Source organism: Candidatus Thiodiazotropha sp. AKAK3 (assembly GCF_058244645.1).
Window position 1 is genome coordinate 1 of sequence record NZ_JBSYOQ010000049.1, and the last position, 115,343, is coordinate 115,343.

The 115,343-nt window shown below is 47.5% G+C and carries 100 protein-coding genes, 1 tRNA gene and 1 pseudogene (1 of these 102 running past the window's edge); 39 read left to right on the plus strand and 63 right to left on the minus strand.

Annotated elements, in window-relative coordinates:
• Positions 1 to 517 precede the first annotated feature (517 nt).
• Entirely contained in the window at positions 518 to 1,714 is a 1,197-nt protein-coding gene (locus AC4IE7_RS09815) for a tyrosine-type recombinase/integrase (RefSeq protein WP_490776656.1), read from the plus strand.
• Between the two features lie 35 nt (positions 1,715 to 1,749).
• The gene (locus AC4IE7_RS09820) at positions 1,750 to 2,547 is read left to right on the plus strand and encodes a hypothetical protein (protein ID WP_490776657.1); all 798 of its coding nucleotides are present in this window, start codon (positions 1,750 to 1,752) and stop codon (positions 2,545 to 2,547) included.
• A gap of 276 nt (positions 2,548 to 2,823) precedes the next feature.
• Here the strand turns inward: AC4IE7_RS09820 and AC4IE7_RS09825 are convergent, their stop codons facing one another.
• From AC4IE7_RS09825 to AC4IE7_RS09880, 12 genes are all read right to left on the minus strand, one after another.
• A complete protein-coding gene (locus AC4IE7_RS09825) occupies positions 2,824 to 3,897 on the minus strand; it encodes a hypothetical protein (RefSeq protein ID WP_490776658.1) in 1,074 nt (357 codons plus the stop codon).
• 795 nt (positions 3,898 to 4,692) lie between these two features.
• On the minus strand, positions 4,693 to 5,649 hold the full coding sequence (locus AC4IE7_RS09830) for a hypothetical protein (protein ID WP_490776659.1): 957 nt from the start codon (positions 5,647 to 5,649) through the stop codon (positions 4,693 to 4,695).
• Between the two features lie 12 nt (positions 5,650 to 5,661).
• On the minus strand, positions 5,662 to 6,213 hold the full coding sequence (locus tag AC4IE7_RS09835) for a hypothetical protein (protein WP_490776660.1): 552 nt from the start codon (positions 6,211 to 6,213) through the stop codon (positions 5,662 to 5,664).
• A 74-nt stretch (positions 6,214 to 6,287) separates the two neighbouring features.
• Entirely contained in the window at positions 6,288 to 6,701 is a 414-nt protein-coding gene (locus AC4IE7_RS09840; RefSeq protein WP_490776661.1) for a hypothetical protein, read from the minus strand.
• Between the two features lie 741 nt (positions 6,702 to 7,442).
• Positions 7,443 to 8,150: a M48 family metallopeptidase gene (locus AC4IE7_RS09845; protein WP_490776662.1), complete on the minus strand. Its 708-nt coding sequence runs from the start codon at positions 8,148 to 8,150 to the stop codon at positions 7,443 to 7,445.
• Positions 8,150 to 11,425 (minus strand): type I restriction endonuclease subunit R, encoded by a 3,276-nt coding sequence (locus AC4IE7_RS09850; protein ID WP_490776663.1) that lies wholly within the window; start codon positions 11,423 to 11,425, stop codon positions 8,150 to 8,152. Before AC4IE7_RS09850 ends, AC4IE7_RS09845 begins: the two co-directional genes overlap by 1 nt.
• The gene (darG, locus tag AC4IE7_RS09855) at positions 11,418 to 12,491 is read right to left on the minus strand and encodes a type II toxin-antitoxin system antitoxin DNA ADP-ribosyl glycohydrolase DarG (RefSeq protein WP_490776664.1); all 1,074 of its coding nucleotides are present in this window, start codon (positions 12,489 to 12,491) and stop codon (positions 11,418 to 11,420) included. Before darG ends, AC4IE7_RS09850 begins: the two co-directional genes overlap by 8 nt.
• Positions 12,488 to 13,141, minus strand: coding sequence for a type II toxin-antitoxin system toxin DNA ADP-ribosyl transferase DarT (gene darT, locus AC4IE7_RS09860; protein ID WP_490776665.1), 654 nt, complete (start codon positions 13,139 to 13,141; stop codon positions 12,488 to 12,490). Before darT ends, darG begins: the two co-directional genes overlap by 4 nt.
• A gap of 11 nt (positions 13,142 to 13,152) precedes the next feature.
• On the minus strand, positions 13,153 to 13,404 hold the full coding sequence (locus tag AC4IE7_RS09865; protein WP_490776666.1) for a PIN domain-containing protein: 252 nt from the start codon (positions 13,402 to 13,404) through the stop codon (positions 13,153 to 13,155).
• Positions 13,404 to 13,637, minus strand: coding sequence for a FitA-like ribbon-helix-helix domain-containing protein (locus AC4IE7_RS09870; RefSeq protein ID WP_490776667.1), 234 nt, complete (start codon positions 13,635 to 13,637; stop codon positions 13,404 to 13,406). The genes AC4IE7_RS09865 and AC4IE7_RS09870 overlap by 1 nt, the downstream gene beginning before the upstream one ends.
• A 94-nt stretch (positions 13,638 to 13,731) precedes the next feature.
• Positions 13,732 to 15,027 (minus strand): restriction endonuclease subunit S, encoded by a 1,296-nt coding sequence (locus AC4IE7_RS09875; protein ID WP_490776668.1) that lies wholly within the window; start codon positions 15,025 to 15,027, stop codon positions 13,732 to 13,734.
• Positions 15,020 to 17,752: a type I restriction-modification system subunit M gene (locus AC4IE7_RS09880; RefSeq protein ID WP_490776669.1), complete on the minus strand. Its 2,733-nt coding sequence runs from the start codon at positions 17,750 to 17,752 to the stop codon at positions 15,020 to 15,022. The genes AC4IE7_RS09875 and AC4IE7_RS09880 overlap by 8 nt, the downstream gene beginning before the upstream one ends.
• 375 nt (positions 17,753 to 18,127) lie before the next feature.
• Between AC4IE7_RS09880 and AC4IE7_RS09885 the strand changes: the two genes are divergently transcribed.
• Positions 18,128 to 19,345: a hypothetical protein gene (locus AC4IE7_RS09885; protein ID WP_490776670.1), complete on the plus strand. Its 1,218-nt coding sequence runs from the start codon at positions 18,128 to 18,130 to the stop codon at positions 19,343 to 19,345.
• Between the two features lie 130 nt (positions 19,346 to 19,475).
• Here AC4IE7_RS09885 and tnpA read toward each other — a convergent pair whose 3' ends face one another.
• Entirely contained in the window at positions 19,476 to 19,898 is a 423-nt protein-coding gene (gene tnpA, locus AC4IE7_RS09890) for an IS200/IS605 family transposase (protein ID WP_490776671.1), read from the minus strand.
• 292 nt (positions 19,899 to 20,190) lie between these two features.
• On the opposite strand from tnpA, the gene AC4IE7_RS09895 reads away from it, so the two are divergent.
• The 5 genes from AC4IE7_RS09895 to AC4IE7_RS09915 all read left to right on the plus strand — a co-directional run bounded on the left by AC4IE7_RS09895 (position 20,191) and on the right by AC4IE7_RS09915 (position 23,272).
• Positions 20,191 to 20,409 (plus strand): helix-turn-helix transcriptional regulator, encoded by a 219-nt coding sequence (locus tag AC4IE7_RS09895; protein WP_490776672.1) that lies wholly within the window; start codon positions 20,191 to 20,193, stop codon positions 20,407 to 20,409.
• 13 nt (positions 20,410 to 20,422) lie between these two features.
• On the plus strand, positions 20,423 to 20,689 hold the full coding sequence (locus tag AC4IE7_RS09900; protein WP_490776673.1) for a hypothetical protein: 267 nt from the start codon (positions 20,423 to 20,425) through the stop codon (positions 20,687 to 20,689).
• Positions 20,686 to 21,000: a hypothetical protein gene (locus tag AC4IE7_RS09905; RefSeq protein WP_490776674.1), complete on the plus strand. Its 315-nt coding sequence runs from the start codon at positions 20,686 to 20,688 to the stop codon at positions 20,998 to 21,000. The genes AC4IE7_RS09900 and AC4IE7_RS09905 overlap by 4 nt, the downstream gene beginning before the upstream one ends.
• A 5-nt stretch (positions 21,001 to 21,005) precedes the next feature.
• Positions 21,006 to 21,533 (plus strand): hypothetical protein, encoded by a 528-nt coding sequence (locus AC4IE7_RS09910; protein WP_490776675.1) that lies wholly within the window; start codon positions 21,006 to 21,008, stop codon positions 21,531 to 21,533.
• Between the two features lie 677 nt (positions 21,534 to 22,210).
• Entirely contained in the window at positions 22,211 to 23,272 is a 1,062-nt protein-coding gene (locus tag AC4IE7_RS09915) for a DUF8606 domain-containing protein (RefSeq protein WP_490776676.1), read from the plus strand.
• A 28-nt stretch (positions 23,273 to 23,300) separates the two neighbouring features.
• Here the strand turns inward: AC4IE7_RS09915 and AC4IE7_RS09920 are convergent, their stop codons facing one another.
• Positions 23,301 to 24,362: a hypothetical protein gene (locus tag AC4IE7_RS09920; RefSeq protein ID WP_490776677.1), complete on the minus strand. Its 1,062-nt coding sequence runs from the start codon at positions 24,360 to 24,362 to the stop codon at positions 23,301 to 23,303.
• A gap of 308 nt (positions 24,363 to 24,670) precedes the next feature.
• Positions 24,671 to 24,761, minus strand: a tRNA-Ser gene (locus tag AC4IE7_RS09925).
• Positions 24,762 to 24,931: 170 nt separating this feature from the next.
• On the opposite strand from AC4IE7_RS09925, the gene AC4IE7_RS09930 reads away from it, so the two are divergent.
• Entirely contained in the window at positions 24,932 to 25,603 is a 672-nt protein-coding gene (locus AC4IE7_RS09930) for a Bax inhibitor-1/YccA family protein (RefSeq protein WP_490776678.1), read from the plus strand.
• 65 nt (positions 25,604 to 25,668) lie between these two features.
• Positions 25,669 to 25,848, plus strand: coding sequence for a hypothetical protein (locus tag AC4IE7_RS09935; RefSeq protein WP_490776679.1), 180 nt, complete (start codon positions 25,669 to 25,671; stop codon positions 25,846 to 25,848).
• Between the two features lie 148 nt (positions 25,849 to 25,996).
• On the opposite strand, the gene serS is transcribed toward AC4IE7_RS09935, so the two are convergent.
• The 7 genes from serS to AC4IE7_RS09970 all read right to left on the minus strand — a co-directional run bounded on the left by serS (position 25,997) and on the right by AC4IE7_RS09970 (position 38,443).
• Entirely contained in the window at positions 25,997 to 27,268 is a 1,272-nt protein-coding gene (serS, locus tag AC4IE7_RS09940) for a serine--tRNA ligase (RefSeq protein ID WP_490776680.1), read from the minus strand.
• A 3-nt stretch (positions 27,269 to 27,271) separates the two neighbouring features.
• Complete coding sequence (locus AC4IE7_RS09945; RefSeq protein ID WP_490776681.1) at positions 27,272 to 27,583, minus strand: DUF190 domain-containing protein; 312 nt, start codon at positions 27,581 to 27,583, stop codon at positions 27,272 to 27,274.
• Positions 27,580 to 27,954 (minus strand): fluoride efflux transporter CrcB, encoded by a 375-nt coding sequence (gene crcB, locus AC4IE7_RS09950; protein WP_490776682.1) that lies wholly within the window; start codon positions 27,952 to 27,954, stop codon positions 27,580 to 27,582. The genes AC4IE7_RS09945 and crcB overlap by 4 nt, the downstream gene beginning before the upstream one ends.
• Positions 27,955 to 28,156: 202 nt before the next feature.
• Positions 28,157 to 30,697, minus strand: a complete 2,541-nt coding sequence (locus AC4IE7_RS09955) for a hypothetical protein (RefSeq protein ID WP_490776683.1) — start codon at positions 30,695 to 30,697, stop codon at positions 28,157 to 28,159.
• A 261-nt stretch (positions 30,698 to 30,958) separates the two neighbouring features.
• Positions 30,959 to 35,902 carry a hypothetical protein gene (locus AC4IE7_RS09960; protein ID WP_490776684.1) on the minus strand — a complete coding sequence of 1,648 codons (4,944 nt, stop codon included), beginning with the start codon at positions 35,900 to 35,902 and terminating at the stop codon, positions 30,959 to 30,961.
• 22 nt (positions 35,903 to 35,924) lie between these two features.
• Positions 35,925 to 37,499 (minus strand): cytochrome C, encoded by a 1,575-nt coding sequence (locus AC4IE7_RS09965; RefSeq protein WP_490776685.1) that lies wholly within the window; start codon positions 37,497 to 37,499, stop codon positions 35,925 to 35,927.
• A gap of 32 nt (positions 37,500 to 37,531) precedes the next feature.
• The gene (locus AC4IE7_RS09970) at positions 37,532 to 38,443 is read right to left on the minus strand and encodes a hypothetical protein (protein ID WP_490776686.1); all 912 of its coding nucleotides are present in this window, start codon (positions 38,441 to 38,443) and stop codon (positions 37,532 to 37,534) included.
• Between the two features lie 282 nt (positions 38,444 to 38,725).
• Here AC4IE7_RS09970 and AC4IE7_RS09975 point away from each other — a divergent pair, with 282 nt between their 5' ends.
• Together AC4IE7_RS09975 and AC4IE7_RS09980 are read left to right on the plus strand one after the other, a co-directional pair.
• Positions 38,726 to 40,045, plus strand: a complete 1,320-nt coding sequence (locus tag AC4IE7_RS09975) for an NAD(P)-binding domain-containing protein (protein ID WP_490776687.1) — start codon at positions 38,726 to 38,728, stop codon at positions 40,043 to 40,045.
• A complete protein-coding gene (locus AC4IE7_RS09980; protein ID WP_490776688.1) occupies positions 40,032 to 42,080 on the plus strand; it encodes an ankyrin repeat domain-containing protein in 2,049 nt (682 codons plus the stop codon). The genes AC4IE7_RS09975 and AC4IE7_RS09980 overlap by 14 nt, the downstream gene beginning before the upstream one ends.
• Before the next feature lie 437 nt (positions 42,081 to 42,517).
• Here the strand turns inward: AC4IE7_RS09980 and cas2e are convergent, their stop codons facing one another.
• The 9 genes and pseudogenes from cas2e to ald form a co-directional block, all read right to left on the minus strand.
• The gene (cas2e, locus tag AC4IE7_RS09985; RefSeq protein ID WP_490776689.1) at positions 42,518 to 42,772 is read right to left on the minus strand and encodes a type I-E CRISPR-associated endoribonuclease Cas2e; all 255 of its coding nucleotides are present in this window, start codon (positions 42,770 to 42,772) and stop codon (positions 42,518 to 42,520) included.
• Positions 42,744 to 42,935 (minus strand): annotated as a pseudogene (locus AC4IE7_RS09990) (type I-E CRISPR-associated endonuclease Cas1e); the annotation flags it as partial. The pseudogene AC4IE7_RS09990 and the gene cas2e, both read right to left, overlap by 29 nt.
• A 20-nt stretch (positions 42,936 to 42,955) precedes the next feature.
• Complete coding sequence (locus AC4IE7_RS09995) at positions 42,956 to 43,141, minus strand: hypothetical protein (protein WP_490776690.1); 186 nt, start codon at positions 43,139 to 43,141, stop codon at positions 42,956 to 42,958.
• Positions 43,142 to 43,154: 13 nt separating this feature from the next.
• Positions 43,155 to 43,490, minus strand: a complete 336-nt coding sequence (locus AC4IE7_RS10000; protein ID WP_490776691.1) for a KilA-N domain-containing protein — start codon at positions 43,488 to 43,490, stop codon at positions 43,155 to 43,157.
• A 25-nt stretch (positions 43,491 to 43,515) separates the two neighbouring features.
• Entirely contained in the window at positions 43,516 to 43,872 is a 357-nt protein-coding gene (gene cas6e / locus AC4IE7_RS10005) for a type I-E CRISPR-associated protein Cas6/Cse3/CasE (RefSeq protein WP_490776692.1), read from the minus strand.
• A gap of 447 nt (positions 43,873 to 44,319) precedes the next feature.
• Positions 44,320 to 45,648 carry a replication-associated recombination protein A gene (locus tag AC4IE7_RS10010; RefSeq protein ID WP_490776693.1) on the minus strand — a complete coding sequence of 443 codons (1,329 nt, stop codon included), beginning with the start codon at positions 45,646 to 45,648 and terminating at the stop codon, positions 44,320 to 44,322.
• The gene (gene lolA, locus AC4IE7_RS10015) at positions 45,645 to 46,271 is read right to left on the minus strand and encodes an outer membrane lipoprotein periplasmic chaperone LolA (RefSeq protein ID WP_490776694.1); all 627 of its coding nucleotides are present in this window, start codon (positions 46,269 to 46,271) and stop codon (positions 45,645 to 45,647) included. Before lolA ends, AC4IE7_RS10010 begins: the two co-directional genes overlap by 4 nt.
• 22 nt (positions 46,272 to 46,293) lie before the next feature.
• The gene (locus AC4IE7_RS10020; RefSeq protein ID WP_490776695.1) at positions 46,294 to 48,606 is read right to left on the minus strand and encodes a DNA translocase FtsK; all 2,313 of its coding nucleotides are present in this window, start codon (positions 48,604 to 48,606) and stop codon (positions 46,294 to 46,296) included.
• 178 nt (positions 48,607 to 48,784) lie between these two features.
• Positions 48,785 to 49,849, minus strand: coding sequence for an alanine dehydrogenase (gene ald, locus AC4IE7_RS10025; RefSeq protein WP_490776696.1), 1,065 nt, complete (start codon positions 49,847 to 49,849; stop codon positions 48,785 to 48,787).
• A gap of 178 nt (positions 49,850 to 50,027) precedes the next feature.
• On the opposite strand from ald, the gene trxB reads away from it, so the two are divergent.
• A complete protein-coding gene (gene trxB / locus AC4IE7_RS10030) occupies positions 50,028 to 50,993 on the plus strand; it encodes a thioredoxin-disulfide reductase (RefSeq protein ID WP_490776697.1) in 966 nt (321 codons plus the stop codon).
• Positions 50,994 to 51,077: 84 nt separating this feature from the next.
• Here the strand turns inward: trxB and AC4IE7_RS10035 are convergent, their stop codons facing one another.
• The gene (locus AC4IE7_RS10035; protein ID WP_490776698.1) at positions 51,078 to 51,746 is read right to left on the minus strand and encodes a flagellar brake protein; all 669 of its coding nucleotides are present in this window, start codon (positions 51,744 to 51,746) and stop codon (positions 51,078 to 51,080) included.
• 208 nt (positions 51,747 to 51,954) lie between these two features.
• Between AC4IE7_RS10035 and aat the strand changes: the two genes are divergently transcribed.
• Together aat and AC4IE7_RS10045 are read left to right on the plus strand one after the other, a co-directional pair.
• A complete protein-coding gene (gene aat, locus AC4IE7_RS10040; protein WP_490776699.1) occupies positions 51,955 to 52,665 on the plus strand; it encodes a leucyl/phenylalanyl-tRNA--protein transferase in 711 nt (236 codons plus the stop codon).
• A complete protein-coding gene (locus tag AC4IE7_RS10045; protein WP_490776700.1) occupies positions 52,659 to 53,423 on the plus strand; it encodes an arginyltransferase in 765 nt (254 codons plus the stop codon). The genes aat and AC4IE7_RS10045 overlap by 7 nt, the downstream gene beginning before the upstream one ends.
• Positions 53,424 to 53,855: 432 nt before the next feature.
• Here the strand turns inward: AC4IE7_RS10045 and AC4IE7_RS10050 are convergent, their stop codons facing one another.
• Positions 53,856 to 54,110 (minus strand): carbon storage regulator, encoded by a 255-nt coding sequence (locus AC4IE7_RS10050; RefSeq protein WP_490776701.1) that lies wholly within the window; start codon positions 54,108 to 54,110, stop codon positions 53,856 to 53,858.
• A gap of 1,383 nt (positions 54,111 to 55,493) precedes the next feature.
• Here AC4IE7_RS10050 and AC4IE7_RS10055 point away from each other — a divergent pair.
• The gene (locus tag AC4IE7_RS10055) at positions 55,494 to 56,405 is read left to right on the plus strand and encodes a crotonase/enoyl-CoA hydratase family protein (RefSeq protein ID WP_490776702.1); all 912 of its coding nucleotides are present in this window, start codon (positions 55,494 to 55,496) and stop codon (positions 56,403 to 56,405) included.
• Here AC4IE7_RS10055 and AC4IE7_RS10060 read toward each other — a convergent pair.
• Both AC4IE7_RS10060 and AC4IE7_RS10065 read right to left on the minus strand, forming a co-directional pair.
• On the minus strand, positions 56,388 to 58,886 hold the full coding sequence (locus AC4IE7_RS10060) for an ATP-binding protein (RefSeq protein ID WP_490776703.1): 2,499 nt from the start codon (positions 58,884 to 58,886) through the stop codon (positions 56,388 to 56,390). The genes AC4IE7_RS10055 and AC4IE7_RS10060 overlap by 18 nt on opposite strands.
• 266 nt (positions 58,887 to 59,152) lie before the next feature.
• Positions 59,153 to 60,862 carry a B12-binding domain-containing radical SAM protein gene (locus AC4IE7_RS10065; protein ID WP_490776704.1) on the minus strand — a complete coding sequence of 570 codons (1,710 nt, stop codon included), beginning with the start codon at positions 60,860 to 60,862 and terminating at the stop codon, positions 59,153 to 59,155.
• Positions 60,863 to 61,180: 318 nt separating this feature from the next.
• Between AC4IE7_RS10065 and tviB the strand changes: the two genes are divergently transcribed.
• The 3 genes from tviB (at position 61,181) to AC4IE7_RS10080 (ending at position 64,572) form a co-directional block, all read left to right on the plus strand.
• Positions 61,181 to 62,458, plus strand: a complete 1,278-nt coding sequence (tviB, locus tag AC4IE7_RS10070; RefSeq protein WP_490776705.1) for a Vi polysaccharide biosynthesis UDP-N-acetylglucosamine C-6 dehydrogenase TviB — start codon at positions 61,181 to 61,183, stop codon at positions 62,456 to 62,458.
• The gene (locus tag AC4IE7_RS10075) at positions 62,455 to 63,489 is read left to right on the plus strand and encodes an SDR family oxidoreductase (protein WP_490776706.1); all 1,035 of its coding nucleotides are present in this window, start codon (positions 62,455 to 62,457) and stop codon (positions 63,487 to 63,489) included. The genes tviB and AC4IE7_RS10075 overlap by 4 nt, the downstream gene beginning before the upstream one ends.
• Before the next feature lie 75 nt (positions 63,490 to 63,564).
• Positions 63,565 to 64,572 (plus strand): NAD-dependent epimerase, encoded by a 1,008-nt coding sequence (locus tag AC4IE7_RS10080; protein WP_490776707.1) that lies wholly within the window; start codon positions 63,565 to 63,567, stop codon positions 64,570 to 64,572.
• A 316-nt stretch (positions 64,573 to 64,888) separates the two neighbouring features.
• On the opposite strand, the gene rdgC is transcribed toward AC4IE7_RS10080, so the two are convergent.
• Positions 64,889 to 65,794 (minus strand): recombination-associated protein RdgC, encoded by a 906-nt coding sequence (gene rdgC / locus AC4IE7_RS10085; protein ID WP_490776708.1) that lies wholly within the window; start codon positions 65,792 to 65,794, stop codon positions 64,889 to 64,891.
• Positions 65,795 to 66,374: 580 nt separating this feature from the next.
• Here rdgC and amrA point away from each other — a divergent pair.
• From amrA to AC4IE7_RS10105, 4 genes are all read left to right on the plus strand, one after another.
• Positions 66,375 to 66,956 carry an AmmeMemoRadiSam system protein A gene (gene amrA, locus AC4IE7_RS10090; protein ID WP_490776709.1) on the plus strand — a complete coding sequence of 194 codons (582 nt, stop codon included), beginning with the start codon at positions 66,375 to 66,377 and terminating at the stop codon, positions 66,954 to 66,956.
• 719 nt (positions 66,957 to 67,675) lie between these two features.
• Positions 67,676 to 67,828, plus strand: coding sequence for a hypothetical protein (locus AC4IE7_RS10095; RefSeq protein ID WP_490776710.1), 153 nt, complete (start codon positions 67,676 to 67,678; stop codon positions 67,826 to 67,828).
• 109 nt (positions 67,829 to 67,937) lie between these two features.
• On the plus strand, positions 67,938 to 68,132 hold the full coding sequence (locus AC4IE7_RS10100) for a hypothetical protein (RefSeq protein ID WP_490776711.1): 195 nt from the start codon (positions 67,938 to 67,940) through the stop codon (positions 68,130 to 68,132).
• 280 nt (positions 68,133 to 68,412) lie between these two features.
• A complete protein-coding gene (locus tag AC4IE7_RS10105) occupies positions 68,413 to 68,562 on the plus strand; it encodes a hypothetical protein (RefSeq protein WP_490776712.1) in 150 nt (49 codons plus the stop codon).
• A gap of 91 nt (positions 68,563 to 68,653) precedes the next feature.
• Here AC4IE7_RS10105 and AC4IE7_RS10110 read toward each other — a convergent pair whose 3' ends face one another.
• Entirely contained in the window at positions 68,654 to 69,430 is a 777-nt protein-coding gene (locus AC4IE7_RS10110) for a pentapeptide repeat-containing protein (protein ID WP_490776713.1), read from the minus strand.
• 188 nt (positions 69,431 to 69,618) lie between these two features.
• Here AC4IE7_RS10110 and fliK point away from each other — a divergent pair, with 188 nt between their 5' ends.
• Together fliK and AC4IE7_RS10120 are read left to right on the plus strand one after the other, a co-directional pair.
• Positions 69,619 to 70,824 (plus strand): flagellar hook-length control protein FliK, encoded by a 1,206-nt coding sequence (fliK, locus tag AC4IE7_RS10115; protein ID WP_490776714.1) that lies wholly within the window; start codon positions 69,619 to 69,621, stop codon positions 70,822 to 70,824.
• Complete coding sequence (locus AC4IE7_RS10120; RefSeq protein WP_490776715.1) at positions 70,821 to 71,111, plus strand: EscU/YscU/HrcU family type III secretion system export apparatus switch protein; 291 nt, start codon at positions 70,821 to 70,823, stop codon at positions 71,109 to 71,111. Before fliK ends, AC4IE7_RS10120 begins: the two co-directional genes overlap by 4 nt.
• A 286-nt stretch (positions 71,112 to 71,397) precedes the next feature.
• Here AC4IE7_RS10120 and AC4IE7_RS10125 read toward each other — a convergent pair whose 3' ends face one another.
• The 10 genes from AC4IE7_RS10125 to AC4IE7_RS10170 all read right to left on the minus strand — a co-directional run bounded on the left by AC4IE7_RS10125 (position 71,398) and on the right by AC4IE7_RS10170 (position 82,684).
• The gene (locus AC4IE7_RS10125; RefSeq protein ID WP_490776716.1) at positions 71,398 to 72,639 is read right to left on the minus strand and encodes an EAL and HDOD domain-containing protein; all 1,242 of its coding nucleotides are present in this window, start codon (positions 72,637 to 72,639) and stop codon (positions 71,398 to 71,400) included.
• 234 nt (positions 72,640 to 72,873) lie between these two features.
• On the minus strand, positions 72,874 to 73,302 hold the full coding sequence (fliJ, locus tag AC4IE7_RS10130; RefSeq protein WP_490776717.1) for a flagellar export protein FliJ: 429 nt from the start codon (positions 73,300 to 73,302) through the stop codon (positions 72,874 to 72,876).
• Between the two features lie 14 nt (positions 73,303 to 73,316).
• Positions 73,317 to 74,726 carry a flagellar protein export ATPase FliI gene (gene fliI, locus AC4IE7_RS10135; protein WP_490776718.1) on the minus strand — a complete coding sequence of 470 codons (1,410 nt, stop codon included), beginning with the start codon at positions 74,724 to 74,726 and terminating at the stop codon, positions 73,317 to 73,319.
• A complete protein-coding gene (locus AC4IE7_RS10140) occupies positions 74,710 to 75,414 on the minus strand; it encodes a flagellar assembly protein FliH (protein WP_490776719.1) in 705 nt (234 codons plus the stop codon). The genes fliI and AC4IE7_RS10140 overlap by 17 nt, the downstream gene beginning before the upstream one ends.
• Complete coding sequence (fliG, locus tag AC4IE7_RS10145; RefSeq protein ID WP_490776770.1) at positions 75,401 to 76,429, minus strand: flagellar motor switch protein FliG; 1,029 nt, start codon at positions 76,427 to 76,429, stop codon at positions 75,401 to 75,403. The genes AC4IE7_RS10140 and fliG overlap by 14 nt, the downstream gene beginning before the upstream one ends.
• 19 nt (positions 76,430 to 76,448) lie before the next feature.
• Complete coding sequence (fliF, locus tag AC4IE7_RS10150; RefSeq protein WP_490776720.1) at positions 76,449 to 78,128, minus strand: flagellar basal-body MS-ring/collar protein FliF; 1,680 nt, start codon at positions 78,126 to 78,128, stop codon at positions 76,449 to 76,451.
• A 23-nt stretch (positions 78,129 to 78,151) separates the two neighbouring features.
• Positions 78,152 to 78,472 carry a flagellar hook-basal body complex protein FliE gene (fliE, locus tag AC4IE7_RS10155; RefSeq protein WP_490776721.1) on the minus strand — a complete coding sequence of 107 codons (321 nt, stop codon included), beginning with the start codon at positions 78,470 to 78,472 and terminating at the stop codon, positions 78,152 to 78,154.
• A 55-nt stretch (positions 78,473 to 78,527) separates the two neighbouring features.
• Entirely contained in the window at positions 78,528 to 79,868 is a 1,341-nt protein-coding gene (locus tag AC4IE7_RS10160) for a sigma-54-dependent transcriptional regulator (protein WP_490776722.1), read from the minus strand.
• The gene (locus tag AC4IE7_RS10165; protein ID WP_490776723.1) at positions 79,865 to 81,097 is read right to left on the minus strand and encodes a sensor histidine kinase; all 1,233 of its coding nucleotides are present in this window, start codon (positions 81,095 to 81,097) and stop codon (positions 79,865 to 79,867) included. The genes AC4IE7_RS10160 and AC4IE7_RS10165 overlap by 4 nt, the downstream gene beginning before the upstream one ends.
• A 114-nt stretch (positions 81,098 to 81,211) precedes the next feature.
• Positions 81,212 to 82,684, minus strand: coding sequence for a sigma-54 dependent transcriptional regulator (locus AC4IE7_RS10170; RefSeq protein WP_490776724.1), 1,473 nt, complete (start codon positions 82,682 to 82,684; stop codon positions 81,212 to 81,214).
• Between the two features lie 283 nt (positions 82,685 to 82,967).
• Here AC4IE7_RS10170 and AC4IE7_RS10175 point away from each other — a divergent pair, with 283 nt between their 5' ends.
• A complete protein-coding gene (locus AC4IE7_RS10175) occupies positions 82,968 to 83,603 on the plus strand; it encodes an FHA domain-containing protein (protein WP_490776725.1) in 636 nt (211 codons plus the stop codon).
• Positions 83,604 to 83,614: 11 nt separating this feature from the next.
• The gene (locus tag AC4IE7_RS10180; protein ID WP_490776726.1) at positions 83,615 to 83,980 is read left to right on the plus strand and encodes a PilZ domain-containing protein; all 366 of its coding nucleotides are present in this window, start codon (positions 83,615 to 83,617) and stop codon (positions 83,978 to 83,980) included.
• Between the two features lie 55 nt (positions 83,981 to 84,035).
• Here AC4IE7_RS10180 and radA read toward each other — a convergent pair whose 3' ends face one another.
• The 10 genes from radA to rnr form a co-directional block, all read right to left on the minus strand.
• A complete protein-coding gene (gene radA / locus AC4IE7_RS10185) occupies positions 84,036 to 85,412 on the minus strand; it encodes a DNA repair protein RadA (RefSeq protein ID WP_490776727.1) in 1,377 nt (458 codons plus the stop codon).
• Positions 85,412 to 86,509 (minus strand): alanine racemase, encoded by a 1,098-nt coding sequence (gene alr, locus AC4IE7_RS10190; protein ID WP_490776728.1) that lies wholly within the window; start codon positions 86,507 to 86,509, stop codon positions 85,412 to 85,414. The genes radA and alr overlap by 1 nt, the downstream gene beginning before the upstream one ends.
• Positions 86,509 to 87,915 carry a replicative DNA helicase gene (gene dnaB, locus AC4IE7_RS10195; protein ID WP_490776729.1) on the minus strand — a complete coding sequence of 469 codons (1,407 nt, stop codon included), beginning with the start codon at positions 87,913 to 87,915 and terminating at the stop codon, positions 86,509 to 86,511. The genes alr and dnaB overlap by 1 nt, the downstream gene beginning before the upstream one ends.
• A 414-nt stretch (positions 87,916 to 88,329) precedes the next feature.
• Entirely contained in the window at positions 88,330 to 88,779 is a 450-nt protein-coding gene (gene rplI / locus AC4IE7_RS10200; protein ID WP_490776730.1) for a 50S ribosomal protein L9, read from the minus strand.
• A gap of 74 nt (positions 88,780 to 88,853) precedes the next feature.
• Positions 88,854 to 89,765 (minus strand): DUF2232 domain-containing protein, encoded by a 912-nt coding sequence (locus AC4IE7_RS10205; RefSeq protein ID WP_490776731.1) that lies wholly within the window; start codon positions 89,763 to 89,765, stop codon positions 88,854 to 88,856.
• A gap of 29 nt (positions 89,766 to 89,794) precedes the next feature.
• On the minus strand, positions 89,795 to 90,019 hold the full coding sequence (rpsR, locus tag AC4IE7_RS10210; RefSeq protein WP_490776732.1) for a 30S ribosomal protein S18: 225 nt from the start codon (positions 90,017 to 90,019) through the stop codon (positions 89,795 to 89,797).
• A 29-nt stretch (positions 90,020 to 90,048) separates the two neighbouring features.
• A complete protein-coding gene (gene rpsF / locus AC4IE7_RS10215) occupies positions 90,049 to 90,480 on the minus strand; it encodes a 30S ribosomal protein S6 (RefSeq protein WP_490776733.1) in 432 nt (143 codons plus the stop codon).
• A gap of 219 nt (positions 90,481 to 90,699) precedes the next feature.
• Positions 90,700 to 91,461, minus strand: a complete 762-nt coding sequence (locus AC4IE7_RS10220; RefSeq protein ID WP_490776734.1) for a TIGR04219 family outer membrane beta-barrel protein — start codon at positions 91,459 to 91,461, stop codon at positions 90,700 to 90,702.
• An 18-nt stretch (positions 91,462 to 91,479) separates the two neighbouring features.
• Positions 91,480 to 92,247: a 23S rRNA (guanosine(2251)-2'-O)-methyltransferase RlmB gene (gene rlmB, locus AC4IE7_RS10225; RefSeq protein ID WP_490776735.1), complete on the minus strand. Its 768-nt coding sequence runs from the start codon at positions 92,245 to 92,247 to the stop codon at positions 91,480 to 91,482.
• Positions 92,247 to 94,571, minus strand: a complete 2,325-nt coding sequence (gene rnr / locus AC4IE7_RS10230) for a ribonuclease R (protein ID WP_490776771.1) — start codon at positions 94,569 to 94,571, stop codon at positions 92,247 to 92,249. The genes rlmB and rnr overlap by 1 nt, the downstream gene beginning before the upstream one ends.
• Before the next feature lie 167 nt (positions 94,572 to 94,738).
• Here rnr and AC4IE7_RS10235 point away from each other — a divergent pair, with 167 nt between their 5' ends.
• Positions 94,739 to 96,721, plus strand: a complete 1,983-nt coding sequence (locus AC4IE7_RS10235) for a monovalent cation:proton antiporter family protein (protein ID WP_490776736.1) — start codon at positions 94,739 to 94,741, stop codon at positions 96,719 to 96,721.
• 25 nt (positions 96,722 to 96,746) lie between these two features.
• Here the strand turns inward: AC4IE7_RS10235 and lysS are convergent, their stop codons facing one another.
• Both lysS and prfB read right to left on the minus strand, forming a co-directional pair.
• A complete protein-coding gene (lysS, locus tag AC4IE7_RS10240) occupies positions 96,747 to 98,240 on the minus strand; it encodes a lysine--tRNA ligase (RefSeq protein WP_490776737.1) in 1,494 nt (497 codons plus the stop codon).
• 62 nt (positions 98,241 to 98,302) lie between these two features.
• A protein-coding gene (gene prfB, locus AC4IE7_RS10245; RefSeq protein WP_490776738.1) for a peptide chain release factor 2 occupies positions 98,303 to 99,401 on the minus strand; the annotation gives its coding sequence in 2 pieces (ribosomal slippage) (positions 98,303 to 99,325 and positions 99,327 to 99,401; 1,098 coding nt in all).
• Positions 99,402 to 99,550: 149 nt separating this feature from the next.
• Here prfB and AC4IE7_RS10250 point away from each other — a divergent pair.
• Positions 99,551 to 99,784, plus strand: coding sequence for a hypothetical protein (locus tag AC4IE7_RS10250; RefSeq protein ID WP_490776739.1), 234 nt, complete (start codon positions 99,551 to 99,553; stop codon positions 99,782 to 99,784).
• Positions 99,785 to 99,884: 100 nt separating this feature from the next.
• Here the strand turns inward: AC4IE7_RS10250 and AC4IE7_RS10255 are convergent, their stop codons facing one another.
• Positions 99,885 to 100,742: a hypothetical protein gene (locus tag AC4IE7_RS10255; protein ID WP_490776740.1), complete on the minus strand. Its 858-nt coding sequence runs from the start codon at positions 100,740 to 100,742 to the stop codon at positions 99,885 to 99,887.
• A 337-nt stretch (positions 100,743 to 101,079) separates the two neighbouring features.
• Here AC4IE7_RS10255 and AC4IE7_RS10260 point away from each other — a divergent pair, with 337 nt between their 5' ends.
• The 9 genes from AC4IE7_RS10260 (at position 101,080) to AC4IE7_RS10300 (ending at position 111,010) form a co-directional block, all read left to right on the plus strand.
• Entirely contained in the window at positions 101,080 to 101,931 is an 852-nt protein-coding gene (locus tag AC4IE7_RS10260) for a glycosyltransferase (protein ID WP_490776741.1), read from the plus strand.
• Positions 101,910 to 102,512 (plus strand): hypothetical protein, encoded by a 603-nt coding sequence (locus AC4IE7_RS10265; protein ID WP_490776742.1) that lies wholly within the window; start codon positions 101,910 to 101,912, stop codon positions 102,510 to 102,512. The genes AC4IE7_RS10260 and AC4IE7_RS10265 overlap by 22 nt, the downstream gene beginning before the upstream one ends.
• Positions 102,502 to 103,221 (plus strand): SDR family oxidoreductase, encoded by a 720-nt coding sequence (locus tag AC4IE7_RS10270; RefSeq protein ID WP_490776743.1) that lies wholly within the window; start codon positions 102,502 to 102,504, stop codon positions 103,219 to 103,221. Before AC4IE7_RS10265 ends, AC4IE7_RS10270 begins: the two co-directional genes overlap by 11 nt.
• The gene (tsaA, locus tag AC4IE7_RS10275) at positions 103,218 to 103,943 is read left to right on the plus strand and encodes a tRNA (N6-threonylcarbamoyladenosine(37)-N6)-methyltransferase TrmO (RefSeq protein WP_490776744.1); all 726 of its coding nucleotides are present in this window, start codon (positions 103,218 to 103,220) and stop codon (positions 103,941 to 103,943) included. Before AC4IE7_RS10270 ends, tsaA begins: the two co-directional genes overlap by 4 nt.
• Before the next feature lie 220 nt (positions 103,944 to 104,163).
• Entirely contained in the window at positions 104,164 to 106,623 is a 2,460-nt protein-coding gene (locus AC4IE7_RS10280) for an EAL domain-containing protein (RefSeq protein ID WP_490776745.1), read from the plus strand.
• A 343-nt stretch (positions 106,624 to 106,966) separates the two neighbouring features.
• On the plus strand, positions 106,967 to 107,443 hold the full coding sequence (locus AC4IE7_RS10285) for a hypothetical protein (RefSeq protein WP_490776746.1): 477 nt from the start codon (positions 106,967 to 106,969) through the stop codon (positions 107,441 to 107,443).
• On the plus strand, positions 107,433 to 109,268 hold the full coding sequence (locus tag AC4IE7_RS10290; protein ID WP_490776747.1) for an ABC transporter ATP-binding protein: 1,836 nt from the start codon (positions 107,433 to 107,435) through the stop codon (positions 109,266 to 109,268). The genes AC4IE7_RS10285 and AC4IE7_RS10290 overlap by 11 nt, the downstream gene beginning before the upstream one ends.
• A gap of 100 nt (positions 109,269 to 109,368) precedes the next feature.
• Positions 109,369 to 109,995, plus strand: coding sequence for a riboflavin synthase subunit alpha (locus tag AC4IE7_RS10295; protein WP_490776748.1), 627 nt, complete (start codon positions 109,369 to 109,371; stop codon positions 109,993 to 109,995).
• 97 nt (positions 109,996 to 110,092) lie between these two features.
• Positions 110,093 to 111,010 (plus strand): ATP adenylyltransferase family protein, encoded by a 918-nt coding sequence (locus AC4IE7_RS10300; protein WP_490776749.1) that lies wholly within the window; start codon positions 110,093 to 110,095, stop codon positions 111,008 to 111,010.
• Here AC4IE7_RS10300 and AC4IE7_RS10305 read toward each other — a convergent pair.
• Entirely contained in the window at positions 110,970 to 113,624 is a 2,655-nt protein-coding gene (locus tag AC4IE7_RS10305) for a glycosyltransferase (RefSeq protein ID WP_490776750.1), read from the minus strand. The two genes, AC4IE7_RS10300 and AC4IE7_RS10305, sit on opposite strands and share 41 nt — an antisense overlap.
• A 210-nt stretch (positions 113,625 to 113,834) precedes the next feature.
• On the minus strand, positions 113,835 to 114,344 hold the full coding sequence (locus AC4IE7_RS10310) for a DsrE family protein (protein WP_490776751.1): 510 nt from the start codon (positions 114,342 to 114,344) through the stop codon (positions 113,835 to 113,837).
• 264 nt (positions 114,345 to 114,608) lie between these two features.
• On the opposite strand from AC4IE7_RS10310, the gene AC4IE7_RS10315 reads away from it, so the two are divergent.
• Entirely contained in the window at positions 114,609 to 115,118 is a 510-nt protein-coding gene (locus tag AC4IE7_RS10315; RefSeq protein ID WP_490776752.1) for a SprT family zinc-dependent metalloprotease, read from the plus strand.
• Here AC4IE7_RS10315 and AC4IE7_RS10320 read toward each other — a convergent pair.
• A protein-coding gene (locus AC4IE7_RS10320; RefSeq protein WP_490776753.1) for a GIY-YIG nuclease family protein crosses the window boundary here: on the minus strand, positions 115,113 to 115,343 show its 3' portion. It continues 33 nt past the right edge of the window; only the last 231 of its 264 coding nucleotides appear in the window; its start codon lies off the right edge, out of view — the gene reads right to left on this strand; the stop codon is at positions 115,113 to 115,115. The two genes, AC4IE7_RS10315 and AC4IE7_RS10320, sit on opposite strands and share 6 nt — an antisense overlap.

Sequence of the window (115,343 nt, forward strand, 5' to 3'; positions counted from 1 at the left end):
GTGCGAACCGCATCAATAACAGAGCGCGGTGGTTCATGAACATCAATGATGCGGTTCGCACAGCTCACCGCATCCTACGTACCTTTCGAACGAAGGGTTCGAATCAAATCCTGCTTCGCCGCCAAACAAAAAAGGGTGCTCGTGGTTACGCGAGGGGTTTGGTGCCAGCTGATGGGCAGGGATTGATTCACCTGCTGCGCAGGCTCACCCCTTCGGGGCGCCTTCGCTGCGCTGCGGCGTCTGCGTCACTGCGTTCCTTTCGAACGAAGGGTTCGAATCAAATCCTGCTTCGCCGCCAAACAAAAAAGGGTGCTCGAATGAGCACCCTTTTTTGTTTGGCGGAGAGGCAGTCCGCTGATTTAGAGTCCAGCACAATCCAGTAACGCCCACGTTTTGATTATATATCAATCAGTTAGTATACTCCTAAGTCCAACAGGATCTGTTTAAGTCCAAATTAATTGGGGGACCAATTGGGGGACCGCCCGATATATCACCAACCAAAACCGAGGACAGAGACTTGGCAATTCACAAACTCAGCCCTGCCAAAGTAAAGAATGCAGGACCAGGTAAATATGATGACGGTGGTGGTCTTAAACTGGTGGTTTCCAATGCTGGTGCAAAGAAGTGGGTGTTACGCTTCACCATCAACGGTAAGCGCCGGGAGATGGGATTGGGCAGTTACCCGGACGTAAAGCTGGGCGAGGCCAGGAACGACGCTTCCGATTACCGCAAACTGGTGACAAAAGGGGTAGACCCCATTGAGGCGAGGCGCATCGAACAGGTGGAAATCCCCACTTTCACTACCTGTGCCGCCCGTTATATAAGGGCTCATCGTCGTGGCTGGAAGAACGCCAAACATGCAAGACAGTGGGTGAGCACCCTCAAAACCTATGCTCGACCGGAAATCGGAACAAAAAAAGTGGATGCCATCACCACCGAAGATATCCTGAAAATCCTCCAGCCGATCTGGACCACCAAAACCGAAACTGCTAAACGACTTCAAGGCCGGATCGAAAACATCCTGGACTTTGCTGCGGCGCACAAGTACCGGGATCATCTGAATCCAGCACGTTGGAGAGGGCACCTGGACAAATTACTCGCCAAACCCTCACGGGTGAAGAAGGTCTCCCATCACCCGGCAATGCCCTACTCCGATGTTCCCGACCTCATGATGGAGTTGGCAGCAAATGGCAGCACATCAGCCCTCGCCCTGCAGTTTCTGATTCTCACCGCCACACGCACCAGTGAGGTGCTACAGGCCAAATGGATTGAAATCGACCTGGATAAAGGTATCTGGACCATCCCAGCTGAAAGGATGAAAACCAGACGCGAACACCGTGTACCACTCTCCGATGCAGCATTAAACATTCTGGCGGCATTAACCCGCCCCGAAGGTAATCCCTACCTCTTCCCTGGGTCTCGCCATGGCCGCCCCCTATCCAATATGGCGTTGCTGCAACTGATGCGCGGCATGGGTTATGGAGTAAATGGCAACCGTGGTGGGTATGTACCCCATGGCTTTCGGTCCAGTTTTCGAGACTGGTCAGGTGAAATCTCCAGCTTTCCAAGAGATGTGGCGGAAATGGCACTGGCTCATGCCATCAAAAACAAGGTAGAAGCTGCTTATCGACGCGGAGACCTTTTTGAAAAACGTCGAAAGATGATGCAAGAGTGGGCTGATTACCTATTTACTCCTAAACAGACACTTCAATAAACTGAAACAACTGAACAAAACAGGGAACCACATACATGGGATATATAATCCAAGGACCCAAGCCTGAAACTGTATCCGTCAGCTTTTCCCAAGATAGATACTGGCTCTTCATGGACATATCAGTAGTAGAGCAATCTGTCAAAATCAGAATGTCTGATGTTTATGATCCAATTCCTTCACTTATACATTGGATGGAGGCAATTTTAACTGATGTCGAGATGTGTGCTTTTTCAATTGATGAAGAAGGTACCGAAAAAGGCTTACGGGCCGTCAACTGTCTGAATGACAACGTATATATTACCATTGATGACAATTATGGAGGTCATCCTTACATAAAGGTACTGGCTAATAGACAGCAATTGATTGATGCCATCTACAATGGCCTTAAGAATTTTGCTCACACCAGTGATTATCGCCCTCAAGATTGGGAGTGCGAGACACTGGAAGATCGATTAGTTAACCTTTCAGGTAAGGATATTGAGGAAATTCTAGATGAGTTAATTATGCTCAACTGCACTGACTTAATGGACATTTTCTTTTCTGCCGCACCAAACTATTGGCTTACATGGCCTGCACTGGGCGTCGACGAAACCGCACAATATCGAAAGTCCATAGCATTTGCCTTGGACCGGAATAATAAAGATCATCAATTAGGCATGAAGAAAACCCCAATTGAATGGACAATTGATCAGGATTTCGACTCATGGACTCAACCATGGCGAAAAAAATATCTCCGTGATTACATTCGCTCCAATGTCGGCGATCATGATGGAAGCAAGCTAAAAGATATTTACTCAATATCAATCGAAAAATATTTGAACAAGGACCAATAATCTACTTTAGACTTAATAAGGATAGAATCTCCCCTTAATGTTTATATAGATAGCCCATACCATCAAGAATAAGGTTGAAGCTGCTTATCGGCGTGGTGACTTGTTTTTTTAAAATATCGTAAGATGATACAGGCATGGGCGAATTACCTCGAGAAATTTATTGCTGATACAAAATTACACTTTCTCCCAAAAAAGCTGACTAATCTATCAATAATTACTCAGAACGATCTCTACTAAACTTAATCTCAGAGTTTCCCGAATTATCTACAGTTATTTTTACGATGAAAGGATCTTGTATATCGAATTCACTTTTTCGGTATTTTCAGGGGTATCACTCTTAAATACTCTTCCCGTAATTTTTTTTTGGTACCAGACTTTTTCCCAACCTGACAAACCGGACGAGACTTTATGATAATATCTACGTCCTGTATGCGGACTTCTTATACTAGTGCACTCTTCAGCAGCAATAAATGGATAATCAGCCTCTTTTAGTGTTTCATAGAGTAAACTTACTGATGTCCCGGTTGGTATTTCCACACCTCCAATAGAGGTGATCACAAAAACATTACCGTCTTCCCATAGCACTATGGGTCCAGCAACAACTCTCTTGAATGACTTTGTAAAAAGAGCTGAGAGTATTTCAATACACGATAAATCAATATTATTTTCATGTTTTTTTGTCAATTCATTACTTAAACGTTCGTTCTCATCTTGCAACTTCTTTAAACGCTGATCCGATCCAGAAGAAACCGTTATACGTTCGATAAATTCATCCAAATCATCGATTTCTTTTAGTTCCTTAATGGCTTTAGACTTGATTTTACTTTTAATCGACTCGCTCAATGTAGACAAGATTTCATTAAGCTTTGCAATAGCATCTTCCTCTTTATTCACATCAACCCAACACCAAATATAGTGTCCACTAACCAATGACCCTTCCCAAAAACCACTCTCTGTTTCGATGCCCGCAAGTGAAAACAAATCATTGAAGCTATCTATATTTTTCTTATGTTTTTTTGATCGCAGCTGTATATTAAAATCCCATGATAGGTTCTGGAGTTCACTAAAGTCTTTCCATATTGGTTCTAGCCAACCAATCAACTCTTCTGGTTGATCATTACCATGACAAAGTAAAATACGTCCATCTCTTTCATCACCAATTTCTGGATAGTCATCGTAGTCTGTCATTGTGTACTCCAAAATCAAAAAGCCTGATAAAGATGCATAGATAGTAATTCTTTCAAGCTGACTCTCGCGCTTCTCCCAAAGGCGTTGCATTGTTGCGCTTTCCTTCGCTATATCCTCTTTTTTCTGATACGGAATAAACTGGGGCAGCCATTTACTTAGCACTTCAAGTCTTCACGTTGCTCCGAGCTTTCTTTTAGACAACGTATGAAGCAGCTGACGACATTTAGTCTTGATCACCTCACCGATCAGTTTTGCGCGTGTATCCTCTCTATTTACACTAGAGTTAAACCTTTCACAATAACGAGGTATAATCAGCGAAATCCTGACTCCATTCAATCTCACAACGCTTTTCGAATATAGTTACCGCCTCCGAAAGGAGCTCTCTAAACTGCTCAACTGAAATACCATTTACCTTCAAAAATTGACCAACAATATTATCAATATAAGCATGTCCCTGAGTGGCTAGTTTCTGAGCCAATCCGAAATAGGAACCAAGATAAGAAAGACTGCAGGTTGCCTGAAAGGCTTTTAGTGTCTGTACACCTGTCTCATCATTGAATTCCCATACCTCATGACATTGAGATTTATTCTTTGAGCCACAGCATGCACACTCATTATCCTGCTCAGCTAAAATAACCTTTCTGAGTTTACCCCACCTTGTCCGGCCTAGTTCATTGCTTATATTTTGCCCCAGTTAGTTTAGCCTATTAACGGTACGGTAGCTTTCGCAGTATTCGGGGTTTATAACACCTTCCCTGACACAGGTCAGCTTTTGGCCGGAACCAGTCGCAACACCAGTACTCCTGGTCTACTGGCTTTCAATACCACCTTGATCTTTATATCGATTGAATGTTTTCTTGTCATTTGACGCCGCGCCTCTCTATTTAAAAAGGATGTCAACTTTTCTTAGGGAACCTCATAGCAAAAAATTTGTCCGACAGCAGCGCCTTGTTATGTTTAGTACAAATCCACGCTATCAATTTCGCACTCCGCACTGCTTATATTTGCGCTCGTGATCTCTTGATAAGACCCAAATGAAAAGTTGAAGTTTAGAGTTTCGCTATCACTATCGTGCGCATATAAATCGTGAGACTCATCTTCATAACTTGAGTCTGATTGAGTGGAATAAGTATTTCTGCCTTTATATTCAATTTCAACTGTACATTCGACTTCAACATCCAGATATGCGCCGCCGTTGTAATCGGTGTTTACTTTATAGCTAACCGAAACGTCACAGTCGTTATAATAATTACCAGAATAGCTTTCGTTACAATCGATATCACCGCCAGTAATTTCAACACAAACTTCGGCATTTGTTTTGTACTCTGTTTCACAGTCATCTCCGCTTACCCCTTGGGTTCTTCGGCGCTGCATTTCGGCAATTGCCGCTTTTTCTAGCTCTTTTTGCCTCTGGAACTCTTGCTGCGTCATGGCCTTACATGAGCTGCCTGCTCTCTTGAAGCCTCTGTTACACTTCCAGCCACTGCCATATATATCAATGCTTGCATTTTCAGGAACTTGAACCTTTACGCATTTATTGCCGGATTTGTAATAACCTCGATTACACTTCCAGCCACTACCGTAAACATCAATGCCTGAATTTTCAGGAACTTGAACCTTTACGCATTTATTGTCGGATTTGTAATAACCTCGATTGCACTTCCAGCCACTACCGTAAACATCAATACCTGCATTTTCAGGAACTTGAACCTTCAAGCATTTCTCTCCAGATTTGTAATATCCGCGATCACATTTCCAACCGCTACCGTAGAGGCTTTTTGATGCATGCTCTGGAAGATTTTGAGACCAGCTCGAACTTGCGTAGAACATAGTCAAAATTATTAACAGTACTCTCATCCTTGCCTCTTTAAACATAACAGCTATATTAAAGAGACCCCTTGTCTCTTTATACATTTTTATACCCTTTTAGCCCTCACAGCCTTTGCATACTACTTTCATTTTACGTCTAAACCTTTTCCATAAATCACTATTCCATGCCTCTTCATGGAGGGAGTCACAATAGTTAAACAACGACTTTTCTACCTCATCGTGAAACTTTGTGGCATTTATAGTTTTCGTTTTCTTATTTAATATCTTTCCGTCGCGACGTATATGCCAACCTTTAGTTGTTTCACCCTGATGTAAAATTCCACAACGAACACTTTTGTAAAATTCTTGGCTATACCCTTTTATAAATAAAAAATTCGCATTTCTATCGAAAAAGTTGCAAAAGGCTTGTTGGCTTTTGTTGTTTGAATCATTCCAACCTTGGTAGAAGGACTCCATAGATTCAATCATTAGACACGAAACTGCCATTATTGTGAATCCATTTTTCTTGTCTTGCTCAACTCTCATTGGCTCAATGTAACGCTCTGAAAAACGTTCTTTTAGAAACTCAATAATTTTTTCCTTATCCTGTTTTTCTACAAAGCCTCTGTAGTCGGATACTGTGACTGAACTAGATAAGAGTGTTTGCATCTTTTTAGGTATAACTACCGGGTTCACCCGTCGAGAGCGATAGTGAGCGTTGGGCGCAACCCATGGTTAGGCGACTAAACTTCATATTCACACTCATGTTCCAGAGTTACATAGAATGTTGGTTCTATTCCAACTCGTAATGCACATTCCATTAATTCCTTTGTAGGCCCCATGCAAAAACCAGTAATGCTTTCATCTATTTTTAAATGATACTGAAGACCAAGAATGAAAGTATTTACTCCTGAATAATAACCAAGCTCTTTTAATTCATCGTTATACTTGGTTAAGTAATCTATTGCTATTCGCTCTTGTTCAAAAACATTCAATTCATAGCCATTACCAAGTTGTATTGCTACGCCACTTGAACTTGGGTGATCATGACCAGCTTCACCTTTATGCCAAATTCTATCAATTTTCAATTTAGTAGAAGATAAGTAATCATTTGGTATAAATGATTCTCCATGTGCAAATATCTCGAAGTTACTCATATCTTCTATAGGTCATTATTTATAAGCCTAACATCTTTATTAACGAGACCCCGCGTCTTGTTATACATTTATAGTGAGATCTCTATATAACATTTTAATTAACTGAATTACAATGACTTAGCTTCCTGCTATCTCGTTATAGATCTTCAGGTTGTCGTGATAGAGTCGATATTTGCATTTTTGTGGGAAACCAATGAGTAATCAGGCCGCATCGAGAAAAAAAAGACTACCTGCTCCGGTTTTGATGGCATGTCACTATTACTCAGCTAATAGTCCGCTATGTGCATATTTAGAAAAGTAATTCCAGTCCATGCGCACTTCTGCTTCTGGCCGTTAGCTCCCACACCCTAACTTCACTTAACCCTCATTATCTCTAAAATCCAATCCCAGCTATGAAATACAACTAAACTTAAACATTGATCAAGGTCGCAATTCAGGAATACCAGCCCATACTCCACATTTCCATGGTGCATCTAATCGAGCAATAGCCGTTAATGACGTTGCATTAAATTCAGCTCCACAACGTGGACAACAAACATCACCCCGTGCTATAGCCTGAAATGTTGCTGGAAATAGCCCGCCAGAAAGGTTGATGCTGGCAAAACTCAACCGCTTAGCCAAGGCATCACATGCCGGACATCTCACAATTTCAGTAGGTGCAAAGCTTGTCATAACTTAATGTTATCAGCTTGCAGCAGAATCATATCGACCTTCAATTATGTTATATTTATCTAAGACATTCTAAATATCCAAGCCAGCGCCGTGCTTGCGTAACCACTCCTTTCTCTCTCGATAATCTGGCATCACCTTGTCCACCTCATTCCAAAAAGCATCGGTATGGTTACGATGATGGAAATGACAAAGTTCATGGACCACGATGTAGTTGATGATTTTAGGTGGTGCCATCATGCACTTCCAATGAAAATTAAGGACTCCGTTCTTACCGCAACTGGCCCAGCGATAACCCATCTCTTTTACTGTGATGCCAGTTACTGTTACACCAACCTTAGGAGTATAGAAATTTACACGCTCAGTAAACCGTTGCCGCCCCTTATCACCATAGTACTTTTCAAAGGCCTGTTTGGCGGCAGCAATACTACCTTGTTCAATCACGCTGCGGTCTAAACAAAAACGTCCATCTTTCAACAGCAAATCGCACGACTGGTCGGAGACTAAAGATAAGCGATAAGCACTGCCGAGATATAAAAATGTTTCCCCATTAACCCATTCCCTCACTACGGCGCTAGTGTTGAGGTCTTTCCATTCTGCTAGGTTACGGTAGATCCACATGCGCTTACTCTCCACCACCGCGTCTACCTGCTCCGGTGTGTAGTCGGCAGGCGGACGCACGGTGACCTGGCCATCACGCTCGATCACGATGTCGGTGGTCTTGCGCGGGCTGCCTGGCAGCAGCTTGTATTCAATATCCCGTATGCGACGTGCCGCCATTAGCGATCCCCTCCATCCGAACCATTGAGCAGTTCGTCGTGGCGGTTCTTGGCCAGCTTCATAATCTCGATGGCGATACGCTCGCGCTTGCGCTTAAGTTCGGATATGCCTGTCAGGGTAAGCGCTGTCTTGATCTCACTGCGGGTCTTCTTCTGCTTATCGCTGTTGTTCCAGTAATCAATGCTGCCGATGCTCTCCTGCAATCGCTCCACCACCGATTCCATCAGCTTCTTCATGGCAGGCTTGGCCTCGGCGGGCACTTCACCACTTTCAAAGGCCTCGTTGGCGATGTGCTGGAAGAAGGTCGTCGCCTCTCGGCTCATGCCCTCCTCACCCTGCCGCCGCCCTTCGATGGCCTCGCTTCGCAGCTTTTCCAGCTCCTCCGCCAGCAGATCCCATTGGTCCTGATGCTGGTCGATCAGTTGTTCAACCTTCTCTGACAAGCTCTTGTAAAAGGCCGGGTCTTCATCATGGTGCACCGTACAATGTTTACGGATGGCGTGCTCCATCTCACTGGCCTTGGCTTCAGCATTACCCGCCGCGTGTTGATTGAGCTGTGCGACGAACTCTTCAGACAGCAACTCCACCGGCGGCACCTTGGGATTGATTCCCAGGCTGATCAGGTGCTCATTGATCAGGTCACGCACCTTCTGCCCCGCATCACCGAAGTTCAGGGTGTCGTCTTTATAGCGCTGCTTGGCGACACTGAGGATGTAACCAAAACGCCGTGCCGGCACCCGGTAGGCATGGGCGGCCTGGTGGGGCAGGATGATGTCCAGGCTGGTGAGAAACTTCTTGAGGTAGACATCGAAGTCGGCGCGGATCTTTTCGTCTTTCAACAGTTTCACGGCTTCATGCACCACCGCCGCGTCTTCCTCAACCGAGGCCAGCTTCCCCTCAACAAACTCGCGCACCTTGCTCACCTTGTGCTCCGCGAACAGCTGCAGCAGACGCTGGTAGCGTTCCTCCAGCACTGGCACTTCGCTCGCAATGCTTTTCAAGCCATCAGTCAGCTCCTGTAACTCGTCACTTGCTGCATAAATGGTCAGCGCGTCAATCAGGTTTTCGGTCAGGCCAATGTAATCCACGATGTAGCCACGGTGTTTGCCCTTCTTCACCCGATTGGTACGGGCAATAGCCTGCAGCAAGGTGTGTTCGCGGATGATCTTGTCGATGTACATCACCTGCTCGATGGGTGCATCAAAGCCCGTAAGCAGCATGTCACACACTACGAGGAAAGCGATGCCAGAGTAGGGTTGATCCGGATCATCGAAGGCGAAGGGCTTGCAGAAGTTGTCCACTGCGTTCCAGGCGCGGGCCTGCTTTCGTGCCTCAGTAATATAGGCCGCCTCATTGGTGCCGTCACTGGAGATCACCACCGCCGCCTTGAGGAATCTCAGCCGGGCGATCTCATCCAGATCCGGTTTCGCCTCGGCCTCCTTAGCGGCGATCATCTCAGCCAACGCCGCGTGGATGGCCTGTTGATAGCGCACCGCAGCCAGCTTGGAGTGGCACACCACCTGCGCCTTGAAGCCGTTAGGGAAGATGTTATCCAGATAATGGCGCACCAGGTCACGGGCAATGGCGGCGATGCGTTGTTCCGCCTCCAGCAGGTCGCCGGTGGCGCCATATTTCTTCTTGATCGCCAACAGCTCTTCATCCGTGCGGTTCTTGAACAGATTCTCGAACTGGGTTTCAAAGCCGTGCTTGTCGCTCAACGCCGCATCGGCGGTGCGGCCCTCGTAGAGGATCTGTAAGGTAGTGCCATCCTCTACCGCATCCATCAGCCGATAGGTATCGATGTACTCACCGAAGCGCTTGTAGGTCTTCTTCTCACCGTGACGCTCCGACAATAGCGGCGTACCGGTAAAGGCTATACGCGCAGCATTGGGGAAGGCCTCGAAGATGTTGTCGCCCAGGTCCGAGCTTTGGGTGCGGTGGGCCTCGTCGATCATCAGCACAATGCGATCAGAGGCGTTGACCACACCGAAGCGCTGCCCCCCAGGCATGGCCTGATAGGTCCCCAGCGCCTCGGCCACCTTCAGCGGCAGGCTCTCGTCACGCTGCTGGAATTTATGCACCATCACCATATTGATATCGGAGCTGTCGCTGGCGAGCTGATCACGCAGGGCCTTGCGGCTATCGATGGTGTGCACCCGACCACCGATCAGGGTGGCGGTCCCGGCCAGTTGATCCTCCAGATCCACCCGGTCATTGATCAAAAGAATCTTATAGTCATTCAGGTCTTTGGAGATCCGCAACATACGCGCCACGAAGACCATGGTCAGGCTCTTGCCCGAGCCCTGGGTATGCCAGACTACACCGCTACGCGCTTCCACCGTCTGCCCGGTCCTCAGACGCTGCACGATCTTGTTCGCCGCGCGGAACTGCTGATAGCGGCACACCACCTTGATGCGCGGTCCGCCGTCCGTATCCATGAACACCGAGGCGCTACGCAAAATGCTCAACAGATTGGCCCTGTTGAGCATGCCGTTGATCAATTGCTGCTGTTGATTCATTCCCTCGGCGCTCTCATCCGGCCCGATATCAGGTTGGGGCCACTGAGTCTTCCAGGGGTAGAAGTGCTCCTCGCCGGAGGTGATGGTACCGTAATCCGCCTCCACCCCGGTGGTGCGTATGAGTAGGAGATTGCAATGGAACAGGCGTGGCTCGCCCTCTTTCAAACCCTGTTGTGCCGTGGCCTTGCGCTGATTCATATAGCGCCGCAACTGCACATAGGCCTCCTGCATGGGATTGGCGCAGTTCGGCCCACCCTTCTTGCACTCCACCACCATCAGCGGGATGCCGTTCACGAACAGCACGATGTCGGGAATAATGAACTGCTTCACGCAACCCGGCGTTTCGATACGGAACTGGTTGATGGCGAGAAAGTGGTTGCTCTCGGGGTTGGCAAAGTCGATCAACTTCACCACCGGGTCCTGCTCGCCGGTGACCTCATTCACATCCACCTGGGCCTTGAAGAGTAGCTTCTGGATCGCCTCGTTGGCCTCCAGCAGGGTGCGGTTGGGCTGGCGCAGGATCTGCTCCTGCAAATCCTGGATCTGCCGCTCAGTGAGCCAAGGCTGCCCCTCGTTGGTGGTGTTGATGGCAGCGACGGACCGGGCGAACACCTCTGGCAGAATCCACTGGCGGAAGCTCAGGCGCAGGCTCTTGGCAGGGTCAGAGGGAATGTCCGATCCCTGGTCGATAGCCTCCCAGCCCAGGGATTGCAGCTGCCGCAGGAAGGGTTGTTCAACTTCCGTGTATTCAGTCATCTAGATCCGCGCATTGCAACCGCTCCAGGGCGAACCCAATAGAGCGCTTATCAAAGAGCTTCACCTTGCGCGCCGCCCAACGTTCACCCGCAGGCCAGTGGCGCATACCTTCCATGACAGCTTCAATCGACGGCTCGCACTTTTCCCTCGCAATCAGCCAATCCACCGTGGCCAGTAACTCCATGCCATAGGGTGACTCAAAACCATCGATAATAGCCGATGTCTTTTCCAGTGCAGGCAGGTAGTCACTCGACTCGCTTTTTAGAAAAGCCTGTATCCGCTCTTTCTTGGAATCATCAAACCAGATCACATCAGACGGATCTGAGTCGTTGATCCGCTTCTCGCTCTTGAGGTAGCTCCCATCCAACGCATCCAGAAGGTGGCGCAGGCGATCCGCATAAGGGCCATAATTGTTTGCTTCGAACCTGAGATCCAATGGATTCTCAATCGCCTCGGATTCGATGACACGCTCTAAAAACCACGCCAGCTTTTGGATCTCCAACAAACTGCACTCCATGCCCAAAATCCAGTAGCGACGCACCAGCTCAGCAACCAATGAGCGAGCGGGAGTAAGCTTTTGCACGCCCTTCTTCTTCACCACATTCTGGTACTTAGGCGTGGGCTCGTAGACAATAATTTCTACACCCTCCATATCACCGAGACGCGCTTCAATCTCCCGCTTGACCAATGGCCACTCCAGGTGGCCATTACCCGCGCCCAGTGGAGGAATGGCAATGGACTTCACGCCATGCTCCAGGATGAAAGACCTTAAATCTTCCAGCCCCTCCTCGATCCACTCCAGCTTGGAAGGGTGGCGCCAATGGCGTTTGGTAGGGAAATTCACCACCCATTTAGGGCCCATCAGCTCATCGGTTTCGGTAACGAACATCTTCCCTGTCCGCACCTGTTTCTGCTTACAGGCCTGAGCATAGGCCAGCATATTCTTAGGGAAGCGCTCCTTGAACATCAGCGCGATGCCCTTACCCATCACACCGACCGTATTCACCGTATTGACCAACGCTTCCGCGTTGTTTTCCAATAGATTACCTTGCGTGTATTTGATCATTGAAAATACCACTTAGCTCGCACATGCACGGACAGTGACAGCCCACAGTCCGCCAATTGCTGCTCGATTTGTTGCTTCATACTCTTTGTGTAGCACACTACGCCCTGCAATCCATCAATTGGACAGTGTTGATAGACCAGCGCCTCCGCCTGGTAGCGTTCAAATTTAGCCGGATCATCAGGATCACGCTTGAAATCCCGCCCTTGCAGAATGGCCCAGTCAATCTTATCCAGATCCGATAAGTCATTAAAATAATTGGCCCACTGGTAGTAGGCGTGCATATCGGTAAACAAAAACGGTATGCCCCGATCCCGCAAATGCGGCAGCGATGAGACGAGGATCACGATCTCCTCATTGACGCGCTGATCAATCCCGCCCCAGCCGGAATGGATATTCTTCATCATCACCGAGAAAGGGGTGAAATAGAACGGCACGTAATCATTCAGGACCCCACCAGGGGCCAGAGGCACCGGGTGCACCGCGCGTTTGTTAGTCAGTTCTGGATTACCGATGTTCACCCAATCCGGGGAACTCACCGGACTGTTTCCGCAGTGCAGGCCATTCTCCCAAATCCACGGCAGGTTGTCTCGGTGCACGATACGCCAGATTAGCGCCTTCTCAGGATTCAGGTTCGTGTATCGGTTGACCATGGGCGATTAGTTTACACTACCAGTTGTAATTCTCTACAAATGCTTTTAATACAATTAGTTACATTCTTTACCACATCAGCTCCTACTAACCCTGACCGATGGCGAATCAACTCAACGCCACGACGCAGCTCACCCAGGGTAATAACACTCAGATAGGCCTGCGCCTGCTGCTCAGCCAGTTGCCTGAAAAAATGCAACACACCGGCATTCGCCCGCGGTTTTTTACGCAGTTCGCTGATGACATGGGTATCGAGCAGATACATCAGTCAAACAGATCCGGCGCCGCCTCATCCTGCACACGCACAAAATCATCATCCCGACCCACGGCGGAAATTTCACCCAACACATCAATAAACGCCTTTTTTCTGGGGTGCAGCAGCGCCTGATCCAGTATGCGCCGGTGTTCCTCCTCGGCACTGATACCGTGCTGGCTGGCGCGTAGCTTCAGGGCACTGGCAATGCTGTCGTCGATATTGCGTACCAATAGATTAGCCATCTCCGTTCACCTCGCTAAGATGCTCCATCTGACAAGATGATAGCATTGATAGCATTGATAGCATTTTATGCGAACCAAAGGTTTCACTATGGGATTACTGGACATGACTGGTCTCGGGCGGGTCGGAGTTGACCTGGACTTTGCCGGTTAGGAGGTCGTGCATTAGGCCGGTTTTTTGTTTGGATAGTTTTTCTTTCCGCTGCACCTCAATCGCAACTCTTAGAGCTGCTAAATCGAGTTTTCTCGCCATCAATCGCTGCTCTTCAGGTTGAGGAAATGGAACAAGTATTGATTTGATGAACTCTACTCCGAGTGTAGGGACACCAGAGTTGGTATTCATAGTGACTTCAATCCCACCTAAAAACCAATAAGATCTAGCTAACCATAAGAGCCACAAAGGGTCTGTCGAATGGCTTTTTGGTTTCATGAGCACAACGGTGTGACTAAACACTTTATCTTCTGAACCGTAGCGTCTTGCCATTCCGATTTTTCCTTTGCGTGCAAACACCACATCAACTGGCTTGAACTGACATCGGATGTATTGAGCTTGAAAAGTGGACTCTGGAACTCGCTTAGATTTATCTAAATTGAAACCATCCTCGCCCTCGAAATTCTCGGTTGAGCAAATTGGGTACCCGATATCTACCTCTGGGGGATATCGATGACTCGGGTTTGGATCAATTACTTCCACGTTGACACCGAAATCATCTGCAATCCACTCCTTCGGAATCCACCCAATCGGGGTTTGCTGATACAGCTCCGGGGCTTGTTCGCGGGGTGGGCGGAGTTTGCCGTCGGGGCCGATGCCGCGGGTAAAGAGGTCGTGCATCAGCCCCGCTTTGATCTGCTGGTATTTTTCAATCAGCGCTTCGGTTTTTTCGATGGCTTGGTCGACCGCTTGGAGTACTGCTGATATTCGTGCTTGAATTTTTACTGGAGGTAAAGCAAGGCCTATTGATGCCATAACTCCATTCATCAATTTAGGATTACCAATGTATGATACATAACGCTTGGCAACTCGATTCAGGTGATACGCTAAAAACCGAGCATCAACTCTATCATTTTCCTTAGGAAGTAAAGTTCCACATACATTTGTACAATTAAATTTACCGGATCGGAAAAACACTGTTCCAGCGTTTTCACCGTCCGTCGTCCATGTCACATAATCCCCTGAAAAGTCATAAGTTGAGATTCTCCCCATACGACCATCATTCCGAGTTTGAGAGGAAAACACGGGGAAAGGCCCTGGACTCTTATTGATTTCCTCTTGGCTGATCACCCTGCCTCGACCTAGTTGACATATTTCGCTAATGGTCACCTCAGACCAGCTAGACGGCGTGAATGTAAACCCTGAATACTCACGGAGATTCTTCTGACGTAGTTCACGCATAACCTAGCTCCACCAAAAACGCCTGCAACTGCACCGAAGCCGCATCCCGCTCCGCCTCAATGGTCTTGGCGGTCACTGCATATTTACCCCACAGGTTTTCTATGGCCTTGATGCAGCCCCGCTGATCGGCGCGCAGATAGGCCCGGTAGGTATTCATCAATAACTTTCGCAGTCGCTCGACGATGACGGTGCGGGCCTGGTCGGTACTGATCTTTTCCCGGGCGCTCTGCACCAGATCGTCGCGTTTGTTCTCGATGCTTTTGATGGTGGCCTTGAGGGCCTTCACCTCGTCTTCCAGGGCCTTGTGGCGCTCCAGACTGGTGGCGATGGCGGCGGCGCGGTCATAGGCCAGACGGCCTTGTTGCATGGCTTGTTGCAGGGGTTCGATGTAGTCGCTGGCGTGGCCCTGCTGTTGGGCAAGCTCGATGATGCGCTGACCATTTTCGAACCGGGCGTCCTTGGCGGTTAAGCCTTCGCCGCAGTAGTACCCTTTCTTCGCGCCCTTGGGCAGTCTGTCCGCCGCCTTGAGTTCGGTGAAGAGGTTGCTGGCTAGGCTCTTGGTCTCCTTGAGCTGGACCTTCCAGCCAGCTGCCTTTTCCTTCAACTCCTCCTTACGGCTTTTCACCTCATTACCGGGCAGCACACCGGTATCTTCGCTGTCTTCGAACTCTTCTTCATCGGCGGCGGCGAACAGGACTTGCAGTTCGGCCAGTCGGGTCTGAGCCTGTTCCTGCTCTTCAAGCACATCGGGGAACTGGCTTTGCAGAATCTCTTCGTCCGGGATCAGCTCAGGCCCCCAGCCGCTGGCGGCGATGGATTTGAAGTCGGCCTTGAGCTGGTCCACGTAGTTGGCGAAGGCACCACGCACCTGGAAGGGGGTGAGCAGGGTCTGGTCACTCAGGGCCTGTTCGATGCTGGCGAGCAGGCTGCTGCGCATCACGTAGACATTACGCGGGCGGCCCTCTTGATTTTCGGCATCCGGCGCCAGCGCCTCGACAATGGGCTGGTTCTGCCGCCACCAGGTTTCCAGGGTCTGCATGAACTGCTGGTGGCGGGTGGTGACGCTTTGATGCGTCGCTACAAACTCCGCAATGTCGCGTTTGCCTTCGAGCACCGGGGCGAAATCCAGATAGTGCTCGTCACGATCGACGAAGGCGTCTTCCCGCAATTGCGGGTAGTTGCTCCAGTAGTGGCCCAGGCTTTCGACCTCAACGCGCGGTACGCCGCCGTGCAGGTGGGCGCGCACGTCCTGGGGCTCGGGCGGTGGGGCGTTGTCCACGTAACGGCGAATGTTGCAGTTGTACTCCTCGGCGATGATCTCCTCGCGCGGCACACGGCGGGCGTAGGCCGGGATGTCGCCGCTCTTGCGATAGGCGTTGATGATTTTGTCGATGTCTTCCGGGCGCAGGTGGTTCTGCGCCTTGCCCTCGCGGTATTCCCGGTCGGCGTTGATGAACAGCACATGCTCGCGCTGGGCGCTGCCGGATTTGTTCAGCACCAGGATGCAAGCGGGGATGCCGGTGCCGTAGAACAGGTTGCTCGGCAGCCCGATGATGGCTTCGAGAAGACCGTGGTCGATGAAGTGCTTACGCGCCTCCCGCTCCTCGCCGCCACGGAACAGCACGCCGTGGGGCATCACGCTGGCCAGCCGTCCGTCATGCTTGAGCACGGCGAGCATGTGCTGCACGAACATGAGATCGGCCTTCTTGCCCTTCTCCGGCATCATCACCGGGAAGCGGCCGGGGAATTTGAGGTCTTTCTTGATGTAGTTCTGGCTGAAGGGGGGATTGGCGACCACGCGGTCGAAGCGCTTCAGCTCGTTGTTATCGGCCAGGTGCTGCGGTTCGCGGAGGGTGTCTTCCTGGCGGATATCGGCGTGGGAGATGCCGTGCAGCAGCATGTTCATCTTGCAGATGGACCAGGTGGTGCCGATCTTCTCCTGGCCGTAGAGGGCCAGTTCATCGGCGCTGCCGCCCTTCTCGCGCAGATAGTCGCGCATCTGGATGAGCATGCCGCCGGAACCCACCGTGGGATCGTAGACGGCCATGCCCTCTTCCGGGTCGCAGATCTCGACGCAGATGCGCACCACCTCGGCGGGAGTGTAGAACTCGCCGGCCTTCTTGCCGGCGGAGTCGGCGAAGAACTTGATCAGCCACTCATAGGCCGCGCCGAGCAGGTCGGGGAACTCGAAATCATCATCGTGCAAAGGAATTTTTTCGAAGTTCTGCACGAAATCGGCCAGGGTGTCGTCATCGAGGGTCCGCTGGCCGATCTTCTTGTTGAAGTTGATGCCGGAGAGCACATCCTGCAGGGCATCCGTGTTCGCCTCCTCGATGGCCGCGAGCGCCTTGTTGAGGGTGGTGCCGACGTTTTCCTTGGTGTGCTTCAGGGCCGGGCGTTGGAGGTTTTTTTTCTCCCCCTCCTCAACGATCTCCTCCTCCCAGCCCTGGCTCCAACGAGCGCGGGGCGGCACGTAGAAATATTTGCCGGAGTAGTTGTCGGGGTCGTTCAGCTCTAGCTCAATATCCTCGGGACTCATCCCCTGCTCAGCTTTGTCTTTGCGGATCTCGGCCTGGCGCTGATCGAACAGATCACTGGCCCGCTTAAGGAACAGCATGCCGAAGATGTACTCCTTGTACTCGCTGGCGTCCATGCTGCCACGCAGGTCGTCACAGGCGGTGAGGAGCAGGTTTTCTAAGCGGGATAGGGTTAACTTCAATTTCATTGATTAACTTCTTATTTAGACAGGTTCTGTTGTTCCGAGGTTACCGTGCCATTTAGTCCGCAATAGCCACAGATCAGCACCTCAATCATAGAGGTGATAGAACGGTGCGCTTGCTTCTAGGCGAAGCATAGTACCTCTTTCAAACCGGGAGTGATGCAAAATGTCAATGTGGCGGTCTTGGCGCTGGCCATAGATCCCTTGGTTACGTACCGTAAAAGTACTGTAATGTACTGCAACATCCCATATAATCCAAAAGATCGATTAACTCGGCTAGACCAGATGAGCAGCTACATAACCAGAACAGCGCCTCTACAGACCCTTCCACAACATGTAGTGCTTACTATTGGCAACCCAGGATGGTGAGATAAAGCCTGTATGCCAAATCAAACACAAACCAGTGAAGCTGTTCGGTCACTTCCGAAAGATGCCCGAAGCCTTATATTTCGAAAATTACGGCATCTTCAGCAGATGCAAGAGAAGAAATGGATTAGTACAAATCAAGCAGCCTATTCCAAGTTGAATGCCAGTACATCGGTAAGCACCCGCCCCGAACAAATCGGTCGAGTATTTGTAAAAGCAGCTTTAGAGACATTTCAGGATATAACTTCCTACGCCGAAGTTGTGGCTAACGAATGGCCTGAAACTGTATGGGAAGTCACTCATTCAATATTAGTAAAATTAAATATTCAACTCAATGACGGTGAAGAACTCAAAGAAATCATTATGTACTTTACCGATGCAAAAAGTGAATACCTATCAATAATTAATCATATCGATCCAGAACGATACAAGAATATAGTTCGAAGGCAAGCAGGTCGTTACGGCGTTATTGGAAATGAGCTTCACGCAGAACTCGATTCAATGATTGATCGCGAGGCTAAAAAATCACATTGCGGAATTCTCAATCGCTCAAGATTGAAACAAGAAGATATCTATTTTGCTATTGATGAATATATCATCACAAAACAACGTTACATAAATCAAAATAGAATAATAAATAAGTTATCCAACAAACCAAGCCTAGATTCGAATTTAGATTCAGATAAAAATAATACCACTAACAAAAAAGAAAGTATAAAACTTGTCCAACCGTCTGATCCTTTTGCAATATTTAGGTGTATGACTGCTTTGAAATTTCGTGAGATTCACATACGCATTGACCCAGATAATTTGGTTCTACGTATTTCAGCAAGAGATAAGAAAGCGATTGCTTCTTTCAACTCAATAGGACTCACAAGAAAAAATGAAGTCACGTTAAACCGGCAAGGTAAAATATTCATGGCTATGGCAAATGGAACATCTAATCCTGAAGAGCCTGGTTTCAAACGAGCTATAACTCGCCTTTCCAAATCACTTCGAGAAGTCTTTGATATATCTGATTATCCCTTCCAATCAAACAAACAACAATTCCATTTATCAATCCCCAAAGATAAGGATGCCAAACAACGTGCTCTCAAACGAACGACTACCTATAACGACACAAGAAAAGCCAACGAAACAAATGCGCAAGATTTTTTCAAAAAATATGACTCCGACTACGACCCAAACGACCCTCTCTATTCTGACAATCCCGATCTAGGCGATGGCGACTAAACCACTAGATAACAACACCCTTGTGATATTTAAACGTCACGGATACTTTCTTATCACATCAATCAACTACTACCCGCACAGCGGGTAGTATTATGAAAACCCCCAGAGGGGGCTATGGTCAAAGTCCCGTCTATTTCATTTGCTCCTGACGTTTCTCTTCCCGCTCTTGGTTCCTTATGTACTCCCGGATCATTTGTTCATCTAAACCGACAGTACTCATACAATACCCTCTCTCCCAAAAATGGCGGCCGGTGAAATTCCGCTTCGCCTGTAAATAATCTCTGAATATCCGTATCGCAGACTTCCCTTTCAGAAAACCTATGGTATTCGCCACACTGAACTTCGGCGGAATCATCAACAGCATGTGAATATGATCCCTCATCGCATACCCTTCGACCAATTCCACCCCATGCTGGCGGCATAACTCCCGCAATATGCCACCGATATCTTTCCTCAAAGTCCCGTAGATCAACTTCCTTCGGTACTTCGGCACAAATACCACGTGATATTTGCAATAATGTTTAACGTGAGCCTGGCTTTGCCACTCTCTCATAATGGCCTCCTAAAGAACTTGCCGGTTCATGGGAGGCCATTTTCTCTCTGCACGCCGGAACGGCAGAGCCTATTTGTGTCTCACCACCTGAGGCGGTGGTTTACCTAAATTAAATTAACATTACCAAGCATTACCAAGCATTACCAAGCTGCAGAGCTATAATTAATATAACTATATGGTAATAAAGCATTTTTTTTGTTGGCATTACCAAATGCCCCCTATTGATCGACTGCGTCCAACATAAGCTGTTGTTGGTCGTTTAAACCCATGTTCGATTATTTAGGTGATGAAAATGCACAAGCTACCTGAAACAGGTTACCTCCGACTTCCACAAATCATCGGCGATCCGAAAGCTGATCCACCGATTCCAGCGATTATCCCAATCGGCAAATCCACTTGGTGGGCTGGTGTAAAAACCGGCCGCTTTCCAACACCGGTAAAACTGGGGCCTCGTATCACCGCTTGGCGGGTAGAAGATATTCGGTTCCTAATTCAACAGACGCCAAAGTAAGGGGGTGACCACCATGATCAGAATAACAGTATGCTACACAATGAATGGCACACTCTCCTACTTCTCCGATGCAATCCTTTACACAAACCTGAAAATACCCGGTGTAATAGAAAGAGGAAAGCTGCACCACTTCTCAGATAGCAGCAATCCCCAAAATATTCAGACCGGTAGATATTATATAAATCCGAAAAACTCGCCAATTCCTGCAAGGTTGAGTTCACAAATAAACTGGCCAATACATAGTGTAATAAACAGAGACTTTCAAGGTGATGCAGAATGAGTGTCAATCTACCCATTAACGATCAATATAGAATTGAACTAACCCCATATTCTTGGCAAGTCAGCAAATGGAGAACAAGGAGCAATCATCCATATGGCGGAGATTGGGAGGGCATATCCTGGCATAAAACCATTCAGCAGGCAGGAGAAAGCCTGTTATTACGACTTGTATCAGAAGATGAGCTATCAGGCATCCAAGATATTATCGATGCTCTACAGTCATCTACCAGAGTCATAGCTAAGGCAATAATACAATCACCACATCATGATTCTTGGCTCGACGAACAAAATGCTGGTGCGAATGCAGGCTGATAGATATGCCAAAGACTAGAAAAAAGTCTAACCGGACTGGATCATTGCTTCTTGATGCGCTTTTTTATGATGAGCGCGTTGGGAAGCTATCCAGACCAGCATTCCAACTGCTGATAGAGTTGAATCAGCAATTCGACGGTTTTAATAACGGCAATCTTTGCGCAGCTCATAAATGCCTAAGATTCAAGTGGAATGATAAAACGCTTAAAGCTTCGAAAAGGGAATTATTACAAGAAAAACTAATTGAAGTAACAAAAAGAGGATTGGGCCGAAAACCAACACTCTATGCCCTCTGCCATCTTCCTATCAATGAAATCGTAAAACACGGAATCAAAGAAGAGAGTCAGTGCATTAGGAGAGCCATGGGTAAACGATCTCACTATTACCCTGTTAGGCGGGATGTTCCAGGTGAAGTAAAACTAGCACTAGCTAAGGGTGTAGAGAAACAACGTCTGAAAGATGAAAGAATGGAGAAAATGAAAGAAAATTGGTACGCCTCAGAAAATAATAGCGGGGTACATAGTACCCAATAAATCACTTTATTGGATACTCACTACAGTACAAACAATAAGCGAATCATTAAAAAGCGCAGGAATATGAGCTTTGTACTGTACTCAGCACCCTACAACAGGATAATAGCGGGGTACTCACTACCCCACCCTTTAAATATTTGCCATACATTTGACTATTCTATTTTCACTATTCTTGTCTGCCGAAACCATAGGTAGGTCTGCCAGTTCCAGTTAGGTAAATTACTAACTTTTACTAATTTTGACTTGAAAATATAACAAGGATTGGCTATCGCCCCCCAGACTGGAACCATTGAAAAATCTGCATCATACAATATCCTCAGTTCAAAGGAAGCAGCTGTTCCTTGTCAGTTGAACCTAGGATGCATACGAATGGGAAGATGACCCAGAATGGTGGGAATAAGTTTCTGTCGATACCTTTCATACCAGGAACAGGCAAATAGATGATGTAATTAAAGGGATTGAGTTATTACACACCAGAAAATCCCCACCTCGATGCCTGATGTTTGCAGGTAATTAGTTACTGATACCTGATATCACTTTAGCAATCAATTGGCGAATAAACCATAGAACCTGGTGAAACCCAATTAAATACCCTCAGATCAACAGATTCCTTTGAGAAGAGCAAAAGTATGCTGTAGATTAACTATTGTGATCATAACGAACTTCTGGAGTTATCAATGTCACTTTCGATGGATTTATGGCAGATAGACCATGAGCAACTCCTACCCATGGACCGAGCTACACTCGATTTGGAAAAGCATCTCGAAAACTGGATCGAGAGTGATATCTCATTGCTTGGAATTGATGCTTTGATCATCGGCCGCCAGGTACATACGAGTTATGGTGGATTCGTCGACCTTTTGGCGATTAATAGCGACGGCGAACTCATTATCATGGAGTTGAAAAGGAGTAAAACTCCACGTGACATTGTTGCGCAGTGCCTTGATTATGGCACCTGGGTCTATGACCTAAGTTTCAAAGATATTCTAAGTATCTATGATGCCTACAAGAATGCTAGCTTCGAAAAGGATTTTGCAGAATATTTCGACACCCCTGTACCGGAAAAGATCAACAGCTCCTACCAAATCATGATTGTGGCTGAATCTCTCGATGACTCGACCGAACGCATCGTTAAGCACCTCAACGAAGTTCACAAGGTCAATATTAATGCTGTATTTTTCAACATTTTCAAAAAAGATGGCAATGAGTATATAGGTCGATCCTGGCTTAAGGACCCTGTTGATGTTGAAGAGCGCTCAGCTTCAGGAAAAAAATCTAAGTGGACCGGCTACTATTTCGTCAATACTGGCATAGCAGACGATAGCTTCCGAGATTGGGAGCTGAATGAAAAATATCAATTCATAAGTGCTGGTGGTGGACCTCGCTGGATGAATGCCATAAAGAAACTCAAGAAAGGGGACAAGATTTTTGCACTGATCAAGGGTAAGGGATATGTTGGCTATGGCATCGTTGAAGATGAAGCTGTACTCGTAAATAACTACAAAATTGATAACAAAAACATCACTGACCACCTACCCGAAGAACATCCCTGGCGGCAGGAAAAAGATCCTCAATATGATGAATGGCTGGTCCGTGTAAAGTGGTTAAAAACCTATCCAGAAGAGCATGGCCAGTGGTTTAAAGGTGCTTTTGCCAATCAAAACGTAGTTTGTAAACTACGCGATCAAAATACTTTTAAATATCTTGCTGAGAAGTTCAGTGTGGATACCTCAGAGTAGATCAATGCACCCCTAACTTGAAAGAACTCTATTGTGGTTGGCTTGGACTGATCTTAATATTCAGGTTCGGAAAACCCTTCATTAGTGAGTCGACAGCTTCTAATGTCCCCCTGCCCCACTGATTGCTCAAGACATAGGTTTTGCCATCTGCATGAAATACCTCGTCGTCGCCACAGAAGTACCTTTTTGCCCGAGGAATAGTGCCACCAGGATCGTTCTGCATAATGATCTCATGGGCCTCGTCGCCGCTCAGAGTACCTTCAATAACCTCGAATAATCTGTTCTTGCGCCAGGGAATAGCCTCCATGATCTCTTCAGGGGTTCCACCATTTTCCAAAATACCCGAAACCAGTCTGAACATTAGCCAACGTTTACTCAGAGCTGCATACTCGTGATCAGCTATTTGGAGATCGTACTTGGTAAAATCTCGGGTGCTGTTTCTCGATTCCCGCTCTCTTTGCTTCTTTTCACGTATACGAACCTGATAATCAGCAACTTCAGGAATTGGTATAACCGTCTGGACATCGAGAAAAATCTGACCTTCGCTGGTATAGGGGTGCATGCGCACACACCTGATATCCAACCCGTAGTCATTCAGCCACATGACAGAGGTCGTAAGTTCCTTCGAAAACTCGGCCGATGCAAGTACGATCTTTACTTCCTGTCCGAATTGCTCCTCATCTGGATCGCTCCAATCAAGAAATTCGAGCAGGGTTTCTGTCGCATCCTTATCAATATTGTTATCTTTGAGATACTGAGCATAGATTGTGACCAGCCTGTCGAAGGTCAGGGTCGAGATCATTGCAGCGTAACGGATGGCTTGTAGATCCATATGACCGCCGTCCTCAGTTCGCTTGAGCTCAATCACCACCAGGTTGCCACCTTTGTCGACCCCCAATAGATCAATGCGTCGCCGACTCTCCTCCCATGCTCCAAATTCCTCCGCTACGATGAGCGTATCCGGTGAGATTACATCGATCTGTGACTTGAGCAGGAACTGGAGATCAAATCTCTCACGTAGACCCTGTTCCGCGAAAGTCGTACGTTGAATTGGAACAATCTTTTTCTCATCAATACGGAAAATCGGCATGGTTAAGCCCTAACTTGTTTTAATTGTCTGACTTATTATTACCATGGGCAGGGATTTATTCTATTTTAATGAAGATCTATATGACCTTCATGTACCGAAATGGGCTATAGCAACCAGGAAAATCTCAAAACAAGTTGAGTCTCAGTCACAAAGCTTGAATCTTAATAACATCTGACTGAATTATGGAGATACTACGTGCCTGTGGCTATTTTCGCCTATTAGATCTCTGATTGCGGGGGCTAATTGGGGGACTGGCAAAAACAACAAACAGGCAAGTCTTTGTTTTATATAGATATTATTTTATATAATGGCGGAGAGGCAGGGATTCGAACCCTGGGAGGGCTACAAACCCTCAATGGTTTTCAAGACCACCGCATTCGGCCGCTCTGCCACCTCTCCTGAAGGGGCGCTAGGATACATAACCATCCTTGAAAATGCTAGTGTTATCCCCATCTAATGATGTATTGACCTTTTATTCCTGCACGGTATGCTGTGCTGAACATTCCGAGACAATGAATGTCTCATAAATAAGATTGATTTCAGGGATCAAATCAGGAGATGAGAACAAAATGAATCGTCTAGATTTCACTGCAACACAATCGATGGAATCCACTCTATCGACCAATAAGCTGATAAAAAATACTTATATGCTGCTATCTGCCACACTCGTTTGGAGTGCGCTGATGGCTGTTGTTTCCATGGTTATCAACCCACCACACATGATCTCTCTTGGTACTTCTCTCGGTGCCTTGGTGATACTGTGGTTCGTTCTGCCACGTTACGCGAACTCCTCTGCTGGTCTGTTGGTTGTTTTCGGGGTAACCGGTCTTCTGGGTTTTGGTCTTGGCCCAATGCTCAACCACTATATCGCTCTGGCGAATGGCGGCCAGATTGTGGCCACTGCTTTTGGTGGAACAGGCATTATTTTCCTTGGTCTATCTGGTTATGCGCTTTCTACAAAACGTGATTTCAGCTTTATGGGCGGCTTCATCTTTGCCGGCATGCTGGTTGTCATGTTGGCCTCCCTCGCGGGGCTGTTCCTTGATATGCCTGGATTGCACCTGGCTATTTCGGCAGCGGTCATACTGTTGATGTCCGGTTATATCCTGTTCGAAACCAGTCAGATGGTAAATGGTGCTCAGACCAACTACATTATGGCGACTGTCAGTCTGTACTTGGCCATTCTCAACATTTTCACCAGCCTGCTGCACCTGCTTGGTGCTCTGGGTGGCGACGACTAATTTACCTCTATCAATAAGCTGAAAACCCCGGCATTGCCGGGGTTTTTTATGAAGCGGGAATCATTATGGATTGGATGAAGATTTTTTCTGCCATCCTTATCATTGGATGGATTATTTTTATTTGGCCTAGAGCCAAACACTGGCTGAAAAACAGCCCAAAAGCAAAACAGGGGGACTGGATGGCAGCAGTTTTACCTTTGGCTGCTGTCGTAGGATTTGTTGCTCTGCTGATTATGATGGTCTAGTGTGGTGCGCGGTAGGTTCAGTAATCCTCAGCCAATCCACAAGCTGGGGCCTGATTGCTCAGGAGTGTAGCAAGCCTCGGCTTTTTTAACAGATTAGGCTGAGGGAGCGTTCCCAGCTGAATCAATTGCTCCGCTCCCTCGCCTCTTCCTATAGTTTCTCAATTCCACCCATATAAGGCTTCAGTGCCTCCGGCACCTGAATCGATCCGTCAGCCTGTTGGTAGTTCTCCATCACGGCTACCAGAGTTCTGCCTACGGCCAAACCTGAGCCATTCAGGGTATGCACAAGTTCTGGCTTTCCAGTCTCAGGGTTCCGCCAACGGGCCTGTAGACGCCTGGCCTGGAAATCTACAAAGTTTGAACAGGAGGATATCTCCCGGTATTTGCTCTGTCCCGGCAGCCAGACCTCTATATCGTATGTTTTGGTGGAGGAGAAGCCAATGTCGCCGGTACAGAGGGTTACAACTCGATAGGGCAGCGCCAGCTTTTGCAGAATCGCTTCGGCATGTCCGGTTAGCTCTTCCAATGCCTGAAACGATTGACTGGCAGGCACTGCCTGTACCAGCTCAACCTTCTCAAATTGATGCTGACGTATCATGCCACGGGTATCTTTTCCATAGGAGCCCGCTTCAGAGCGGAAACAGGGTGTATGGGCCACCCATTTGCGCGGCATATAGTCGGCGTCGATAATCTGATCCCTGATCAGATTTGTCACCGGCACTTCCGCTGTGGGTATCAGGTAGTACTCTGACTCGCCACAGAGTTTGAACAGGTCTTCCTCGAATTTTGGCAGCTGCCCGGTGCCTCGGAGACTGTCGCTGTTGACCATATAGGGCACATAAGCCTCGGTGTAGCCATGTTCAGTCGTGTGTGTATCGAGCATCAACTGTATCAATGCCCGATGCATCCGCGCCAGTGGACCCGCCATGACTGCAAAGCGTGAGCCGGTTATACGGGCCGCAGCCTCAAAATCGAGTAATCCGCTGCCATCACCCAAATCCACATGATCCTTAGGCTCAAAATCGAACTGGCGAGGCTCACCCCAACGCCTCTCCTCACGATTATCCGCTTCGTCCCGACCATCGGGTACGGAATCATCTGGAATGTTGGGTATACCGAGCGTGATCTCGGAAAGCTCGGCTTGTACGGCATTCAACTCTTCCTGACTTGCCTTGAGCCGATCACCCAATTCTGCAACTTGCTCAAGCAGCGGTTGAATATCCTCACCTGCCGCCTTCGCTTTGCCGATTGATTTTGAACGGCTGTTGCGTTCGTTCTGCAGCTCTTGCGACTCTACCTGAAGGTGCTTGCGCCGCCCTTCTAGTTCGGATATCTGCTGTGTATTCAGCTCAAAACCACGGCGACGTAGTTTTTCAGCTACCTCATCCAGATTATTTCTTATCAGTCGCGGATCCAACATTACTCATTCACCCATATTAACTTGTGCGGGCCAGCTCACCACGTGACCTGGCTCTACCCATTGATTTAAATCCTGCAGCACCTTTACAACCCGCTCCGGTAAATCGAAGAACTCTACCACCAAGGGTAAGTCCATGGAGATATCCAGCAGTGATGCCTCATGAGCCCGACCAGAACGACCAAAGCCGGCAATCCCACGAAAAGCGGTGACGCCTCTGACTTTCTCTTCATTGTGAAGAAAGTCGAGCAGTTTCCGCAGTTGGTGGTCACCTTCGGTGATATAGACTCTTACCATGGTCACTTCGAGCTGCTTCATAACTGTCTCCCTAAAACCAGTCCCATCCAGCAGGCCAACACACAGGCCACCACACTCAGCACTATATTCAAACCGGCCTTTAGCAGTTCTGCCTGCTCCAGCAGGTTTAAGGTTTCGATGGAGAATGTTGAAAAGGTGGTGAACGCCCCCAGAAAACCGATTAGCAGTCCTGCTCGCAGTTCAGCTGAAACCACCATTCGTTCGAGAAACACAACATACAAAAACCCCATCACCAGAGAACCAAGGACATTTACAGCCAGGGTTCCGAATGGAAAACCTCGTCCAAGCAGACTATATACGCCAGTGGATACCCAGAAACGGAAGAGTGCTCCGGCTGCTCCGCCGGAGGCGATGGCGAGTAGTTGATACAATCTAGAATCCCAGGGTCTCTGCAAAAGAGGGGATTATACCCACTGTTAGCAGAAATTTGGCTAGCACCAGGAAAATATTTGAGAGTGAATCCGGGGGATAGAGTCTGAAATCGGACTGTTCGACTCACATTGAGGCTCTCTATTTTGATACCGATAGACTCAAAGGCCTAACAGAGGCCTTTGAGCGTAATCGCTTTTGCTGCTAAAAATCCCAACGATAGCCAGCGTAGAAGAAGTAGTCGGTAAAGTTTGTCACTTCCAATCCATCATCCTCCTCGAACCAGTTCACCCCCCCTTCCAGTTCGAAGGTCAGATCTTTGCGGAAGCGGTAGTCCATGCGAATAAATGGGCTGACAGTGAGGCGTGTAGCCTCATTCTCTTTGTTCTCACGATAGGAGAAATCCAAACGTGGATTAACTCTCCAACTGTTGGTGACTGGATAGCGACTGCTAACGCCAATACGGTAGGTATCTGAAGAGGTCGAGTCTGAATATCTAAGTGTGAATACGCCGATATCCCCCTGCTTCAGCAGGTCATTTTTTATCACCTGGAAGGAGTAGAAGAGCTCCGTATCGGTTGCTTCAGTGGCAAACACGCCACCTGAGGCAGGCGTCTCTCCGGTCTTACTGACGGTAAAATCACCACTCAATTGCAGCGTATCCGAGAAAGGATGGGATGCGCCAAAGGAGACACTGGTGGATTTTGCAGTACGGTCTTTTGCCAGGTCATAGATCTCATCATCACTATAGAAGTCTTGTAACTCCTCGATCGATTCGATCGGTGTAAAGGTATTGGGATCAGACTGTCCACTCAATGCATTTGAAGTCATCAAGATAGGGCTATTGCGATAATCAAGATTCAGATAGAGGCTGGTTTTGTTGGCCAGACGCCAGTTGCTCTGAACCATGAAGATTCCAAGCTCGTTATGAAAGATATCGTAATCGATCAAGCTGAAGAGTGATTTGTCTTGATCATAATATCTGACCTCTCCGCCGATAGCTCTGCGATCAACGAGACCATCTGCCCGTTGTTCAACAAGGAACAGGCTCATATCCCAGTTTTCGAAAATACTCGCGATATCGCCGCTGATTCCTGCAAACTGTTTGTGCTCATGCAGAAAAGTATCCCGCGAGCGCTCTACAGGAAGCCCGACAGTCGCCCTGAGGTTGATATCCGGAGTCAACTCATAGCCCAGCACAAGACCATCAAATCGATTCAGAATACCGCTGGATCTTAATCTCTGGCGGCCGAATTTTGCATGCGTTCGTGACTCCAGATGCTCCACATCGATGTAGGCATCACTGAGTGTTGTATCGTTTTCACCATCATCCAGCAGATCATAGATATAGCTGCCTGTAACCTTCATGCGCATATCGTAGTCTTCACTACGACGACGGGCATTGAAATCTGCAAAGCTCTCTATTTCAGATCTGGAGATGCTGTCCTCATCTTCCACAAAGGGGCTGTCTATCTTGTCTCGACGATAATTTTGAGAAAAACTCCCATAGACATCCCAAACCGCCTTATTCTCATCCTCTTCACTACCCGGCTCTCCCGGCCTGGGCTTTTTACGCAGTGACTTCTTGGGTCTCTGGGGAGCAGTCTCAAGACCCAATAGCCGCTGCATTACCCGCTCAGCATCCTCACCCTCAGGATACTTTTCCAGATAGAGGCGATATTCCCCTTTGGCATGGGCAATCTGCCCATTTCGCTCGCGGGATAATCCAAGTAGCTCCAGGGATTCCTGGGTATAGATATTATCCGGCTCTTCCAGCAAAGCCTCTAAGAGGCGCACGGCCTTGGCATACTCACCAGCGGTGATGGTACGCCGGATCATCTCCATCATTTGGGTTAAGCGGGGATCGACATCAACCAACTCTGGCTCTTCCAGTACCTGGCCATCAAATGAGGGATCCAAGCCCCTTTCAAAAAAGGCCTGGCGCCGCTCCACGATGTCCGCTGTATCGATCCAGGCATCTGGATAGAAGCCTTTTACCTTTGCCAACTGTTCACTGGCCTCTTCCTTGGTACGAAAGAAACCCAATCTAAGGCGGTATTGTGGCGTACCTTCCAGATCAAACTTAGTACTGTAGAGCAGTTGCTTTTTTCCAACTGGTACGGGTGGTATTTCCCCATAATCCACAGGGTCGGGCTGAACACCCAGGTTAATCACATAGATAACCAGTGGCAATGATTTAAAGCTGAACGGTGCCTTCATTTCCGGCACTTTGCTCTCAAGGGTTTTCAGCTTGGCCTGACCAAACCCTGAGGTTTTGCGTGACTTCGCAGGCAGAATAAACTCCATCGTATAGAAGTCTCTTCCTTGGCGGATTTTGACATCATGAACCGGAGTGGCAAATGAGACCAATAGCGCTGAAGTACCTAGCCGATTGCCTTGAAAGACTATCTTATCAAGAGGCACAGCTGCTGATGGACTCCAAGTCAGCTGATCTTCCTGTGTAAACTCCAGCTCCAGCTCATCAGGAGTTGTCGCGCCAACCTCATCATCTATGGTCTGCCCCACTCTGACCTGAACACCCAGCTCACTGTTTGCCTCATTGATCAGATGAGAGACATATCGAACAGGCACATTGAAATGCACCAAGATGACGTTACCACCCTCTTCTGTCTCTATTTCAATACGATCCAGCACCCTTGTGGCAGCAGAGAGTTGCCCAGCCGACAGCATCAGCAGTACTAACAGAAGCCAAGGGTAGGTTCTAGATTGAATATTAAGCTGCACTCTTAAATTACCTGATGAATAGTGACTCTATAGTTTATGCCATTTCCTGATTCTTGCTTGTCTCTAACCAGGATAAACAACATCAGCTTCCTTTAATTAAGTCTCAATACTTGGCGAACTGGCACCAGTGAATCAACCAAAGTGATGAAGAACCAACAAACAACCGCCATGGAATTCACTAGGAATTCCATGGCGGTTGTTTGGTTAGACTACCCGTTTAACAGTGGGAGGATCAAACAAACAGTGCCACCTCTATAACTGCTAATCCCAATTTCGGTCTGAAACACTGTGGCATCGGCTACCTGCACAATTTCGATCATTACTGAGATTGCTGTGCGGCCCCTCTCCTTGCTCATAGTCATTCGCATGACAACCTGCACAGGTTCGGGCATAGGTTGGGAATGGCCAGGGGACTGATTCACTGTTTGTAGTGTGACAATCATTACAAGAGAGATTCGCCCGATGATCGCCTGGATAATTGCCGGAACTATGACGATAGCTGATTACAGGCACCCAACCATTTGTGGTATGGCATACATCACACTGCTGCGTGGTTGAGAAATGCCCGTTGGGTACACCTGTTGCAATGGTACCGTTGTGGCAGCTATTACAGGCACCACTCACACTGGAGTGGTCAAAGTTGACACTGGTCCAGTTAGAGGTGGAGGTATGACAGTTATCACACTGAGCCGTTGTCGACACATGACTGGCAGACTTACCGGTTGCAATCGTGCCGTTGTGACAAGTTGAACAAGTGCCCGCCACATTGCTATGGCTGAAGGTTACGCTCAGCCAGTTGTTGGTTGAGGTGTGGCAGGTATTACACTCGGCTGTCGTCGGAATGTGATTACCCGGTTTACCCGTTGCCAATGTGCCGTTATGACAGCTTGAACAACCTGTAACTATACTGCCGTGGTTGAAATCAACATTTGCCCAGTCCGTCGTTGAGTTGTGGCAGGTATCACACTGCCCCGAAGTCTGGATATGGTTGGTATGTTTGCCAGTCGCGGTAACGCCATTGTGGCAAGTTGAACAAGTTCCAGCCACATTTCCATGTGTGAAGCGTACATTCAACCAGTTCGAAGTGGAGAGATGGCAATCATCACACTGGGCAGTTGTGGGAACATGCCCAACATCCTTTCCGGTTGCAGTAATTCCATCGTGGCAGTTAGAACAGTTACCTGCCGCATTGGTGTGATCAAAACGCACCGACAGCCAGTTGGTTTGAGAGGTATGACAGGCATCGCACTCAGAATTGGTCTGTATATGGTTACCCGGTTTTCCAGTGGCAGTGGTGCCGTTATGACAACTTGAACAGCTACCCGTAACTACAGAGTGGTCAAAATTCACTGCTGTCCAGGTAGTCTGGGAGGTATGGCAGACGTCGCAAGCAGCAGTAGTTGCAACATGACTGGCTGACTTACCTGTTGCTACCGAACCATTGTGACAACTCTGACAGCTACCTGTAACCGTGCTGTGATCAAAACGAACCGAAGTCCAGTTGTTGGTTGAGGTATGACAACTGTCACACTGGCCATTAGTTGCGATATGGGCAGCATGCTTGCCGGTGGCAATTGAGCCGTTATGACAACTTGAACAGGTGCCCGAAACGCCAGCATGGTCAAATGTTCCCGTTGCCCAGGTCACGGTAGTGTGGCAATTCTCACAAGGTTCATTGGTGGGAATGTGGTTTACAGGTTTGCCAATGGCATCCACATTATTGTGGCAACTTTCACAACCAGAGACGATACCGGTGTGATCAAACCTGATGTTGAGCCAGGTTGTATTCGATATATGACAGTTATCGCAGGCCGCATTGGTCTGAACATGGTCAACCGGTTTACCAGTCGCCGTATTACCGTCATGACAGCTGGCACAGGTACCGGTAACCACTGCGTGATCAAAATTGATCGTCAACCAGTTGTTGGTTGAGGTGTGGCAAGCCTCGCAAGATGCAGTGGTGGCCACATGGGCAGCATGTTTACCTGTCGCCCTGACCCCATCATGACAGGACTGACAACTACCTGTAACTCCATCATGATTGAAATTGGTAATATTCCAATTGTTGGTGGTATGGCAGGTATCACAGGTGGCATTGGTCAACACATGGGAGGGAGACTTGCCTGTTGCAATATCGCCGTTATGACAGAGATGGCAGGCGGTTGTAACACCAGCATGGTTGAAAGTGGTCACTCTCCAGTTGTTGGGCGTGTGACAATCTTCGCAAGGCTGACTGGTTGTGATATGGGCAGCATGCTTGCCGGTCGCTGTGGTGCCGTCATGGCAGGATTCACAGTTATCGGTTATTCCCGCATGGTCAAAGTTCGATATCAGCCATCCGTTAACCGTATGGCAGGTATCACATTGGGCACTAGTCTGTAGATGTCCGGCATGTTTACCCGTGGCCCGCACACCATTATGACAACTTGAACAGACCCCTGCTGTCGGTACAGCGCTGTGATCAAAATTGACCCGTAACCAGGAGGTCGTTGACGAGTGGCAGATATCGCACTGCTCGTTGGTAGTTATGTGATTGTTATGCTTTCCGGTGGCCGTAGTGCCGTCATGACAGGTAGAGCAGACACCGGATGTTGTCACCCCACTATGATCAAAACTTGTATCCTGCCAATTGATGGTAGAGAGGTGGCAGTTATCACATTGCGCTGTCGTTTGGATATGTTGTGCATGCTTACCTGTAGCCGTGGTACCGTCATGGCAATTGGAGCAATTACCACTGGCAGCTATGTTGTCATGGTTGAAGTTGATCAACGTCCAGTCGATAGTCGAAGTATGACAGCTATCGCACTGGGCAGTAGTGGGAATATGTGTTGCACTCATACCTGTTGCAACCACGCCGTCATGGCAACTTGAACAGGCGCCCGCCACACCAGCATGATCGAAACGGCCGGTACTCCAGGTAATGGTGTTATGGCAGTTCTCACAGGGTTCTGTTGTGGGAATGTGCGTATCTGGTTTACCGATTGCATCGACATTATTGTGGCAGCTCTCACAGCCACTGGTGATACCGGTATGATCAAAGCGCACTGCGGTCCAGGTTTCGTTGGAGATATGGCAATTGTCACAGGCGGCATCAGTCACAACATGATCCGCAGATTTACCGGTAGCAGTCACACCATCGTGACAGCTGGCGCAGGTACCGGTGACGATTGCATGGTTGAAGGTTATCTCTGTCCAGCTGGTGGTTGAGGTATGACACCCCTCACAGGATGCGGTGGTTGCGACATGTGCATCATGTTTGCCTGTAGCCCTGTCCCCGTCATGACAGGACTGACAGCTACCGGTAACCCCTTGATGATCGAAACTGCTAAGTGACCAGCCATTGGTGTTATGGCAATTATCACAGGATGCCGTGGTAGGAATGTGGTTGTCGTGCTTACCTGTCGCCACATTGCCGTTATGGCAGGACTCACAGGTTCCGGAAACCCCTTCATGGGTGAACCCGGTCAGGCCCCAGTCTGTTGTGGAGTGGCAAGCCTCACAGGATGAGGTTGTAAGAATATGATTGCCATGTTTGCCTGTGGCTATCACACCGTTGTGGCAGGATTCACAATCCCCAGTAATGCCCTCATGGGAAAAATTATTAACATTCCAGGCGCCTACTGTATGGCAGGTATCACACTCAGCGTTGGTCTGCAGATGGTTGTTGTGTTTACCTGTTGCACGAACCCCATTGTGACAGGTTGAACAGACACCGGCCGTCTCGATAGATCCATGATCAAAACTGACATTGGACCAGGAATCGGTCGAGTCATGACAGGTATCGCACTGCTCCGCGGTCTCTATATGAGTCGCGTGCATACCTGTCGCAGTCGTTCCGTTATGGCAGGTAGAGCATCTACCGGCAGCATCGACGTTGCTGTGATCAAAACTGGTATTCAACCAATTATCTGTAGAGACATGACATACATCGCACTGATCATTGGTCTGTATATGCTGAGCATGCTTGCCGGTTGCGCTGGTACCATCGTGACAGCTCGAACAGACGCCAGCACTTTGAAAGCTCTCATGACTGAAACTGATAACATGCCAGTTTGCAGTGGTGGCGTGGCACACATCACAGGATTCATTGGTTACGATATGAGTGTCATGCTTACCTGGCGCCTGCACCCCGTCGTGACAGGATGCGCAGGTTCCTGGGACAACCTCACTATGATCAAAACCGACAATTGACCAGTCTTCTGTTGATGTATGGCAGGTGTCACATTGTGCAGTTGTCAGTACGTGGTCAGCATCCTTACCGGGCTGTGTCACGCCATCGTGACAACTGGAACAGCGACCGAAGGCCTCTTCTCCATGTACGAAGTTAACCACCAGCCATGAGTTGGTGGAAGTATGGCAAATCTCACAGGGCTCACTGGTTGTCAGGTGACCAACGGGTTTGCCGATGGCACTGATACCGTTGTGACAACTCTCGCAATCGCCACGTATGCCGGCATGGGAGAAATTATTTACTTGCCAGCTGTTTGTCGAGTGGCAGAGATCACAAGCCTCATTGGTAAGTATATGGTTTGAAGATTTTCCAGTTGCACTAATCCCGTTATGGCAGGTTTCGCAGCTACCGCTATCGACATTGGAGTGGTCGAAAAAGACCAATAACCAGCTGTTGGTTATATGGCAGGTATCACAAGGTTCTTCAGTAGCAATGTGGATTGAGTGTTTACCTGTGGCAATGTTGCCGTTGTGGCAGCTTTCACAGGTGCCTGTCACAGCAGAGTGATCGACGCGGCCGACTCTCCCCCAGCTGAATGTGGTATGACAAAACTCACAGGTATTGGCCGAACTGATATGGTCACTGCCCTTACCTTGTGCGGCACTTCCGTTATGACAGGAGAAACAACCACTACTGATCGTGCCATGATCGAATCGCGCTACATGCCACCCAACTGTGGTATGGCAGTCATCACAACGGTCATCACTACGGATGTGATCGATGGGTTTACCTGCAGCTGCGGCGTCATTATGACAGCCATCACACATCACGGGCGTACCCTCAAACTGTGCATTGAGGTGACACTGGTCGCACTCCACAATGCGATGTTCCCCAGTCAGAGGGAAACCGGTGGAAAAATGGTCAAACTCGGTGGTCTCAGCCTGGAGAGCAGGGGCAAACGACAAGCTAAACAATAAGGCGATGAGCCAATAGGCCTGCTGTAACAGTATTCTATTTTTTAGCAACGTCGTCATATGATCTTCCGTTCAGTCTAAATCAGCGAATTTCCGGGTTTTCGAAAGTTTCAGTTGTATGGCAACGATCACAATGGCGTCCAAAGCCACCGCGATGTATATCATCTCCTCGATGACAGCCGTAACAGTGATTTGCCGATTGCTTATGCTCATTCAAATCGGCACGATGACAGGCATGACAAAAGACCTCACCGTGTTTTCCATCCAGTGGAAATTCTGTCTGTTCGTCGTGATCGAAGGTCCACAACATCCAGGCGTTGGGGTTATGACAATCACCACACAGATCACCCATTTTTCCTTCATGGGTGTCATCTTTTTCATGGCAGGACAGGCAGTCGATCTCTGTCTCAGGAAACACCGCGTTGAGATGACAGGACTCACAGGCGGTAACACTATGAATCCCTATCAGTGGGAAGCGTGTAATGTCATGTTCAAAAAAGAGCTTTTCAGTCCAGCCCTTTTCATTGTGACAGTAACCGCAATCCTCACCCAGATCACCTTTATGCATATCTATCGCCCGATGACAGGTAATACAATCAGCATCCTTTAGGTCATCCATAGCTGCCGCTCGATGACAAGCATGGCAGCTTAGATCTTTGTGCTTTCCATTGAGTTCGAATTCGGCATCTTTTCCATGATCGAATTTAACTTTAGTCCAGCTGGAAGCACGATGACAGTCCTGACATTTCTTACCATTACGTCCCTTGTGGTCATCATCTTTCTCATGACAAGCAAAGCAACTCTTTGAAGGTTTCTTTTCGAAGGGGCCACGTGTGTGGCAGGTGTCGCAAGGGACATCTTTATGGCGACCCTCCAGAGCAAACTCCGTATCGGCTCGGTGATCAAAAGTCAGCTCCTTCCACTCTTCCGTACCATGACATTTGGCACATACCTTACCGTAGCGACCATTGTGTCTGTCATTGATCAAGTGACAACCAATACACTCCTTAGGTGTATTCTTGTAGTGATCATCGGCATGACAGAGTTTGCAGTCGAGATCAATATGTTTACCGGTTAATGGATAGTCCGTATCGAGGTCATGATCAAAATCCTGCTTTTTCCAGCCTTTTTCGTTATGGCACTTATCGCACTCTTCACCAAGCTTACCGTGATGCGTATCGTCTGATTCGTGACAATCGAAACAGATTGATGAAGCTTGACTATATTTTTTCAGGTCCTCGGTATGACAGAGTTGACAGGCCAGCACTTGATGTCTTCCACGAAGCTCGAAATCAGTCTGTTTGTGATCAAATGATTCCGTATCAAGATTGATAATATCTCTGTCTCTGCCCTCATGCTCCGTGTGGCACTGCTTACAGTTAGACGATCGCTTTTTTTCGAGTTTGCCATGTAACCCAGTGCCCTGCTCGACATCCTTAGCAATATCCTCATGGTCGTGACATGAGAGACAGCGTTCAACCTGGTCGGCCTTCTTCAGGGTTTCATGACAGCTTTCGCATTTCTCTTCAAACTCGGCATGACCTTCGATTACCGGGCCCGGCATCAACAAAAGATCTAATTTTCCTGCATGACTTTGAGATATCGCTACGAATATCAGTAACAGCAGGCAAGTGACTTGACAGCCAAATCGGTACATAACGAATTTACTGGGAACCGCTTGCTTAGTGATTAGTAGGCATGCACAGCATAGACATGCACAAAACCGGTAATCACCATCATGATGAACAGGGGCATATGCAGTAGATGCCAGATCGCAAAAAGCCTTTCATAGAAATGTAGCTCCTGAACCTGACGAAGAATAGAGCGATGAGTTAATAACATATTTCTAATGCGCAGCTGTTTGCGGCGGACTTTTGCCTTACTCCACCCCTTTCTATGACCTGCAGCCAAAAGCTTCTTGTTCAGGGAACGCATTACTGTGGGATAGAGTCTGGCTGATGTATAGCGCATTTTCAGCCAGTGTCTGGCACTGCTGAATGTTCCAGACGGTGCACTCATCACATCTTTTTCATACTGTTTCATCAGCTCGTGAGCCTTGGGCTGCAGTTCGAAGAGACGCCCTAATTTCTTCTTCAATATTTCTGAATCAGCGTGCAAGGAGGCGAAAGTCGCTTTTTTACCATACAAACCGTAATGGATTCGGGTGTAAAAATAACGGCCAAACAACCCGCTTATTGCCACAATCAGCATACTGTAGAGCGCAACCTGACCATTCATTGAACCAATATGGAAACTGGAGTGCATCATGATCAAGACAGGGCCCATGACACCAAAAACCATATGTAATCTGAACCAGAACTTGACTGTTAGCCATTTGGACATGAAATGAAGTCGCTTACGCATCGGATAGAGCAGTAGTAACAACATCATGCTACCGCCTACGATACCGAGCCAATAGCCCCAGCCAGACTCAGCAGTCCATACGGCTTGTGTATGGTTAAGCCACCCCATATAGAGCAACAACAGGGAAAACAGAGTAAAGCCCAGGGTTGTAATCAGGCCTGCTCTACGTTGCCACGCGGAGAAAAAGCTATCCAATGGTGTCTCATTGACACTATTTGTAAGAGCTGCAGTTTCCATCGACATCACCTATCATATTGGTATTAATTTCAAATATTTAAGTTTTATTAACTATTTTTATTGAGAATGAGAACTGTAATCAGCATTATCTCCACACCACGCCCCTATGATATATTGGGACAAATTTCCCATCCATGAAGAACTTCACAAAAACCAACTTCAGATACAATTATGTTTTCGGCAGAAACCTCAGGGATTGAAATATGTGTGTACAATTTAGGCTGAAATTCCCAGAAACTGTGAAAGGCATCACTTTTTAACCCATCGAGAAGCGATTTAGTAATGCAGTACAGCTTAGATTTTTACCTCATCTACCTGATACCCATACTTTTGGTATGGGCTATATACATTGCGCATAGCAAACGGAAAAGTAAAAAAAATCTTGAGCTCAAAACAGAAGAGTTTGAGGCTGGTCTGACTGAACCGGCCTCTCTTCATCCGTTGATTGATCCAGCGAAATGCATGGGCTGCGGTACTTGCGTGAAAGCCTGCCCAGAACAAGCGAACCACCCTGTATTGGGATTGATTGACAACAAAGCGGAACTGATCGCCCCAACCAACTGCATCGGCCATGGTGCCTGTAAAACCGCCTGCCCCTTCGATGCAATTACCCTGGTATTCGGCACAGAGAGAAGAGGTGTTGATATACCTGTACTACAACCTAATTTCGAAACCAGCATGCCAGGAATATTCATAGCTGGAGAATTAGGCGGTATGGGTTTGATCAGAAACGCCATTGAGCAGGGTTACAAGGCGATGGATCATATCATTGAGACGCTGAAAAAAGAGGATGCTGCTCCAGTTGATTTAGTCATAGTCGGAGCAGGTCCGGCTGGTTTTTGTGCCTCATTGAGAGCCATGGAGAAGAAAATAAAGTATAAGACCGTCGAACAGGAGTCCCTGGGCGGTACAGTCTTCCAGTTCCCCAGAGGTAAGTTGGTTATGACAGCTCCGGTGAAGCTACCCTTCGTCGGTGAGGTTAAATTTACTGAAACAACCAAGGAGAAACTGCTCGAATTCTGGCAGGATGTCGAGAAGAAAACAGGTGTAGAGATCAGTTATCATGAACGGGTGGAAAAGATCACCGCCAATGAAAAAGGTGGTTATGATGTCAAAACAAGTAAGGACACCTACCATACCCAAGCCGTACTGCTGACTATCGGCAGACGTGGCACACCAAGAAAGTTGGGGGTACCAGGAGAAGAGTTGAGTAAAGTCACTTATCGCCTGATCGATCCAGAACAGTATAAGAACCAGCATGTACTGATCGTAGGTGGAGGTGACAGCGCCCTTGAAGCTGCAACCAGTATTGCTGATGAAGATGGTACAACGGTTACCCTATCCTATCGCAGCGGCGCTTTTAGCCGAGCCAAGAAGAAAAATCGGGAAAAGGTGGATCAAGCGGCCAGTACTGGAAAAATCAATCTGCTTCTAAGTACCAATGTCACAGGATTCACTGAAGACAAAGTCACCATCGACAAAGGTGGAGAGAAGATTGAAATTCCTAACGACGCTGCCATTATCTGTGCTGGCGGCATCTTGCCAACTGGCTTTCTCAAAGAGACCGGCATTAATGTGGAAACCAAACATGGAACAGCCTAGATCTAATAGAGTCATCAGAAGAGTGGCACTGGTACTGAGTCTGGTTACATCTGTATTGATCATACCTTTTCCAGCATCATCTGTTGAACATGATGAAGCGGAAGCAGCCATCCGTGTCAGGGATTTTAAATCTGCTGCAGATATCTATAAACAACTGGCTGAGCAAGGCGATGCAGAGGCTCAATTTGCTCTTGGCGGACTCTATCGTGGCGGACGTGGTGTTGAAAAGGACTATGCCCAGGCACTTCAATGGTATTTAAAGGCAGCCAACCAAGACCATATCGAAGCACAGTACACAACAGGAACCATGTATGAAAATGGCTGGGGTGTAAAAGCCAATACTGATCTGGCAAATGAGTGGTATGACAAAGCAGCAATTCAAGGTCATCGACTCGCCAAAAAGAAGATTGAGCATCTCGCAACCTCATCTCCCGTCACTGGATTGAGCGAAGAGCAGGCAGCCGCATTTTTGAATCGAGCAGCAGCTGCAGGAAAAACTGAGACTTTAAAACGCATACTCTCCTCCGGGATCTCTCCTGACACCCGGGATGAGTACAGCCGTAGCGCACTTCATGAAGCCTCTATCAACGGACGCACAGATGCGGTGGAGGTTTTACTCGCTGCTGGTGCAAATCCAAATACCAGTGATAGTCTGGGTGACACACCACTCCATTCTGCATCAGGTCTTGGATATGCAAAGATAGTAAACAGTTTAATCAAAGCTGGGGCCAAACTGGAGACCCTGGATGCCAATGAGAATACGGCATTATTGATTGCTGCTGGCAGAAAACATCTCAAGGTTGTCAATGAATTGCTTCGAGCTGGCGCCAAGGTCAATGCGAAGAATCGCAAGAAACAAACTTCATTGGATGTCGCTCAACTGAGAAACTACAAAGCTGTTGCCAGAAAACTGAAGGCTGCAGGTGGTATCGCTACCCAGACACGCAATAAGACCTCAGACTTCCCGGATCTTGCCAAAATCAGCGCCTCTATAATGCCCACGATGAGTAATCCTGACGATGAGAAGAATCCATTCGCAGGTTGGAGCACACTGCATCTCGCTGCCTGGAGAGGCCAGTTACCCTTGGTTGAAGCTCTACTCAAACAAGGTGAAGAGATTGATACCTTGGATTCTGAGGGCTTGTCACCCTTAAGTCGATCCGTTTGGCAGGGACATGAAGAAGTTATTACCCGCCTGCTTGAACAAGGTGCAGAGACTAACCTGGCAGCACCAGGCAGCCCTACCCCTTTATTGATAGCCAGCCGTGAAAACAACATAAAAGTTGTTACCCAATTGATTGGGCATGGTGCAAAGGTGAATGTATCAGCCAAGCATGGTGTAACCCCACTTCATTTAGCGATCGAACATCAAAACCTTCAACTTGCCAAGCTGCTGATTGAGCAGAATGCCCAGTTATCCAAAGCCACTGATGATGGCATCACAGCGCTTATCCTGGCCGTCCTAAAAGAGCAACCAGAAATCGTCAAGCTACTGCTTACCGAGGGAGCCTCTCCCGATCAAGCAGACAACAAAGGACGAACACCGCTCTATCACGCCATCGACGTTGGCAATAAAGATATTTTTCATCTTCTACTGAATAAGGGTGCAAAGGTCAGTCTACAGGCTAAGGATGGATTGACCCCGATGATGCGAGCTGCTGCTTTTGGCCATGCAGATCTGGTTGAAGTTCTGGTGAAGCAGGTGCAATACATCGACCGTTTAAGTGAAAATGGAAACACCGCGTTGATGTTAGCAGCAAGAAGTGGGTCCCTGAAGACATTGAATATTCTTTTGCGTTACTCCGAACACATGGAGCATCGAAATAATGCGGGAAACAGCGCGCTAATGTTAGCTGCCGAGGAAGGCCATCTAGCAGTAGTCAAACGTTTACTCGAGATGAAAGCCAATGCCCATCACCTGAACCTGAGGCGGGAGAGCGCTACTGATCTTGCAAAACGGGGTAATCATGATGAAGTTGCAGAGTATATCGAGGCGAACAAGGGAAGTGGTGGTCTACTCGATTTTATGCGTTGATTGTGAAGCAGGCCAAAAGAATTCTGAAAAGTACTGGTTCATACACCAAGCAAAATCATAGATCGAATAAGTGCAGCGCCATTTGACAATCACCAAAAGAAACCCGATGGCATTGCGCTTATCCAGTCTACATTACTTCTACCCTATTCCATCATCTGTAAGCGCTCCAATTTATCCCCATGTCTGAAGGGAACACTATCGTAGGGTGGGGCCATGCCCCACCAAAAAGGGTTCATCCCCACACCTGTGGGGAACACCTCAAATATCATTTGGTACTCTAAACTCATCGCGGTTCATCCCCACACCTGAGGGGAACATTCTTAACGTAAGTAGTTATGCCACCGAGGAATTTTTGGCACAAAATATTCTACCAAGGCACCAGGTATAAAATACAGGGGACCACCCCCTATAATGTATCCAAAATGTTAAAGAACGAGCTACTCCTCTATTGGCAGAAATGACACCAAACGCAAGCCATCCATTTCAACTGGTATCCGTCGATTCTTACCCATGGTCTGGAAATCAAACCCGGATTCGGTATTTGTCGCCCAGGCCATGACAATGTTGCCATCTTCTACATCCACTTCCATATATTGCCATAGTGTTTCCCGAACCCTTTTCGAAACATCACCAATATAAACCCCCGCGCGAATATCCAGCAGCCATACCACCAGCTGACAGCACTTCTTCAATCGATGGAATCAGCTTCTTCAACAGCCGGGTTTCACGAAAGATATCTCGACAAGCATGCCGAACCATCTTATCGGGATTGGTTGGGCTATGCGCAGCAATCTTAAAAGCAAACGGAACCACTGTATCGAATTTAAAAAGGTCGGCAATATCGTAAACAAATGACACGGCATAAAGGCCATACATTACTCTTCCATCCCCAGCCGGGGAGTTGTTCTATTCTCAACCAGTATCTTCATTTGACTGATTGCCCGTCTATTCAGACTAACCACCCGCTCCGACTGACTCAAACCCTCCTCAATGAAATGAGCGTTCATGGATTCCAGGTTGGCCAGACACACCAACTGATGCACGTTGGCATGATCACGCATGTTGCCTTTAAGTTTAGGATTTGCATCCCGCCACTGCTTTGCTGTGATACCAAACAGGGCAACATGCGGCTGTTTTTTCGATCCATTGCTTGGGTGTCAGAGTAAAACTGTTCAGACCTGCCTGTTTTCTAAAGTCATCGAATTCGATGACTTTAAAATCCGGGTTATTGAGTTTTCCCCAAATACCAAGAAATTCAATAGTGTTACGGTTTCTCAACCAATTCCCGATGATGACACCCGCTCTCTCAGAATGTTTATATTTTGCAATATCAGTAATACAGATATATTCAAAACTGTTTTTAGTATCTGTGGCAATATCCTGGTCTAGAACCTGAAGTTTTGGTTTCATTACTCCTCCTTGAGAAATATTCATATCAAACAGCAGCCAGTGACAGCATTCCGCAACCGAATGCTTTGGTCGGGCCGATACCTTGCTGTAATAATGACTTAAAAGCAGATGGATTCTTCACATGCAAAACACCCTTGAAAGCATAAGGTTGAATTTTTCCCGGCTTGCTTCCCTTGCGAAAATTTAACGTCAACTGTTTTTCAATATCCACGATGCTTACCAAGGCAGCACCATCCAACTTATGCCGCCACATCCAAACAATGATAAGGCAACAAATGGTAGCTATCATCTTCTCTCGAAGCCTTACCCCAATATTTGAAATATTGCTTAGTCTGTTCCACCCCGTCGCTACTCCCTGTTGAATAAACCCCACCTTATTCATCTATTAATAAATACAGATTGAATGAACTCTTACATGTCAGGTTATGGCTTTAGGTTATACACTACCAAATCCAGTGACTCATTAGATGAGCCTGCAGAAATAATTTTACGACAAGAGTGCTATTCCTACTTTATTTCTCATTGATTGGAGAATACATAATCTGGATGGATAAGCAGAATCCGAGGTAAGAATGGGCTACCTTGGATTTACAAACAGAATAATAATCGGGCTAATATGAGGCTTTTGGGCTTTTGGTGGGGCATGGCCCCACCCTACCAATGTGCAATATTTATTGACTTCTATTTGAAATAGAGCCGTCGGGTGAACAAGCGCAACACATCCGATCTACAATACTCTCCCTGTTGTGCTGAGGCTCCCTTTTTCTCCCGGACTTTTTTATCTTTCCTTTCACCTGTTTTTACCATTTGGAGAGCACTAGAAGTACGATTAATCCTTACTTGCGTCTAAATCCAACTTTCGCAGAAACTCAAGTTTTTCACCGATCTTGATCTCCATACCCCGATCCACTGGATAGTAATATTGACGGCCTTCCAGTGCCTCTGGCATATAGTTCTCTCCTGCAGCATAGGCATGGGGTTCATCGTGGGCATACCGATAGGCTTTACCGTAATCCAGTGTCTTCATTAGCTTGGTCGGTGCATTACGCAGCGCCAGGGGTACTTCAAGAGATCCTGATGTTTTCGCATCGGCCTGTGCTGCCTTCCACGCCATGTAGACCGCATTACTCTTTGGTGCACAGGCCATATAGGCTACCGCCTGGGCAATTGCCAGTTCACCTTCCGGGCTACCAAGTCGTTGCTGAACATCCCAACCATTCAGCGCTAATTGTAAGGCTCTTGGATCGGCGTTACCGATATCCTCAGATGCCATTCTGACTACTCGACGAGCGACATAGAGGGGATCACAGCCACCATCTATCATCCGTGCCAGCCAATATAGTGCAGCGTCGGGTGCAGAACCTCTGACCGATTTATGCAAAGCAGATATCTGATCATAGAAAGCCTCTCCCCCTTTATCGAATCGTCGCAGAGTTCCACTGGCCACCTCTGCAACGACCTCCTCTCCAATCTCTTCTGTTTCGGTTAAATCCGCAGCAATCTCAAGCAGATTCAAGGCGCGCCTGGCATCACCATCTGCTGCATCGGCAATCAGCTTTCTGGCTTGGCTGTCAATCGTGAGCGCCCTCTCGCCTAGCCCTTGCTGTTTATCCTGCAGAGCCTGATCAATAATCTCTTCAATCTCATTTATGGATAAGGCTTTAAGTACATAAGTACGTGCCCTGGAGAGCAGTGCGTTATTCAATTCAAAGGAGGGGTTCTCTGTAGTCGCACCAATAAATACCACAGTACCGTTTTCAACATGTGGCAAAAAGGCATCTTGCTGGGATTTGTTAAAACGGTGTACTTCATCGATAAACAGTACAGTGGGACGTTGTTCCTGCTGCTTGATCAATCTCGCCTGCTCTACAGCAGCACGAATCTCTTTTACACCGGACAATACCGCAGAAAGACTTAGAAAATGTGCACCTGAATGGTCGGCAATCAACCCTGCCAATGTTGTTTTGCCTGTGCCTGGAGGTCCCCAGAAAATCATAGAGTGCAGGCGATCTTCCTCTATTGCGAGTCGTAGCGGTTTGTTTTCAGATATAACGTGATTCTGGCCAACAAATGCCGCCAGACTGCGAGGACGCATACGGTCCGCCAGTGGACGAAACTCCCCACCCTCTGCTTGGGCAAAGAGATCCTGGCTGCTCATAGATCGCCGATCAGGTCGATAAGCGGGGGTGGCTCAAATTCAAACAAGGAGTCACTCAACTCAGGGTTTCTAAGCATGTTATCGAAAAAGAATCGTGTCACCTGTCCGAAATTATCAAACATCTCCATACGCTCAAGACTATTGCCATTGAGGGCCAAACGGACACTGGAAAACTGTGCCTCTTTATCTTTAGGAATCAGTTCAAGCCAGGTCAGGTCACCTTCATCACCAAGCTCATTGATATTAAAATGTTGGCTAATCGGCCCGAGATCGCTTAACAATTGAGCTGGCGTACCTTTCAGAACCGCATCCTGGCTACGATGGGAGACCTGTTCCAATTCAACATCGTGCAACCAGACTCGATCTCCATCGGCAACGATCAACTGTTGGCTGGGTGTCTGATACTCCCAGCGCAACTGTCCAGGTCGTTTTAGATAAAACACACCATTACTGCCGAATACCTGATCATAGTCCGGTTGTTGAAGAGTCTGACGAAAGTCTGCCTTCAGAGTTATCAGATCCTGTAAGAAAGTTTCAAGTTGCTGAATACCTTTGCCTGCCCAGATCGGTTGGGAGAAACAGGTGACAACAATCAGTAGCAATGCACTCAGGCGCATCCTCATTAATTACTCCGTCTTAATAGACTCAATCTTTTGGCGGTGGCGGAGCCAATACTGTGCGGGTGCCATTGTTTTCTGCAGGACCGACAACACCAGTGCGTTCCATCTCTTCAATCATTCGGGCCGCACGGTTATAACCAATTTTCAGTCGACGCTGTACACCGGATATCGACGCCCTACGTGTTTCGGTCACAATCTGGACAGCCTCGTCATAAAGAGGATCTGAGTTTTCAGTGTCTCCACTTTCTGCGGGAAAACCGGGAACTGACTCCGTTGCTTCTTGCAGAATCTCTTCCAGATAATCGGGTTGTCCAGCCGCCTTCAGATGCTTCACCACCCGATGCACTTCATTGTCATCGACAAAGGCACCATGCATACGCTGAGGTATGTTACTGCCTGTCCCCATGTAGAGCATGTCACCATGACCAAGCAGATGCTCTGCACCCATCTGATCGAGTATCGTCCGAGAATCAACCCTCGATGAGACCTGGAAGGCGATTCTGGTAGGTATGTTTGCTTTGATCAGACCGGTTATCACATCAACCGAAGGGCGCTGTGTAGCCAATATCAGGTGAATACCTGAGGCCCTGGCCTTTTGCGCCAATCTTGCAATTAACTCCTCCACCTTCTTTCTCGCCATCATCATCATATCGGCAAGCTCGTCGATAATGACCACAATGTACGGGAGAGGTTCCAGAGTGGGATGGGCCATCGCTTCAATAATCTCTGTAGGCTCCGGCTGAAATAGAGGATCTTTTATCGGCTCGCCTTTTTTGATCGCATCTTTCACCTTACGATTATAGCCAGTAATATTTCTTACTCCGAGACTGGCCATTAGTCGATATCGACGCTCCATCTCTCCAACACACCAGCGCAAGGCATTTGCCGCCTCCTGCATATCGGTGACTACCGGGGTCAATAGATGGGGAATCCCCTCATAAACCGAAAGCTCCAGCATCTTCGGATCGACCATGATCATGCGCACTTCGTCTGGCTTTGCCTTATAAAGCAAACTGAGAATCATGGCATTGATTGCAACTGACTTACCGGAACCGGTGGTTCCTGCTATCAGGGCATGGGGCATTTTCCCAAGATCGGCACACATGGGATTGCCAGAAATATCCTTACCCAATGCCAAGGTGAGCGGTGACTTAGACTGCTCATAAGTCTCAGACTGCAATACTTCACTGAGAAAGACCATTTCGCGATATTCATTCGGTATCTCGAGCCCGATCACTGACTTACCCGGTATCACTTCAACGACACGCACAGCAACCGTTGAGAGGGCGCGAGCAAGATCTTTGGATAAACCGCTTATTTTGCTGACCTTGGTGCCCGCTGCCAGTGATATTTCATACAGTGTGACTACCGGTCCGGGATGAACTGCAACCACCTGGACCTCAATATCAAAATCAGCAAACTTCAACTCTACCTGACGCGACATTGCCTGGAGTGCTTCCTGTGAATAGGCCTGTACGGTCTGTTTAGCTGGATCAAGCAACGCCAAGGGAGGGAGTTCGCTATTGGGATCTGCCTCAAACAATGGAACCTGCCGCTCTTTTTCAACCCGCTCACTGGGCTTGGGCGCATTGATAACCGGCTCAATTCTTAATTGCTTGCGTGATTTATCCTTTTTTTGCTCTTTTTTGATCAGATCAACACGCTCTTGTCTAGCCTGTTTCGCTGCATGACGCTCTTTCCAGGCTAATGTGACACTTTGGAGTTTGTGGGTAACCCTCAGCACCAGCCCTCCGAGAAAATCCATAACTGTGAACCAGGAGACCCCGGTAAAAAGAGTAAATCCACTGAGAAACAACGCCAGCATCAACAAGCTGCTGCCTGAACGGCTGAAAGCAGCCTCAAAATGTCCACCAAGCAGGGTTCCAAGTGCGCCACCTGTACCTGTTGGTAGATGATTCACCAGGTGGTTCGTATGCAGTGCGGCCAAAGCACAACCGGATGCCAGGGTTATGAAAAATCCCAACCAGCGCACCAATACCAGATTCATATTCACTGAATCATCGGGATTGCGACGACGGAAGACCAACACTGCACTCCAGCTGAGCATAATAGGAAACAGATAGGCAAAAATGCCAAACAGGTATAGAAATACATCTGCAAACCATGCACCAGCAGGGCCACCTGAATTAATGACCTTGGACTCTGACCCGGTATAAGACCAACCTGGATCGAGGGGGGAATAGCTAAATAACGAAAGCAGCAGGTAACCACTGAGGCAGAACAGACTCCACATGACACCCTCTCTCATGGCATGACTGACATGAGTTTGAAAGGCACTTTGTGCAGGTGTTTGTTGGCTCTTCGCCTGTGTCGCCATAGTTTCGTCTCAACCTTCAGGAGTACCCTCTCGGGTCGTTTCTGAAACAATCTCCTGGAAAATATACTGTACTCTGGGATCTAACTCAGCGGTGTTGATCCCAAGCTGTGAAATATATTGTGATAATAACAATTATCTTTTCTAAATTATATAGTTACATATAATTGTTACTCTGATTTCAGAGGTATTGTTCACGTAATACTGGATGGACCAACTCTCCATCTTCGAGGTTAACAGCAGCAGCCAATCGGGAATCTTTTCGCCAATCAGCCATCACCAGCCTGTTCAAATAGGGCATCATCGATGCTGACAGTGCCTGGCTGGCACTTCTCGGGACAGCCCCTGGCATGTTAGTAACGCAGAAGTGGGTGACACCTTCAACTGTATATATCGGATTTTCATAAGTTGTTGGTCGTGTTGTCTCAATACATCCACCCTGATCGACTGAGATATCCACCACCACACTACCAGGCTCCATTGTCGTGATCTGATCTCGACTAATGACTTTCGGCGCTTTTGCTCCTGGAATCAAAACTGCACCAATTAAAAGGTCAGCGCTCGCCACTGCCTCACTCACCGCATCCTTATAAGGATATAGGGTTGTCACATTTTTCCCCATCTCCCGTAGCACACCCATGCGCTCACGCAGACGATCGAATACGGTCACCCTGGCCCCCATCGCTGCCGCCAAAGCTGCGGCATTGCCTCCGGCCTGACCACCACCGAGAATCACCACATGTCCTGGTTCCGCAGCAGGTAGACCACCAAGCAACAGCCCCTTGCCGCCATGTTGGTGATGTAACAGTGTTGTACCATTTTGCACTGCAAGACGTCCGGCAATATCACTCATTGGTGCTAAAATAGGCAGACCTCCCCCCTCTTCCACTGTTTCAAATGCGATCCCGGTAACCCCTGATTCCAGCAACCGTCGGGTCAAGGATTCATCTGCGGCAAGATGCAAAAAACAGAACAGTAGCTGCCCCGCTCTAAGCATTTCGGGCTCATCGCCATAGGGCTCTTTGACTTTGACCACCAGTTCCGCATGGTGGTAAATCTCTGAGGCACCTTCGACAATCGTCGCACCACCATTAATGTAAGCCTGATCCGGATAGCCACTTGCCACCCCTGCACCACTTTGCAGAATCACCTCATGGCCAGCACCTACAAGCTCTGAACAGGCATCAGGCACCAGACCGACTCGCCCCTCCAGGGGTTTAATTTCTGTTGGGATACCAATTTTCATAGGCTAAATCTCATGGTGATTCTTTACCCAGGGGGTATGATTCCGTAGTATTCCCGCATTCTTTATTTAAGACTTGAACGCGGGTCACCGATTTCATGACTCTAAGTTCCTCAAGTCTCAGAAATTTTCATGGTCTGCCCCTTAATAACCGGGCACATTCCGAGTGGAGTAAGTATACATGAGCGAAACCAAGCATTGCCGCCTCTTGATCCTCGGTTCAGGCCCTGCCGGCTATACGGCAGCAGTCTACGCCGCACGTGCCAACCTGGAGCCTGTTCTGGTCACAGGCATGGAACAGGGTGGACAATTAATGACCACAACTGAGGTTGACAACTGGCCTGGCGACAACGAAGGGGTTCAGGGTCCAGATCTCATGGAGCGTATGCGTCAACACGCTGAGCGTTTTAATACTGAAATCATTTTTGACCATATAAATAAAGCGGAATTGGGCCAGCGCCCATTCCGCCTGACAGGTGATCAAGCTGTCTATACCTGTGACGCTTTGATCATCTGCACAGGCGCATCAGCAAAATATCTTGGCCTCGAATCGGAGCAGGCTTTCCGTGGTCGCGGCGTGTCTGCTTGTGCTACCTGCGATGGTTTTTTCTATAAAAAACAAAAGGTAGCAGTAATTGGCGGCGGTAATACAGCTGTGGAAGAAGCCCTCTATCTATCCAATATTGCCTCTGAAGTGGTGGTGGTACATCGTCGAGATCAGTTCCGTTCTGAGAAGATCCTTTCAGATCACCTGAAGAAAAAAGCTGAAGAAGCCAATGTAACCATCGAATGGGATCATGTACTCGATGAAGTGTTGGGTGATCAATCAGGGGTCACAGGGATGAGAATAAAAAATGTCAAAGATGACTCTACCAAAGAGATCGACTTGCAAGGGGTTTTTATCGCGATTGGCCATAGTCCGAACACCGCTCTGTTTGAAGGTCAGTTGGAAATGAACAATGGTTATTTGAAGGTTGCTGGTGGTCTTGAAGGCAATGCCACAGAGACCTCCATCTCAGGTATCTATGCTGCTGGTGACGTCATGGATCACGTCTATCGCCAGGCTATCACCTCTGCGGGTACCGGCTGCCAGGCCGCACTCGATGCCGAACGCTTCCTGGATGCACTCGAAGCAAAATCCGAATAATCCCCAATATCAATTCAGCTACTCCTGGTTTCTTTCTATGGAAACCAGGAGATCAAACCCTGTTTGAATCGACCTGCACTCTGTTCATCCGCGTTCGCGAGCGATACTCCCAAGCACATAGGAGCAGAGTATCAATTGCTGAAATCTGTTAAGCCCTCGAAACTCCAATCCATGTGAATAGCGTATACTTCCATCCAGGGCAGCGGTCTCCCGAATATTCCTTATCACTGCCAACACCTTCAGAACATCACTTCCGCCACATACCGAGAGCGTCTGACTGACATGTATTACAGAGCCGACTGCACCTAGCTCCTTAGTGTCTATCACCCTGGCACCTGTACTGCTGATATCGGAAATAATAACCTTCCGTTGCAAATCCTCCCCAGATCCCCCTTGGGGCTTGATTACGATAGCTGGTAGTTCAGTCGGTACCCGAGGGGCATTTCTGACAACTGCACTTTCGACATCATCGGGATAGGCCAGGTGGATGTGGGGATAGGGTTTTGAGGAGACATGGAGCACTCGAGCAACGAAACCGAAAATATTACTACCTTGAAGCATTCTTACAGTAAAACTCTGGCCGTCACGGATAATAATCGGATTACCACCCTTTCTTGGTGTAGTAATCACCAGGCTTTGGCCGGGTAAAAAACCAACAAGGGTAGCTGAAAAACGATCCTGGATTTCAGAAGGTGGTGCAAACTGTAACTGCAATACATCACCAATTTGCAGGTGTTTGACAGCGTCGGACAATTCAATACTCCAATCTAAAATTCATAATAACAGGTCAGGCATAGATATAATGGTTAGCCAAAATTTCTTAGTTACATACAATAGGCTCTATCCAGAATATCCCAACATTTTACATTAACCATACATCTAACCGGTAAATAATGTGGATTTTTTATTGATGGTGCAAGTGCCTGTTATGATTATATAAAACATTAGATGCAAACAAACCATGATTTTTTTACTAGACGACAATCCGAATACCCCTTTCCCGGATGTCTCCCTGGCCGAAAAAGAGCCTGACGGATTACTCGCTGTTGGAGGTGACCTGACACCTCAGCGGCTTATCCAGGCCTATCAACTGGGAATCTTTCCCTGGTTCTCAGAGGGAGAACCTATACTCTGGTGGTCCCCTGATCCCAGAACGGTGCTCTATCCAGAAAAGCTTAAAATCAGTCGTAGTCTGCGCAAAACTCTTCGCAATAATGGCTATAGTGTATCCTTTGACCAAAGGTTTGTTGATGTCATCAATGAATGTGCAGCACCGAGAGATGACTCGCCTGGTACCTGGCTTGTGCCTGAAATGATCGATGCCTATTGCACGCAACACAAACTGGGGCTTGCCCATTCAGTTGAGGTTTGGCAGGACAATACTCTTGTGGGTGGTTTATATGGCATGGCAATAGGCCGCGTCTTTTTCGGGGAGTCGATGTTCAGCCGAGCCAGTAATGGTTCAAAGGTTGCACTGGTCTATCTTAGCCATCAACTTAAAGCGTGGGGATTTAAAATGATCGACTGCCAGGTTTACACAAGACATTTGGCAAGTTTGGGTGCAGAAGAGATTCCAAGAAAACAGTTTTGCCAGGATCTCTATAGCTGGACTCGACTCGATGGCCAGGTGGGTAGCTGGTCTGATATTGAGCCCGTATTCAAGCCATGCTAGATAATCCTGGCTTTACACAAGAAGATGCCTATGCGCTCTATATGAGCCAGGTGCATGATTGCTCCTATCTACCTGGGGAAGAAGCGAGAAACCTGTTTCTAGACCCTATGGCCAAGGTAACTCCAGAACTCTATCAACAGTTGATTGACAGAGGATTCAGACGCAGTGGCTGTTATCTCTACCAACCAGCCTGCCCACAATGCAACGGGTGTGTCTCTCTAAGAATCCCGGCTAACAGTTATAAACCATCCCGTAGTCAGCGTAGAAACTGGAAAAGCAATGCAAGTCAGTTCCAGGTATCAGTATTAGACTCAAGTTTTAGCGAAGAGCACTATCAACTCTATAAACGTTATCTTCTGAATAGGCACCCTGATGGCGCAATGGCATGCAACAGTCCGGGTCAATATACACAGTTTTTAACCTGTGATTGGGCTGAAACTCAATTTATTGAATTCAAAAAATCAGGACAATTGGCAGCTGTTGCAGTCAGTGACCAATTACTTCAAGGCACCTCATCTGTATACACCTTTTATGATCCTGATTTTACACAGGAGGGCCTTGGTGTATTTGCCTTAATCTGGCAGATATACAATGCGAGGGAGAGAGGACTGGATTGGGTCTATCCAGGATTCTGGATAGAGGCATGCGCGAAAATGAGTTATAAATCCCGTTTTCGTCCTTTTGAGGCATGGACAGGTCAACAGTGGATCAGTCACACAACTGTTAGCGAGCCTGATAGACAACCTATAGATAAATAATGGCAGCGCTGTCATCCACTGCCCCAAAATAATTTATTAACCTGGCGATCAAATAGATTCACTTTTTGGCTGAAGTGCTCCTGTTTACAACGAGAGATCAAAACCTGCCGTTTAAGAGATTGCATGGCCATCTTCACAGATAACGTCATACCATAGGTTAACCGTATGGTTGTAATATTATTCTGATCGACTGGAAACTGTTAAAAACGTCACCCACATAGCGCAGAAATACCCATCTCCATTAAGGATCCTCTGATCAATTCTGGATCGAGAATAAGGTGAGATGAAAGGTTCTGGTTTAAGGCGAAAAGCGCGCTTGATAGTCCGCTATTGAGAAGCTTTTTTACACAAAACCAGAGCCTTTCAGCTACCAGATACCGATTCACAAATTGATCAGAGGCTCCTAAAACTAATGGAGATGAATTTCCAGAACTATTTCATATCTGTAACAAGCTTCTTTCGTCGTGGCTTATAGGTTACTTGTGGCTCTCTCTTTTTCGGTGACTTAGCTTCTGATTGTATTGATGGTGCACTCATGCGATGAGCAAGTTCTTCGCGTAAAATCAATACTTCAGCTGGCGCATCAATTCCAAATCTGACATTCCCATTATTGACACTTAATATCTTGAGTGTTACAGCCTCCCCGACTTGTAATGATTGATTCAAATGCCGAGTAAGTACCAGCATCAGCTACCTCCTTGAGCAATTATTTTTTTGATATCTCATTCCATCCATAACATGACAATCAACTGATCTATTAAATAACCAATATCTCTAAAATATATCAGACGATGACAACCTTAATCATACATCACTAATTCAGCATATCCAGTAAAGTCAATGTAATTATAGTTAATGTTTTAAGATCTATATTCGAATAAACAGCATATATTTTGATGAATTTTATTGGTGAAAGAAAAACTCATTGTTTAATTCCAAGACAGAGAAAAAGCATTTCACTTACTTGGTATATTAGTCCCAAAATATAGCTGATTTACTGGTTAATACGGATATAATTTTTATTATAAATTGAGTGGAGGAGTTACACGAATAATCGGCCCTACTTATTCAGTAAATATTCAAAATATGATAGTTACAAACATAAATTATTCAATAACGACATCACAATTATATTGAGTCTAAGTAAAATAGTTTTTAATGGTATCTCCTGCCTATACTTTCAGAGATTCATTTTCTACACAAGCTATAAATTATAGAGATACAGTTGTAAATCGCACTCTATCTACAGCTAACTTCTGAATATGCCTGAGCCCAATAGATAGTCGATCGAAAATTACAATTCAAGACATATCGCAGCTTTTTTTAAGATTTACTGACTTCTCACAGATTGAATATTACGGCAATGATCCTAAAACATAATCAGTTAACCACGCCATTCTAATAGCAGGTTCCTGATTTAGTAGATAATAGCTTCGATGCAGATGGTCACCTATTGGGTGATTCACGCTACAACATGAATTGCACCCTTATGGTGACGCATGGCATTGTTGCAACTCCTTGGAATGGCTGGCTATTCCGCATCGTTGCACACTGTGCCGGAATGCACATGTGTCGCTGGCTCATGGATGTGCAGGAGCGAACCTTACCCTGCACCACCACAAGCGCACACTCTACGCTGTCCAACTGTTTTTTAGAATTCTACCTTGACTAATAATTATTACATTGTTCAATTAATAATTACTATTTTAGACTTGTACTGAAAATTTCCGGCCTGTTAATTTGCAATTTTTGTTTGAATAGTTTTTTTCATTGATCCAAGCACTAATTTGAGTATGTGACCACGCTTTTATCCCTTCACATATTCAACATTCTAAGGCTTCAATTCACGATTCTTCGAAATTCTTGATCTAACCTACTACAAAGACTACCAGTTACTTCCTAAACTCTGTTAAGAAGTTCACCGACGATCACCGGCGCTTCGAAAACCTGTTAGTACTGTATAGATATCCAGTGATATGTTTTCATCTTAATGTGAGCAACAGCCGCAGTTCTCTGAAGATGTGTTCACAGGCTCATGTCTAATTACAACCGAATACCTAGAGGTACACTATGGACATTACAACTCTCTCCTCTCACATAAAACAGCCCACATTGCAACATGCCAGTCTTGAAATGCAAGAATCGATCAGATGCGCGATATTACGCATGACCCCATCTCCAAGACCCTGTTTCACACCAGAACTGCTTGAGGATATCAAATCCTTTCAGGCTTATATGGGACAACGTATTGCAGAAGATTATGCCAGCAAAAATCAGTCTGACTGGGATTATGTTGTACTCGCATCAAATGACAACTCGACTTTTAATCTAGGAGGAGATTTAGCCCTGTTTGTAGAGCTTATCGAAACCAAAGATCGAGAAACACTTATGAACTATGCTCGAGCCTGCATAGATGGTGCCTTTGGTTTCCACAGCCATCTGAATCAACCCGTAACCTCTATTGCCTTGGTTGAGGGCAATGCACAGGGCGGAGGTTTTGAGGCAGCCTTATCGTGCAACGTTATCATCGCAGAGCAAGGCACACATATGGGATTTCCGGAAGTACTATTTAATATGTTTCCAGGGATGGGAGCCTACAGCTTTTTATCACGAAAAGTCGGCCCCGGGTTAGCTGAGCGTTTGATCTATAGTGGCGACCTTTACACTGCTGAAACACTTTATGAGCTTGGCGTAGTAGATGTACTGGCAGAGCGTGGTGCCGGAGTTGAGGCCTTGGCGAACTACGTTCGAACTGCTCAGCGTCGCACCAATGCAAACAAATTACTTCGTCACGTTCGACAAACCTATAATCGGGTGCCTTATGAAGAGCTGCTTTCGATTACCACTCAGTGGGTAGATGCAGCCCTCAGTCTAAAGCATAGTGAAATCAGTATAATGCAGCGACTGGTACGCGCTCAGAATAGACGCGCTAGAAAGCAATCTGAGGCTGTTGATTTACAACCGCTACGACAAGTGACTTGAGTCAGATACATCAGCAATCCGAGCCTGCAGGTTGCTCCGCACAGCACGATAAGCCGATTCGACAGGCGCCAAGGGGTCCATCGGGCCCCGGGGTGCTCCCTGCAGTATCTCCTGTTCCAACTCCCGGGCTCGTTGAGCCAATTGATAGGCCCCTAAACCTAAGGCAGCACCTTTGAGACCATGAGCAAAATCCGCCGCCTGAAACCACTCCCCCTTGTCAACCGCCTGCCTCAATTCTGACAAAAGAGATTCGGCATCCTGATAGAAATTATCGACTAACCCTACTATTCTCGGGCCGGTTCCCATTAACTCTGAAAGTTCCTTGAAGATCTCCTCGTCTATCAGTGCCTCTTGAGATTCATCCCCTATTTCTAAGATTGGATTAGCAACCTGTGACTCCCCCACACTAAGAGTTTGCTGCATCAACAGTTCCTGAACTACTGTCTGCAAGACTTGTCCCCGCAATGGCTTACTCAGATATTTTACACCCAGTGTCCGACAAGCGGCTTTCGCCTCATCACTGACATTTGCGGTAAGTAAAACAAATGGCATACTATTTCGATTGCCACTCATGTGACGAAACAGCTTGATAATGTCTAACCCTCCATGTCCCGGCATCATCATATCGACAATTGCCAAATCGAAATTTTGAACCTCAAGTACATCAAGCGCTGCTATACCATCATCAACCACCGTCACCTTGTGACCATCCTGTTCGAGAAAACTTCTAGTCACAAGCTGATTGGTTAAATTATCTTCTGCCACCAGAATCCGGCCTTTTTTGAACGCTTTTGCTGGGGTAGTGGGTTTCTCCTCTTGTTGCGGGGTTTGTTTGTCGAATGTTGCAGTCTGAAAACCACGCAAAAATCTATAAAGCTGCTGTTTTTCCAATGGCAGGTTCAACGAACCTACATAACCAGCACCCTGAGGGTTGAAGTTTAATTTACTCATATCGGTGAGCAATAGCAGATCCCTGTCCACCAACCCTGGATACTCTTCAATCAGTGTGGATGGATGCGGTAGAGCACGTGCATCCAGTAAGACGACAGACTCATCAATAGCCGCGGTCACACCCAGATCCACAGCACAGTCGATGCCCCACTCGCTAAACCATTCTCGTAACAGCCCTATCATCAACGCATCATGACTGATAACACGTACTCCAGAGGGAATATTGAGTAATGAAAACTGCTCAACCGTATCTTGCCGCTGACAATTGAGCAGCAGAGAAAAACAGCTACCTCGTCCTACTTCACTCTTAACAGAGAGGTCACCACCCATCAACTCTGTTAGCTGCTTCGCTATGCTCATGCCAAGCCCTGTACCACCAAAGCGCCTGGTTATCCCTTCATCTTCCTGTCGAAACGGCTCAAAAATATAGGCTTGAGCCGTTTCTGAAATACCAATCCCGCTATCAATCACTTCCAGTCGTAATCTGACTCTATTCTCTTCTACCTTCTCAGCAGAAACAGTTAATTCCACCCTGCCCTGTTGAGTGAATTTTACAGCGTTGCTGACCAAATTAACCAACACCTGGCGCAGGTGAAGCTCATCACCAATCAAAAGATACGGACAGTTAGGATCAATTTTTCGCTTTAGCAGTAGTTGTTTACTACTCGCAGCATATTCGAATAATCCCACCACACCATTGATCAATGCATGCAGATCAAACGGTGCATTTGTAAGGGTAATTCGCCCAGCTTCTATCTTGCTGATATCGAGTACATTCTCGATCAGGTGCATCAATGATGCTGCTGATGATTGCGCGCCATGAACCAATGAACTCTGCTTCTCTTCCAAAGGTGTGTTACTCAGTAACTCCAGCAATCCAACTACACCATTGATTGGTGTGCGTATTTCATGGCTCATATTGGCTAAAAACTGACTCTTAGCCTGATTAGCTGCTTCCGCTGCTGACAAAGCCCGGGATAACTTCGCTAAAAGCGAGGCAATATACATTGGCAATACTATTAACCCAATCCATAAACCCCAACCTGTCTTGGGGTCTGCATGCCAATCTTCATTGTATTGAAGTACTAAAAAAAAACCGACCGCAGCCATAGCTGTCGATGCTGCCAGATAGCGATTGCCGTATCTCAGACCATACCCGGAAGAGACCCAGAGATAGACAATATAGAGTGGCGTCATAATCTCCCCATAGTAGAAAAGGAGATAGGTAATCATGCCCATATCGCCAAACATGCAAACTACACGTCGAGGGATGGATATCCCTGGATTAACAAAGATTGCTGCAATCATTATCAGGGAGAAGGCAAGAAAAAGGGTGAGGATAGTCAGGCCATGAAAGGCTGACTCGGAAAGCCCGCCGAATATTGAAACGACTGCCAGGTAGAGCAGCACCAACAATACAATCGCAACCCGAACGAAAGACTGTTCATGCTCAGAGTCCGGCCTGTTTTCGAACCTGGCTTTTATTCGCTGTAGCAGCGTATGGCGTTGTACTTCATCATTGATATCCATGGCCATGAGCCTCGTTTATAGCAACTTATCAGGGCTCTCCGGGGCATTAGATTTCTTACCCAAACTCAAGAGAACGGCCTAACCTTTCAGAAAGCGTATTAGCCCATCTCCGGTTTTACACTTCCAATTCAACTACGATCAAATGAGCTGTGGGTGGGTTAATGCTTAACACTATCATAGCGCTTAAAATCTGTGAGATCGAATAACCGCCCCAAGTCAGCAATGCAATAATTTTCTGAGCCCAGCATAAAACCTAATAGTGGTTTTCAGGCATCAAGCTGAATAATCTCTACCGGCTTCCCCTTTTTATGCTGCCTTGGCCATAGTGCATAGTGACCTGCAGCAAAATTCTGCCCAGATTGTCTGTTTATCAGCAGCGCCCCCTCTGCAGTTAAACCGAGAATCGGCAACCGCCTGCGACTCCCCTGCACTGTAAACTGTTCACTCACTACCAACCTGTCAGCGATCCATCTGGGCGTCTTACCGTTCACCAAACTGAACTGAGAGTAATCCCAAAGCAACCACTCCTCTAGGTTTGGAGATCTTTCAAGATAGGGAGCAATGAAGTCACACAGGTAGCCAAAAAGGGAATCAGGTTGTAGGTTGTCTCTTGCCAATCCGTGTCCTGATACTTCCAGCAGGCGATCCAGGCAGAAGCTTAGACTATCTGAGAAACAAGATCTCACAAGACCGGCTAACGTGTTTCGCATCAAGCCGCTGTTATAGAGACGCTCTAGTAGCTCAGCATAGCGTTTAAATTGCGCTATCTCTTTGAATCCTAAAGAAGGGTTAGCTAGAACCTCATAGGGAGGCTGCGTATCCCAGCGATAACCCAAATGCCTAGCCTGAGTATGCAGGGGCGTCCCAGGCAACAACTTTAAAATACCCAATTGCAAGTGATCCGGAGAGAGTTTGAAAGTCTGATCCAGGGAACTGGCACACTGAATACTGCTCTCCCCTGGTAAGCCAACAATCAGGTCAAGATGAACAGGGTGCCGTCGCATCTCAATCAGTTGGCGAATATTCTCTAGCGCCTTAGTCACATCCATACGACGATCGATTCTGCTAAGCACATCGACATCCAGTGTCTGCAGGCCGATCTCAAATTGGAATTTCCCAGCATCCGCTTGACTAAAGATGGTCATTGCTTGCTCAGAGATACGGTCAGGATTAAGTTCAAGGTGGAAGCGTAACCCCGGTGGGGTATCAGCAAATCGTTTTAGTAGTTCTGTAGTTCGTTGTTTACCAAGATGAAAGCTACGATCTAGAAGCTTTATTGTTTTGTTCGACAGCTGTTCGAGCACCTTCAGATCAGCTTCGACCCGCTCCATGGGAAATGCTCTAAGACGATCCGTTGCGCTGGTACAGAATGTACATTGATATGGACACCCTCTGGAGGTTTCCCAATAGATCAGAGATTTCCCCCCTTCAAATAATCCGTTTGAAAGGGTAGCGGGTATTTTCTCTACTGGAAGTAGCCGAATTGGGTTTTCGCGTATGAGACCTTGATCTCGGTAGACTAACCCTGAAACCGCCTCATAGGTACCATCACTCTGAAACAAAACCCTCATTAAATCTGAAAATGCCTCTTCCCCCTCCCCCGCTATAACAAAATCGAGCTCTGATATAGCCGAGAGTAACTCTACCCCCCTGGCCCCAGCTTCAGGCCCCCCAAACAAGATCCGCACATCTGGTAGTAACTGCTTGATTAGACGTGTTAAACGAATGCTGGCAGCTATATTCCAAAGATAGGTGGAAATTCCCAGGATTTGTGGCTCGTAGTCTACAAGTTGCTCTATTAAGGCCTGATGGCTGGTATTCACCAGGGTTTCAAACAGTTGCATCTGGTGAGGACAACTCCAGCTGTCGGCATAGGCCGCTATGGATTGAAGTGCCAGTGAGCTATGGCTATACCCAGCATGAAGCCCAACCAGAGCAACTTTGGGGAGGTTTTCAGTATGATTATTATGTGACAATTTTTTGATCCATGCCGGGTGTAAGCAAGCGGGAGAGCCCCACTATGAGTTGGCTGAACCCTCAATCAGTTTACCTAAAGGATTCGAACCCAATGAAGTCGACCGACAACCACCACCTATTGCTAATTTGTTGAGATGTCAGTGTACACTTTCTCTACATACCTCTCACTATCACCAGGAGATACAAATTCCTCGATTTCAATGGCATGCCACGTTATCATTCATAATCCTGATCGAAAAAATTGAGATTATGCTCAATTTCAGGCGATCGGCTACCGAACGACAAATTCGCATTCTCATGGCATAAGGAATCAAAGCATGATTGATTTTGGAAAAGTACACATCGGTGTGCTTGGTCTTGGTTACGTGGGTCTGCCACTGGCAGTAGAATTTGGAAAAAAATTCCCCACAACCGGGTTGGACATCAATGAAGCTCGTGTTGAGGAGCTCAAACAGGGGAAAGACAGCTCCTTGGAGGTCGACCCTGCAGAACTGAAAGAGATTCCCCACCTCAGCTATACCAGCAATTTGGATGATCTGAAGCCATGCAATGTATTTGTTGTCACAGTTCCAACACCTATCAATGAACACAAACAACCCGACTTGAGTCCACTGGTTGGTGCCAGTCACGCCTTGGGTAAGATATTGAAACCTGGCGATATCGCCATATTTGAATCCACTGTCTATCCCGGTGCGACTGAAGAGGTTTGTGTACCTATTATGGAGGCTGACTCCGGCCTTAAATACAATCAGGACTTTTTCGTCGGCTACAGCCCGGAACGAATCAATCCAGGTGATAAGGAACATCGTCTCCCGACAATCAAGAAGGTCACATCCGGATCAACCCCTGAAGTCGCTGATTTTGTTGACGAACTCTACAAAAGCATCATCACCGCCGGTACACACAAGGCCAGCAGTATCAAAGTTGCTGAAGCTGCGAAGGTTATAGAGAACACCCAACGGGATGTGAATATCGCGCTGATTAACGAGTTGGCTCTGATTTTCAATAAATTGGGTATTGATACCCTCGAGGTACTCGAAGCTGCTGGTAGCAAGTGGAATTTCCTGCCTTTCCGTCCCGGATTGGTCGGTGGCCACTGTATTGGTGTTGACCCCTATTACCTGACCCATAAAGCCCAATCCATCGGATACCAGCCTGAGATCATCCTCGCAGGTCGTCGCCTCAACGATGGCATGGGGGCTTATATTGTTCACAGTGCCGTAAAAATGATGTTGAAACGGGGTATGTCTACCTACAATAGCAAGGTTCTGGTACTGGGCCTTACCTTCAAGGAAAACTGTCCTGATCTGCGCAATACCCGTGTTGTGGATATTGTTAGCGAATTTGAGGAATACGGGGCGAAAGTCGATGTATATGACCCCTGGGTTGACCCGGACGAAGCTGAAAAGGAGTACGGCCTGCGACCAATTCCTGAGCTGACAGATGGCGCTTATGATGCAGTTATACTCGCAGTTGCACATCGGGAGTTTCAGGAGATGGGATCAGAAAAGATTAGAGCACTCTGCTCAGAGAATGGCGTGCTTTATGACGTCAAGCATGTACTCCCAGTTGACGATGTAGACTCAAGACTATGAGCAGTGCCTATGTTTCTCTGAAAGAGAGCCTTGTAACCACCCCTTCAACCTGGCTGGTTACAGGTGTTGCCGGATTTATCGGTTCTAACCTGCTGGAAACCCTGCTGAAGCTGAACCAGAAAGTTGTCGGATTAGATAACTTTGCCACTGGACACGCTTATAATTTTGACAAGGTAAAGGCTTCGGTATCAGAGGAACAGTGGTCTGGGTTTCGTTTCATAGAGGGTGATATACGAAATCTAGAGACTTGCCACGAGGCCTGTCGTGATGTCGACTATGTTCTGCATCAGGCTGCACTGGGATCGGTACCCCGTTCATTGACCGATCCAATCACAACAAATGAGAGCAATATCAGCGGCTTTCTGAACATGTTGGTCGCCGCTCGGGATGCAGAAGTGAAGCGTTTCGTCTATGCAGCCTCAAGCTCTACATATGGTGACCACCCAGGTTTACCTAAAGAAGAGGACAAAATCGGCAATCCACTCTCACCCTATGCAGTCACTAAACTGGTTAATGAGCACTACGCTCAGGTGTTTGCCCGTTGTTATGATTTCAACACCATAGGCCTGAGATATTTCAACATATTCGGAAGACGGCAGGATCCAAATGGGGCCTATGCCGCAGTCATCCCTAAATGGGTCGCTTCAATGATTGATCAGGAAGATCTGTTCATCAATGGTGATGGTGAGACAAGCCGGGATTTCTGTTATATCGACAATGCGGTTCAGGCAAATCTTTTAGCGGCCACAGCTACAAATCCGGATGCCTGCAATCAGGTTTATAACGTGGCCGTGGGGGATCGCACCACGCTGAATCAATTGTTCACCAAAATCAGAGACATTCTTGCCCAGCGCTTTACCTATCTGAGCGATATCTCCCCGGTCTATCGAGATTTCCGCGCAGGTGATGTCAGGCACTCATTGGCAAATATTGATAAGGCCAGAGATCTTCTAGGCTACCAACCCACACACAATATCGATCAGGGTTTATCTGAAGCCATGTCCTGGTATGTCGAGGATCTGACCGACTAAAAAACCTGCTTTATCTCTCAGTGCTGCCACTGACAGTCATCTGGTTATCTGTTTTTGCCTGTAGGAAATGAAATCATGCGAGTACTCATCACCGGCGGCGCCGGCTTCATCGGATCAGCGTTGGCTTTGCGCCTATTGGAGCGTGGGGATGAGGTAATCAGCATCGATTGTCTGAACGACTACTATGATGTAGAGCTAAAAAAAGCACGACTGGCCCGCACCCAATCTCATCCCAACTTCACCGATCTGCGTCTTGAACTCGAAGACAGAGCAGGCATAGCCAATGTCTTTGCAGAGTATAAACCTCATAGGGTAGTCAACCTTGCTGCTCAGGCCGGTGTACGTTATTCGATTGAAAACCCGCTCGCCTATATCGATTCAAATTTAGTGGGATTTGGCCATATTCTGGAAGGCTGCCGTCAACATGATGTTGAACATCTGGTATACGCCTCAAGCAGCTCAGTCTATGGGGCTAACACCTCAATGCCTTTCTCTGTGCATGACAACGTCAACCACCCGGTCAGCCTCTATGCAGCTACGAAAAAAGCCAATGAATTGATGGCCCATACCTATAGCCACCTCTACCGCATACCCACAACCGGCCTACGCTTTTTCACCGTTTATGGCCCCTGGAGTCGCCCCGATATGGCGATGCTGAAGTTCGCCCATAAGATCATGCGTGGTGAGCCAATAGATGTATTCAACTATGGTAAACATCGACGTGACTTCACCTATATCGATGATATTGTCGAAGGTGTGATCAGAGTACTGGATCGTATACCCCAACCTAATCCGGAGTGGGACTCTGACCATCCTGATTCGGCCAGCAGTACCGCACCCTATCGTCTCTACAATATTGGCAACAATAAGCCTGTTGAGCTGATGCGCTATATCGAACTACTGGAGCAGAGCCTGGGCAAAAAGGCTGAATTGAATTTGCTGCCACTGCAAGACGGTGATGTCGTCGCAACTTATGCTGATGTGACCGACCTTATTGAAGATACCGGCTATAAGCCCGACACTCAGCTGGAAGATGGCGTCAACAACTTTGCGCGCTGGTTTTTGGAATACTACAACTACTGAGCAGCCTTTTGAGGCTTGCTGATCATCGATGCATGACCCCGGATATCGGGATGATCGTCAGGTAGAAGGTAGAGGATAAGAGAAGAAAAAAACAGGCGGGGGATGACCCTGGAGGCATTTGGGCCATCTATCCCCGCCAGACTAGCGCTTAACACGGAAACGACCAACCGTGAGCGTAGGAAGAGACTAAAGATTCTACTCGGGATCGACATTGACCTGAGTCAATAAACCACAAACTACATCAGGTTATTCGGTAACCTGTTGCCAAAATGTTGCACTACATCCCCTTCTAGTGTGATCCTCTACATTCAATGTTCTACTCCGCGACACCGCCAAATAGTTCGAACAGTTCCGGCAGTAGTCGTCTGAACTCCAGACTCATCAGGGTAAAATGACTATCAAATGCATCCGCTTCTGTCTCTATTTGATTATCAGCAGCCTGCTCTTGCAGTAGATCGAGGAATCTCAATCTTTTGATAGAGAGATCTGATTCAATCAGGCAGGAGATCCGTTCATCCCATTCGACAGCAAGTTTAACAACATCCTTACCCGCCTCTAAATGGGCCAAAATCTCGTCAGCCGTCAAATCCTGTCCTTTACAGCGCAAGATGCTTGCTTCATCAGATCGATCCTGAAGCTCACAGCTGTCCGAGAGAGAAAAGTTTTTGTGTTGTCCCGGACGCTTCAGCCACTCAGTCATCACATAGGTTGGCGCTGTGGCACTCTCCAGAGGTTTCACAGGCAGAGAGCCAAGTGTATCCCGTAGCAAGGTAATCAGCGCCTCTGCTTTGTTCGCACTGGATGCATCGACCAGTATCCACCCCTGTTGCTTATCGATCATGGCATATTGCCGAGTGTGTCGACTAAATGCCTGCGGTAAAAGCTGTTGAAAGATATCCTCCCGCAGTTCGGTCCTCTCCTTGCGACCTACCTTACGCCCCTCTTCCAGCTCAATTTCCGCCAGCTTCTCCTCCATGATCTCTTTGATAACCGTTGAGGGCAGCAGTTTCTCCTCCTGCCTCGCACAGATCATTTGACAACCGGCGATCTCATGCACCAGGCTATCGGCCTTTCTTCCCAGAGGGCTATCCCACCCCATGCTCATCAGATCCTGGCTACCACAGGTTTGAAAAGCCTTACCCTTCAGCTGCTCCTCCATAGCGTCCTGAGAAAGATTGAAGGGCTGCTGTAACAGATAGATCCGAAGATTCTTAAACCACATATCATTTATCCATAGGAAAATACCAAGGGGCGAATTATGTCGAACACGAGGCGACTAATCCAGAACAGCAGGCAAGAGAATCTCTCCAATCGACAAATTAGTCAGACAGTAGTGTTTCACAAACAGTTGACCTGATCGCTTGGGTAAAGAGTTAAGTTGTGGTTTTTACAAAACATTCGCGAAGAATATAAAAGAGTATGGTGAATTTGATCCACCCAGAGTGACAATCCTGAAAACAGGCTGCCCTACCAGTGATCTCTGGATCAAAAGTAGAGGCATGCATGACAAGGCCTTCAAATGACAGCATACACCTTCAATTCATTGCCACATTGCTATGCTCCGCTCCTCCAGCTCTATCAGAATCACAGCAGTGCCAATAGGCTATTCTATAGATAAAGGGTATCTTTATTGATTAAATTCTCTGTCAGAGAAACCTCTGGCAAAAGGTTTACTATATGAATATATTCCTCAGCAATACCCAGCAAGGAACGATGCGGCAATAATCGATCTAATCTGAAGATAATCATAATCTGTAACAGATTCCCTTGTATTACTGCCTGCTTCCTGTAAGGAGTGGATCATGATTACCCCAGAGCAAAATCTACTTTCAGAGAAAAGTCGTAGAGAATTGTTGGAGATTGCTGGCGCATCAATAGATTATGGCCTTACCCATCACAAATGCCTCAATCTGAAAGCAGAGGAATATACTCAAGAGTTACAAGCCAAACGGGCCAGTTTTGTTACCTTGATGATCGCCAATAAACTGAGAGGATGTATTGGCCATTTAGAAGCACAACAGGCCCTGGTGAGTGATGTGGCGGAGAACGCCTATTCAGCAGCATTTCAAGATCCCCGATTCCCGCCATTGGGTCGAAGTGAAAGAGAGAAATTGTCAATTCACATCTCAGTACTTACGCCAGCAGAGCCTATGGAATTTGAATCGGAAACTGATCTCATTGATAAAATAAGGCCAGGAAGAGATGGTTTGATCCTGATTGAAGGCGTGCGTAGAGGTACCTTCCTACCATCAGTTTGGGATCAGTTACCAGATCCTCATGACTTTTTGCACCATCTCAAAATGAAGGCAGGTTTACCCTCAGGTTACTGGTCAAATACAATGCAGGTTGAGCGTTATGAGACTGAGTCTTTTCCAATGGAGTAGTCGACTTTTGAGAAAGTAGTCAACGACATTGACCTACTGTATTTTTCACCACAAAACCGGCCATCAAACCATATAAAACAAACGGTTACTGTCCTGACTTACGACTACGACATACGATCGACAGTTAACACAGTTATCAATACGACCAGCTAATGAATACCCAGGATTAGTTAAGGGAGCTGACCAGGCTAGTTTCTCATTGTTTGCAGTAATTACATTTGATGTATCAACTCAACTTTACCGCCATCTAACGTTACCCACACCCTTACGTCTTCCGGATCTACAAATGCAATATCTGGATCTAAAGTTTCAGCACAGGAAAAATAACTTCAATTTTTCCATCATCTTCCCTACCAATCTTCGCTGTGTTCACAAACTCTATGCCTTGTTGACTCAAAAATTCTGCAGCACGTTCAATTAATCTTCGTTACTCATTTGCCTGCCTCTAATTTTAGTCATTCGACATAATTAATTGAAAATATTTTTTCTGCGTCATTCAATTGCCCCCAGATTCTATTATTTCAGGAAAAAAACAAGAGTAATAAACAGGAAATCCACCCATAATATTTTTCTGTCAGCTTGTTCTGACAGGGTTATCCCTAGTGTCAACGAGTTGATAATTCCCTTACAGTTGTAGATATAGCAATGTGTGTCTAGATTAGTTTTTTATTTATGATAGCGAATATACCCACAACGTCTCAAAATCTCTTGGCGAGGGTATGACTGCTATGATTGCCGGTATCGCCACTGCCAATCCCATACTCATTGCTGGCGGAGCAGTTGCTTATTGCGGCGCGGCTGTTTACGAAAGTCGCGACGCGATTGCCTCTGCAGCCAAGGGTGCTTGGAACTGGACTACTTCATGGTTATGATGAATACATGTTGGCGTGGTTTAAAAAACTCCTTTATCGCAGACATTCAGATGCTAATGGGTGTGGCCTGTTCTTCGGTTTTGTGGTGACTGAACGCGACACAGGGAGAATGGTCCACCGAGAAATGATGGATGCGAGACATCTCAGAATCAATAAGGCATCTAAAAAGTCTTGGTTCAAACGACTACGACTCGAGATGAAATACAATTCTAAACATTATGATGTGCAGGATGGGGCATTCAACTCCAAGGAAGCTTTCGACCACTTTCACCCCGATACGGTGGATGAAGATTCGCACCGTTAAAAAACTAATCTACTGAAACATCAAAGAACGTAACACACCAGAAACACACTGGACATCCACCCAATATTTCATATCCATGGCTATTCGTTAAGGTCTCAAGCTGCATCAATCTTGACTTGTAATGTGCTCCCCAAGAATTAGTCATTTTTTGCAAATAAACTGAATAAACTAAATGAGGGTTTTCTCATTGGGATGTAAGTAGATCTCTGCCAATATGGTTTTATTAGCAAATAACCTAGGTTGAGTTTTAAAGATACCAGAACTTACGCCAGCAGAGCCTATGAAATTTGAATCGGAAACTGATCTCATTGATAAAATCAGACCAGGAAGAGGTGATTTGAACCTGATTGAAGGCGTGCGTAGAGGTACCTTCCTGCCATCAGTTTGGGAGCAGTTGCCAGATCCTCATGACTTTTTGCACCATCTCTAAATGAAGGCCAGGTTACTATCGAATACGCTGCAGGTTGAGCGTTATGAGTCCGAGTCTTTTCCGAAGGAGTAGTCGACTCTTGAGAAAGTAGTCAGCGACATTGACCCACTGAGTTTTCACCACAAGTCCGGCCATCGAACCAAATTGCGCTATCCAGTCGGGTTCCGCTCCAAAGCACTCCATCGATGCGACTGCCACTCAAATCAGCAAATTGTAAGTTACTATTTGTTAGATCCGCATCACGAAGATCCGCACCCTGCAGGTTCGCTCCCACAAGGAGGCTATTTTGCATCTGGGCATAACGTAGATCTGCCTGTCGGATATCTGCATAACTCAAATCGACGCCATTCAGATTGGTAGCACTGAATTTCCCCTGACGCAATACAGCACTATTCATATTTGCCCCCGCCAAACTTGCAGACCCAACATCTATGCCAAGCAGAAGACAGTTTCGCCAGTTGACTCCTGGAGCTGGAGGCTGATCACATTGGGGGGTATCGATATGCTCAGGCATTCCAATCAGCAGAGAAACTACTAACACAACCCCCATGACCAGGATTGAAATTGTCAGAGGTAGTATCGGAATCCGACCTATACGTGCCCTATCCTTCTCCCTGGTCTGCGCTCGCGCTTCCACTTTAGCCATCGCATCCTTATCACCGGAATCTGCGCGCAACTGGAGGGGAACCACACTTGGCACCTGTAGAACCTGCTGCCACACTTGTTGGTCTGAGCTGATTTGATCAGTCAAATCCAAAGCACCATCCAGCAGCAGCTGCCTGACTCGTGATGCTGTTACAGGCCCAGAAATCTGTCCCTCATGCTTTACGAACCATACTTGGGGTGAATCTTTACTTTGTTTTTCCATAGCTACACTTTAGCCTGATTCTGCAGGTTCAGGTTAGTTTAGGTAATATAGTATTGTTTTTAATCGTTTTATGCCTGCTTTAAAGCATCTTATTACAGGCATACAGGGATTCATTGGTTTACCATTGAATCAAACAACATTGTCCAAGCTTGGGTATACTTTCCATAATCAATTGACCGGAAACGCTGATGCCGTTCTCGATAGCAAAAATCCTACCGCCGCTGCCCACCTCGGTAACAGCTAAATCGCTGTTAGAGACGATCCAGCCTGGACAGGTACTGCGTGGTACCGCGCTTAGTGAAACTATCAATGGCGCCATGCGATTACAAATCGGAGTGACTCAGTTGACCGCTCAAACTACCTTGAGCGTCTCTCCTGGTCAGCCTCTGCTGCTACAGGTAGAAAAAGGGGGACAACTTCCTGAGCTGCGTGTCATCACTCAACCCACACAGAAGGAATTAACCGCCTGGGCACTGAAAAACAATCTCCCCAGACAACAACCTTTACCACAGCTTTTCAAGGCTTTGGTGGAAACTCTCAGTAAACCCACGACTCAGCCCCTTCCCGAGCCAGTCAAACAAGCGGTTGCGCAGATACTGACGCGTACCCTCTCCATCGATAGTTCCAATTTCAAACCAGATATGAGTAAGGCATTACAACTAAGTGGCACTCAGACAGAACTGCAGCTGATTCGACAAACCCTGCCGAATAATGATTTAAAGCTCAATCTTTTACGATTGATCGGTTTGATAAAACCCTATATTTCTCAATCTTCTGTCTCCACAGGAAGTGGACTACCAGTGCAGGGACAAGCAGCACCCAACCTGGCACCAAAGAGTTCGTTGCAGTTGCCCATGCAGAATCTGCCATTACCTTCAACACCACAACCACCTGTTGCACCACAAGCAGTGGAGACTGATGCTACAGTCAAGCTTTTACTCGATCTTTTTAAACACATTGATGGGGCAATTGCCAGAATACAGACCAATCAACTCAGCTCACTGCCCACAGATGACTCAACACGACAGATCTGGCAGTTTGAACTGCCGATTCGAAATGGTGATGGATTTGATCTATTTCATATTAAAATCGCAAGAGATGGTCATCATGGAGCTACCAATTCCCAATCCGGGTGGCAATTAACGCTACATATGAATCTATCTCCCCTCGGCCCTATGCGCATACGCCTGCATCTCGTTGGTGAATCTATTTCCACAACCATCTGGTCTGAAATCCCGGAGACATCCACTATGGTCAGTCAACAGTTGGATAGATTGCGCAGTGGGCTTGAATCTGCTGGTCTGGAGGTCAAGAAACTGGAGGCGTTTCATGGTTCAGCCAGGAATGAATATGAACTACCCAATGATCATTCCCTATTAAACGAAAAGGTATGAACAAAGAAGAGAATCAATCAGCTGATGTTGCAGTAGCTCTGAAATATGATGGAGAGAATGCCCCTCGCCTTACGGCCAAGGGTCGAGGTGAAGTTGCAGACAAGATCTTAGCACTGGCTGAGGAACATAATGTTCCACTTCATGAAGATGTGGAACTCGCTGCTCTGCTTACCCAGATACCGCTTGGCGATGAAATACCCCAAGCGCTCTATCGAGCCGTTGCTGAGGTAATTGCCTTTTCCTATATGTTATCCGGGAAACGGCCGCCAGGTTATGAAGATAAGTGACAGGAGAGAAACATGAAAAGAGTTTTTTTTACACTGGTCATATTCGTTTTCAGTTGCCTAATCTCCACAACTGGGGTTACAGAGGAGAAACCATCTGATCAGTCGCCGAAGTCAACTGATAAGAGCTACACGACAGAGACTCAATCCAAGCAGAAACTAAGTCGCAAGTGCGCAATCTACTCTGGCATTTGTCCGATGAACAAACGAGCAGAGGTAGGGGCTTATTGCATCTGCAATACACCTTCTGGCCCCATTCATGGTGTAGTAATCCCTTAGGGAAGCCCGCTCATGTTTCTGAGAACTCTTTTCGCAGCGTCTCCACGGTTTCAAGAGCATGTACATAAATTGTATTCAATTGTTCAACAGGAAGAATTTGAGCCGCATCACTCATCCAATCACACCTTTCCAAATCGATTGCGCACTGAAGGCCTGTTCCGAAAGGCCCGGAATGAGCACGCAATGCCTCAATCATATAGTCAGGAAGGGGCATCTCTGTCAAAAGCTCCTCCATAGGCTGATTCAACATGGCATCCAGTGTTGATAAAAGACCGACTGTATAACCGCTGTCCGGTTGGCCTTTTACGAACACCTCAGTCAATGACTTGCATAGCTCAGCCCTAACAAGACTGGTTGTAATCAGTTCTGGTGATGCCCCATCAAAACCAGCCATCAAAAACAGAGTGCTCCACGCCCGCAAGCGGTTTAGCCCGACTAAAACAACCGCTTCACGAATTGAGTTTACCTTTCTAGGTAAGTTGTGTGCTGCCGAGTTCACAACCCGAAGGACTTTAAAACTTAGATTTGAATCATGCTCAATCAGTGCAGCTATCTCATCTATTTCCGCCTTGGGATCATTGATTTTGGTTATTGCCTTGAGTAGTACACTCTTGTTACTTGGACTTCGGGTAGTTTTGATTGTTTGGGGTTTGGCAAAAAAATAGCCTTGGAACAGATCAAAGCCCAATCGTTTGGCTGTCTCGAACTGCTCACGATTCTCCACTTTCTCTGCAAGCAGTTTCAGGCCAAGAGCGTGTAATTGTTTAATCTCTTCTTGATAATCATCAAGATCCAAATCGAGAATATCGACTTTTATGAAAGAACAACTGCTAAGTAGCGGATCCCAACGAGACTCGAATCGATAGTCATCCAATGCAATGGTATAACCATCTTGATGAAGTTTACGTACGCCGGCAATAACTTCCGGAGTTAACTCAAAATCTTCCAATACTTCTACTACTATCCTTGAGTTGTCGACTGGTAAATCAGGAAGATCTGTGAAGAATCGTTGGGTCATATTGATAAAGACCCGATGATCACCCACCAACCGTTGTAGACCGAATTCGAGAAAGCTATTCAGTACGGTTCGTGCAGATGCCTCATCGCCATCAAACTCTTGTTGATCATCAGCTGTTCGATAGAGCAACTCATATCCAAAGACATTTAACTGCGCGTCCAGTATGGGCTGACGGCCAATCTGCACAATCTGTGGTGGTAGTTGAGGATCAGTTTCGGTCGATACTTCACACATGATTCACAATCATACACAAGAAGTATTTTTTAAAAACCAGATTTCAACAAAATTTACAATAATCGTCTCGATTAACTACAAAAAAACAGATTTTATAACCACTTTATTGAAGAGGATAAATCAGATACCTATTCAAATGGTTAAGAATGCGATTCATTACTTGGGGCCTTTTAACACTAATCGAAACTGGAATTTTGGTAAGGATTTGTAGAGACTCATCTCTACTCAAGACTGTTATTTGTTTCTCTGGTTATGATCGTCGTTCTCTTTCTGCTCTCGGCGATCAGCAACCTTTTTTTCCTGGTCACGATAACGGCCTAATACTTTGTTCAATGCCTCTGTGCGGCTGTGTTTCTGTTTCCAATTGTCTTTGTGACTATTGTGATCAACCATGCTGCTTGCAACAACTTGTTGCTGCTGAGTAATGGCCTCATCCAATTTTGCGAGAAAGGTTCTGTATTCCTGTAATTGAGTCGCTGTCATACCCTCGCTGGCAATCTGTTGAAATCTATCAAGGTATTCCTGATGATATTGCTTCAGCTGCTTAAGTTTTGCCTCTTCCAATTCAAGGTTCTTGCGTGCTTGCCCCATACTACGAGCCGCATTCTGCTCTTTTGAGCGTGCGAATCTTTGTACAGGTTTAAGTCGCTTAGAGGGTGACATAGTTATCTACCTGGTTACTGTTCAAGAGGATTCGGCAGACTAAGTCCAGCCGGCATATCAGATTCAAGTTCAGGCTCTGCAGGAAACAGGGTTTCGAGATCTTCAAGACTCTGAGCCAAAGCCACCGGTGTATGCATATCCTGTCGCAGAAACTCATTAAGTGCAGGCATCGCCGATATAGCAATATCTATCTGTTCATCACTACCTGGTTCGTAGGCGCCAACACTTATTAAATCACGATTCTGCTGATATAGAGAGTATAGATGCTTAAATGAACGGGCGGCGTCCTGATGGCTATAGTTGGTGATGTCGTTCATCGCACGGCTGATGGAGGCCTCAATATCGATAGCAGGATAGTGTCCAGCTTCTGCCAGTTGTCTCGACAAGACAATATGCCCATCGAGAATTGCCCGTGCGGCATCGGCAATGGGGTCATTCTGGTCATCACCCTCAGTCAATACCGTGTAAAAGGCGGTGATTGAGCCTCCGCCTTTATCCCCATTCCCTGCTCTCTCAACCAGTTGTGGTAACTTTGCAAATACAGAGGGTGGATATCCTTTGGTTGCCGGTGGCTCATGTATCGCCAATGCAATTTCCCGTTGGGCTTGAGCAAACCTGGTCAAAGAGTCCATCAACAGCAGCACATGTTTGCCCTGCTCACGGAAGCTCTCAGCTATACTCGTGGCCAGCATTGCGCCATGCATCCGTCTTAATGGTGGATTATCCGCTGGTACTGCAACCACGACAGCACGTTTCAGGCCCTCCTTGCCGAGAATGTTCTCTACAAACTCTTTAACCTCACGACCACGTTCACCAATCAATCCAACAACAGTGACATCTGCATTGGTGTAGCGCGTCATCATGCCAAGCAGCACACTCTTACCCACGCCTGATCCAGCGAACAATCCCAGTCTCTGTCCTCGCCCCACACTCAATAAGGCATTGATTGCTCTGACGCCAACATCCAAGGGTTCTCGTATAGGTGTACGGGCAAGGGGGTTGAAACTGGTTCCGGTCAGTGGACGTCGCTCATCGGTGTGTAGCGGACCAAGACTATCCAGTGGCTTTCCTGCGCCATCGATCACCCTGCCAAGCAGATGCTCCCCGACTACAGCTTCACAAACACGTCCTGTCGGGATAACTCGCGCCCCCTGTTCCAGGCCATGGATATCGCCCGTTGGCATCAGATAGAGGCTGTCCTCACCAAAACCAACCACTTCAGATTCTATATGTGTGCCATTACTGCTCACTACATCGCATTGACCACCAATCACTGCACGGCAACCAATGGCCTCCAGGGTCAAGCCGACCATTCGGGTCAACCTGCCCTCGACCACCAGGCCCCGGTCATCACCCAGGCGATCCTGATAACGGCGTAAGCGCTCTGCCCATAAATTTTGCCGCTCCTCACCGAGTAATTCCATCGCCCTGATCCTCTTCCATCTGCTCATCAATGGCTCGTGCACCAGCCAATAACGGTGCAATCAGACTGGCCAGCCGGGACTCAAGGGTAGCATCGACCTGTGAGGTATCGGTGACCACTCTGCACCCTCCCCGGTTTATTACTGGATCTTCGATCAAATCCCAGCCAACTTCCGCATCTCCCAACGCATAGACTTCCCGGATCAACTCAGCATCTTCAGGATGGAGCAGGAGACGTACATTCCGAGATGAGACAGGTAGTACAGAGAGCGCTTCACGCACCACTCCTACTATCAGATTAGGGTCGCTTTTAACCTCACGCCGAACTAGCTGTTTAACAATAGCGATAACCAGTGCTAACAGCTCCTTCTCGACTTGGTTATCGAGGTTGCGCAAGGGTCGGACAAAAGTTTCAAGCAATCGATCGAGCTGGCTTGTGTAGTGATGCAAATCCTGGCGGGCCTGATTCAAGCCCTCTTTATGACCAAACTCAAACCCCTCCTGTTTGCCCTTTTCGAAACCCTCCTCATAGGCCTGTTGCTGTATCGCTTCAAGCTGCTGGGCTGTAGGCGGTGCACCGGGTGGATGTATCGTGCCTCTGCTTTGGCTTTTCTTGCCATCACCCATTTCAGGAGGTAACCACTGCCTGATATCGATTGATCCTTCATCGTCGTATTTAGACGAACTCATCACCACCGCCTCCAAGCATGATTTCACCGGCGTCCGCCAGACGGCGGGCTACTTGGAGAATCTCCTTCTGAGATGCCTCCACATCACTCAGTTTAGCTGGTGCTGCAGCTTCCAGGTCATCTTTGAGCATTTCAGCTGCACGCTTGGACATATTCTTGAAGATCTTCTCTTTGAGTGCTTCATCGGCACCACGCAACGCCAACAGAAGCTGTTCAGTACTGACTTCTCGTAGCAAGGCTTGAATACCCCGGTCATCAACATCGATGAGGTTTTCGAAGACGAACATGTTGTCCTGAAGCTCTTGGCCCAGATCAGAATCGACCTCAGTTATCTCTTCCATCAGTTTACTCTCAACCGCACCATCCAACATGTTGAGGATTTCAGCAGCAGCTTTGACGCCACCAAGGTTGGAAGACTTTACATTCGATGCTCCTGAGAACTGTTTTTCGAGTATCTCGTCGAGCTCCTGAAGGGCAACGGGCTGTATGCCATCCAGAGTTGCAATTCGCATCATGACATCGGTACGAACTCTATCTGCAAATTGACTCACCACCTGTGCTGCCTGATCCGGCTCAAGGAAAGAGAGTACAATGGCAATAATCTGGGGATGTTCCAGGCGAATCAATTCAGCAATGCCACGAGGGTCCATCCATTTAAGCTGTTCCAATCCCTTACTGTTACGGCCCAATAATATTCGGTCGATCACGCCGCCAGCCTTATCTTCACCTAAGGCATTAGTCAACATATTACGGATGTATTCATCCGAGCCCAGACCCAAAGCGGTCTCCTGCTCTAATGTTGAGACAAACTGATGCATTACGGCTTCCATCTGATCAGTGCTGACTCCTGTCAGAGAGGCCATTGCTAAACCGACATCCTGAACCTCTTTAGGCCCCATATGGCGTAAGATTTCTGCTGCATCCTTTTCACCAAGCGCCAACAAAAGAATTGCTGAGCGTTGCAGACCATTGATGTTACCCACTTCTGCCTGCTTCTCAGGTGAAGCCTGACTCATCGCTGTATTGGCAGTTTGATTATTGGCCATCTTCTGAAATCCACTTTTTAACTACCTGAGCCACGCGTTTGGGATCATCCTGAATCATATTACGCGCTGCATCTAATGTTTTTTCATAACTTTGGGGGCCTGGAAGCTGAAGAGAAGAGTCATCTTCCGACAACATACCCATCTCACCCCCCTCAACAGCCATGTTTGCCATACCGCCCTCTCCTGCTACTGCTCCGGCTGTCGCCATAGACTGAGTCATCTGGGTGGTAGCCACTTGCCTGGTTAACCTTGTCATAGTTGGCTTCAATACGCCAAAAACCAAAAGCAGGAAGAGCAGAGCACCACCAACCTGACGAACCAGATCCCAGAACCAGCTCTCCTCCCACATTGGGGCTACAGGTAGCGGTTCAATCGGCTGAGGCACAAAAAAAGCCTCATTGATCACTTGTACTCGATCACCACGCTGTATATCGAAACCTACAGCCTCTTTGACCAGGTTAGACAACCGGGTGATCTCTTCAGCAGTTCGCTCAACCGGGACAACCCCACCATCTTCACCGGCCTGATAGCGGTCGTTGACTACCACGGCTACCGAAAGCCGACGTAACCGGCTGCTGGGCAGGCGGGTATGACTGATCGTCTTATCCAGTTCGAAATTGCGCGTGGCTCGTTTACTGCTATTAACCGGAGTGCCGCCCTCCTCGCCCTCAGCCCCACCTGTCGCTACTTGAGGCGCATTTGCTGCTGCAGGAGGCTGATTGGTTAAGGCCCCGGGCACCCCTTGTATATCACTCAGTACCGATTGCTGTTCATTAATCTGTTCAGAACGAAGTGCGTTCACATCAGGATTATAGTATTCCTGAGTCTGTTCGACATAAGTGAAATCCATATCAGCAGTCACTTCAGCTCGAAGATTGTCTCGCCCTACCATTGGCGAAAGAATATCTTCAATACGTTGCTTATAGTGCTCCTCAAGCTCCCGTGTATACTCAAATTGTCGTGAAGTCAGTTGCATTTCCCGAGTATCTTTCTTGCTACTCAGCAGCCGGCCTTTCTGGTCTACAACAGTCACATGAGAGACGTCCAGTTCAGGCACGCTTGAGGCGACAAGGTGAGTAATCGCCTCCACCTGCCCCTTTTCCAGTGATCGTCCCGGATAGAGCTTGATCACTACTGAAGCACTGGGAAACTTTCTTTTACGAATAAAAACAGACTGTTTTGGCGTTGCAAGATGAACCCTGGCGCTATCAACATTCGCCATCGTCATGATTGAGCGAGCCAACTCGCCTTCGATCGCTCGCTGATAACGAGCGGTTTGAACCAGCCTGCTGGTGGAAAATCCTGTATCTTCCTGCATCAGCTCGAAACCAGTAGAGCCAGACTGCGGCAAACCCTGGCCGGCAAGTTTCATCCGCGCCTCTTGTAGACTGGAACTGGGCACCATAACAATGCCGTTGGCTTGGTCAATCTCATACTTGATGCCAGCCTGCTGCAGCGCTTGAGCAATCTCCATCGCATCTTTACTGGGTAAATTTCCGAACAGTGGACTGTAGCTTGGCTTCTGTGTCCAAAGCACAACCGCCACACCCAAGGCGACGCTTGCCGCAATGCCAACCATGACAGCAATTTGTCTAACAATGGGATTATCTTGTAAACGAGACCCAGCTTGGAGTTCGTTATTTGTATGTTCGGATGTTACAGTTGCCATTTTTAGCCTTCTTATTCAATCAGTTAGATTGGCATATTCATCACGTCTTTATACGCTTCGACCAATTTGTTCCTTACCTGAACCATGGCTTCAAAGGAGAGACTCGATTTTTGAGCAGCTATCATCACCTGTGCCAAATCCATCTCCCCCTGACCACTATCAAAGGCAGTACGCAAAGCACTCGCTTCCTGCTGGATGGAATTGACATGATCAATCGACTGCTTCAGCAGCGCGGAAAAATCAGCGCCCGAACTCTTGGGAGACTCCTGAGCATTATCCGCAGCTTGTGACGACATCACTCGCATCTGAGCAAGTACTTGTTCAATGTTCATGTTGTTATTCATAACTTATGCTCCGTTATGTCACTGTTTATATGATCTATGCAGAATTCACACCAGCTCACCCTGGTATGGCTACACCGGCATCCCGCATACGAGCGATCTTGTAACGCAGGGTACGTTCACTGATACCTAACCTGCTGGCGACATGTTTTCGGCTTACAGCACCCTTCCCCAAGGCATCGAGAATCATCTGTTCCTCGACAGATCTCAAATCTTCAGGAAGCTTGCCAACGTTCGATGCTACTACTGTCTCTTCCGGTTTAGAGTTTGATGAAGTTGATTCAAAGCAGAGATCTGCCACATCAATCATGCCACTGCTATTGAGAATCAGCGCCCGCTGCATGAGATTGTCCAGCTCCCTAACGTTGCCTGGCCAAGCGTGCTCAAGTAACTGTTGTTCAGCTGCATCGGTAAATTTTGGAAGCGTCTGACCAGAGCGCAAACTGTGTTGCAGCAGGTGATGTGCAAGTGGCAGGATATCCCGCTGACGCTCACGCAGTGGCGGCAGAGTCAGGGGAAATACATTGAGACGATAATAGAGGTCTTCACGAAAACGTCCTGCAGAAACCTCTTCACGAAGCTTGCGATTGGTGGTCGCCAATACGCGCACATCCAATTCTATCAACTTGCGTCCACCAAGACGCTCCAACTCCTTTTCCTGTAAGACCCGAAGTAGCTTGGCCTGCAAAGCGAGACTCATTTCTGAGATTTCGTCTAACAGCAGTGTTCCCCCCTGCGCCTGTTCGAACTTACCTGCAGTAGCCTGATAGGCACCGGTAAAGGCCCCTTTCTCATAGCCGAAAAGAACGGCCTCAAGCATATTTTCAGGAATTGCTGCACAGTTGATGGCGATGAATGGACCACTGTTACGGGGAGAATGTTGATGAATATATCGTGCGAACACCTCCTTACCCGTACCACTCTCCCCATTCAGCAATACCGTTGCTTCACTCAACGCAACTCTGCGAGCCAATTCCAGAACTTCATGACTGCGAACATCTTCTACCACAGGTCCGCCACTGGAGGGTTCAATAACAGGCTGGATGTTTGCAGCAACCTTACTGACCAGAACTTCTGCTTCAAAAGGTTTCACCAGATAATCAACAGCACCGTCATGCATTGCCATTACTGCCTTTTCAATGCTGCCATATGCAGTCATCAGTAATACCGGTAGTTCAGGATAAGCGTGCCTTATTTCACGTAGTAATGTGTGGCCATCCATGGGTTGCATCTGCACATCACTGACAATCATACCGATGGACTCACGCTGTAAAATCTCGAGGGCTGATCGTCCCCCCTCAGCTGTACACACTGGATAACCAGAGAGCTCAAGGGTGTCACTAAGCGCTTCCCGCAGATCGGGATCATCTTCAACTATCAGCACCGTCGCTTGACTCATGACAGGCTCCTTCTTTGTTCAACGCCAACTGTCGTTTGTTGATTGGTAAACAGAGGCGTTGATATCTGTTCTGAACTATCCGCTGCACTGGGAAATCGCATTTGAAACAGGGCGCCACCTGAGTTTGAATGAGTGGCTATGATCTCGCCCCCATGGTTGAGTACGAGATTCTGTACAACCGCCAACCCCAGTCCGGTGCCACCACTACGTGTAGTGAAAAAAGGATCGAAAATACGTGCTAACAATTCATCCTCAATACCCAGGCCGTTGTCAGCAATTTCAAGTTCGATCTCATCACCCAGTTTGAGGGTTATCTGCACAAGCTTCGCCCCTTGCTGAATCGCGTTTTCCAATAAATTACCCAACAAGCCCAGCAGGGCATCTTCACGTCCCAGCATGATTGCCCGGCCATGACTCTGATCATCAATTTCGAGAGTAACGCCAGAGTTGTGTAATTCCTGATCCACAGTTGACGAAAAAGTCTGCAGTAGATGACTCACCAATATTTGGGACTCACCGGCATCTTCACCTCGTGCAAACATCAGGATGTCGTGAATTTGACGCTCCATATGTTGCAAACGATCTCGTAACTTTGCAGTAAATTGTTGGCGTTTGTGTGGGTTTAAATCTTCATTTGCAAGATGGGAGACATAGAGGAGCGCGCTACTCAGCGGCGTGCGCATCTGGTGAGCAAGTTGCGCTGACATTTCACCCATGGCGGTCAAACGTTCCCGTCGATTGAGTCGCTCCTGCAGCTTCCTTGTTTCCGTAATATCAACTAGAACCAGGATATGGCCAGGTGCCTGCTCCAAACGACTCGATGAGAGTGTCAACAAATGGCCATTAAGTAACTTCAGCTCATTACCCTTGATCACACCCCCAAGTGCCCGTTGACGAACTATCTCAGACCACTGATCCAGAGGTTTTATCCTGCCTAAAAGCCTCTCTGCTGCCGGATTATATTCACGAACACGCTCCTCACCATCAAGAACAATAACAGCTGCAGGCAGTGTCTCGAGTAACCGCTCCAAACGGTCGGCCAGACGCTCTTTCTCGGCCAACTGAACCATACGTTCACTTCTGGCTGCAGCCAGTTCCTGACTGAGTTCCAACACTTGGGATTGAAGCTGCTGATAGGATCCAGTCAGCTCTTCAGAGAGTTGATTAAATAGATTGAAGGCCGCCTCAAGGGCGTGTTGTCGATCAGCAAGTGATGTTTTCGGTGACACGTCATTAGCCTCATTCGTCAGTCTTCATTCCTCACTGACGATGTTCGCAAAATACGTGCCTAAATTATTTATCCTTTACTATCAACTGGTTACTGTTCTTGTATATGGACAACGTCAAATTCCCGTCGACTCTGTTTGACGCTGCAGACCATATTTACGTAATTTTTCCACCAGTGTGGTTCGTCGCATATGCAGTCGTTTTGCAGCATGAGCGACAATTCCATCGGACTCCTCAAGAGCCTGCTGGATCAAGCTCTGCTCCAAAGAGTTAAGATGTGCCTTCAGATCAATGCCATCATTAGGCAGTCGTGGTGCATTCAATGTGGTTCCCGGTTCATCACCCTGGAGAGTAACTTGTGGTAACTGGGTGGTGTCCATCAAGTCAACCGCAGGTCGAAACTTCTCAGGAAGCTCACCCACATCAACGACACCATAGGGATAGAGAATAGCCAAACGTTCTATCAGGTTAGCTAGCTCTCTGACATTACCCGGCCATCGGTAATGACTCAAGGCAGCGACAGCCGCTGGTGTAAGCCTGACTGAACCACGCTTTTCGTTTTCAATCCGATGGATCAGGTCATTCACCAAGACAGGAATATCCTCCACCCGTTCTCTGAGTGGTGGCATTTCAATCGGAAATACATTCAGGCGATAGTAGAGGTCTTCACGAAAATCCCCTGTTTTTATAGCTGCTTCCAAGTTTCGGTGGGTTGCGGCGATGATGCGTACATTACAGGGAATAGTCTTATTGCTGCCAACACGTTCAAAAGTCCGCTCCTGCAGGACTCTGAGGAGCTTCACCTGCATCGGCATGCTCATATCACCGATTTCATCGAGAAAAAGGGTGCCGCCCTCTGCCATTTCGAATCGCCCTTGCCGAGCGCTGATTGCACCGGTAAACGCACCTTTTTCGTGCCCGAACAGCTCGCTCTCTAAAAGATCTCCTGGAATGGCGCCACAATTTACCGGGACAAAAGGCTTACCTCTTCGTACAGAGTGAAAATGGAGTTTACGTGCCACCACTTCCTTACCTGTGCCTGACTCGCCAAGAATAAGCACAGTCGCCTCGGAGTCAGCGACCTGTTCAATCATCTTATTGACCTGTCGCGTTGCTCTGCTGCTGCCTGATAAACTTCGAAACAGCTCAACTGGTCGGCTGTTTCCACCCTCAGGATTCTTTAACTCTTGAAAGACCTGGGCTTTATGGGCCAGTGTCATGAGGTCGTCATAGAGCGTAGGCAGTTTAAAATTACCTATGACATTATCGAATCCTTCAAATGATTCAGGACTCCCCTGCTGCTGATCGTAAATTTGAAAAACAGGAAGGCTGGGGTGACTCTCAGAGAGACCCTTAACAATCGTCAACCGTTCATTGCGACTTAGCCCAATCCCCAACATTACCGCCACACAGGTGGCCCCGCCTTGATTACTGGTATCAAGCAGAGAAAGATCATTGATTACCACAACCTCTCCTTCGACAAAACTCAGGATATGTTGCAGATAATTTTGACGCTCCGCGTCTTGATCAAAAAGGTAAATACAGAGATTAGGAAACACTGAACCGTCTTTGTCAGAACTATGCCCCATTCAACAGGCCCTATTGCGGTATGAATTCCGTAGGAATGGTGCGAAGTTAAGCAGCATTTTTGTAAAATGTCAAAATTACGACGATCCAAGATTTTAATTAAACATTCGCAAATAACATATTGTTATTCAATAAGGTTAGCAGATAATCGCCCAAGCATCGGTTTGGTTGATTCGTAATCGTTTAATTCCTTGGCTGACGTTTATAAAGTGACATTTATAGTGTTTTACTAATAAAACTAGATATATACTTGGGTTTATACAGGTTGTATCTAAAAAAAGCTCCATGCCAAAACTGACACTCTCATTCAAAGGTCGAGTTATCGACGTTTTTCATTTACAGCCCGGATCGACAGATATTGGTCGGGATTCGGACTGTGCCGTTGCTATTGATAGTCTGGCTATCGCCCCACTTCAGGCCACGATTATTGATGATGGCAGCGACTATCGACTAAAAGCTCGTGATGATGACTTCCCTGTGCTTGTGAATCATGAACAGACAGAGGAGATCAATCTACATCATGGTGATGTCATACAAATAGGCAAGCATACCCTGGCATTTGCTGAAGATGTCATGGAGCTAGGTGCCGATCTAAGCCAATCTCCAGCAACAGAATCAGCTGAGCCGGAAAACGAAGAGCCTGAGGAAGCGGATGATACCCCTTCGTCAGGAGTCTTACAGATCGTCAATGGCGACAATTTTGGCCGCATTATACCGTTAAAGCGCAATATGACCCGTATCGGTCACACTGGAGGCGACTGTGCCATGATTGCCCGTCGGGAAGAAGGCTACTATATCACCTTCCTGGAAGGCCCTAATCCGCCAACGATAAACCAGCAACCGATTGCCGATAAGGGTCAATTGCTCAACGACGGGGATTTGATCGAGGTTGGGGGAACACAAATGCAGTTTCACACATAACCTGAATCGCCATGAGCAATATTGAAACTAAAGAACGCCGACGCTTCCATAGAATCATTTTCGATGCACCTGCAACCATTGAAGCAAGCAGTGGCAACTACAAAACCACACTACTCGACATCTCATTAAAAGGGGCGCTGGTTAATATCCCGGAAGAATGGCAGCCTCAGGTGGATGATGAAGTCACATTGAAGATCATGCTTGATGATGGTGAGAGTATCTCGATGCTGACCACCTGTGCACATGTGGAAGATGGACAGCTTGGCCTGCTTTGTAAAGAGATTGATATGATCAGTATCTCTCTGCTGCGACGCCTTGTTGAGTTAAATATCAGCGACGACATTCTACTGCAGCGCGATCTCGAAGCTTTAGGTTAGGAACTGTTGCAACGGCTCTTAAAAGCCTAAAGAATCTCTAGTGTGGTGCGTCATACTAGTAAGCAATCTCCAATACCTCAGCAAGGGTTTCCACAGGAATCACTTCCAGTCCTTCAATCTGCTGCTTTGGGGTGTTCGCCTTAGGCACTACGGCTCGTTTGAAACCATGTTTTGAAGCCTCACGCAGCCTTTCCGGGCCATTCGGAACAGGCCTGATCTCCCCAGTCAAGCCCAGTTCACCAAAAACCACCAGCCCATGATCCAGAGGACGATTACGAAAACTTGAGAGTGCTGCCATCAATACAGCCAAATCCGATGCAGTTTCAGTTATCCGCACCCCCCCCACCACATTCACATAGACATCCTGATCAAACATAGCGATGCCACCATGGCGATGCAGAACCGCTAGCAGCATTGAGAGTCTATTCTGCTCCAGGCCCAGCGTAATCCGCCTCGGGTTGGCCAATGGACTCTCATCCACCAGTGCCTGAACCTCTACAAGTAGCGGGCGAGTACCCTCTCTGGTCACCAGGATCACACTACCCGGCACCTTCTCTGCCTGTCGTGACAGAAAAATGGCGGAGGGATTACTGACCTCTTTGAGCCCTTTATCCGTCATTGCGAACATACCGAGCTCATTCACTGCACCAAATCGATTCTTGATAGTACGTATCAGACGAAACTGACTGCCAGCCTCCCCTTCAAAATAGAGCACAGTATCAACCATGTGTTCCAGAACCCTGGGACCAGCAAGATTTCCCTCCTTGGTAACATGCCCAACCAGAAACAGTGCAGTGCCACTGCGTTTGGCAAAATGAACCAGCTGTGCGGTAGCCTCTCGTACTTGGGAGACTGAACCTGGCGCTGATTGCAGGAGTTCGGTATACATGGTCTGAATCGAATCCAGCACCATTACCTGTGGCGATTCCCGTTCCGCTATGGCAATAATCCTTTCCACACAGGTTTCCGGCAACAGTTTTAATTTATCCACCACCAGACCCAAGCGAGTCGCTCGCATTGAGATCTGCCTGGGCGACTCCTCACCGGAGACATAGAGGGAACGCAATCCGCTAGATAGTCTAGCCAGAGTTTGAATCAGCAAGGTCGATTTACCGATCCCCGGATCTCCACCGATCAGAACAACTGAACCTTCTACCAGACCTCCACCGAGAACTCTGTCGAGTTCTGAACTGTCAGTAGTGGTTCGGGCTTCACGCTCAATTCCAACATCGGTAAGCGCAAGCACCTGTTGTCCGCCGGTTCCGGCATAACCGGCATACCTACCTTGGCTGGCCTTAGATACCGACAGACTCTCTTCCAATGAATTCCAGGAGTGGCACTCGGAGCACTGTCCTGACCATTTAGGAAAACTGGCACCACAATCGCGGCAAACATAGTTCGTTTTTGCAGCTTTTTTACTCCCTTGAGCCATTATTTCTTCACTTCTCCAAGATTGAGGTCTACAAACGAGACTCTCTGCTTAACGCCACACAACAGTTCATAAGCGATTGTTCCCGCTTTATGGGCAATCTCATCCACCGGCAGACCCTTACCCCAAAGAATTACTTCATCTCCTATCTCTATTTCAGGCAGCTTTCTTGCATCCACACTAATCATATCCATCGACACACGACCAACTATTGGCAGGCGAATCCCATTCACAAGTACGGGTGTACCGGATGGGACGTGACGAGGGTAACCATCACCATAACCGACAGCAACAACAGCCACCGGCATCGTTTCGGGACAGATATAGCTACCACCATAACCGATTGGTTCACCTGCCTGGCAAGTTTTAACTGCTATTACCTGGCTGCACAGGGTCATCACCGGACGTAAACCATGTTCTGCAGCTGTGGCGTTGGTAAAGGGTGAAGCGCCATACAGCATGATACCGGGACGAACCCAGTCAGCATGGCTCGCTGGTGAGCCCAGAATAGCCGCAGAATTGGCTATCGAAGTAGCCTTGAAGGGTGTTGAATCGATACTGAAAAGACGCTCACACTGTATTGCTGTCAGAGGATCATCAGGATCATCCGCATTGGCTAAATGTGTCATCAGGTTGATTTGATCAACTACAGAGTGATCTTTTAGCTGACGGGCTATCTGTGGGATTTCAGTGGCTTCGAAACCAAGCCTGTGCATGCCGGTATCAACCTTCAACCAGACATTCAACAACCCCGATTCTGATCGGCTGCTGGGTAGTTCAGCCAACTGCTGCCGATGATGCAGAACCACTTCGATATCGGCATCGATAGCCTGTTCAAAATCTCTGCGGGTAGCGCAGGCAGAGAGAACCAGCAGTGGATTCTCAATACCGTTTTTTCTTAGAAAAAGCGCCTCATCGAGCCGCGCGATGGCAAATCCGTCCGCTTCCCTGAGGCATTTAGCGACCCGTAGCAGACCATGCCCATAGCCGTCTGCTTTGATCACTGCCCAAACGCTACTACCCTCCGCGGCTTGACGAGCCTGCTTTAAATTGTGACGCAGAGCGGCATGATCAATTAAAGCCCGCGGAGCAACCCCCATCAATAGCCCTCATCACCGTAGATATCTTCCGTATAATTCTCAAATTTGGTGTATTTACCAAGGAAAGTCAGGCGGGTGGTACCAATCGGGCCATTACGTTGCTTACCGATAATGATCTCAGCTATACCCTTATCTGGACTATCTTCGTTATAGACTTCATCACGATAGATGAACACGATTAAATCCGCATCCTGCTCAATTGCGCCCGATTCACGCAGGTCCGACATAATCGGTCGTTTGTTGGTGCGCTGCTCAAGGCTGCGGTTAAGCTGAGAGAGTGCAATCACAGGAACATCCAGCTCTTTCGCCAGAGCCTTCAACGACCTGGATATTGCAGAGATCTCATTAGTACGGTTATCCCCTTCCCCTGGCGCCTGCATCAATTGCAGGTAGTCGATAACTATCAAACCCAAATCGTCATGCTCACGTTTCAATCGTCGGGCACGGGCACGGACCTCTGTAGGTGAGAGGGCTGGTGTATCATCGATATAGAGTTTGGTTTCCGCCAGCATACTCACAGCTGAAGAGAGTCTGGGCCACTCCTCATCCTCCAGCTTACCGGTACGAACTCTCAACTGGTCAATACGTCCCAGTGAGGACATCATACGCATTGCCAAGGAGTCACCAGGCATCTCCATGCTGTAGACTGCAACAGCTTTACCCGCTTTTATAGCGACATTCTCAGCTATGTTCATTGCAAAGGTGGTTTTACCCATAGATGGGCGCCCTGCAACGATAATCAGATCTGCATGTTGCAACCCCGAAGTCATCTGATCAAAATCTGAGAAGCCGGTACTGATACCTGTAATCGGTTCATCCTGCTGAAACAGGGTCTCTATGCGGTCGACTGCCTGGGTCAGCAGGGACCTGATTGGTGTAAACCCACCCTTTCCTTTGCTGGTCTGTTCGGCAATCTCGAATACTTTACGTTCAGCTACATCGAGTAACTCCTCAGCCTTGCGTCCCTGGGGATGAAACGCACTGTCGGTAATATCTGTACCTACAGAGATCAGCTGTCTCATGACAGAATATTCACGCACGATACCGGCATAGGATTTGATATTTGCCGCGCTGGGTGTCTCTTCCGCCAGTCTAACCAGGTAAGGCAGACCACCACCATCCTCAAGCGATTCCTTGCGTTCAAGATGTTCCGCAAGGGTCACTACATCGAAAGGTTGACTATCCTCAGCCTGTGCAGCGATCGCATTGAAGATCAATCTGTGCTCTTTCCGATAGAAGTCACTCTCAACAACCAAATCGGCGACTTTGTCCCAGCTGGCATTATCCAGCATCAAACCGCCGATCACCGACTGTTCTGCCTGATTTGAGTGCGGAGGCACTTTGATGGCACGCTGTTCAATTTCTGGATAGGCAGCTATCTCTTCAGGATAGGCGGGATCTGACATCGGAGCTCGTTTGTAGTTGATATGAATCGGATTGTGCGTAGTGCTTGGTAAGCATACGGTATTGGGCGAAACGAGAAAAGGAGAGAGGTACTATTTTGAATACAGATCCGAACTGTCAGTGGCTTCAACCACCACACTGCGATTGTGTAGATAATTACAGGCTCTGAAGCAACAGAACAGTTGGCTGAAAAGCTAATCCAACTCCTCGGAAACGGTAAAACCGGAAGATGAATTTGCCTTGGCAGAGACCTGATTAACTCAGGATCAAGCGCATGGTGAGATGAAAGGCTTCGGATCAAGGCAAAAAAACTTAAGCAATAGCCTGCTATTACGAAGTTTTTTTAACACAGAGCCGAAACCTTTCAGCCAAAATGCACCAATTCATGAATTGATCAGGTGCACCCCAGTGCTGATTTAAGCCTCTGGGACAATACTCAGCTTGATGCTGGTATTTACATCCGCATGCAGGTGCAGCTCGACTTCGTACTCACCGGCAACGCGGAATGGTCCGTTTGGCAGCATTACCTCTTTCTTTTCCAGCGCTTCGCCAGCAGCTACAACTGCTTTGGCGATATCGGAGGTACCGATAGAACCGAAAAGACGACCTTCATCACCTGCCTTACAGGTAATAGAGATATCCATCCCATCCAGCTTGGCTTTACGGGCCTCAGCAGCCTGCAATTTTTCGCTGGCCTCTTTCTCGAGCTCTGCACGACGCTGTTCAAACACCTTCAGATTCGCATCAGTAGCCGGGATGGCCTTACCTGCAGGAATCAGAAAGTTACGGCCGTAACCACTCTTGACGTTTACCTTTTCACCCAGATCACCCAGGTTGTCCACTTTTTGCAATAGAATAATTTCCATTGTAATCACCCTTAATTAGGTCAAATCGTTTGCTTGCAGCAAAACCGGTTTCAGCGGTTTGTTGCAACGACTTCTCACCCGCCAGATTTAGATTTAAAGCGGGATCGAAAATCAATCCAAATATCCAGCAAACCGATACTGATCAGAACCAGTACCATTTGCGGCAGAAAAATAATCAGCATCAAGTAGGTCAATACCAACCAGAGCTGGGCTGATTTAGTGCCCTTTATCAAGCCATGTACAACCACCATGCCTTGAAGAAATACCAATCCCAGGATCACTGCTCCCAGGCAGCCGATAAAGGCCGGATACGCATTCTCTGGCAGTAGACCCAACAGCAAGGCTGCTGCGCCTGCTACCCCGACCAACCGATGCAGTCGCATCTGTTGGAACTCCGTGGAAAATCCCCCCGGATTGTAGAGAATCGCCTGCCACCATCGCGCAACATACAGGCTAAGCAGTAGTTGCAGTAGAAAGCCTACTGCGACCAGGCCACACATCATCTGCGACAACTGATCCAGAACCTGAACGCTTTGAGCCTGATCGAACAATCCTGCTTCAATAAAGCGTTGAGCCATAGGTTCCAGATACTCTCGCCAGAAAGTGACTGGATCTCCCAGACTGATGTACTGCATCAGTATGGCCAGTATGCCGAATGCCAATCCCGCCTGGGTCGTAAATGCCAAAGAGCGGGAGTTGCGTAACAGTAAACCAAGCAGCGTAACTGGTATCCACAACACCAGTAAAAAGCCCAGTGCCGGTAGCGGGTTGCCAAATATCAGCCCCATTAGCGCAGCAGATGCAAGGGTTGATATCAACAACACCTTCCCTGCAGCCAAGCCGCCCAATCTTAGGGTGACCAAGCCAATACTTGCGCTACTGAAAACACCGATAAACGGAATAATAATCGACAGCATCGCCAGCACAGTTGTCACCATCGCTGACTGAGCAGGCCCACGCATCACAAAGGATGCCAGTGCTTTCATTCCGCTACCCCGGCAGGTATATATTCCTCTTAGTGCTGATCAGTGTATGGCAAAAGCGCAACATAACGAGCGCGCTTGATAGCGGTCGCCAGCTGACGCTGATATTTAGCCTTTGTACCAGTAATACGGCTTGGTACTATCTTGCCACTTTCACTGACATAGGCTTTGAGAAGATTTAAATCTTTATAATCAATCTCGGTGATGCCTTCCGCTGTGAAGCGGCAATATTTCTTACGTCGAAAAAAACGTGCCATTTGCTATGTCCTCTCTGTAATTCAGCTTATCAGTCGTCGCTTGACTCAGCTTCTTCTACGACTGGGGCCTCAGCCTCAACTGTCTCTTGCTCGTTATCACCATCATCACTGCTATCACGGGCAGCTGGACGTTCGTCTGCTTCCTGTGATTTAGCCAAATGGGAAACCTCTGAGATCGCCTCGTCACGGCGAATCACCATATTACGGATGACAGCATCATTGAAACGGAAGGCGCTTTCCAGTTCAGACAGCGCTTCTTGATCACACTCAATGTTCATCAGAACATAGTGGGCTTTGTGGATCTTGTTGATCGGGTATGCCAGTTGACGGCGTCCCCAATCTTCCAGACGGTGGATAATTCCACCTTTGGTTTCGATGCCCGAGCGATAGCGCTCGATCATAGCGGATACTTGTTCACTCTGGTCCGGATGAACCAGGAACACAACTTCATAGTGCCTCATTGTATCTCCTTTCGGGTTAGGCAGCCTTCCGCATATGCAGTAAGGCAAGGAGTGATACCCGGTCACCGGCATGAAAACACGCTGTTTTGACCTATTTCCCTTGGCAATCGGGCATCAGAAAGCGGCGGATTCTACCTTTTTGTTTGAAAATCCGCAAGATGCAGATGATCACATTGCCCACATCCACCTATCAGGCAGTGGCAAAAGGGTTGATCCCCCTTAAAAATCCACCTCCAGGCCGAGATAGAAACCATCGAAATCCCAGTCAGTGTAAATCCCATCCAGATCGTCCAGTTCAAGGGAAAAACTACGGTATCCCCCTTTCACTCTGAGATCCACGGCCAGATTATCTATTACGCTGTAGGCCAGGCCCACTTGATAGTCCTGTAGAGTATGGTCACCGACAGTCAGGATATTGAGATCGCCGTAGACCCAAAGTGGAGTTGAAGGTATCCCAATCTGAGTAGCACCATAGAGCATCGGTACATAGCCCTTGAAGTGGTTTTGAGAAGCCTGGTTGGTCTCTTTATCCTCAACCCGAACATCACCATCAAGATATTTCAGATTGAGACCGAAATCGAATGAAACCAGGTCATTGTCGAAAAGCTCATAATAGAAGACAAAATCAGTACTCTGCATATCGAACTCAATATTGACCTCTCTGCCGGCTGGAAAATTCGTCCCGGCATAACGAAAATTCTCGTCGAGTAGATCATCACCCTCAGCACTCAGATCATTGGTTCTGAGCTTGAAATTGGGTATCAATGGAATCGGATGTTCGAAGGCCAGTGATGCAACAGCAGTTCCTTCAGAACCTAAATCGAAGGACTGCAGATCTGATTTAGACATGTCGGATATAGCACCAGAAGAGTCCATAGCCCATAGCTCGACTCCTGCGGTAAAACCCAGCAAGGTGTCAGCTTGAACCTGCACGGAAAAGAGTGCGGTTATCATTGCAAGGCGGGATACTTTTCTGATCACATCAAATCTCCAACAAAACTAAATTTTTCCAGTATGTATATTTAACATGCCACGCTGTCTTAGCGCTTCATAGAGTGACACGCCAGCGGCCACGGAAACATTGAGGCTCTCCACACTTCCCGCCATTGGTAGCTTAACCAACAGATCACAACTTTCCCGGGTTAGCCTGCGAAGCCCTTTCTCTTCTCCCCCCATGACCAAAGCAAGCGGACCTTTTAAATCGACCTCATAAAGAGTCTGCTGAGCCTCACCGGCTGTTCCAACAAGCCAAACCCCCTCAGACTTGAGCCATTTAAGGGTGCGAGACAGGTTGGTAACCTGGATCAGCGGCACTGTCTCTGCCGCTCCGCTTGCAACCTTTCTTACTGTAGAAGTCAGGCTAACTGATCGATCACGAGGTATGACAATCGCATTTACACCGACTGCATCTGCAGTTCTGAGACAAGCGCCCAGATTATGGGGATCCTGAACACCATCAAGTATCAATAGCAAAGGTGGCTGTTCAAGTCGCTTCAAAAACGCCTTGAGATAAGGCTCATCCTGCACCTGCTGCTGCCTGATGCGAAGAGCAACACCCTGGTGGCGTGTATCCTGCACCTGCTCGTCCAACCGCTTGCCAGTCAAGCTATGGCACTTTATTCCAACAGCTTCAGCAAGTGAGAGAACCTCTCTGATACGAATATCGCGACGTCCACCATCTACTAACAGCTCTTCCGCTGCTGTTTTTTGCTGAAGCGCAGCTTTGACTGCGTGAAGCCCTAGAACCCAGGAGTGCTGATCAGACATCAAGTAGACTTTTTCTTACGCCGTGGCTTTTTTGCACTTTTTTTATTAGTTCCGGCATGCTTTGTCGCCGAATCTCTTTTGGGATTTCTTTTCGATTTGTTAGACCGTGTCTTGCGCTTTTTTGTGGGTTCGCTGCTTGACTGTTTGTCTGGAACAAAATCAATCTTCCGGTCATCCAGATTAACCTTCGCAACAACGATGGTCAGAGGATCACCAAGTCGCAGCACTTTACCGGTACGCTCCCCGGTAAGACGATGACCTACCGGATCATAATGGTAGTAGTCATTGTCGAGTGCAGTGATGTGTACCAGACCATCCACATAGATCTCTTCCAGTTCAACAAACACACCAAAAGAATTTACACTGGTAATGATGCCATTGAAGGTTTCGCCAACCTTGTCCTGCATATATTCACACTTCAGCCAGTCCAGTGCGTCACGGGTTGCTTCATCCGCTTTCCGTTCAGTGCTCGAACAGTGCTCTCCAAGACTTTGCAACTCAGATTTCGGATAGTCGAAATCATCGGGCTTGCCCTGATCGATAAGATGTTTGAGTGCTCGATGTACAATCAAGTCAGGATAACGACGTATTGGTGAGGTAAAATGGGTATAGGCCTGGTAGGAAAGGCCAAAATGGCCCACATTGTCTGAGCTGTATACGGCTTGTGAGAGTGAGCGTAACAATACCGTCTGAATCAGATGGCGATCAGGTCTCTCCTGTATCTGTTTCAACAGCAATGCATAGTCACCTGCTGAAGGTTTCTTACCTCCAGGGAGACTCAATCCGAGCTCTGCAAGAAATTCACGCAGGTCGGTCAGTTTCTCTTCTGCTGGCCCTTCATGAATACGATAGAGCGCTGGAATTTTCTTGCGCAACAGATAGCGTGCAGCTGCCACATTGGCTGCCAACATGCACTCTTCGATAATACGATGGGCATCATTTCGAACCACAGGCACGATGCGTTCTACTCTTTTGAGTTCGTTGAACTCTATTCTTGTATCTGTAGTATCGAAATCGATTGCACCTCGCTCGGCGCGTTGTGACTGTAAAACCTTATATAGCTGATAGAGGTTATGCAGATGGGGCAATATCTTCGAATGCTCGGCACACAGCTCAGGATCACCCTCCAGCATGGCAGCCACATCGTTATATATCAGCCTTGCATGAGAACGCATTACAGCGGAAAAGAAGCGGGATCGGGTTACCTTGCCTTCCGCACTGATGTAGAGCTCACAGGTCGTACATAAACGATCAACCTGAGGATTGATGGAACAGAGGCCGTTCGAGAGCACCTCTGGAAGCATGGGAATCACCCTGTCAGGAAAATAGACGGAGTTACCTCGGGTTCTTGCTTCCTGATCCAGAGCACTGCCTGGCTTTACATAGTGTGAAACATCTGCAATACAGACCAACAGTCGCCAACCCTTGGGCTTAACCTCGCAATAGACCGCGTCATCAAAATCCCGGGCATCCGCACCATCTATGGTGACCAACGGCAACTGCCTCAGATCGACGCGCCCCTGCTTGTCAGTTTCAGCCACTTCAGGGGTCAATGTCTTGATCTCCTGAGTCACCTCATCGGGCCAGTCCACTGGAATACTATGGGTTCGTATTGCAATGTCGGTCTCCATACCCGGCCCCATATGATCACCCAATACCTCCACAATTCGGCCGATAGGCGGTGTCCGCTTGGTGGGTTGATCCAGAATGTCAGCCACCACCATCTGTCCCTGTTTCGCCTGATTGGTTTCACTGGAAGGAATGATGATATCCTTGCTCAAGCGTTTTGAATCGGGAACCACAAAACCGACACCACTCTCCATGTAGAGACGCCCTGCCACACTCCGGGTGTTCCGTTCCAGCACCTCGACCACAGCCCCTTCCATGCGATTTCTACGGTCCAATCCGGTAATGCGAACCACGGCACGATCATCATGGAACACAGGCTTCATTTCTTTAAATGAGAGATAGAGGTCATCCCCTCCATCATCGGGTCGGAGGAAGCCAAAACCATCGGCATGACCGATAACCCTGCCGACAATCAAGTCGCGTTTATTAACCAGACAGTAGTTTTCGTTTCTATTACAGAGCAATTGCCCATCACGCTCCATTGCCCGCAGCCGCCGTCTAAGCGCCTCAACCTGCTCCTCAGATTCGATACTCAGCTTCTCAGCGAGCACCTGCCGATTCATAGGAATCCCTTCACTTTTAAGGGTTTCCATAATGAATTCACGACTTGGGATAGGATTTTCGTACTTCCGAGCTTCCCGCTCTTGATACGGATCCTTCTGGGATGAGCCTTTTTTAGATCTTTTTGCCACGATTATCTTTTCTATTTACTTTGAATCTCCCGATTTTAACACTTAAGTCGTTATTACCCCATGAAATATTTCGACATTTATTTGATTGGATTTATTTCTTCTATTTCCTCAAACTCATACTCTGTGCAATTCTCGATCCCGAACTGATTTATGTTTTAAACCGGCTAAAGATGAATATTCATACTCTACAGATCATTCTCTTACTGCTCGCTGTCTCAGTAATTACGGTGACACTGTTCAGGCGCCTGCATCTGCCACCCATTCTGGGCTATCTGATTGTTGGAATCCTGGTAGGCCCGTTTGGCATCGGCCTGATTAATTCGAATGAAGACACCAGGTTCCTGGCTGAGTTTGGGGTGGTGTTTTTACTCTTCACCATTGGACTTGAGTTCTCTCTACCACAGATGGTTGCCATGAAGGGGACGGTATTCGGCTTGGGGGGAAGCCAGGTATTGCTGACGGCAGTACTTACAGCAGCCATAGCCTGGCTATTGGGTTTGGAGACCCCTGCTGCCCTGATCACAGGTGCCATTATTGCACTATCTTCAACTGCCATTGTGACCAAACAACTCTCTGAACAGGCAGAACTTAATACGGAACATGGGCGATTAGGGATCAGCATTCTGCTGTTTCAAGATCTGGCGGTCATCCCACTATTAGTAGTCATCCCCCTACTCGCCGACGGAAGCTCAGGAGGATTGCTGATACCACTCACCTGGGCAGTGGTTAAAGCGATAGCCGTTTTCGCGATCATAATGGCCTTTGGTCACTGGGTTCTGCGGCCTCTGTTCCATGAAATTGCCAGGGCTCGCTCAGCTGAACTGTTCACCATGACCGTACTGCTGGTTTCATTGGCTGCGGCATGGTTAACCCATGAAGCTGGGCTCTCCCTTGCTCTGGGGGCTTTCCTGGCCGGAATGATGTTAGGAGAGACAGAGTACCGGCACCAGATTGAAGCTGACATACGCCCTTTCCAGGACGTGTTGCTTGGCCTGTTTTTTGTCACTGTGGGAATGCGGGTCGATGTCAGCTCATTGTTGCCGATATTTCACTGGGTGGTCATCGCAGCCATCGGACTGATCACCCTAAAAGCCAGCATCATCTTTCTTATTGGTTACTTCAGCAAACGCCCAATTGAGGCAAGTTTTCGCTCCGGATTACTGCTTGCTCAGGGGGGTGAATTCGGCTTCGTATTGCTTGATCTGAGCTTGGAGTCTTCCCTGTTACCACCCCATGCCAGTCAGATTATGTTTGCTGCCATTATTATCAGCATGATCATCTCCCCCTTCATGATCCGCTACAACGGACGACTGGCACAGACATTCTGCACGTTGCGTAGTACCTCCTCAGATTATTCCGCTGTGGATGAACTGGAAGAGGAAGCTGAACAACTGGACCGACATGTGATTATCTGCGGTTATGGCCGTGTCGGACAAAATCTTGGCCGATTATTACAAAGAGAGGGTTTCCCCTATGTCGCATTGGATCTCGATCCAAGCGTGGTACAAGAGGCTCACGAAGCTGGCGAGCCTGTACACTTTGGGGATGCAACACGTCAGGAGATCATCCAGGCAGCAGGTATCGAAAAAGCTGAAGTTGTTGTAATCACTTTTGAAGAACACACCACAGCGATGAAGATTCTTCACTACCTGAAGTCCCATTCGCCAGAAACCCCGGTATTGGTTAGAACCCGGGATGACACTCACTTGGAAGAGTTGGAGCTGGCTGGTGCAAGCGAGGTAATGCCAGAGGCAGTGGAAGGGAGTCTGATGATGGGGGGTCAGCTGTTACTGCTGCTTAAGGTACCCGGCTCCCGTATTCTTAAAATCATGCGGGAAATCCGTGAAGGCCACTATAAATTGTTAAGGGATTTCTACCATGGCCAAGAGGCCATCGACCTGGAGCATGATGAGGCTTTTCAGGAGCGCCTGCATACGGTCACACTACCGAAAAGGGCCTTTGCGGTGGGCCATACCATTGAGGATCTGCACTTGTGGGATTGGGAAGTGAGTGTCACAGCAGTACGTCGCGGCGGCATCCGGGGGGAAGCCCCGGAACCGGAAACCCGTTTACGGGATGGAGACGTACTGGTACTGGCAGGTTCAGCTCAACATCTGGAGCATGCTGAAGGACTGCTGCTCTATGGACACTGAGGTGGTTACCCAGTCGTCAGCCCAATTACTCAGGCCGCATATGGGGAAACAGCAACACATCCCTTATAGAGGGTGAATCAGTCAATAGCATCACTAATCGGTCAATTCCAATGCCCTCTCCCGCTGTGGGTGGCATACCATGCTCAAGCGCACGCACGTAGTCATCATCATAGTGCATCGCCTCGTCATCGCCGGCCTCTTTCTCGGCCACCTGTTTGCTAAACCTTTCGGCTTGATCCTCTGAGTCGTTGAGCTCAGAAAAACCATTTGCTATCTCTCGACCACCAACGAAAAACTCGAATCTGTCGGTGACAAATGGATCGTTGTCATTACGTCTCGCCAGAGGGGAAACCTCTGTGGGATAGGCTGTGATAAAGGTTGGGTTCATCAAACGATGTTCGACCGTTTTCTCAAATATCTCTATTTGCACCTTGCCGAGTCCGTAACTCTCCTTGATCGGTATCTGCAGCCTTTCAGCAATCGCTCTGGCCTGATCCAGAGAATCGATCTCTTCGGAGCTGATATCAGAATTAAAGTGGAGGATCGACTCTTTCACTGACATACGTTGAAATGAGCTGGCAAAATCATAGGTTTCACCCTGATAGCTCACCTGCTGTGATCCAAGCACATGCTGACAGAGGTCACGTAACATCGCCTCGGTTAAATCCATCAGATCGTTGAAATCGGCATAAGCCTCATAGAATTCCAACATAGTGAACTCTGGGTTATGGCGTGTAGAAAGCCCTTCATTTCTAAAATTACGATTGACTTCGTAGACCTTTTCAAATCCACCAACCACCAGTCGTTTGAGATAGAGCTCTGGTGCGATACGCAGGAACATATCCATATCCAGGGCATTGTGCCGGGTAGCGAATGGTCTCGCTGTTGCACCGCCGGGTATCACCTGCATCATCGGCGTCTCGACTTCCATGAAGCCCCGACCATCCAGATAGCTGCGGATAAACTGTACAATCCTGGTACGCTGACGAAAGGTCTCACGGGAAGCATCGTTCATGATCAGGTCGACATAGCGCTGACGGTAACGCATCTCCTGATCTGAAAGGCCATGAAATTTTTCTGGCAAAGGACGAAGTGCTTTAGTAAGCAACCTCAGCTTATCAACCTTTACCGACAGTTCGCCGGTTTTGGTTTTGAACAGAATCCCCTCTGCACCAATGATGTCACCGATATCCCATTTCTTGAATTGTTCGTTATAGAACCCCTCTTCCAGGGAATCCCGTTGTACGAACAGCTGCATTTTTCCCGACATATCCTGAAGATGGGCAAAACTTGCTTTTCCCATCACCCTGCGGCTCATCATGCGCCCAGCCAAACTCACTCTCAGAGCCTGAGACTCCAATGCTTCATCACTCTGGTCATCGTATTCTGCATGTAACTCACCAGCAACACTGTTACGCCGGAAGTCATTTGGAAAAGCGATGCCGGAATCACGCATCTTTTGCAGTTTTTCTCGACGCTGGGCGATGAGTTTGTTTTCGTCCTGTGTCTGATCGTTCATATTTTTTATCAACTCAGTTTGGTCTAACTTCTAACCGTTCTTTGGATTGTAACCGTTACCAATTACAAACCACTTTTAAGACTGGCTTCGATAAACATATCGAGGCCACCGTCAAGCACAGCCTGTGTATTACCGGTTTCTACACCAGTACGTAGATCTTTTATGCGGGACGCATCCAACACGTAACTTCGAATCTGACTTCCCCATCCAATATCGGATTTAGTCTCTTCAAGCTCCTGCTGTGATGCGTTGCGTTTCTGTATTTCGAGCTCATAAAGTTTGGCCTTAAGTTGCTTCATAGCAGTAGCCTTGTTTTTATGCTGAGATCGGTCATTCTGACACTGCACAACAGTCCCGGTGGGATTATGTGTAATACGAACCGCTGATTCTGTCCGGTTAACGTGCTGCCCCCCCGCTCCGCTTGCTCGGTATACATCGATTCTTAGATCAGCCGGATTAATATCGACTTCGATGGAATCGTCAATCTCAGGTGAAACAAATACCGCAGCAAAAGAGGTGTGGCGCCTATTGCCCGAATCAAAGGGGGATTTACGCACCAACCGATGGACGCCAATCTCGGTGCGCAGCCAGCCAAACACATATTCACCTTCAAGGCGTACCGTGGCACTTTTAATGCCCGCAACCTCTCCTGCAGAAACTTCGATCAATTCAGTCTTGAAACCACGATGCTCACCCCATCGCAGATACATACGGAGCAACATTTCAGCCCAATCTTGAGCCTCAGTGCCACCAGAACCGGCTTGTATATCGAGGAAGGCGTTGCAAGCATCTGTCTCTCCGGCGAACATACGGCGGAATTCGAGGCCGGAAACCTGCTGTTCATAGGTCGACAAATCCGCCTCAATGGATGAAACTGCGTTTTCATCCCCCTCCTCTATCGCCATCTCCAGAAGCTCGGACGCATCGCCCAAGCCCTCATTAAGCTCATCCAGAGTCAGGACTACGTTTTCCAGGGTTGACCTCTCCTTTCCCAGAGCCTGAGCCCGTTCGGGATCATTCCAAACCTCTGGATTCTCAAGCTCACGAAGAACCTCAGTCAGGCGCTCCTGCTTGACCTCATAGTCAAAGATACCCCCTGAGGGAGGCTGCCCGTCTCTTCAGATCGTCGATCAGATTATTGATGGGGTTGATATCTTGCATTGCTACACCGGCTGGGAAAAAGCGGGAATTCTACACTACCTGGAATGCAGCAGAAAGTCTTACTAAGGCATAACTGAACCGCTAAATCCCTATTTTTTGCAGAATTGGATAAGTTTTCAGCTTATATATCGGTTTTGATGAGATCCTGGGTGTACCGAGCAGCAAAAAACTACAACGGGGGGCTGGTCTCATCTGACAAAGCTGAACGTGTCGCCAACTACGTAAAGAATATGAGTTATGAATTCGGGATGCTGGCGCACGCCTGTGGCGTTAAAGAGCCCCGAGAACTCAAACGCTTTCACGCACGTATGGTTATAGAAAATGGTAAATCACTGCCATTGAATGAGCTATATCCACCAATCGAAACGCAATCGACTGACTGAGAACTTCTAAACAGCAGATTCTAATCAAGTAAACAGATGGGGGCAGGCCGCACGTATCAGGCTTCGACTATTTAAAAATAACCTAACACTAACTGGGTAATCAACGGTGTGACGAAGAGAGTTTCCGATTACGACTCTGTTTAGCTGAACTACGCTTATTGAGGGTAGAGAATTTGCTTTTTACCTGATCACGGATTTGAATCCATTTCCCGGCCAAACCAACTACAGGCTCTTCATCACCTGATATTTTATTTCCATTAAGAGGCTTGTCAGCCTGCTTCACCCACATATCAAAGGATTCAGATATCTCTTTATCCCAAGAGACAGGGGGCTTTACTACCCGACTCCCTCTATAGAGTTTCTCCAGAGTTACATTCTTAGGTAGACCCACATCTTTCAAGCCATCCAGGAGTTCGGCCTCGGTCTCACTGATAGTTTTCTCTATCACTTTTCTCTTTACGCTAAACGTCTTTGCCATTGCGGCTTCGCTGATGCCAATTTCATATTTGAACAGAAAATAGCGTTTCTTATCGTCACTCAGATGCTTTAGATGCTCGATAAGAGCCAAGCTCCAGTTTTCATCCTGCTCGATATCTTTGGGAAGGTAGTTAGTCTGCTCTTGTGTGCGACGGGCGGCCATCAGAGATCCGACAGATGAACCAAGATACTGGTAAAATGAGAGTTTAAGCTCTTTTGGTGTTTTATTGCTTAGACCGGCTACAACCAAGTGACGCCAAGCTGAATAATAGGCAGCCTTGCCATATTCGTTTGTTCCATATTGACGCACGATAAAGCGATAAACACGCCCTCGATAGCGCTCGTAGAATGAGGTAAAACCCTCTTTATCATGTTTTAAAATCTTTTCAAGTACGGCATCTGTATCAAATCGTCTCGATTTCACTTTTGGATGGGCTCCATGTATACCCACCTCATTGAGGTAGGAGGTTACTTTTCGCAAACTCCTTTGCCATACAAGCACTTATTCATCCCTCATTCGCACTTACTTCCGACCAGACAACATAGGCCAGTATAAATCAAATAACAATATTTTTCTTTGAATATCCTACCTATGTCACACTGAGGGCCCTTGGTTCTCTATCAGAATAGTTCACCTGAGTCTGTTTTCAGTGCTATCAAGATTCTAGCCTTCTGGTATTCAGAGTGGGAAATTGAGCAGCATAGTCCATGGTTTTCATTCGCCCTATTCCGGACATTTTCAGTCAGGCATGGCAAAAAACGGATACGCACTAACATTAATTATTAACAATCAGTAACTTAACAGTTATCCTTTTGCTATGTCTATCTCTGTAATCATTCCAACCCATAACCGAGTCCACACCCTGCCCAGGGCATTGGACTCGGTATTTTCCCAATCTCTTCCGCCATTGGAAGTCATTGTTGTCGACGATGGTTCTAACGATGGCACCAATACCCTGATCAATACAAACTACCCACAGTGCATCTACCTTTCACAACCCAATTCTGGAGTAAGCGAATCCAGAAATACCGGTATAAAACAGGCCCGTGGTGAGTGGATTGCTCTGCTGGATTCTGATGACAGCTGGCTTCCAGACAAACTGCAAATGCAGATGGAGAGTATTATCAGTTCGTCCAATCTTCGCCTTTCGCACACCGATGAAATCTGGATCAGAAACGGAACCCGGGTAAATCAGATGAATAAGCATACAAAACATGGGGGATTTATTTTCAAACAATGCTTACCGTTATGCGTTATTTCACCGTCAGCGGCTCTACTGCATCGCTCTATATTTGATGAGTTTGGTCTGTTCGATCCCAGCCTGCCAGCTTGTGAAGACTATGATATGTGGCTAAGAATCTGTGCCAGCGAAGCAGTGGATTTTGTCGATAAACCCCTGGTTGTGAAATATGGGGGGCATGATGATCAGCTTTCCCGGAGACATTGGGGTATGGATCGCTTCCGTGTCTATGCCTTGCAGAAATTGCTGGAGAATCAAAAACTGAGTGACTCCGATCGTCTTGCTGCAATAAAAACACTGGTTAAAAAATGCAAAATTTTGCGTCAGGGTGCCGAAAAACGTGGCCATCTGGATCGTGCTGAACAATACAAAGCCATCCAGCTACAATATGAACAGGAGTTGATCGGTTGCAATCCAGACGCCATTTAAATCTGGTGATAGCCCTGAAAGCAGAAGCCACTCCCCTCATCAATCATCTTGAAATGAAACGTTTTCAACCGATAGGCCCATTGCCACTCTATCAGGCTTCGGGAGTAGATTTGGTTGTCTCAGGGCCTGGTAGATCTTCGGTTGAAAGTGGTGTTGCTTATCTGCACGAAATAGCCCCACCTGGGTCGAACCCGGTCTGGGTCAATATCGGAATTTGCGGTCATGGATCTCTTGATGTCGGTGAACTTCTGCTAGCCGATAAGGTTATAGAACAAAACGGAGACTGCTGGCACCTGAACACAGCGTTCAGAACGCCACTCAATCGTGGCCCACTCTCCTGTGTCATAGCGCCTCAAGCTGGGTATGAGCCACAAATGGCCTATGATATGGAATCTTCTGGATTTATTGCAGCACTGACGTCAATTGCCTCTCCGGATGATCTGCATATCATTAAAATAGTCTCAGATAATCCCCAATGTGGTCATGAAAAGATAAGCGGCAAAGGTGTTCGAGCATTAATTACACAACAGCTTGATCAAATATCGGAGTTAATCATGCGGGTAACGCAATATGAACAATAAAGGTACTCGCAAGCTACTCATTACCGGCGCCTCTCACGGCATCGGAGCGGCAATATCAAAACACCTGCTGACCCTGGGCCACGAGGTAATTGGTATCAGTAGAGATTTTTCCGACTGGTCAGAGCAGACACCAGGATTTCACCCCATCTCCTGTGACTTATCAGACCTTGAGCGTCTACCCAGCGTATTGAATAAAATTATCAACTCCCACACCGATCTGGACGGCGCTATTTTGAATGCTGGTTATGGACGTTTTGGTTCTTTGGAAGAGTTCTCTTTCCAACAGATAAGAGAGATGATTGATCTAAATCTGGTGCAACACCTCTATACTGCCAGAGCGGTGGTTCCCCACCTCAAGAGAGGGGGGGCAGGCGATATAATAGTCATCGGCTCCGAATCAGCTCTGACCGGTGGTAAAAAGGGCACTATCTACAGCGCCTGTAAATTTGCACTGAGAGGTTTTGCTCAATCCTTGCGTGCCGAATGCTGTGCCAGTGGTCTGCGTGTATGTCTGATCAATCCAGGCATGGTTGCCAGTGATTTTTTTGATGAACTGGATTTCAGACCTGGAGACCTGCCTGAAAACCATCTCCGTGTATCGGATATTGCTGAGGTGGTAGAGATGGTTCTCAATGCCCATCCTGGCGCGGTCTTTGACGAAATCAATATGAACCCGTTAAAAAAGGTCATTCAATTCACTCCATCATGAAGTTCGATCTACAAACCATTGGCTTGATTCAATCTTGCTTTAAGGAGAAATTTGGCATTCCCCGACAATCAGGTCTGATCCCTGAGGCAGAGGCTCTGCTCAAAATCCTTCCCCCTTACAATCGTCCTGAGGCGTTTCGCGATATAGAAGGCTACTCGCACCTGTGGATCTCTTTCATTTTTCACAGGTCGATCAGAGATCAGTGGAAACCAACTGTTCGCCCTCCCCGGCTTGGAGGAAACGAACGTGTCGGTGTTTTTGCATCACGTAGCCCATTCCGCCCAAACCCAATAGGACTCTCTGTTGTCGAACTGTTGCAGTTGGATATCTCCGACCAGCAGGTGACGTTGCGACTGGGGGGAGTAGACCTTCTTGATGGCACCCCAGTCATCGACATCAAGCCCTACATTCCCTATTCCGATGCAATCCCCAATGCCAGGGCCGGATTTGCGCCCACACCACCTAACAGAGAGATCGAACTCAGCTTTAGCGCTGAAGCAGAAGCGGAGTTACAGAAACATTCGTCAAGCCAGATAGATCACCTTAAACGACTCATCCAACAGGTATTGGCGAATGACCCGCGCCCTGCTTACTTAATCGAACAACAGAGAAACCGATTTGGTATGCGTCTATACGATTTCAACATCCTCTGGGAAGTGGAGCAAAACAGATTTCTGGTGCTGCAAATAGAGCCCTTATCAGAGCTGCCTTTTAGTATGTAGAGTAGAGCGATTTAGGCAATCACCATGTAAAAATATGGTCATTCTTCAAAATAGGTAAAAAAGCGTCATATTATTAATTACCCCCCCTTTCGGAGTACACGACAAACCGTTATCATTCTCAATGGTAGACAAGCAGTTACACTTGAAAGCAGAGGTAGCACTTTGTGTTATTTGTAATTTTAAGTTCGCACACTAAACAAGGGCTATAGACTCGAACCCAATGAGCAGCGATATTCCAAGCACAGCAGCCTCGACAGCTAACCTGATCACTTCATTTCTGAACCAGGTGCCTGGCAGAATTTCAGCGATCTTGGAAAATTGGCACCAGTTGGTGCAAAGCGATTGGAAAGGCAATCTGCTGGACACTCTGATAGAGCGAATTTCCACACTGGCTGAGTCTGGATCCAAATTTGGTGTTCCTCAGATCACACACAGTGGTAATTCCCTGATTGGCCATTTGAGTGACTACCACAATACCGGACTAAAACCTCAACACGATGATGTTGTCGCACTGGATGGTCTGATTCACGCTTTTAAAGACGCTTCAATACAAGCTTGTAACCAACAGGCGGCGGCTTTAGCGAGCAAACCTCAAGAAGCCTCCCCTGCTGAGCCGAAGGTATTGAATGGTGAGCATAAGGTCTATCTCCTGGGGATTGATGAGTCACTGGCTGCCGGCCTGATGAGAAACTTCCAGGCTAAAAACCTGGAGCCTATCCTGCTTGAAAACCCTCAGCAGATCATCCATCACTATGACCTCAACCCTGACGAGCCGGAATTTCTGATCAGTCACGTGAATCTGCTGGACGAACTCTTTCCTGAATCCAAGACTGGTGGCCTTTGGAATAAAAATAATGGCCTGCCGGGTCTACCCGTTGCCTTTGTCGCAGACTCTCCCGATCTAAAAACCAGACTTGCAGCAATGCGCGTCGATGCTTGTGGATACTGGTCTAACCCTGTAGATCCCTATCTGGTTGCGAAACAAATCGAAGAGCTTTCCACCTCTAATAGCCATACAAAATATAGGGTATTAATCGTCGAGGACGATCCTGCACAGGCTGACTTTGCTGACGCCATTTTAAGTAAAGCAAACTTTGAATGTCTTGGCGTCACTGACCCAATGCAGGTTTTGGACGCCTTAAAGGACTTCAAACCGGACCTGATTCTCATGGATCTCTATATGCCCGAGGCCAGCGGCTCAGAACTGACAGCAGTGATCCGGGAACAAAATGAGTATGTCGATATTCCTATAGTTTTTCTCTCTGGCGAGCAGGATCTGGATAAGCAATTGAACGCTTTGAGCTTTGGTGGTGAAGACTTCCTCTCAAAACCAATCGCACCAAAGCACCTGATCAGCACAGTCACCAATCGCATTCGTCGCGCCCGTCAACTCAGCCATCGAGTACATGGATATTTCCGTAGAGAAAAAGAGATCGGCCTACACACTCGGAATTATCTACTTGAACGATTGGATGCCCTGCTCCTTGCAGAGTCGACCCTGGATGAAGTCACTGGTGTATTTTTCCTGAAGATCGACAAACCTGAAGACTTCGTGGCCTCTGTTGGTATTGGTGGGCTCGATGTTGTATTGGCCGAAGTGGCAAAACACCTCAAATCTTCATTAGCAAGCCAGGATATTTTGACCAGGTTCGGCGACAGCAGCCTCAGCCTGCTTGCCATCAGAACCAATCAGGATGAGCTGAAAGCCCTTGGTGAGAAACTTGCCAAATACCTCAGCCAACAGACCATAGAGGTGGAGAATACCACCCTTGGCGTGACTTTAAGTGTTGGCATATACCCAGTTGAGCCGGGCAATCAAGACTCTCGTGCAATCATTGCCCATGCTCAGATTGCTAGCCGCAAAGCTACCGAGGCCGGTGGCAATCAGGTCTACGTCTTCGAACCCGAGAAGCGGACTGATAGCGAAGGTGATGCAACCCAAGACATGGGTAGTTTGATTCAGAAGGCTTTGGATGAAGACTATTTTGAAGTTTTCTTCCAACCCGTGGTTGCCCTTCAAGGCTCTACACTGGCCCACTATCAAACCCTGCTGAGATTGCAGGAGCCTGATGGGAACCTGCATGCCGCTGCTGAGTTTATCCCTAAAGCTGAGGAGATCGGACTGATCAGCAAAGTCGATCAATGGACCACAAGACGAGCAATCGCAGTAATCAATGAGCACAAGAAACAAGGAACGCACCTCCGCCTATTTGTCTCTCAGTCCACAGATCTTCTGGAGAATATGGAGCGACTCACCTGGTTGAGAGAGAAGCACCGAAGCGGTCAAATAGGGAAAAACGCTCTAACATTTGAATTCAACATACATGAAGTCGCAAAATCTCTGAAGTCAGCCAAAATCTGCTTCGACGTTCTTAACAAAATGGGTATCTCAACCCTTTTGACACGGGTTTCATTGACCCCGGAGACCGAGCGGGTTATCAAGCATCTACCCATCAGTTACATCAAACTCGACTACAGCCTCCTCTCCGATTCAGGTGATGAAGTAGGAAAGCTGGTCGAGTTGGTTCATGAACGTAAAATCAAGGTGATTGCACCTCAAGTAGAGGATCCACGCAGTATCGCGCTTCTATGGAGCAGTGGGGCCGACTATGTTCAGGGTAATTTTGTTCAACGCCCTGAAAGCAATCTTATCTACGATTTCAATGAATCTGTGCTGTAACCTCTGAATCTCACACGGGTTAATAATAGCTGCTGGGTGGAACTTTAAAGCCCCGTGCCAGTCGATATGATGCTGCCAAGTCGTTTGGATCGATCTAGTGCAGTCTCCTATGTTGTTTGATGTTTTTAGAGGCCACTTATCCTTCTGGTGTATAAAAATATTCAGGCTGCCATTTGCAGCTATTTCATTTGAATTTAAAGCAAAAGGGATAAGCTTGCTTCGAAGCTGAAATAATCTAATTTTTTAGACTCCACAACCAAATTTGGCGCACAATATGCATGTTTTTATAGTAATTTCAGATCCTGTTTTGTACTGATTTAAAGAATCCAGGAGTTGGTTCATCATGCAAATAGCACTATCCAAAATTACTGTTACCACCCTAATGTTGCTTTTCAGTCATACTATTTCTGCTGAGATCAGCACTTACCCAAGCCCGGTTGATCCGCTCTACCAGAGTAGGAGTGACTCACCAGAACCCTCAAGCTCAAACATCAACGAGGACAATAAAGAGAGCAGATTCTATCCCCGACCCACCGGCCCAGTCTTCCAGACTGGGGACGAACAACTCAGCTGTAGAGAGCTGGATCAGCAACTGGCCACTCTTGAATCTGATACCTATAGCGCCAAACCTGGATTCTATGAAGACCCCTATACGGGTGCTTCAATATTTGTTGGTGCCGTATGGGCGCCTGGCGCACTGGCCTATCTTGGTTATTCGGGTGCAGCAGAATACTATGAGAATGACCGGGTAAATGATGCACAAAACCGTATTGAAGCATTACGACGAATGAAGGCAAAACTCCACTGTTATGAGTATTGACCTCGGAGAGATAGAGACTCAACCAGCCATTCGTGAAACGAACTACCGCTGGAATGAACTTATTCAGATGGTGTTTCACCATCGACGTGAACTCATAGCTGCCAATCTGATTGCGATTCTCGGCGCGATGGCAGCAGTCCCAGTCCCTCTGCTGATACCCCTTCTGGTTGACGAGGTGCTCCTCAATCAACCCGGTAAGGCCATTGGGTTAATGAACGCTCTTTTTCCAGAGAGTTGGCACGGCCCCATCCTCTATATCATGGCGGTTTTGGTCTTCACCTTGATATTAAGAGTCCTGGCGCTGATATTCGGCGTCTGGCAGACCTGGCAGTTCACACGTATTGCCAAGGATGTCATTTTTCATATTCGCAGGGATCTGCTGCTTCGTCTCGAACGTATATCAATGTCATCATACGAAACCATGGGCAGTGGAACCGTAGCTTCCCACCTGGTGACAGACCTCGAGGCTGTTGATAGTTTTGTCAGTGTCACCACCAGTAAATTTTTAGTGGCGGCACTGAGTATACTCGGTACTGCTGTGGTACTACTGTGGATAAACTGGCCTTTGGCGCTGTTCATTCTTTTTCTCAATCCCTTGGTGATCTATTTCACGACACTGTTTGGACGAAAAGTAAAACACCTCAAAAAGCGTGAAAACTCAGCCTTCCAGGCATTTCAGGAGTCCCTTGAGGAGACACTGGATGCCATTCAACAGATCAGGGCAAGCAATCGGGAACGTCACTATATTCGTCGGATTATTGATAAGGCAGACCATATCCGCGAACACTCCGCAGCATTCACCTGGAAAAGCGATGCCGCCAATCGACTCTCATTTATGATATTTCTATTTGGCTTCGATATTTTTCGCGGAGTCAGTATGTTTATGGTTCTCTGGTCTGACCTGACTATTGGCGAAATGCTGGGTGTCTATGCCTATCTCTGGTTCATGATGGGGCCGGTACAGGAGGTGTTGAACATACAGTATGCCTATAATGGTGCTCAGGCTGCTCTGGGACGGATCAATGACATGATGAAGGTCGATCTGGAGCCAGTTTATCCTCACCATCAAAATCCTTTCTCCGGAAAAAAAACTGTCAGCCTGCGCCTTCAGGATTTGGAATTTTCCTATGGTGATGGCCCACCGGTTTTGAACAAAGTTGATTTAGTGGTCAATGCAGGAGAAAAAGTGGCTTTTGTGGGCGCCAGCGGAGGCGGCAAAACCACATTGGTGCAGATCATCCTTGGTCTCTATCCAGTCACAGCCGGTAAAGTTTTCTTTGACGAGGTACCGGTTCAAGAGATAGGCATGGATGTGGTGCGCGATCATGTCGCTACTGTCTTACAACACCCGGCACTGCTCAATGACAGTATCAGGATCAATCTCACATTAGGACGAGAGATTTCTGATGAGAAGCTTTGGCAGGCTCTGGAAATTGCACAACTTAAAACCACTGTAGCTGAGATGGAACATGGCTTGGAAACCCTGGTCGGTCGTTTTGGTGTCAGACTCTCAGGAGGGCAACGACAACGCCTGGCCATTGCACGTATGGTACTGACAGATCCCAGTGTGGTTATTCTTGATGAAGCGACTTCAGCCTTGGATACCGCAACTGAAGGTAATCTGCACAGTGCACTACAAGCATTCCTGGATGGACGCACCACAATCATCATCGCCCATAGGTTAAGTGCCGTAAAGCAGGCAGATCGGGTACTGGTCTTCGAAGATGGACAGGTTGTCGAAGAGGGAAGACACGAAGAGCTGATTGAGAATAAGGGGCTCTACAGTACGCTCTACGGACGGCAGGAGCCGGGTACTACTAACTGATTAGGGCCTGTTTGATATCCCTATACACAGCCACAATCTGGTAAGTTAAGGAGCCTCTGAATATAGTTGTTATTCAGAAAAGCCGTCGAGGAGAATTTTAATGTTTACCGGCATCGTACAAGGTACTGCTGAGATTGTTGCCATCGAGCAAAAGAAAAATTTCCGCACCCATCGGGCCCGTTTTCCAAAAGATACCCTGGATCAATTAAAGACGGGTTCATCTATCGCCCACAATGGCTGCTGCCTGACAGTAACCCGAATAGAGGGTGAATTAGTCGATTTTGATCTCATGCAGGAGACCCTGAATGTCACCAATCTGGGCGAACTCAGGGTCGGCGATGCCGTCAATTTTGAGCGAGCTGCAGGTTATGGTGATGAGATAGGTGGGCACGCCATGTCGGGACATATCCTCTGCACAGCAGAGGTTGTTAATCTCAGAGTCTCTGAAAATAACCATCAAATCCGCTTCAGACTCCCCGAAAGATGGAAGCGATATATATTCACCAAAGGCTATATTGGTATCGATGGCATCAGCCTGACTATAGGTGATGTCGAGGAAAATGAATTCGAGGTCAACCTGATCCCAGAAACCTTACAACGAACCAATATTGGCACACGTGAAATTGGTGACCGAGTGAATATCGAAATCGATCCACAAACCCAGGCCATTGTCGATACCGTGACAAACCTGTTACCTGAACTCTATCAAAAGATGCTCCAACAATAAGCCTGGATTAAACAATTGCAAAACATGGTTCATTAGATTCAGCTACTGATGCAATCATTCCGAGACCGTCTCTGAACAAAGTAACCAGGAATCTGATATGACACTGGAGCTGATAAGTGGAACCCTGTGGCAGAAAATCGTTCATCAAACTGAACTGGCTATAGAAAGTGGAGCTCTCCACTCCATTCAGACCCTATCTCAGGAAATAGACCAGGATGGTTGCGATTTCACTGTCCGCATAGCAAAGAATCTAAAGCGAAAGAGAGAACAGAAAAAGACCCACCCGGAGTTCAACCCTTTTTTACCCCCGGAGCCATCATTAACTGTTTCCGATATATCTCCAACCCACATTGCAGTACTGAATAAATTTAATGTGGTGAACCATCATCTTCTGATCGTAACCCGCAAATTTGAGTCTCAGGAAAGATTGCTCTCTGAATCTGATTTTTATGCACTATGCCGATGCTTAACGGAATATCCTGCTCTTGGATTTTATAATGGCGGGGAAGCTGCCGGAGCCAGCCAAAAACACAAACATCTGCAACTGGTTCCGTTACCTCTGTATGGTGGAACCCGACCCTATCCCTTCTCATCAATTTTAAGGGTTAACGATCACTGCACTGCTATACAGCAGCTGTCTCAACTCCCATTTAATCATGCCTGGTGCAATCTACCCAAGAACCTATTTAATGATCCGGATCAGGCTGCAACCTACTGTAATAAGCTCTACCGGGAGATGTTGATGCATGTAAGCATTGAGGCCATAGCAGATGCAGAAGGTGCTTTACAGTCAGCGCCATATAACTTACTGGTGACTACACAATGGATGTTACTGGTACCTCGTTCAAGGGAGTGCTGGCAAGAGATTTCGATCAACGCATTGGGCTATGTAGGGTCACTATTCGTGTCGGATCAGAGCGCTCTTGAGAAATTGGATAATTTCGGCCCGCTCAATCTGTTAAAAGAAGTGTCGATTATTTATCGACACGCTCATGCAGTGACTGACTCTGAATAGTGGAACTAGCGTCATCAAATGGGGTGGCCATCTCGCCCATAGGCCCCACAATCTTTGCTGGTAACCCAGGAAATGCACTGATTATGGAGACCAATAGTGACGCTGCATATGGTATTGATTGTAACAAAAGAACAATCGACCAAATATGAGCATCTGGTGATTCAACACCTTGTTGCCAACTGATTATGCCAGCTGAGAGTGTCAAGGCAATAAAAAACAGTGCCTCTTCACGAGCATCCTGCAACGCACGCAACAGACCAGATTTTCCTGCCCGCTTTGGCGTTCGAAAAAATGGTAATCCACTGGTAAAAATCCCCTGGATCATGGCTAATGCAATGGTATGGGACAAGGCCAATCCAGCCAGAGCTGCGGCAATACTTTGACGTACAGTAGCCTCGACCCGCCGTCTGTAGAGAAAGAACATCTTCAGTAGCTTAAACCCGAAAAGAGTCATAGGCAGTACAGCAAACAGCGGGAGAGGCGCGGTGAAATGTTGCGGCCATATCAACATTGAAGCTGACCAGGTAATCGCTGCCATATTAAAAAAGAGATTAAAGCTGTCAGCAAACCAGGGTAACCAGCCAGCAATAAAATGGTATCGCTGTCCAGCAGATAGTTGGCTGGTTCGAGCGGCAAATAACATCCCTAAATGGTGTTTGATGATCTGCACTGCCCCATATGCCCAACGAAAGCGTTGCTTTTTGAAGTCGAGAAAAGTGTCAGGCATTAAACCTCGTCCATAGCTTCTAGGTATATAAACTGCCTCTTGGCCATGTTCAAAAACCCTCAGCCCCAGATCGGCATCCTCGGTGATACACCACTCACCCCAACCTCCAATCTTATCGAGAACCTCACGTCTTACCATCGTCATGGTGCCATGCTGAATAATTGCATTGCGCTCATTGCGTGTAATCATGCCGATATGAAAGAAGCCGCGATATTCAGCAAAACACATCGCTTTAAAACAGTTTTCGCTACCATCCCTGTAGTCTTGTGGTGACTGCACGATGGCTATTTCAGAAGATTTGAATTGAGGCACAAGATCCCGTAACCAGTTGCTATCGACTTGATAGTCACTATCGATTACAGCAATCACTTCAGCATCAGTATCGGTCTCCTGTAAGGTGAAATTTAATGCACCAGCTTTGAACCCCGCCAAAGGTGAGCGATGAAAGAAACGAAAGGAGTTACCCAATTTAGTACAGTGAGCCTCAACAGGCTTCCATACCTCCGGGTCTTGAGTGTTGTTATCAATAACCAACACTTCGTAATTTGGATAATCCAAACGAGACAATGCATCCAGAGTCTCAATTAGCATTGATGGTGGTTCATTGTAGGCAGGCACATGAATTGAAACCATCGGCAGTTCAGCGTCACTCACCACTGAGTGTTTGGGTTGCCTCCGCCATTGCTTCATCCACAATGATTCAGCCCACTCATGAGCTTCTGCGAACAGCACAACCAACACACCAAGCATGCCGATAAATAACACCACGCCCACCACCACTGCACTGAGTGTCATGTATTGCCGGGTATAGTCATAGAACATCCAAACAGAGCCTGTTGCCGCACTATAGGCAACCAGAGCCAGAAAACCCCTGCCACTGGATCTTAAACCTTCGCTGTCTCGGAATAAGAAGAGTAGTGCAATGACCCCGAACAGAATCGAGATTGCTGCAAGTTCTCGCCAATGAGGCACACTGACCACAGCTTCCGTAAATGTGAACTTGGCATTTCGCTCAACATCGTAGACACCCCAATAGGTACCAACCCCACTCTCTTGTCGTTGTTTCCAGGGTTGATCGAAGGCTTCCATTACATAGTAGATGTATTCACGCGCTTCAGCCTCATTCAGGAAACGTCTGAGAAAGCTGGCCTGATTGGCATGAGAGGGGGAGGCATCCCGTCTTGGTCTGCCGTTACTTGGCCAACCAACTTCTGCAATGACGATCGGTTTGTCAGGAAACTGCTGCTTCAACCGGTCATAAGTATTTACGGTAAAATTAACCGCATCATCAATGTGCTGCCCTTCCCAGAAAGGTAATATATGCGCCGCTATGTAGTCTACGTGATCAGCCAGTTCAGGGTGTTCCAACCAAATATGCCAGGGTTCGGCAATACTGACGGGGGCCCATACCTTGTTATTGACATTGTCCAGATTGGTGATTGCCTCAGCTACTGATATATTACCGCGGTAGATCGCTTCATTGCCCACCAACACCCGCACAATATTTTTATGGTACTGGCGACTTAAACTGATCAGTGTTTCAATTTCATAAGCGTTTGTTTCAGGATCCCCATCGATCCAGGCCCCAAGCGCCACATTGAGACCATGTTTTTCAGCTAGCCTGGGAATTTCACTATATGAACCACTGACAGAATAACTCCTTACTGCATAAGTCTTTTCAGACAACAGTAGAAGATCTTCTTCAATTTGTGCCTCAGTTGGATAACGTCCCCGACTCGGATCCTGATCAGCTCTGACTGGTGAAAATGAGAAACCCTGTATTTTCTTTGGCCAAGGGGGCTCATTGGAACTGCCTCCTAGAAGGTTCCAGATCATCAGAGTCAACAGAGCGATTGCCAGGGCAATGACGAGATTGGGGCGTAACATACAAACTAGAGCTCATATAAACAGCAGTATATTAATTGTTTTAAATGAATTAGGTTGTGACGCGCCACGCCTTTTTTATCAGCGACGGTTTTGCAACCTCTAAACAACTCATAAACGACAATTTGCATCCAAAACAGGTCGATTTCCTATACCCAATAGTGATAACTATTTCTGCTGATCGTCTATTCATAAGAAACAGCGATAACCTCCTTATCTAATCTCCTCCATACTTCTGCGTTTGATATGCACCTGGGGCACAATCAACGCATAACCTTGCTGTTGCCAGTGTACGAGTTCAGTAAAGGCAGAAGGGACTAATTCAACGAACTCCTGGAAGTCATTCAGATGGTATCCATAATCGTTGGCTGCCAGATTGCATACCTTGAATTCAACACCAAGTTCAGCGTAGTAGCGCATTCGTTCTACAACCTCCCGATACTTGTTGTAATTCCTCTTCACCAGAGTAACTATCTCTGTACCGTGAATAACAACTTTGATATCCATGAACTCTGGCGCCATATCATAGGGCGATTCGGTTAGTGGATTCATTAGAGATCTAATCCAATAGAGTGCAGCCGACATCTTTTCAGGTTCATCCAGAAAGATGTCATAGACTACCTTGGGTGAATCATATGCCGGAGTAGTTATCTTTGGTCCCTCCTCTGCACTACTCGAAAATGCCAGCAAAGCCACCAAAGTCAGGGCTATCAGTCTGCTCATCGTCTCTCCTATAAAATGAGGCTGCTATATAGAGATTTTGACTTCATATGTCCCCAAAAACACCCTTGTATGACTGTGTATTCAGGCCAAGCTAGATTCCATAATGCGCTCTATTGACGCATTAATAATATTTATTAATGAATCTTAAAATAAAATCTCAAACGAATTTACTGACAATTTGTTATATTCAGGGGATATCAGACAAAAGCGGTGTGACTAAAGATCACTGCCTGTTGCAAACGATACTGGGCCTATCTTGATCCAATGATTGAATCTCAACTCCAAACAGAAGCCAAGATAATAACCCGCCAGTTACTCGCTTCTGCTGAGCACCATTTCGATTTAGACCCCAGCCATCCTGAGATTTTTTTCGATCTGAAAGGAAAAGCTGCAGGGCTCTTGATCACTCACAAGAACGGGGCGAGCAAAATCCGCTACAACCCTATCCTACTTGAACACTATGGCCAGAAATTTCTTGATCAAACCGTGCCACATGAAGTCGCACATCTGGTAGCTCGTACCCTATTTGGCCCATCCATCAAGCCTCATGGCAAGGAGTGGCAAGCTATCATGTCTTTTTTTAAAACCCCTGCACTCCGTTGCCACAGTTTCGATACCACCCTATCCACTACACGAAGTATGCGCTACTTTGAATATCGATGTGATTGCCAAAACCACCGGATCAGTGCCATAAGGCATAATCGAGTACGCGCTGGGGTAACCTACCTCTGCCGGGCATGTGGTACGAGCCTTACCCATGTTGAGGCCTCATGATAAAATTGCCTGATCGATGATCTTCAACTTTTCTCTCAATTTCATCTTCTTGATGTCCCACTCACGACGCAAAGCCGTACTCCTATTGGAGGCTGACTCCAAAAAGACCAGTTCCACAGGGGTACGGCCTCGAGTATATTTTGCCCCAATTCCCTGATTATGTTCCGATACCCGGCGTTTTATATCGTTGGTGACCCCTGTATAAAGGGTTCTATCTGAACATCT

Coding starts and splice junctions, on each gene's coding strand:
- AC4IE7_RS09820 (WP_490776657.1), top strand. CDS start 1,750: ATGGGATATATAATCCAAGGACCCAAGCCTGAAACTGTATCCGTCAGC.
- AC4IE7_RS09830 (WP_490776659.1), bottom strand. CDS start 5,649: ATGTATAAAGAGACAAGGGGTCTCTTTAATATAGCTGTTATGTTTAAA.
- AC4IE7_RS09835 (WP_490776660.1), bottom strand. CDS start 6,213: ATGCAAACACTCTTATCTAGTTCAGTCACAGTATCCGACTACAGAGGC.
- AC4IE7_RS09840 (WP_490776661.1), bottom strand. CDS start 6,701: ATGAGTAACTTCGAGATATTTGCACATGGAGAATCATTTATACCAAAT.
- AC4IE7_RS09845 (WP_490776662.1), bottom strand. CDS start 8,150: ATGGCGGCACGTCGCATACGGGATATTGAATACAAGCTGCTGCCAGGC.
- AC4IE7_RS09850 (WP_490776663.1), bottom strand. CDS start 11,425: ATGACTGAATACACGGAAGTTGAACAACCCTTCCTGCGGCAGCTGCAA.
- darG (WP_490776664.1), bottom strand. CDS start 12,491: ATGATCAAATACACGCAAGGTAATCTATTGGAAAACAACGCGGAAGCG.
- darT (WP_490776665.1), bottom strand. CDS start 13,141: ATGGTCAACCGATACACGAACCTGAATCCTGAGAAGGCGCTAATCTGG.
- AC4IE7_RS09865 (WP_490776666.1), bottom strand. CDS start 13,404: ATGTATCTGCTCGATACCCATGTCATCAGCGAACTGCGTAAAAAACCG.
- AC4IE7_RS09870 (WP_490776667.1), bottom strand. CDS start 13,637: ATGGCTAATCTATTGGTACGCAATATCGACGACAGCATTGCCAGTGCC.
- AC4IE7_RS09875 (WP_490776668.1), bottom strand. CDS start 15,027: ATGCGTGAACTACGTCAGAAGAATCTCCGTGAGTATTCAGGGTTTACA.
- AC4IE7_RS09880 (WP_490776669.1), bottom strand. CDS start 17,752: ATGAAATTGAAGTTAACCCTATCCCGCTTAGAAAACCTGCTCCTCACC.
- AC4IE7_RS09885 (WP_490776670.1), top strand. CDS start 18,128: ATGCCAAATCAAACACAAACCAGTGAAGCTGTTCGGTCACTTCCGAAA.
- tnpA (WP_490776671.1), bottom strand. CDS start 19,898: ATGAGAGAGTGGCAAAGCCAGGCTCACGTTAAACATTATTGCAAATAT.
- AC4IE7_RS09895 (WP_490776672.1), top strand. CDS start 20,191: ATGCACAAGCTACCTGAAACAGGTTACCTCCGACTTCCACAAATCATC.
- AC4IE7_RS09900 (WP_490776673.1), top strand. CDS start 20,423: ATGATCAGAATAACAGTATGCTACACAATGAATGGCACACTCTCCTAC.
- AC4IE7_RS09905 (WP_490776674.1), top strand. CDS start 20,686: ATGAGTGTCAATCTACCCATTAACGATCAATATAGAATTGAACTAACC.
- AC4IE7_RS09910 (WP_490776675.1), top strand. CDS start 21,006: ATGCCAAAGACTAGAAAAAAGTCTAACCGGACTGGATCATTGCTTCTT.
- AC4IE7_RS09915 (WP_490776676.1), top strand. CDS start 22,211: ATGTCACTTTCGATGGATTTATGGCAGATAGACCATGAGCAACTCCTA.
- AC4IE7_RS09920 (WP_490776677.1), bottom strand. CDS start 24,362: ATGCCGATTTTCCGTATTGATGAGAAAAAGATTGTTCCAATTCAACGT.
- AC4IE7_RS09930 (WP_490776678.1), top strand. CDS start 24,932: ATGAATCGTCTAGATTTCACTGCAACACAATCGATGGAATCCACTCTA.
- AC4IE7_RS09935 (WP_490776679.1), top strand. CDS start 25,669: ATGGATTGGATGAAGATTTTTTCTGCCATCCTTATCATTGGATGGATT.
- serS (WP_490776680.1), bottom strand. CDS start 27,268: ATGTTGGATCCGCGACTGATAAGAAATAATCTGGATGAGGTAGCTGAA.
- AC4IE7_RS09945 (WP_490776681.1), bottom strand. CDS start 27,583: ATGAAGCAGCTCGAAGTGACCATGGTAAGAGTCTATATCACCGAAGGT.
- AC4IE7_RS09960 (WP_490776684.1), bottom strand. CDS start 35,902: ATGACGACGTTGCTAAAAAATAGAATACTGTTACAGCAGGCCTATTGG.
- AC4IE7_RS09965 (WP_490776685.1), bottom strand. CDS start 37,499: ATGTACCGATTTGGCTGTCAAGTCACTTGCCTGCTGTTACTGATATTC.
- AC4IE7_RS09970 (WP_490776686.1), bottom strand. CDS start 38,443: ATGGAAACTGCAGCTCTTACAAATAGTGTCAATGAGACACCATTGGAT.
- AC4IE7_RS09975 (WP_490776687.1), top strand. CDS start 38,726: ATGCAGTACAGCTTAGATTTTTACCTCATCTACCTGATACCCATACTT.
- AC4IE7_RS09980 (WP_490776688.1), top strand. CDS start 40,032: ATGGAACAGCCTAGATCTAATAGAGTCATCAGAAGAGTGGCACTGGTA.
- AC4IE7_RS09995 (WP_490776690.1), bottom strand. CDS start 43,141: ATGCGTGATCATGCCAACGTGCATCAGTTGGTGTGTCTGGCCAACCTG.
- AC4IE7_RS10000 (WP_490776691.1), bottom strand. CDS start 43,490: ATGAAACCAAAACTTCAGGTTCTAGACCAGGATATTGCCACAGATACT.
- cas6e (WP_490776692.1), bottom strand. CDS start 43,872: ATGAATAAGGTGGGGTTTATTCAACAGGGAGTAGCGACGGGGTGGAAC.
- AC4IE7_RS10010 (WP_490776693.1), bottom strand. CDS start 45,648: ATGAGCAGCCAGGATCTCTTTGCCCAAGCAGAGGGTGGGGAGTTTCGT.
- lolA (WP_490776694.1), bottom strand. CDS start 46,271: ATGAGGATGCGCCTGAGTGCATTGCTACTGATTGTTGTCACCTGTTTC.
- AC4IE7_RS10020 (WP_490776695.1), bottom strand. CDS start 48,606: ATGGCGACACAGGCGAAGAGCCAACAAACACCTGCACAAAGTGCCTTT.
- ald (WP_490776696.1), bottom strand. CDS start 49,849: ATGAAAATTGGTATCCCAACAGAAATTAAACCCCTGGAGGGGCGAGTC.
- trxB (WP_490776697.1), top strand. CDS start 50,028: ATGAGCGAAACCAAGCATTGCCGCCTCTTGATCCTCGGTTCAGGCCCT.
- aat (WP_490776699.1), top strand. CDS start 51,955: ATGATTTTTTTACTAGACGACAATCCGAATACCCCTTTCCCGGATGTC.
- AC4IE7_RS10045 (WP_490776700.1), top strand. CDS start 52,659: ATGCTAGATAATCCTGGCTTTACACAAGAAGATGCCTATGCGCTCTAT.
- AC4IE7_RS10050 (WP_490776701.1), bottom strand. CDS start 54,110: ATGCTGGTACTTACTCGGCATTTGAATCAATCATTACAAGTCGGGGAG.
- AC4IE7_RS10055 (WP_490776702.1), top strand. CDS start 55,494: ATGGACATTACAACTCTCTCCTCTCACATAAAACAGCCCACATTGCAA.
- AC4IE7_RS10060 (WP_490776703.1), bottom strand. CDS start 58,886: ATGGATATCAATGATGAAGTACAACGCCATACGCTGCTACAGCGAATA.
- tviB (WP_490776705.1), top strand. CDS start 61,181: ATGATTGATTTTGGAAAAGTACACATCGGTGTGCTTGGTCTTGGTTAC.
- AC4IE7_RS10075 (WP_490776706.1), top strand. CDS start 62,455: ATGAGCAGTGCCTATGTTTCTCTGAAAGAGAGCCTTGTAACCACCCCT.
- AC4IE7_RS10080 (WP_490776707.1), top strand. CDS start 63,565: ATGCGAGTACTCATCACCGGCGGCGCCGGCTTCATCGGATCAGCGTTG.
- rdgC (WP_490776708.1), bottom strand. CDS start 65,794: ATGTGGTTTAAGAATCTTCGGATCTATCTGTTACAGCAGCCCTTCAAT.
- amrA (WP_490776709.1), top strand. CDS start 66,375: ATGATTACCCCAGAGCAAAATCTACTTTCAGAGAAAAGTCGTAGAGAA.
- AC4IE7_RS10095 (WP_490776710.1), top strand. CDS start 67,676: ATGACTGCTATGATTGCCGGTATCGCCACTGCCAATCCCATACTCATT.
- AC4IE7_RS10100 (WP_490776711.1), top strand. CDS start 67,938: ATGGTCCACCGAGAAATGATGGATGCGAGACATCTCAGAATCAATAAG.
- AC4IE7_RS10105 (WP_490776712.1), top strand. CDS start 68,413: ATGAAATTTGAATCGGAAACTGATCTCATTGATAAAATCAGACCAGGA.
- AC4IE7_RS10110 (WP_490776713.1), bottom strand. CDS start 69,430: ATGGAAAAACAAAGTAAAGATTCACCCCAAGTATGGTTCGTAAAGCAT.
- fliK (WP_490776714.1), top strand. CDS start 69,619: ATGCCGTTCTCGATAGCAAAAATCCTACCGCCGCTGCCCACCTCGGTA.
- AC4IE7_RS10120 (WP_490776715.1), top strand. CDS start 70,821: ATGAACAAAGAAGAGAATCAATCAGCTGATGTTGCAGTAGCTCTGAAA.
- AC4IE7_RS10125 (WP_490776716.1), bottom strand. CDS start 72,639: ATGTGTGAAGTATCGACCGAAACTGATCCTCAACTACCACCACAGATT.
- fliJ (WP_490776717.1), bottom strand. CDS start 73,302: ATGTCACCCTCTAAGCGACTTAAACCTGTACAAAGATTCGCACGCTCA.
- fliI (WP_490776718.1), bottom strand. CDS start 74,726: ATGGAATTACTCGGTGAGGAGCGGCAAAATTTATGGGCAGAGCGCTTA.
- AC4IE7_RS10140 (WP_490776719.1), bottom strand. CDS start 75,414: ATGAGTTCGTCTAAATACGACGATGAAGGATCAATCGATATCAGGCAG.
- fliG (WP_490776770.1), bottom strand. CDS start 76,429: ATGAGTCAGGCTTCACCTGAGAAGCAGGCAGAAGTGGGTAACATCAAT.
- fliF (WP_490776720.1), bottom strand. CDS start 78,128: ATGGCAACTGTAACATCCGAACATACAAATAACGAACTCCAAGCTGGG.
- fliE (WP_490776721.1), bottom strand. CDS start 78,472: ATGAATAACAACATGAACATTGAACAAGTACTTGCTCAGATGCGAGTG.
- AC4IE7_RS10160 (WP_490776722.1), bottom strand. CDS start 79,868: ATGAGTCAAGCGACGGTGCTGATAGTTGAAGATGATCCCGATCTGCGG.
- AC4IE7_RS10170 (WP_490776724.1), bottom strand. CDS start 82,684: ATGGGGCATAGTTCTGACAAAGACGGTTCAGTGTTTCCTAATCTCTGT.
- AC4IE7_RS10175 (WP_490776725.1), top strand. CDS start 82,968: ATGCCAAAACTGACACTCTCATTCAAAGGTCGAGTTATCGACGTTTTT.
- AC4IE7_RS10180 (WP_490776726.1), top strand. CDS start 83,615: ATGAGCAATATTGAAACTAAAGAACGCCGACGCTTCCATAGAATCATT.
- radA (WP_490776727.1), bottom strand. CDS start 85,412: ATGGCTCAAGGGAGTAAAAAAGCTGCAAAAACGAACTATGTTTGCCGC.
- alr (WP_490776728.1), bottom strand. CDS start 86,509: ATGGGGGTTGCTCCGCGGGCTTTAATTGATCATGCCGCTCTGCGTCAC.
- dnaB (WP_490776729.1), bottom strand. CDS start 87,915: ATGTCAGATCCCGCCTATCCTGAAGAGATAGCTGCCTATCCAGAAATT.
- rplI (WP_490776730.1), bottom strand. CDS start 88,779: ATGGAAATTATTCTATTGCAAAAAGTGGACAACCTGGGTGATCTGGGT.
- AC4IE7_RS10205 (WP_490776731.1), bottom strand. CDS start 89,765: ATGAAAGCACTGGCATCCTTTGTGATGCGTGGGCCTGCTCAGTCAGCG.
- rpsR (WP_490776732.1), bottom strand. CDS start 90,019: ATGGCACGTTTTTTTCGACGTAAGAAATATTGCCGCTTCACAGCGGAA.
- rpsF (WP_490776733.1), bottom strand. CDS start 90,480: ATGAGGCACTATGAAGTTGTGTTCCTGGTTCATCCGGACCAGAGTGAA.
- rlmB (WP_490776735.1), bottom strand. CDS start 92,247: ATGTCTGATCAGCACTCCTGGGTTCTAGGGCTTCACGCAGTCAAAGCT.
- AC4IE7_RS10235 (WP_490776736.1), top strand. CDS start 94,739: ATGAATATTCATACTCTACAGATCATTCTCTTACTGCTCGCTGTCTCA.
- lysS (WP_490776737.1), bottom strand. CDS start 98,240: ATGAACGATCAGACACAGGACGAAAACAAACTCATCGCCCAGCGTCGA.
- AC4IE7_RS10260 (WP_490776741.1), top strand. CDS start 101,080: ATGTCTATCTCTGTAATCATTCCAACCCATAACCGAGTCCACACCCTG.
- AC4IE7_RS10270 (WP_490776743.1), top strand. CDS start 102,502: ATGAACAATAAAGGTACTCGCAAGCTACTCATTACCGGCGCCTCTCAC.
- tsaA (WP_490776744.1), top strand. CDS start 103,218: ATGAAGTTCGATCTACAAACCATTGGCTTGATTCAATCTTGCTTTAAG.
- AC4IE7_RS10280 (WP_490776745.1), top strand. CDS start 104,164: ATGAGCAGCGATATTCCAAGCACAGCAGCCTCGACAGCTAACCTGATC.
- AC4IE7_RS10285 (WP_490776746.1), top strand. CDS start 106,967: ATGCAAATAGCACTATCCAAAATTACTGTTACCACCCTAATGTTGCTT.
- AC4IE7_RS10290 (WP_490776747.1), top strand. CDS start 107,433: ATGAGTATTGACCTCGGAGAGATAGAGACTCAACCAGCCATTCGTGAA.
- AC4IE7_RS10295 (WP_490776748.1), top strand. CDS start 109,369: ATGTTTACCGGCATCGTACAAGGTACTGCTGAGATTGTTGCCATCGAG.
- AC4IE7_RS10300 (WP_490776749.1), top strand. CDS start 110,093: ATGACACTGGAGCTGATAAGTGGAACCCTGTGGCAGAAAATCGTTCAT.
- AC4IE7_RS10305 (WP_490776750.1), bottom strand. CDS start 113,624: ATGTTACGCCCCAATCTCGTCATTGCCCTGGCAATCGCTCTGTTGACT.
- AC4IE7_RS10310 (WP_490776751.1), bottom strand. CDS start 114,344: ATGAGCAGACTGATAGCCCTGACTTTGGTGGCTTTGCTGGCATTTTCG.
- AC4IE7_RS10315 (WP_490776752.1), top strand. CDS start 114,609: ATGATTGAATCTCAACTCCAAACAGAAGCCAAGATAATAACCCGCCAG.